Genomic DNA, 115,343 nt, shown 5'->3' with positions numbered 1-115,343 from the left:
ACAGTTGGAAAACCGAATGGCTGCGTATGATTTACTTTTGGCGGAAGGATCGGTTGTCAAACGAGTTTCTGGTCAAGAACTGATAGCAGATGTGACAGCCAACACCGCTCTAGTTAAAGACCAGCGCTAAAGACATACCGGGTATTTCAGCTACTACATTCGCGGATAAGCGGCGCAGAGCAATTGCGAACATAGTAAACAGTTTGAAGATCAATTGTACCTTAGATTTTGTCACGACCGACTATGGACGGGGACGAAACGAGGAAAATGAAATTGGACTAAGAATGCAGAAGTAAATAAGACCGTAAGGGCTTAAAGCCTTTGCGGTCATATTTTTATTGTCTAAAGTTCTAGACTGTAAAACAAAGTAATAGTCTGACGATGCTTCATTAAGTTAACGGGCAGGATAGTTTAATAACATATCGAATTTTTTAAAAGTGGATGGTTATACGAAGTGAGTCGTTGTTAACTGAAGCGTGAAGTAGAGATAATCAAAAAGGAGATACCCAGATGGAAACAAATCAAAATATTCGTTTAGCAATCGAAGAATCTATACAGTTCCTTGAATCTACTTCGCATTTGGGGATGACTCAGGGCGAGTGCAGCCGTCGAAAATGGGATGGAGCTTGGTGGCATATGGCTGCTCTTTATGAAATGGGAGAGGTGAAACTAATTCCCGAGTCTGCTATTGTCGGAGCAAAATATTTACTCGAAACTCAGGTCTGGCCGACCTTCATCATATCCGCCGATGACCATCCAACAAGTGAAAGTGATAAGATGAAGTTGGATTGCTGCCATTGTGAACTTGCCGTATACTATATGATTCTAATGGCGTATGGCTGTGATTTGGACAAGGAACTGCCTTGGATTCGCGAATGGCTCTTAAAGCATCAGTTACCTGATGGCGGGCTGAACTGCGACCCTGAAGCTTATACTCATTCTAAAAAGAGCTCTATTGTTTCAACACTTCCTCCGCTTGAAGCTATCTTATGGCATACAGATCGTGAATTTACTGAACAGGAAGCCGTTTTCTTAGATGAAGGAGCACGTTATTTAATTGAGCATCGTCTTGTATGTTCTAAACAAAATAGAAGCGTCATCGATATGGAATGGCTGAAGCCTTGCTTTCCGAGGTTTTTTGAATATGATATATTACGCGGTATGTCCTTCTTGGCAGAATGGTCCCAACGTAGGAACAAAACGCTGCCGGTCGGGCTGCTTATTGAAGGATTGGAACGATTGAACATCTTCAAGGAAACAGGAGGCTTGCAAATGGGTAGACAAGTCTTTGATCCACAAGGCCCGTGGGGTGGACAACCCTTTCCCTTGTTAGAAGCAGTAGCTGGCATTGGTGACGTTTCGCCTTATTTAACCAGACAGTTGGAACGAGTTATCGAACGATTGGGACCGGAGTATACCTATGCATAAAGACTTCCTTTAGAAAGGATCTCATGTTGGAAGAGGAACGGACCATGATGAGGAAGGCTTAGAGGGGAAAGTTACCGTAAAACGGGAAGCAAAAGAAGAGGCTTTGTTGAGGTAGCTCAATAAACTAAACCATGAGGATTTGTTAAAATATATCTCATTCGTATCTGTTTAGTTATAAATGAAATACAAGAACAGATGTTTTGTGTGGGACGATCATTGACATTTTTCCAAATAAACCGTTGCGTTTTTTTCATTGATTCCCCTTTTCACACAACCTATAATAATGCCTTAAATGATAATCATTTTCAATTATTAGAGAGAAGGAAAGGGGCAACAAGTGTGAAGAAACAACGTGGAAAGCAAATTATACTCTGGGTAGGGAGTTTCCTCCTGTTGTTGATAATATCGGCATGCAGTACTTCTAATGCTAATAGCAGCGTGTCTGATGAACAGAAAGAGGAAAGTGAGAAAACTGTTCAATATACAACGATAACAGGTAAACAGGTTCAAATACCTGCAGATCCCAAACGAGTGGTTTATATTGGCCAGACAATTGGTGATTTCTTAGCAATGGGCATTCCGGTTGTTGGTAATAACCTTCCCCAAGATATTCCTAGTTACTATGAAGGTAGACTTGAAGGAATCGTTGATGTTGGAAATCCGGGTGACTTAGAGACGATTCTGAGTTTAAAACCCGATCTGATTATTAATGGTTATTACAAAGCAGAAGCAGATCATAATGAGGCATTGTCGAAAATTGCTACTACTATCCCCTTTAACCCTGCTCTTCCTTATACAGAACGTGTAAAGGAGATGGGAAATATCTTTGGCAAACAGGAAGAGGCAGCTCAATTGATTGCTAAGTACAAAGAACAGTCGAAAGAAATGTTTGATAAGTTTCAATTAGCAGAAGGGGAGACAGCGACAATTTTCTATCAGTTGGGTAAAACACTTTATGTTATGGGCGATCGTAGCCTGGGTGCTATTATTTATGGGGAGAACGGTTTTGCCGTCCCATCAGCTGTACAGAAGAATATTCTTGATAAAGAAGGCGTGTCTTTCGTTAATATTTCAGAAGAAGTGCTTTCAGAATTTGCTGGTGATCATTTGTTTGTAGTTGTACAAGATGATGGTGAAAGTAAAACAGAAGCTGACCGACTGCTCCAAAGACCGATATGGGCAACTTTGCCTGCAGTTCAAAAGGGAAATGTTCATGTTATTCCTAGTGAATGGAATACAGATAATTTGTTAGCTTTGGAGCAATTGTTTAAACAGATGCCACAATGGATGGACCAACAGTAAGAAATTATTTTGGCACATTCAGTTCTTTATATCGCTAGTTTTCTAAAATAGTACATACTCCAACTATTAAAAGCTGAACTATAGTTTATAGTTGAAAGCAGGTCTTTATATGTTACAATAACGATAATGATTCTCATTTTCAATTGTTGGAGAGTTGCTTATGAATCTAGCACCCCTGTATATTAGGCTGCAACACTATGATAGGTTTCGATTTGACCAGATAATTCCAGTGAACGGCCACAATGAGGGAATGAATGACAATGAAACCGATTTATGCACATTATTGATAGCACTCAGTCACGGCATACGGCTGTATGTAGACAACATTGCAATCGATCTGCGACAAGGAAGCTGCATTCTGATTTTGCCTGTACAGCGCTATACTATGGAATCAAGCAACAAAGAGGCACAGCTTGTACGCTTTACCTTTGAAACCTTTAAAGTAGAAGGAATGACTTTGAAGCCGGTTGCTCATCCACCTTTGCTTTGTGGTTCCCCCTATAATTTGTTGATTTCTCAAGTCAATCGAGTATTAGGAAAAGAAGCACGGATAAGTAACCAATGCTGTTCCTCTCCATCCACATCAGAAATGGCTATGATGCAAGGTAGACTTCAGCTCATTCTGGGGTTGATGGTTCAGTTCGATGAGCAAGTTTCCCAGTTGCAGAACAATGATAAGATAAACTTGGTTCAACAAACCGTACAGTATATGGAACAGCATTATGATGAGGACTTAACCGTTGAAAAACTTGCTAACATGGCTGGAATGGTCAGATGGCAATATAGTCAAAAGTTTAAAATAATGACTGGCAAAAAGCCAAATGATTATTTGGTCCAATTACGTATAAACCGTGCAAAAGAACTTCTGTGTAATTCCACCGAGACATTGGGCAAAATATCTCAACAAATTGGGTTTAAGGATGAATATTATTTCAGCCGGCGCTTTCATAAATTAACTGGACACACTCCGCGTGAGTATTCGAATATTCATTTTCGAACTGGGCAGAGAACCATTATCGATTCATTTGGCAGAAAAATTCAAGTTCCTAAAGATACAACACGTATCGTGACTGATGGCAAATTTACGCTTGGAGAATTACTCGTTTTAGCTATCCCCCCTGTAGGAGCGGCCCTCTCGATCATGAAAGATAACGTGATTTATCACAATAAGTTGCGAAATATTCATAATATTGGGCATTGGGCAGATCCAGATAAAATTGCACAACTACAGCCGGAGTTATTATTGCTTAGCTATGTTCATCCTGAACAAGATTTGCAGAAACTAGATGCGATCGCTCCTACTGTTATACTTAACAGTAAGTTTAGACTATTTGAGCGGTTACGGTATATTGCTAAACTGGTTGAACGTAGTAACGCTGCAGAGAAATGGATTACCAGATATGAGGACAAAGTAAGATGGTTACGTAGGCAATTAGCAGATGCTTATGTTGCTGGAGAGACGGCTGCTGTTTATCTCAAGTTTGGTACAAAACTTTATATTATGGGCCAGAGCGGATTGGCTGCCACCTTGTACGAATCTCTTGCCTTTCGTCCTTCTGCAAATGTGATGCACCTAATCGAGCAAGGGCAAGCATGGATAGAAATTCAGCAGCATCAAATAAATCACTATGCTGGCGATCGCAATTTCGTCTTGGCTCCTCGCCAGGAATTGCAAACGGTTGCTCACTGTTCACATATCGCGGCTTTAGCCGATTTAAGTAACGGTAACACTCATTTTGTGGATACTACATGGAATTATGATGATCCCATTACGCGCGGACGGTTGCTAGAGGTGCTACCGTATATATTTAATAAGAAAATTAAGTGATTAGAGGAGGCTTAAACCCTAATCACTATTAATTCAACTTTCGTCACAGGCTACGCACACCATTCAAAGGCGTTTTCGCCTGATCGCGGACAGCGCTTAACCAGCATAACTCGATTAACGAGGAATGTACTCAATTTTAGCGCAGGGAGCTCGCATAAAACAACAGTGGATGAAGAGCACAGTTTAAAAACCACTTTTGACGAATTGATGAAAATTGCTACGAAAATTCGAGAGTAATCTGATATGGGCTGCATCAAAAAAACACAAGCGCAATGCTTGTGTTTTTTTATTGCTTCTTATCTGGTGGGAGAGAGGATGAAAAAAATCAAGCAAGTGGGTATAAGCCAGCATTAAAGAGAGTTCTGCCCACCTAATACGAATAACGAAATTTTCTTAGCAATTTCTTCTTTGTCCAATTTTACTTTTCCGGAAGCCCATAAAAAACCAGCTTCATGAATTACATTCGCATAAATAGATACGAATAGATCTTTTTCCATATCTGTATATAAGTTTTCTATGCTCTTAAGCAAATACAATTTCAACTCACTCAATATTTTTTCTTTTAATTGGGGTATTACTAAACTTATATTACTTTGGCGACATTGTAATCTCGGTTGTTGGTAAAAATCACAAACAGCTAAAACAAGTTGACTTATACTTTCTTGATCCAATTTTATTGATCCTGTTGTCCGTTTTGCAATAGCATTTGAAGCGGAATTTCCCATAATGTAATTCAATAAATCGTACTTATCGTTAAAATGTGCGTAGAAAGTAGCTCGATTTACTTGCGCTCCCTCTGTTAAATCTGCCACTGTTATTTTTTCAAAATCCTTCTTAGTTGCTAAATTAAAAAAAGCGTTAACTAAAGATTCCTTAGTATAAGTTGTTCGTAAATTTCTTACTTTTGTCCCCAATTGATTCACTCCTAACCCAATAATTCTTTAATATTGTTGCTATAGCAACATTGGTAACTATATTGTTGGTTGTTCGTTTTGTGTATTGAATTTAAGATGTTAAAACAACACGTGTTGTTATATGTATACCACAAAAAAAGGAGTTTGTATAAAATGAAGACTATAGCAATTATCGGTGCAGGACCTGGATTGGGGTTGTCCCTTGCAAAAAAATTTGGGGAGAAAGGATTTAGGGTTGCTGTCATTTCGCGTAACCCTAAGAAATTGGCCATAATCGTGAACGAACTAAAGAAGCTAAATATTGAAGCGAAATCTTATGAAGCGGATGTCAGGGATTTGCCAGCACTAAAACAAGCATTAGATGCTGTTAAACAAGACTTTGGTCATATTGATGTTTTGGAATTTAGTCCCTATGCAGGACCTACGCATTTCAAGCATGTGTTAGAAACAACAGCAGAAGATGTGTTAGAACAGGTAAAAGGTTACTTACTCCCTGCCGTTCTTTCTGTGAATGAAGTAATACCAGATATGATAAATAATGCTTCGGGTGCAATTCTATTGACCACCGGAATATCTGCAATGGTTTCCTACCCGTCTGTTGGAAATGTTGGTATGGTAATGAGTGGTGTTCGTAATTATGCTACAAATTTGCATTTTGAGTTGAAAGAAAAAGGCATATATGTCGGTCATCTTTCAATTGGCACTGTCATACAAGCAGGTACGGCTGGAGATCCAGATCTTATTGCTGAGGCTTGGTACAATTTATATGAGAAAAAGGATTGTTTTGAAGATACTTTCCCACAAGAGATTAACCCAACCAAATTGTCAAACTAATATAATAAAAGAGATAAGTGGATGTCTTAAAAATCTTATAGGATTGACAGGGAGAGTAGAGCAGAAGAAGCGAGTCCGCTGTAGAATAATATAAGCCTCTCAGTCTTAGTAAGATAACTATTAAACTGTCTTCAATAAAAACATCGGCAGCCGTGGACGAAAAAATAAAATCCTAGACTGCCGATGTTTGATTTAACTATTGCGTGCCTTTAGTTCAATCTTTTCTCTTTTTATAAAAGTTATGGTGCTAAGCTTTCTGCCATTAAAATTATGTCTTACTCCAAGTCACTTTGTAAAATTCTAATCCCCACCGAGTTCAATCGTTTTCGTGGCGACACGGTCATGAAATTCCCGATCATGCTCCACGAATACAATGGTTGGCGTGTACTCAAGCAGCAGCTCCTCAATTTGCATCCGGGAAATCACGTCGACAAAGTTGAGCGGTTCGTCCCAAATATGCAGATGAGCCTCCTCACATAGGCTTCTCGCGATCAGAACCTTCTTTTTCTGCCCGCCGCTGAACGCCGATATATCCTTCTCGAATTGGATGCGGGCGAAATCTAGCTTACGCAACACGGCTTTAAATAAGCTTTCGTCAATTCTGTGCTCTGCTGCATAATCGGAAAGCGTACCTCGCAAATGAGAAGTATTCTGGGATACATAGGAAACACGAAGCTGCGGATCCCGTTGAAACGTACCTGTATAGTGCAGCTCCTCAGCGTTGAGCAGGTGAAGCAAGCTAGACTTACCTGAACCATTTGGGCCTGAAATTGCAATCCGATCTCCTGGTTCAATCGTCAGACTAACGTTCTTGCAAACTGCTCTTTCCCCGTAGTAAATCGTGACGTGATCCAGCATCGCCAGTTCCGATTTGGGATACACGAGCTGAGAGATCGCAAGGCTTTCTGAGTGTTCGATATTTCGGAGCAGTTTTGATTTTTCCTCTAAAGCAGTGTGTTGCCGCTGTTCAATGGATTTTGAGCGTTTCATCATTTTGGCTGCCTTATGCCCGACGTACCCCTTGTCAAGTTTGGAACCGGAATTTCGTGTGCCGTTTTTCGATTTTTCGGTCTCGAAAGACCAGCTACTAGTACGTTTAGCGGAAGCTGATAAACGCTGTATGTCTTTGTACAACTTTTCGTTTTGTGCCATTTCGAATGTATCTTGGCGAGTTTTGTTCGTCCACCAGCTGGAGAAGTTGCCTTTTTGGATTTCGATATTCGTTTTGTTGATCGCTAGAATATGATCCACACAGCGGTCGAGAAAAGCCCGGTCGTGTGAAACAAGAATGAAACCGCGCTTAGTATTCAGATAATCGGCAACAAGCTTGCGTGCGTGCAAGTCGAGATGATTGGTCGGCTCGTCGATGAGCAGAAATCGATTGTCTTGGATGAAGAGCGCGGCTAGTAATACCTTCGTCTGTTCTCCTTGGGACAGCGATTCGAATGGTCGGTACAACACGTCTTCTGAAACCTTAAGCAGGTTCAGTTCACGCATCAGCTTCCAGTTCTCAAAGCTTGGTACGATCTCTTCGACGACATCTAAGGTCAAATACTCCGGGTGTTCGACGGGAAATGGAAAATAATCAAAGGCAACTGGTGTGGAGATCGTACCGTTGTATTCGTACTTCCCCTGCAGCAGGTTTAAGAACGTCGTTTTACCTCGACCGTTTCGCCCCGTAAAGCCCAGCTTCCAGTCTGTATCAATTTGAAAATGAACATTTTCGAATATAGGGTCATAGCTGCCTGGATAGGCAAAAGTAAGATTGGTTACCTGAATGGCGGGCATGGCAATCATCCTTTCGTTTGGAAATAAAAAGAGCCGCAAGAAAGGTGCTTTCTTGCGGCTCTAATCCATACGAGGAAATAAGACCCCATTCTAAAGGGCCGTATGACTGTCCGGAGAGGGAGCGCAAACGAAATGCAGACCTTTCTTGCAGAGATGAAATAAAACGACCACAGCCAATCGCTGCGTCCGTTCTCTTCGTGATCTCGAGGCAAGAAAGTTCTACATGTATCCGTTCAACTCCCATCATCAAATTACATCCAGTTTATCACAATAGTAATTTAACTACAACCTGTGTTAGTTCCGTTTAGGCTGAAGCCTTGCGTAGATCGACATGCTATTTAGATTGATTACGGTTATTCAACAATCTTCTGCTGTCATTGCTTTGCAACCAGCACGCCAGAAAGAAATACCTATAGGTTTGGATATTACGGTAGGAAATGCATTAGCAGAGATAAATGAACAGTAATTGAAGGGAAAGAAACCAAACGAAGAGGGGGCAGGATAATTTTCCTGAGCTGAGATGGTGGAAGAAGGTTGGATAAGTGGAAGATTTTTAAATTCAGTGCCACTTTAGTTAGCGTTGTGACGTATTTTTACGGTGGGTGGTCGGGAGTATTGGGGGCGGTGTTTACTCTGGTTATTATTGATTATGTGATTGGATTATTTGCTGCTGGTGCAGAAGGTAAGAAGAGTACTGGACCTGGTTTAAAAAGTAAGATTGGTCTTATTGGTATTGCTCGAAAGGTATTTATTTTTACAATGGTAGCAGTATCCCATCTGATTGATGGAGTCTTAGGCGATTCGCACCTATTCAGGGATGCGGTCGCCTATTTTTATATGGCAAATGAGCTGCTTTCGATTCTTGAGAATGGAGGCAGGCTTGGAGCGCCTATCCCTCTCGTGGCCCGATAGACCGTAGAAGTTTTGAAAAGTAAAAGTGGTAAGGAAGGAGAGAAAGAGGATGCAACGACGAAACAGTCGTAATGTAAGAGGGATCGACGTATCCCGTTATCAAGGAAAGATTGATTGGAAGGCGGTCAAGGCAGATGGTATTTCATTCGACTTCATTAAGGCCAGCCAGGGGCATCGTTACATTGATCCAACATTCACCGCGAATGCAAAAGGAGCCAGAGCAGCCGGGGTATTGTTGGGAGCATACCACTTTGTAGACGCAACCAACGTTGAGGCAGCCAAAGCAGAAGCGCGGCATTTTGCCGAGGTATTGGAACAGGTAGGCGGAGGGAAAACGCTTGACTTGCCGCCTGTAATGGACTATGAAAACAATCCCGGCAAATTGTCTAAAACGCTTATTAGTGCTGTAGCTTTGGCCTTTCTACTGGAGCTGGAGCGAATTACAGGACGCAAGCCCATTATCTATACAGGCAATGCATTCGCAACCAATTTTAACGCCTCATTGGGCGGTTACCCATTATGGATAGCCCGATACAGTGAAACGCGTGTACCGAGCGATACAGTGACGTGGAAACGCTGGGATATTTGGCAGTACAGCGATAGCGGTAAGATAGCTGGGATAATAGGGAACGTGGATATGAATGAGTATGATGGCACGGCGGACGAACTACGAGAACGATTCACAAAGCGCCCTGAGCAGCCGGAGACAGTCACGTCCGGTACGTTCGTCGTAAATGGTAAACAGGCAGGGAAGACGCTGCTCTTTGATGGCAGGACATATGTACCGCTGAAGGTGCTTGCTAATGCTATGGGGTTGTCATATCACTGGGATAATGCACACAAGGAAGCTTATCTAAACGGAGCCAAGCTGCAAATGGTCCAACTTGTACAGGGTACCGCATACGTACAACTCAAACCTATTGCAGAGGCTTACGGCGCAATAGTGTCCTGGGATTCAAAAAATAAAATCGCGTCGTTGAAAACGAAAGGGGAAAAGTAATCATGCAAACAATTATCGAAACTGTACAACCTTATGTAAATACCATCGTCACAGCCGCTGCGGGTGTGCTTACAGCATTTGTTTTAGGAGGTCTGAACAAACTCAAGACTAAGGTTAACGTGTGGCTAGAAGCGCGTACCACGGCGGCACAGAGGGAAGTAATCCATAAAATTGTTGGGGAGGGCTTTGCTTTTGCTCAAACAGCATTTAAAGAAGCTGGGGGAGAACGTAAGCTTCAGGAGGCTTTGCAGTATGCTTCACTTACACTTTCCAGTCAAGGTATCGTTGTATCCCAAGTAGAGCTAAAATCCGCGATTGAGAAAGCATATCTGGAGTATAAGACCAAAACAAAAGCAGTATTGGCTACTGAAGCACAGACAAACGAGGAGGCAGCACAAGCCGCAGCTAAGGAAGCAGTATCTGGTTTGGCTGCAAAGCTTAATGATTTCTTGGCTCAGGCTATAGTAGAGGTAACGCCAAACGCTCTAGTTCACCCTGAACCAGAGCCTGTTCCGGTACCAGCAGAGTCAGTACAAGCGCCTGCTACTGCTGAATAAACTATAAGTAAGTGCCCTGCTAGCTTCGGCTGCGGGGTTATTTTTTTACTTGAAATACGAACATTTGTTCTGTATAATTATAAATATAAGTAAAAGTATGGTAAAAAAAGATTCCAATATGAGTTCACTAATGGTATATTTTAGGTGTGAAAAATCAAAATATACAGATAATAGGTGAAATGAATGACAGAAAAAATAATGAATCCAACAGCAGAAGGTGTTCAAGTTATTCCGAATTATTCGGAAATTCTCTCCTCAACCGTTAGTGAAAGCTATCCGAAATATGCGAGAAAAAAATTATTGAAAGAAATGGAAAAAAATGAAGTAGTGAGGCTTGAAAAGAGCAAAAAAACTGCTGAAGGGAAAAATGTTTTGGACTTATCAGACATTGAAGATGAAGGGAATCAACTTTCAGAAGGAATTGCAAGAGCTCAAACGGTGGTGAGACACGTCGAAAAGGACGAGTTTTTGAAATCGTATAAGTTTGCAGCTGTCTTTTCCGTTACTGAGATTGATGAAACTCTTATCGAAGTAGGGCTAGCATCAGGGGGGGATTGTTGATTATTTTTCGGATAATCGTCCCAATGATTACGTTTTTGATGAAAAATTATATAAATCAGTCATTCCCACTAAATATGCAAGTGGGAATATTATCATGTTTAAATTTAGCCGACTTCTTTCAGGGTTTCCTCCCAATACTGAAATCAAGAAGCAATACAAATATCCTATTATTGCTGTCTATCACAAACATCTTAAAGCGCTTGAAATTAGATTGGATAGAGTTAAACCTTATTTTCAAGATGATGAATTTTTTTACACTCAACAAATTGAACTTGTGTTAAATTGGTTTAAAAGGAACCTAAATTGTCAGTTCGAAAACATCAATTTCCCCGCTGTGATCGACTACATCATTAAGACTCTTGAGCAAGACGAAGTAAGCGTACACTCTCAATCCATGAGTTTACCCAATGGAGGGAAGGCAGTTCTTGATACAGGGGCTGATGAAAACTATATACTTCCCTTGCTTGGGGAGCTCAAAGAACTAATCAGGTCGCATGAAGAACTTTTTGATAAAAGCCCAGAAATTAAGCAAATTCTTGATGGTTTCATCGCAGAAATTGAGACAAATGCCAACTTGCCATGGATAGCATTAATATGGAAAGGTACTGACAAAGGCAAAAGCACAACAGTTAAGTTTAAACACGATTATTTAAATCAGGAATATAGCTTTTTGCAGTATTATGGACAACAATCCAATATGGAGAAGATGAATAATGTCACCGACTATATTATCAAGAATAAAATCGAGTTTGACCGACTCGAAGATATTGCCAGATCGGAAGATGATGGATCTACTGAAGATCCTATCAACGTATAAAAAGGGGCAGCTTATTTATCCAGGTGTCTTGATAAGGCGATTGAATGTAACTATGTCAGTCGCATATCAAGTGTTGGAAATAATCAAGCGTTTAAAGATTATTATTGTTGTCTTTGAAGTATATTGTCATCGTTGTGGGCGATTTACTGGTGAGATATACAATACAATTGGCGAAATTCCTGAGTCTGATTATTGCGAAAACTGCGATTCAGAATTAACATCTATTCAAAATAGTGTAGCAGTATACAAGGTGATCTTTGATGAGTAACGTCGGTCTTTCCCCACATGAATATCTTAAGTTTGCAGATATTGACGAGATGGAAGAACATTTCAATACTCTTTCTAGACTAAATGATGAAGATCTTTCAGAGTATAAAAAATTATTAGTTAATTTAGAAAAAGTAAATAAAAAAGAAGTGACAAAAACTAAAAAAGAACAGGGAGAGAATAACACTCTTCAAAAAGGAAAAGCCTTAGAGAAATTGGTTTCTTTTCTCTGGGAAAAATCAGGGTTCTTTGAAGTTCATGAAAATATTCGTAACAGTACAAATGAAATTGATCAACTTGTCGATTTCAATTTCAAAGGAAAACTTTTTGAAAGCTTTTTACCCGTAAATCGAAAAAACAGTAGGTTTCTAATATCGGAATGCAAAAACTATAATAAGACGATAGGTGTTACTTGGGTTGGTAAATTATACTCTTTGACTTGCACCAATTCTTCAAGATTTGGTTTTCTTTTCTCTTATCATGGGATGGCTGCAAGAGGAGGATGGGATTCTGCTATAGGACTTACGAAGAAACTCTTCCTTCAAAAAGAGAGATTAGATGAACGAGTATCAATTATTGATTTTCAATATTGAAGATTTCAGAATGATTGCTGAAGGACACAATTTCCTGTATTTGGTAAAATCCAAAATTGATGCTCTTTTGTTACAAACCAGTGTTGATAGTTTTATCTCAAAGCACCCCGCCGAGAACTGATCTATTTTGTAAGAATATCATAAAAATCCGAAAGCATCGGTGATACCCTGCTGGCATATGCTGGTGGGGTGTTTTTGTTTACCTAGAAGTCCATTCCCTAAACAATGTCTCACATAACCTGTGGAGTAAACAAGGGAGGCGTTATGTGTGAGTGGAGCTGAAAGAGGTGGAGGGAATACTGACAGGAAAGTTTGGATGTCGATAACTGTTATCCTGGCACTGTTTATTTTGTTGGTAGTTATCTTAACATTAACCATTTTATAAAAGTTGTTTTTAGGCTCTGCCGGTTTATCTGGTGTGAGCCTTTGTTTTGTTTACCTATATACCCTGTCACTATACGAATTGATACATATATTAAGGTGTACAACAAGTAAAGGAGGTTAAAGCTATGAGTGGATGTGACAACAACACAACTCCAGCTCCAGTTGGTGGTATGTGGACTTCTACAGGAGCAATATTAGTGCTCTTTATCTTGTTGGTTATTATCACTAAATCACTTTGGATTTAATTTTGTTAAGAAAAGGCTGTTGGACCACACACACTTTTTTTTCAATTCACTCAGTACAACTCCTAAAAAACGTGTAATGACCCTGCTAGCAGTGCTAGTGGGGTATCTTTTTGTTTGCAGGAATTTATCACCATGTGCCGAATGAATTATTGAGGTGATCAGCATGAACCTTACATTTAAAGTGTTAAAGTCAGATATAGAACTATTTGCAGCTGCATTAAGTCAGGTAAGAGTATACGTGGTGCAGTCATTGGATGAGGATTTGATAGATATTGTGGATTACGGTGGATCAGTTGATAAAATTACACCGGAGTCAATTAAGATAAACGGAACTTATTTCATCCATAATCAATTTGAATTTAGAGTAGATGTGAAAAAGGACTCCGCTGGTATGTAACCAGTATGGAGTCCTTTGTTGTTTATTTAGTTGAATACTCACTTACTTCAAACGTAAGAATCTTATTGAATATTACATAGTCCTTTCGGTTACTGAATGGACCTTTGTTATTATTGTGCTTATCAATGGCAAAGAATGAAGGACCTCTTCCGGCATCTTTAGCGTCATACCAGGCGATGAAGGCACTTAATTCTTTTTTACTTAGATCGAATTCTTTATCAAATCCATTATCCATTGTTATAGTCAGAATAGCACGGTCTCCAGTAGGTTGCGATGATCCATCAGTATCCGATGATCCAGGCGTTGTAGATGGATCAGGCTTTGTTGATGGGTCAGGTGTTGTAGATGGATCAGGTGTTGTAGGTGGAGCAACTGGGTTAGTATTATACATCTCAAAAGCTCCAAGAGTCAGAATACTTTGCCCATTATTCATTGATACATTTAGCCGATATTTTATATATTCTTTTGTGTTACTAAATGTAAATTCTTTTTTTACGGGTTGATCCCAATTACTTTGATTTTTTTGTGTATCGAGAACCACCCATGATGCTCCATCCCAGCCTTCAAAAGTCCAATCTTTTGGAGATTCAGCTTTGTAATTATTACCTCCACGAGCCTGTAATACATATTTGTTCACAACAACTGGTTTTTCAAATTGGTAACCAATCCATCCAGGGATGCCATTTACAGCTGTAGACCACCCGTTATCATTAAGGGATTGATCAAATACGGTCCATGGTTGGTGACTATCACTCCAACTGCTACTAGCACTAGCAATTCCAGAAGGAATGTTATTCCATGTCATTTTTGGAATTAAGTTAACATTACTTGAGCTAGCAAAAGAAGAACTTGCAAACATTGAAGCTAAAAAAAAGATAGAGAGTAAAGAGAAAAATATTTTTTTCATGTTAGAGCCCCTTTTTGTTTTATTTGCTAAGTAAGAATACAATTATCATAAAGGAATGTCTAAACATTTATGTCTATATATTCAAAATAAAGTTTAATGGTGAATTTTAATTTTTATTTTTATTATGTGACAACATATGCGATACTTCGACATGACTCTTCAATTAGTATAAAGAAGGCTAAATACTATGGAGGTGTCATATGATAAAAGGAATCGTAAGAGGGTTAATCGTATTTTACTAGCTGCTATTTTTTCCGTACAAGGCGTTTACGCTGAACCAGCAGCAATCAGCCAACAAGCAGCAACTGGGTATACGTTGGAGTTCCCAAGTTCACGTTACCCTGAAACTGGGGCGCATATTAGAGATGCAATAGCAGCCGGACATTCTGCTGTATGTACGATTGACCGTGATGGAGCGGAAGAAAACAGGAAGGAATCGCTCAAAGGCTATCCGACTAAAAAAGGATATGACAGAGATGAATGGCCAATGGCAATGTGTACAGAAGGTGGTGCAGGTGCTGATATTCGATACATAACTCCTAGTGATAACCGGGGAGCAGGATCATGGGTAAGTCATCAGTTAGATAAGTATGAGGATGGAACAAAAGTTGAATTTATCGTTAAATAATGAAAAGCCCAGCTAATCCACTAAGGTTAGCTGGGCTTTTGCTAGACACTAAGTATGGCAACATTGAATACATAAAGCGCCTTGGATTTATCTCCAAGGCGTTGTAGTAACGGTTAGTTAATGTCTCCTGTGAACTGACCAGTAGTAGCCCAAGCTTCGCCTTCAACGTTGTTACCGCCCGCTCTGAATTGAATTACATATTTCCCTGAAGGCATTCCATTAGGGAATGAATTAACGCTAGTCCACGTTAATGAGTCTCGTTTGCCAACAGTTTTATAGACATATTCTTTCCCGTTACCCTGCAAGCTCCAAGTGAGATTTGATGTTCCTGTATTCTGAACTCTAATCCTTACATGTCCATAACCCTTCTCAACAGTTAATTCCATCGTTGGACTTGTCCCACCAAGAACCTCATGTACCTCTTGGCCAGTTTTTTGGATAACTATACCTCCGTGATCCTTCGAGAATGTAACCCCCGTAACTGGTGCGGCAGAAGCAGCTACTGGAGCTACTGCCATTAGAGCCAAAGCACTTGTAAGGATAATTGCTGTGTTTTTAAAGTTCATCAAAAACCGTCCTCTCGAATGGTATAATTTGTACTAATAACCAATCATACCACATAAAAAGGAATAAAATGTACATTATTATTAACAAAATGGTAACAAACCATTAATATTAGAAAATACATATTTCATTTGAATATTGCATGACAAATATTTCAAAACTTATTGACAACTGTTAAATTATGAACAACAATAGAATGCAATAATATATAAAGTTTGGAATTTCTGTATGAAGGGTGGATATGATATGAAGCATACACCTACGATCCGAGCAGAATTAGATAGATACATACAACAAAAAGGGTTGAGCTTAGCGCAATTCGGACAACTTGCAGGCATGAATAGGGGAATAATAAGTGCTATTGTGTCAGGGAATAAGTCAATGTCTGTTAACCAGCTTGACCGAATCACTGAGGCTATGGGTTTACCAGAAGGGGAGTTTTACGATCTGTTTATAGAAAACTTCATCATCGACCATCCTCCGAATATGAGGCGTATCGAGCCATTTTTGTTTCGGTGTGCGGAGTTGGACAAGTTGGATGCGATCCGTCGAGTGGTGGGAGCTATCATGGACAATCTACTCTACTCACCCAAGCTATTTGAAATAGCGGAAGAATTATTGTCGCAGGGACGACATGAGGCTGCATTGCTGCTCTATGAGGGGGTGGCTGAAACAGAGAGATATCAACATTCTGAACGTTTGGCAATCTGCCAATATCGTATATTCAAAATTCAAGTTGGAGAGGCTCAAAGCCGTAATCTCGAGGCAGCAACGCTACTTGAACCCTTTGTGGAACGTCTTGATGAAATGGAACAGCTTGACGCGCTGAAGGATTTAGCTAACGTTTACAGGTCATTGCGTAAATGGGACAAGGTTGATGAAATAGCTCGAAAAATGAGAGCTAAGGCGGAAATCCAATATTCGATGAAACATCAACAGCAGAGTCGAATGTGTGATGAGTCTTCCAAGAAACTAAGTCGTCCACTGTTTGTGTACATTGCTTATGCTGATTTGTTGTGTTCAGGTTCTTGCGAAGCTAAAGGCGATTACCACCAAGCTCTCCAGTATACATACGCCTACGCTAGTTTAGATTGGGTTTTGGAGAAGGACGAGGACACCCAACACTGGATGGGTTTGTTCCAAAACTGGGCAGAAGGTAACACGTACGTATATAAGCTTTTATCTGGAGATATAAACGTGCTAAACGATTATGTTCATTATATTATTGCATCAAGTGATAAAGTCGATAAGGAAATGATTGTAAAGCTTTTGAACGTAATGTTTGCAGCTAACCAATATAAGTTAGACGTTAATGATATAATTAAACGGTTTGAACCGATTATTGCTTCTTTTGTGCAACAGCCATCAACGGATATGTATACGAAACAAGTTATACCAGAGCAGTATGCGCGTTTGGGTTATGAGCTGGCTTAATATTATTTACATCAAGGTTCGTACGAAGATGGTTTTAAATATTTGATGTATTCTTTGGAAAGTTATCATACATTGAATAATGAGACTTATTATTTAAACTGTGTAGGAATGTTTGAGCATTTCCGCACTCATGCAATTCCCGAAACAAAGGAAAAATACTCAAAATTCATTGAAAAGGTGTGGTTAGACAATGTTAAAAAAAATGGTACTGCTAATCATTGCAGCTAGTTTTTTGTTTATTGTTACTGTACCTGTTCAGTCGAATAGCCACCAGGTTACTCCATACTATGATCCGATTGGTGGGGCCTGAACCCTGTTTGAGGAGTGGATGACCAATGCTGAGAAAAATTGTACTACTGACCATCGCGGCTAGCTTTTTGTTTATTGTTGCTGGGCCGGATCAAGCCTTTAACCACCACCATAGTATTCAGCCTAACGTTACCATTGGAGGATTTTAAAGCTAAAGCTAAAGCTAAAGCTAAAGCTAAAGCTCTGCCAACCTTATAGTTGGTAGGGCTTTCTTTAGTGCAGGAATTACCACACATACAGCATAATAACTATCTGAGGTGAACAGCTTGAACCATACATATAAAGTTTTGAAGTCCGATATCGAACTATTTGCAGCTGCATTAAGCCAGGTAAAGGTGTACGTTGTTCAGTCGTTAGGCGATGAGTTGATATCGGTTATAGACTATGGTGGCACTATAGAAAAGTTTTCGCCTGATTCGGTCAAAATTGCCAGAGCTTATTATATACGGAACCAGTTTGAATTTAGAGTAGATGTGAAAAAGGACTCGCTGGTATGTAACCAGTATGGAGTCCTTTGTTGTTTATTTAGTTGAATATTCACTTACTTCAAACGTGAGTATTTTGTTGAATATAACATAGTCATTTCGGTTACTGAATGGACCTTTGTTATTATTGTGCTTATCAATGGCATATGATGCTGTACCTGTTCCAGCTTGTTTTCCTTCATACCATTCGATAAAGGAATATACTTCATCCATTGAGAGATCAAATTCTTTTTCAAGACCAGTAATCATGGTCACTATAAGTATCGCACGATTCCCCATTTCGGGTATATCCGGAGTTACTGGTTCTTTATAACCGAATAACTGCAGTTCACCAATACAAGTATATCCAGCAGTTCTACCATTATCCGCTGTTATATATAAACGATATTTTGAATATCTTTTGGCATTTATGATAGTAAAATATGGGGATGTAGGTTCGTTATTTAGTGAGAAAAATCTCCATGTGTTTTTTTAACAACAACCTTCAGAAATAGTCATTATTGTTTAGACACTCCAGTAATTATTTGTTATTCTGACTTTTCAAATAATTACTGGGGGAGAATATACATATGAAAAAAACATTATTGTCTATTATTTCATGCCTTGTTATCATTTTTGGCTTTGGGATAAGGGTCTATGCAGAAAATGAAGTTGAGTCACAATGGATTATGAAAAATGATCTTCCTACTCAACTCGCAGGTTCAGCAGTGGCTGAGGCAAATGGGAAGATTTATGTATTTGGAGGAATATCGAGTTCACTGACAGATAATAAAAAAACTGTATACGAATACGATCCTATTAATGATTCATGGGTCAAAAAAAATGATATGCCATTTGCTACAACCGCATCCACCGCTTCTACGGTAGATGGAAAAGTTTACTTATTTGGCGGATATACAGGAAATGCTTATACAATGACTGGTGGATCTTTATTAAATAGCGTTTATGTATATGATCCTCAGACAGATACATGGGGTAAAATACAAAATATGTCAACAGGGAAAGCATGGGCAAGTTCAGTTACATATGAAGATACAATATACATTGTTGGGGGCATAACAAACGCTGCAACTGTTGCTACTGTTGAAGTTTATAACTCTAAAACAGATACATGGACCACTAGAGCTAGCATGCCTTCTGCTCTACATGCGGTCGGACTAACCGTCCTTAAAGACAAAATATATGCTGTCGGAGGTGGCAATGGAACAACATCTTATAAAAATGTTCGTGAATATGACCCTAAAACTGATAAATGGACAGATAAAGCTAACTTGTTAAATGCAAAGGACGGATCAGGAACAGTTGTTTTAAATGGGTTGATATATAGTATTGGTGGTGGTGCAACTAGTGGGCAATCCCTTCGAGATGTAGAAGTATACAATCCTATTACAAATATATGGGAGCCAGCACCTAATTTAAATGTTGCCCGTACTGCCTTTGGGGCTGCGGTGATGAACGGAAAACCCTACTACTATAACTAAGACCGTTGAAGAATTCACACCTACAAGCCTACCGACAGAACCCAACCCCACACCGGAACCAGGACCAACAGGAGACCGTGCAATCTTGACCATTACTCTTACAACTGGCTTAGAGAAGGAATTTGATTTGAGCATGAAAGAGGTCAATGACTTTATTGCATGGTACGAAGGCAAACAAGCTGGTTCTGGATCAGCATCCTATGCAATCAATAAACATGATAACAATAAAGGTCCATTCAGTAGCCGTAAGGACTACATGTTGTATGATCGTATCCTAATGTTTGAAGTAAGTGAATACTCTAAATAAATTAAAAGCTCTGCCGACCCATTAAGGTTAGCAGAGCTTTTTAATGTCATCACTTCATTGCACTGGTTCGGCGGTAATCTCTATATATCTCCGTTAGTCCCAAGACTTCTTCCATTGTCAGGTTATTACGAAGGTGATTCAGCGCTTCGGCGATATACAACGCTACCACTATTTGCTTTTGTTCATCAGTTCGTGGCCGTTCCTCTTGTAATTTGTCTTGTATGTTCCTGCGATGTATTTCTAGGAATCTTTCTAAATCCATAATCATCGCTCCTTTTTTGTTAAGCTGGATGGTTTTCGTTTTAGCCTATTCAAATAGTAAACCATGATCACGGAATTCAAATGTCCGGACTTTGTGACCAGGTAGTAATTCTGTTTCCTTGTAGAAAACTTCAAACTCAATTAGCAGGCAATCAGTGAATTTATCAAAAGTATATATGACCAGGAGAATATCTTCTATTAATATTCACAAAATAGTCCAATCGGATTATACTTGACGCGACGGATGCAGAGCAACCCCGACAGCATCGATGACACCCTATGGCTCAAGCCGGTGGGTGTTTTTTGCGTTTGGGGAAGTATACATAATGTCTAGCAGGGGGGAATATGAACAGGCGAAAGGAATGAAGTAAACTGAAATTATATTCGAGACAGACATGCTATAATTGAATCCAATCAAGTATTAAAGTCCAGCAATAAGGAGAGATATTTTGGAGCAAATTAGAGGAATTGAAATTGTTGAAATGACATTTGATAACAAGGATGATTACGAATGCAAAGATCAACCTTTTATGGTCATAGGGAGACTTATCCCCAAACTAGAAAATGGCATATGGAGTTATCATGAAGAACTTTATGAACAACCTTATGAGTCAAAATATCCGGAACACGAAGATCTTGATGAATATATTAATAGCAATGACAGTATTGCTTTCTTATACTATTCCGGAAGGAAATGCTTGGGACATATAAGACTGGGGACAGTAGAGGAAACTAAATTTGCTTCTATTGACAGACTTATTGTATTAGAAAGTAGCAGAGGAAAAGGAATAGGAACTGCCTTGTTAAACAAGGCAAGGGAGTGGGCATTACAAAAAGGAATGCAGGGATTTACGCTTGAGACGCAGGATGTTAATTTACTCGCTTGCCGATTTTATTTGAAAAATGGGTTTGATATTGGAGCAGTGGACACTATGCTTTATTCAAACTCAAAATACAAAGATGAAAATGCGGTATTTTTCTATTCAAAATTCTAATGCATCATGATAATTTAATGTATTATATTTACAGAATCCCGTTATGCAATCCGAAAGTATCGGTGAAACCCTACTAGCCAAAGCCAGTGGGGTACTTTTACGTTTAGTGAGATATTATTGTGGCTTTTGATTTAATTCCATCTGTTAATATGCTAATTATTCTCATCTATAGTTGGTGGAATGCTAGTATTTGAGACATGCGATGAGTTTTTTATTTCAATTCATGCGAAAAATTGAATGTTTATATTAGTCGAATAATATATTGACATATGGTTAATTATGGTGAAAAATGAAGTATGTTTTTAAAAAATATGGAATATTCAAGCGAAGGGTGGCTATGGCATGAAGCATACACCTACGATTCGGGCGGAATTAGACAGATACCTGCAACAAGAAGGTTTGAGCATAGCGCAATTTGGGCATATCGCAGGCATTAATAGGGGAATAGTAAGTGCCATTGTGACAGGTAATAAGTCTATGTCTGTTAATCAGCTTGACCTAATGACTGAGGCTATGGGTTTAACAGCGGGCTGCTTTTACGACTTATTTATAGAAAACTACATCATCGACACGTCCCCGAATATGAGACGAATCGAGCCATTTTTGTATCGTTGTGCAGAGTTGGACAAGTTGGGTGCGATCCGTCGAGTAGTGGGAACCATCATGGACAATCTACTCTACTCGCCCAAACTTTTTGACATTGCGGAGGAATTATTGGCACAGGGACGACATGCGGCTGCACTGCTGCTCTATGAGAGTGTAGCTGAAGCGGAGAAATACCAACATTCTGAGCGTTTGGCAGTTTGCCAATATCGTATTTTCACGATTCAAATTGGTGAGGACCAAAACCGTAATCTAAGAGCAGCCATACTATTTGAACCTTATATTGAGCGTCTGGACGAAATAGAGCAGCTTGACGCATTGAAGGATTTGGCAAACGTGTACAGGTCTTTACGTAAATGGGACAAGGTTGAGGAAATGGCACGGCAAATGAGAGGGAAAGCGGAAGTTCAATATTCCATAAAACATCAGGCAAAACGAAATTCTCAAGAGCATGAAAAGGAGACAAAGGGCCCACTATTTGGATATATTGCTTACGCCGATTTGTTGTGTGCAAGTGTTTGTGAAGCCCAAGGCGATTATCAACAAGCTCTACAATATACATACGCCTATGCGGAATTAGACTGGGTCAAAGAGACTGACGAAGATACTCAATACTGGGTAAACTTGTTCAGTCAGTGGGCAGAAGGTAATACGTATGTAAATATGCTTCTGTCTGGAGATGTTAGTGTGCTACCGGCCTATGTTGAATATATAGCAGCCACATCAACCAATAATGAAAATGAGAAGCTCTCAAAGCTGTTGAACGTTATGATAGCGGCTAACCGATATGGAATAGATGTGAATGATGTCATTTCTCGTTTTGAAGCGGAGATTCATTCGTTTTCTGAACAGCCCACATTTGATGATATGTATACTCAACAAGTAATGCCAGACTATTTCGCGTGGTTTGGTTACGAAATTGCTCATTATTATTTACAGCGAGGAAACTACAATGATGGCTTCAAACACTTGATGTATGCAATGCTAAAGTCACATATAATAAATAATGAAACTTACTTTATAAATTGTATGGGCCTGTTTGTGCGTTTTCAAGTCCATGCGACTCCTGAAGTCAAAACGGAGTTTCACAATCTTATTGAAAAGGTGTGGTTAAGTAATGTTGAAAAGAATGGCATTGTTAATCGTTGCGAGTAGCTTTTTGTTTTTTATAACCGTACCCGCTCACAATCATGATCAGCTTATTCAGACCTTTGTACAAATAGGTGGATTCTAAAGTAAAAGAAAGCTCTGCTAACCTTAATGGGTCGGTAGAGCTTTAACTGTTCACGCCTCTTATAGTGTATCAAGGTAGTCTTTCTGGAATTTGATAAAATCTTGCACACTATCGTGATAGGTAAATCTACCGCCATTTTTATTAATAATCCAGTTGATCTTCTCGTCATTTAACAAGACTCCATACATGCAATGATGAAGCAGTTCAATTTGCTTTTCATCCCTAATTCGGATCAAGTGTTTTTCTTGTTCGTCAATGAGGTACCATTTCGTTTCTGTTTCATCTACATCTGCATCCACATACAGTATTGATACCGATAAGGGGAACGGCCAGTCAAACCAATGTTCTCGCTTGTCTTCTCCATAACCTTCAAATGCCATGGTTATTTCCTCCTACTTGGATAATTTCCTGATTAGTTTAAATGGATCTAACGTGTTGCGATTATACGCTTTATTGATAACTGTTTTTTGGGGAACTCGCAGCTACTCTCAGCCTTTGGCATCTGGGCACCAATGCGATTAATGACCTGCCGTTTGAGGTTGGAGCGAACTGCGATGCGTCTGTTTAGGCTGGGTTAATGGGGGGATCGAACTGGCAATCCTGGTTCAAGAGAGAATTTTCGGTAATTTCTTTTGGCAATGACGACGTAGGCTTTTAGGAATACACACATTAAATTTACTGCTGTTCTTGTCTTATTCTACTGGCTCAGGAATATCGCCCCCATATTCTTTCCATGGCTTATCGTGCGCCATCGTAAACTTCTGCAAAAGTTTAGTGTAACTTTGGCAACTCTCTATTCCGCTATTGCTACATAATAGTTGTGTCCGCTTTCGTCGTTCATTGTTCTGATCTGTATAGTATACAGAAACGCGGGTAACAGAAGAGGTTGAATGTTTTGTTACCTGATATCGAACGCTACAACCAACGAAGACGGATATGCTCTATATTGTAATCATGGGAGGCTGGGATGGTGACCAAAAGATCATTACATTTCCTCGTCTGAAAATAGGCATTATACGGAATTAAACCTCCAATGATCCAGAGTTTATTTTTTGTACTCAAAATATAACTTGCGCATAACACATCAGGAGGCTACATACATGTCATGTCAATAAGACTCGAAGGTAATGGATTATGGGACCCACTGGAAAATATTGTTGATAACGTTTGGTCTTATAAAATAGAAAAAATATTGTATATGTGGTTGGTGAAAATAGCTTCATTAAATTGGATTCAAGTACCAACACGTATGAGCAAAAGCAATGGATTTCCGAATTTACTTCCAAAGATAGAGAGATATTCAATAAATTAATGGAAAAGTAGAGGGGAGCATAAGCAAATATGGTAGAATTTTATTTCAACGGCAGCCATGGATAAGGAAATAAAGTCCCAGACTGCCGCAGCTTTTTTAAAGTTAACATTCATCGTTAGTTTGCTCAGGAAACGACCTTTAGAGCTACACCAATATATATTTTTAACTGGCTAGTTTCAGCCCTACAGCAGAGCTAAGGACCAACCCTATACACAAAATACGCATTAATCCGCGAGGCTCGTTATAAAAGATCATGCCGAGGATAGCACCTCCAGAAGCGCCAATTCCAGTCCATACAGCGTAAGCTGTTCCCATCGGGAGTGTTTGCATTGCCAACGACAAAAATATAAAACTTAGGCCAAAACCAGTAATCAAAAGAGTCAGCGATTTCCAATTGCGGGTCTGATTGAGCTTGTTTATAAGCAAAACCCCGATCATTTCAAAAATCCCCGCTAAGATCAAATACACCCAATTCATAGTCCATTTACCTCCTCTTTCTTCTTACTAAGCATTTTCAGACCAATCACTCCAATAAGTAGCAGCCCGATCAAAGCTACTTTCGAAACACTTATGTCTGCGCCAAACAATAGGATTTCAGCTACTACAGTTCCTGCCGTCCCTAGTCCGACAAATACAGCGTATACAGTTCCAACCGCTAATGAACGAGCCGCCTTGATCATCAAATAAAAGCTGATGTAAATAGCGACTACTGTACCACTCCATTCCCAAAAACTATCCGCATGCTTTAACCCACTAACCCAAGCAACCTCGAATATAGCCGCCACAATGACTGAAATCCATGTTTTGTTCATAACACACTCCTCCTTAAACTTTTTATTAAAAATTGGGCCATAAAAGAAAAAAGATAAAAGCCTGGGAAATAAACCGCACAATGCGTTTATCTCCCAGGCTTTTATCCCTCCGTGTCACAGCCATATGGCTGTGCGTCCTCTCTCGGACCAGACCAATCTTGCGATTGCGGAACCCTAGAGAACGTTTTTATTCAGTTATTGGCTAAAATCATACTAACACGCGATGTAACGTGAGTCAATTTACAATTCACCCACTAACCTGCCAGTTACTTTAACGCTGATGCTTAGTCTACAACTTCATTTTCACTGGATTCGCCTGGTTGGGTGTATTCTCTGTTTAACTGAATGCCCGGTCACAGAGTCGTAGCTATACATATATTAAGGTGAAAACAATTAAAGGAGGGCTAAGCTATGAGTGGATGTGCAGGTGGTGTGTGGACTTCTACAGCGGCAATTTTGGTGCTCTATATCCTTTTGGTTATCATCCTTAAATCGTGCTGGGTTTAATATTGCGAAGAAAATTATATAGACCCCATCATTCAAGTTCAATGCCCTTATTTCTTTAGTAATCTGCCCGAAATCAGATTAGATAACAAGCTCTGCCGACCGATTAAGGTCAGTAGAGCTTGTTTTATTTGAACATCTTCTCGACTAGCTTTAACAACTCAGATGCGCTATGATCCACTTTATATTCTAGTTACAATTACCGAAGTATAGTGCAATCTAATATTTTAAAATGAGGGGTTAATTGATGTTGGGTATGTGGAAATTTAGTCACAGAATGCTGAGTCTTAAAATTAAAGTGGTCCATAAGATTTTAATTGGTACGATCGTTATGGGGATTGGAACTACAGTAGGCAGCGACCGAGCCGGATAAAGCATCTATTCTCATTGGTGCCTGCTCTAACGGAGAGGTTGCGTCCAATATTAATGAAAACGGGAATAAGAGTGGATATATTCAAAATAGGGGAAAAATGTTTCTGTGAACTAGCAATGCTTTCCTTCCCTAGCTCCTAGCAGGTCCTGCTAGTGTGGTGTTTTTTATTTACCAGTATGCCCTACCACAGAATGTATTTTCACATATATTAAAGTGACGACAGATAAAGGAGGTTAAAAGGCATGGGTGCATATGAAGGTAATGGCGGCGGCGGTGTATGGACTTCTACAGCGGCAATTTTAGTGCTCTTTATTCTCTTAGTTATCATCACTAAATCACTTTGGGTTTAATTTGTGAAAAGAACTGCTGGGTAATTTCACTTCACTCATGGATTGTAAAAGGTTGATCCCAATAAGCGCATAAACTATTTGGCAATAGCCACAGCATTCGCTGTTCTTTTGGTGGGTGCTCACTGAATTTCTGCCATAATAGTTTTGCGCTTATTGGGTTTTGTCGGAAGGGAGAATGTCTCATCTGAAGGGTTTATTAGCCTATACCGAATGCCTTTTCTTCAAGATCTTCTATAATTTCTAACGCAACAAAATATCCAAAAAATAATGTTAAAATATCCTCATATCGTTTTCCTGATCCTCTTGCTCTACTTAATATTATGTTTTGACTTTCTTGTATTTCTCTTTTATGGAGTGATCGAGAAACCACAGATGAATCGGGAGCGATCAGATCCACCATTAGAGTGGACAACTTTTTCTGAAACTCTTCAATTGGAAAGTCATTATTCTCTTTTGAGTACAGCTGCATAGTTTCAGGTGGATCTTTAAATGTAATCGGGTATTGAGTATTGAAGACACCTTCATTAGCTATTTTGTCAGCAATTAATTTACCGAAAACGATACCCGCTGCAAATGCTTGCCCAGGGATTCTTCCCATACCAAGAACACCATTAAATTGAGCTTCTCCAGTAGCAAAAACACGATTCAAGTTTATAACTTCAGCATTAGCATTGATTTCGATTCCTCCTGAAGAATAGTGCATTGTTGGTGTAATTTTGATTCTTTTATTTTTAACCACATTAGTGCTAAATCCATATTTTTTAAATCTTTCATTCAATATATTTTCATCAGCATGGCTCATATCCAAGTACATATTCTTTTTTTGCTTGATGCAATCGAGTTCAAAATGTAAAATCTCGTCAATCATTTCATGGTAATCATCTCGAGCAATGGCATCACATATATACTCATCTTTTAATAGTTGAATTCCTTCCTCATCTACTATTTTCCCTTGACTTAAAGATACAACTCCGCCCAATAAAATTTGTCTTCCATTGTATATTGACCAAGGATGAGACATTACTGTAGACATTCCCTTTAATCTTGCACCCATTTTTTTAGCTAAGATAAGCGTTTCTCCAGTCGAACCCGGTGAATTATCATTGTAGTTAAATTGCCCCGCATATCCTCCCGTAGCTAATACCAAATAATTAGTATATATCCTGATAAATTGATCTAATTGGATGTCGTAAAATAATGCGATAATTCCATCATTATACTTTTCCAAATGAATCAAAATTTTATTACACAGCGGTTGTTCAATATGTTGTAACAAACAATTAATTAATTTCTTTCCTCCCTGTGATTTAATCAAACATTCAGGCATGATACCAAAGGATGTTTTCTCATAAGAGATTCCTAATTCCTCGAAAAAATTTATAACTATGTTGGAGTTTCTATATAGCGTTTCAATAACCGATCGATCTGCTCCACATTTATCAACCGTAAGATTAATAATATTATTAATATCATTCTCTGATGGAACACGTGTATTTGCGGCTGCAAGAAAGGAGTTGCTCTGTTTGGGCGCATTCTTTTTTGTTGTAATCGTGTACTTGATATTGTTTTTTGATAAATAATAAGCAACAGCAAGCCCCGATATACCCGTACCAACAATCAAAATTGGAGTGTAGTGTTCTACGGATGTTACATTTCGTTCCATCATTCTATCTCCCTTTTTAAGATGCAGATATTATCTTAGGCTGAATCTCACAGTCCGTTTTCCACTTAGATATATATGTTTGTTACCGATGAAGAATGGAATCTAAGTGAAATATTTTTCCTAATTGTACAAATTTATTACTTATATTGTCAACTTCGTCTAAGAAGTAATTAGCCCGACTTTGAAGCAGGGATATTCAAACCAATCAATCTTTGATGCCACTAGCTTCTAGGACTGGAAGCTTCTAAATTTTCAAAAGGGCATATTATATTACCGGGAAGCCGCTTCGAAATATATTTCAGAACATATCTTAGAACATGAGAATATAGAAGGAACTATTATCAAAAAAATAGGGAAGATGCTTTGTGATTTTAATACTGATTCCATTTGAAAAATATGAAATGGAGGGAATATTGTGCCACGAGCTTCGGTCATACTGCCAGTTTACAATAATGCAGTTTTTGTCTTGGAGGCAATACACAGTATTTTAGCTCAAACTTATACGGATTTTGAATTAATTGTTATTGATGATGGTTCGACAGATGGATCTACCTTTCTTATTTCACAAATATCAGACCCTAGAGTGATAAAAATCTTCCATAATACCAATCGAGGGTTGATCGCTTCTTTAAACGAAGGATTAAAAAAGGCCAATGGTGAATATATCGTTCGTATGGATAGCGACGATATTTCTACGCCAGATCGACTAGCTGTACAAATCGCATTTATGGATCAAAATCCATTGATTGATGTATGCGGTGCTGCTTTTACTTCATCTAGTGGGGGATCAATAAAGGTAAATCCGGCCAGTCATGACGAAATAAAAACATGGCTGTTATTTCATTGTTGTATCTGCCATCCTGCTATAATCATGCGCAATAGCATGATCCGTCGGCTTGGCGTTCAATATGATAGTAATTATCCTCATGCCGAAGATTACGAGCTGTGGAACCGACTAGCTTTCCAAGTACAAATGGCGAACATCCCCATAAACGTATTGTATTATCGTCAACATAATGGACAAGTGTCCAATCAGCACAGAGCTATACAAGATGCTACTGCTCGGAGAATTCGTCAAAGACAGTTTAGTAAGTTGGGCCTGGAATTATCAGATGAAGAGAATCAGATTATGCTGGATATTCTTGGGTTTAAAATTAATCCCTACGATTATGATAGTTACACCAGAGCGTTAGGTTTTGCCAACTGGGTGCTGGACCAAAACAGTAAATATTTAGTTTATAACCAGGAACTATTAAACATGGCGTTTTCACGGTGCATATCCCATATTCCTTATTAACAGAGAGATAAGCAAGTGATCCGGTTGTGAAGAAGATACTCTAATAGCACAAGCTTTTGAAGTTTTTGCAAAAAGGTGATTAGGCTCTGCCGGTTTAGCTGGTTGAGCCTTTGTTTTGTTTGTCTGTATGCCCTGTCACAAAACGCAGCTATACATATATTAGAAGTACAACAATCGAAGGAGGTTAAAACCATGGGTGCATGTGAAGGCGGCTACAATATGTGGACTTCTACAGCGGCAGTTTTGGTGCTTTTTATCCTCTTGGTTATAATTACTAAAGCATTTTGGATTTAATTTCATGAAAAAACTGTTAGGCAACACACTTCACTTTTTTTAGATGGTAAAAGTTGAACCCATGGCGCATAGGTTATTTGGCAGTAGCCATAGTAATCTCTTCCTTTTGGTTAACTAAGTTTTTACAGCGTACTTAGGGGACCCTGCCATAATAGGTTGTTGCGCTTATTGGGTTCTGCTGTCAGTGAACAGCATGGACTATACATTGAAATCTTACATTATTCGCATAATATATTGACATATGGTCAATTTTAGAGAAAAATAGACTACAACAATATAAAAATTTTGGAATTTTTATGTGAAGGGTGGATATGGCATGAAGCATACACCTACGATTCGGGCGGAACTAGATAGATACCTAAAACAAGAGGGTCTGAACCTGACGCAATTCGGGCATATTGCAGGCATTAATAGGGGAATAGTTAGTGGCATTGTAACAGGCAATAGTTCTATGTCTGTTAACCAAATTGATAGAATTACAGAGGCTATGGGTTTACCAGAAGGCTATTTTTACGACTTATATGTAGAAAACTATATCATCGACATTCCCCCCAATATGAGGAGAATCGAACCATTTTTGTATCGCTGTGCAGAGTTGGACAAGCTGGATGCGATCCGTCGAGTGGTGGGAGCTATCATGGACAATCTACTCTACTCACCCAAACTATTTGACATTGCAGAAGAATTATTAGCCCAGGAACGACATGATGCTGCACTATTGCTCTATGAGAGTGTAGCAGAAGTGGAGAAATATCAACATTCTGAACGTTTGGCCATCTGTCAATATCGGATTTTCACGATTCAGATTGATGACGATCAAAGCCGCAATCTTAGGGCAGCCATACTTTTTGAGCCTTATGTCGAGCGCCTAGACGAAATAGAACAACTTGATGCATTGAAGGACTTAGCTAATGTGTATAGGTCTTTGCGTAAATGGGATAAGGTTGATGAAATAGCGAGAAAAATGAGAGCTAAAGCGGAAATCCAATACACTTTGAAACATCAACAGAGCAGCCGAGAACGCACTGAGTCTACTAAGAAGCTAACTCGCCCCATGTTTGTGTACATTACCTATGCCGATTTATTGTGTGCAAGTGTCTGTGAAGCCCGAGGCGACTATCAACAAGCTTTACAATATACATACGCCTACACAGATTTGGATTGGGTCAAAGAGACTGACGAAGATACCCAATACTGGATTAGCTTGTTTCAGCATTGGGCAGAAGGTAATACTTATGTTAATAAACTTATGTCCGGAAACACTAGTGTGCTGCTAGATTTTGTTGAATATATAGGAACAACCGCCAATGAAAGTGAGAAGCTCTCAAAGTTGTTGAACATTATTATAGTAGCTAACCGATACAATTTGGATATAGATGGTGTACTTACAAAATTTAAAATAGACATTGATGCCTCTACTCAACTCCCGACATCTACTGATATGTACACCCAACAAGTGGTACCTGACTATATTGCATTGTTTTGTTATGAAATGGCCTATTATAATTTAAATAGGAAGAAGTACAGTGATGGTTTTAAACAATTATTATGTGCAATGGTAAAAGCACATATACTAAACAATGAAACATATTTCATAAACTGCACAGGTCTCTTTGCACATTTCCAAGCATATGCGTCTCCAGAGACCAGAGAAGAGTATTTTAAACTATTAGAAAAGGTGTGGTTAGACAATGTTGAAAAAAATGGCACTGTTAATCGTTGCGAGTAGCTTTTTATTTTTTATAACTGGTCCCGTCCTGACGCAACATATTCAGATCCTTGTACAAATTGGAGGTGCTTAAGCACAAAACTCTGCTAGCCTTATGGTTAGCAGAGTTTTTTAGTTAAAGGAATTGTTACACTATGCGCCGAATGAGTCGCTGAAGTGATCAGTTTTCAAGCATACATATAAATATTTCGATGGCACAAAGTTATGACAAATTATATCTTCCTATGAAATGAGGTTTTTTAATGATTAATCATACCAATATTCTGAGAGGGGATATTATTACTGGTGATGAAACTGCAGAAGCATACGGGAGAATAGACGACAAAAAATAGATTACTATAGAGAAATTAAAATATTGTATAAAGCGACAAGAGTGACACAAGGCATACCGTAATCATAGTGAAGCTGGGGCCGTGACCCAAAAGATCGTGTTACGCCGCCTGGAGTGTAAATAGGTACTGTATGGAACACTGAGCCTCAGATTAATCTGAGGCTTATTTTTATGTGGACCAATTTACGAACTTATCAGAGTGACTGATAACGCGTAGGCTATCAACGTTATAAAGAACGAAATCACAAAGCTGAATGGGTTCGCTGCTGCTTTTTGGTGACTCATTCCGTTCATTGATTTAGCAAAAGATATGCTTGTATGTAGTGCGGGGTTTGCGTTATTGATGATTAATGCTTCATTCATTGCCGTCTTATCCCTTCATCAATCATTTCTTATGGAAGGAATCCCTTCTGTTCCAGCAAATCCTCTGTGACCTTCCACAGTTTTTGCTGCATCTTGGGATCTCCTCCAGGTGAGACTGGTTGAATAGATTTCCCAGTTCCGACGTTAAAGTATCCACCTGTTTTTTTATGATATTCCGGATCTACAATTAATCGGGTGATGATATCTGCTCCTCTTCGCGGATCTCCAAGATGAAGGATTTTCAACAATCGTTCTAATAGAGGGGCAAACCAAAGTTCTCGTCCCAATCCGGTAACATTGAATCCTGGATTTAGTGCATTTACGCTGATTCCCGTATCCGACCATCGTCTTGCCAGTTCAGCAGTGAACATAATATTCAATAATTTGGTCTTTCCATAGATGGGCGATGAGCCACGAGCGGTAAAGGCAGTTGTATCCGTTAAATCCTCGGGGAGCTTCAAAACTCCATGATGGCGTGAAGCTTCGGAGGCAACATTGACAACTCTGGCCTTGCCTACGTTCTGCAGGCACGGTTTTAGTGTATATGTTAACAGCCACGGCGATAAATAATTTATAGCAACCATTTCAGGAAACCCCTCGGGAGTGACGCGTTGCTCAAAAGCATGGATACCCGCATTGTTTAACAGCACATCAATATTAGAGTATGCGGCGGCTATCTCATCCCCGATTCGTTTAACATCCTTCAGTACCGATAAATCTCCATAAAAAAAGTCAACCTTCGCTGATGGGCTAACCAGCTCAATCTGTTTTCTTGTAGCTTCAGCACGTTCCCTACTCCTGGCAGTCAAAACAAGGTCAAAGCAGCCGCGTTTTCCCAATTCAACTGCGACTAGTTGTCCAAGACCACTGGTGGCACCTGTTATGACAACAGTAGTATTTTTAGACATCGTCATTTCTCCTTCATGTGTTACAATTTTATTGGAGTAGCCAATTCGGTGAGTTAGCATATTTGATTGACATATGTCCACTATAATAATTTGGTTGATATATGTCAATCAAATTTGACTTGTGGTTTTTTGAACGAGAGAAAGGTGATTGAAGATGAAATATAATGAAGTTAAAAATGAACCAAGGGGGAAATTGGAGATTGAGTTGGGCGAGCAGCTTAACGCACTTATCAGCGCTTCACACGCCCTGAATGTCAGAGCTGCTGCGAAATTTGACTCCTCCTTACAACCTGCCGCCTTCCATATTGTTCGTTGGCTGTATTCTTATGGCCCAACAAATGCCGCCACTTTAGCGGAATCAACTGCGATGGATCGAAGTTCAGTGAGTCGTCTTGTCAAACAGCTTGAGTCTTTGGGGTATTTGAACAGAGAGGCCTCCCGAAGTGATGGACGAGGAATTGTATTATCTCTTACTGAGCATGGACAGCAAAAATTAATTGATGCGCTTAAGGAGAAAGAGTCCGTTTTCTATGAACGAATTTCGGACTGGGAAGATGCTGAGCTTCATAATTTTAACCAAATGCTTAGGCAATTTAATGGACTCCATCGCCACGGATCACAACCTTAAGAAGTGACCCGCATGTAAGGAGTTTGGATATAGAGTAGAAGTGGATAATGAAATCTACCCGAATGTGTATTTTTTATGTCAGACAAAGCTCCCCTTACTTTGACAATCAATAAGCCGTATGTTTATGGATGAAGATAAATAGGAAGGAAAGGATGAAAATAATGAGTATGAAATTAGGAAGGAAAACTACTTTATGTTTCTCCACAATTGCTCTCTTATTTTCAGTTTTGTCCCCGCTATCAGCCTCGGCAGATGTAGCAAGCGTCACCCATGACACCTATACAAACTCTTTAAATCAGGAATTAGTTTCATCTCAATTAGTAATTTTTAAAGATGACACAGCATATACAGATGTATCTATTGTCGGGAAAAGAGTGAAATTTTCGATTAGTGGTTTAGAAAACCCGTTTAACACTAATTATTACAATCGATTAGTCTGGACTAGTACTGATGAAGAACCAAATATAAAAAATATTCTGACAGTAAAAGTTGCGCCAAAGACAGGGTCGCTTTACAGTTCCAGCAACTATGAAAACCTTTCACTGATAAAACAAAAAATCAACTCTGACTCACCTGTATATGGATGGATTCAACTAGAATCCAAAGAGTGGGTTAAAGCAGGATCAGCTATAATCAAATATTAGAATGTGTAGTATAAGTAAATACTATAAATAAGCGAAATCCCCGCCGACCAGCTAAGGTAGTGGGGATTTTTCAATATAAAATAAGACTTCATCAACTATTGACAGAGTCTTTTAGAAAATTGTTGAAAGTAGTGTTCTTAAGAAGGGAAAAGTGTTTCGAAATCTGGAAAAACGCCATCACTAAGCCAACGGGTAGGGCCTTCAAAACTTCCATCGAGTGTAGCGGTAGCATAATCTCCATTGGAGCCATACAAAGTAATAGAGATATTTTTTATTATTTGTATTTAATGCTATAAATGTGTAATGATTTTGTACATAGTTCATTAGTTGTGAAGAATATTCCTTACTTGTCTTTGTCTGTTACGATATGTTCATAAAAAGTTCACTTACATGAAAATTTGGTTGCAGCTAAAATAATCACATCCAAAAATGAAAGGTTGAATTAAATGCCAACAACTAAAAAGGAAAGCTTTTACTTTGGGGTTATTATGTGTTTTGGAATGGTCGTTATTATGACCTTCTATAATCTTTTGATTAACGGATTGATTGGAAAAATTAGCTTGATTACCATTGCTGTTGAATTTCTAATTGGATTTATTATAGCGCTCATATTAGATTTATATATCGTGGATCCTGTAGCAAAGAAAGTTGCTTTAAGTCTACCTTTTGATAAATCCAAAAAAATATTTTTAATTATCACGATTTCAACATGTATGGTGTTCGGAATGGCCTGTTCTATGTCTTTCTACGGTTTATTAACTTCAATTCTAAGTCAGGGTATTGGCGATCATTCATTATTTGAAGCCTATTTAGAAATTTTTATAAAGAACTTTGTTGTGGCCTATCCATTACAATTATTGGTTATGGGTCCTGTTGTTCGAGCCTTGTTTATAAAATTTATAAAGAAAAGCGGGCAAGTGGGACCTTATAAAAAAGTATTAAATTAAATAATAGAGCAAATCCATTGCAGCAATGTTAAGCTAATGAATGGTTTTACAGCTAGAAATGTTTAAGTTATGAAAATCGGATACAAGTTTGAGGAAGCTATAACTGGCGGGATTGGTAGTTTGGTGTATTATTTAACACAAAAAAAGCAGGAAGAATTCTTCCTGCTTTTTGCTTGAAAATAATTATTAACGTCTGCGTTGTCCATCATTCACGCTAAACAGATTAACAGCCAGTGCGTTACCTCTTGCACGCGCATTGGCTCTTTGGTTGGAACGGATGTTTAATCTTCTTCTTCTCAATTCACGGTTGCTGTGTCTTCTGCTCATAATATCACCTCCCTTCAAAGAAATGAAGGTACGGTTAAATCTTAATGATGTTTATGCTTACGCTTGGAAATTTTGATATTTAATGCGTTAGTTGCGAGTGCATTTCCGCTTCCTGTTTTAGCAGCTGCGGCTTGAAAGACTTTAACGACCAGATATCTGTTTTTCCCGATGCGATGCTTATACGTTTTAACTCTATTTCTGATCATCTGCATAACTCCTTTGCTTTAGGTCTGCTATATACATATGTCAATTGTGCTAGTAATGTATCAGCATAAATCTACTAAAGACAAAAAGAAGCTAGTACCTATGTTCCTAAATGTTTAACAAAAAAAGCTCATGCTAGCCTGCGTTCGCCTTCCCAACTTTACGTTATAGAGGAAGGCCACCGTAGGTTCATATGTGTCAAATTTCCATTTGTTTAGCTAATAAAAGTAAACAGTTTAAGATCAGAGTGGAACTATCTCGGATATGGGGCGGATATAATAGTAGAGACAATATAGGTTGCTGAAAAGGAAAGAATAGTTGGAGACACATACATAGTAAATATAACAAAAATATAAAACCGGCTCGCCTAGGCGGCCGGTTTTATATTCGTGGTAGTATAACGGGGAAGAAAGCACGATAAATCAGTGGAAGTCCCGGAAGAGTCCAACAACCTTGCCCAATATGCTGACGTGTGTCAGTCGAAGTGGCTCAAAGGCTGGATTTTCAGGTTGAAGCCGGATATGATCTTTTTCTTTGTAAAAGGTTTTAACTGTAGCCTCGTCTTCATCTGTCATAGCTACTACAATGTCTCCGTTATCAGCAGTCTGCTGCTGACGTACGATTACATAGTCTCCGTTAGCAATACCAGCTTCAATCATGCTTTCGCCTACAACAGATAACATGAATATTTTATCCTCACCAACAAAGTGTTGGGGAAGAGGAAAGTAATCTTCAATATTTTCTGTCGCCGTAATAGGAAGACCAGCGGTTACTTTGCCGACGACGGGAACACGACTAATGGAGTAATTAATCAAGTTGCTGTTATCCGATTCGTCTTGACCGAGTAATTCAATAGCCCGTGGTTTCGTAGGATCGCGGCGAATGAGTCCTTTTTTCTCCAAACGATCCAAATGACCGTGAACCGTAGAACTGGAGGCCAATCCGACTGCCTCGCCTATTTCGCGCACAGAAGGGGGGTATCCCTTTAGACGCACTTCATTGCGGATAAATTCAAGAATGGCCTGCTGGCGGCTCGAAATCTTAGACATACCGTATCAACCCCATTTAGTAACGTTTGGGAAAATTATAGCATAGAACCTCCGTTCGTACAAACATAAGTTCTAAATAATCCCTAAAAATATTCACGAACTTTTGTTCTCTTTTCTATTGAACAAAACAAACGTTCGTGTTATATTGTGAAAAACATAAGAACAAACGTTTGGAGGACGCGGCCAATTATGAAATATAGCACTTATCAAAGTATTTTTCCGATGAATTTAGAGAATTTACAGGAGACCCGAAAAGAGGGTAAGGTACGTTTATTACAGGCTCTTACCAATACTCTTTTACTCAAGCTTCTTATTCTAGTAATTATCGTTTGGGTTGCAGGGGCAGGTGTACTTACGGTTTTCGCAGCACCTCCAGTTTCCAATGAAGAAGTGATTAAGCTGACTGTACAACCTGGAGATACGTTATGGAAGATTGCCGTGAATCATAAACCGGAACGAATGGATACACGGGTATATATTGAAGGAATTGTACGTATTAACGATTTGGAGGATCGGGGGGTGCAGGCAGGTCAGGTACTTAAGCTCCCACCCTTCTGATCTATAAGACTATAGAGCTTGTCTAGGAGCGCAATGAGGGAGCCTTGACAAGCTCTTTTCTACATGTCAAAGTGTATTATATCTTTGCTTTTATGGAGGGGACACAATTTGGATATAGACAGTTTGGTACAGCGCATTAATGAATTAGCGCGCAAAGCAAAAGCCGAAGGATTGACGGAAGAGGAAACCACGGAGCGCGCCAACCTTCGGGAAATTTATTTAGGCAACATTCGCCGTAATTTTCGGCAGCAACTTGAAACCATTGAATTTGTGGACGATGATACGTCGAAGGGAAATGGCGGGCTGAAGCATTAATGTTGCTAAAGCCTGCATCATTTGCCTTTTGTTATTAGGTATCTTTCTTGGTATCTATATAGATCAGCTTTAAGGCAATTGTTTTAATGTAATATTTATTGGGAAGGGAATTGAGAGATGGCCCGATCATTTGAAAGAAAAGTACGTAAAAACACAGCGCATTTAAATAAAACGCGCAAGAAACAAGGCATTCAAACCATTAACGGCGCAGGTTCAGCAATGGACATTTTCCGTGGCCGTAATATTACTGTGCCAATCATGCTGGCTGGTCTTGCTGTATTGTACATGCTTATGAGTTACTTTTTGACTAAGACCGGCATGCGGGGAATGGATTGGCTGGTATTTGGCTTGTACTTGATGCTGGCTGTTATCTTCTTCATTCGCCGTCCTTATTTAAAAGTGGGAAAAGATACCCTTTATATGTTAAAAGGTGGCAGAGAACGGCCGATGACGGCAGGGGACATGAAAGCCATCAAAATTGAAAAGGGTTACGTTACCGTTGAAAGAAAAGGGAAGGGCGGTAATTTTATTTTCACAAAATCACTGGGACGCTATGATACAGATGCCATCGCAGAGCGCCTTGAAAAATTTGCACTATCCAATCAGATACAGGTAGATAAGAAATAACCGATTTAGCCTGTAGCTCTGTAAGTAAGGCCGTATGATGTTATTTTTCATATAACATGGTGCGGCCACTTGCTTAATATGGGCACACATAACGATCTGATTCGTGACCAAACAGACAAGCTTACATATACAGTGGAAAGAGAGTGGATAATTCGTATGACGATTCAGGCGATAATGTTTGATCTTGATGATACCCTTCTGTGGGATGAACGTAGTGTAGAAGAGGCATTTGATGCAGCATGTCAAACAGGTTCCCGAGAAACAGGCGCTGATCCGAAAACGCTGGAAGAAGCCGTACGCAAGGAAGCGCGCGCTTTGTATGAATCCTATGAAACCTTTAGTTTTACTCAAATGATTGGCATTAATCCGTTTGAAGGACTGTGGGCGAATTTTACAGCAGGTGAGCAACCTGAATTCCGCCAATTGGAACAGTTGGCTCCTGTTTATCGTAAGGAATCATGGCGCAGAGGGCTTCAGCAACTGGGGATAGATAATGAGGAGTTGGCGGAAAAGTTGGCTACCCAATTTGCTTCGGAAAGACGTGCACGTCCACATGTATATGAAGAAACGTTTGAAATTCTGGATCAATTGAAGGGACAATACAAGCTGCTATTGCTGACAAATGGTTCCCCTGATCTACAACAGGAGAAGCTGGATGGAGTTCCTCAATTGGCTCCTTTTTTTGATCATGTTGTCATTTCAGGTTCTTTTGGTCGGGGCAAGCCTGATCCTTCTATATTCCAGCATGCTTTGGGACTTCTAGGAATTGAACCTGGACAAGCTTTAATGGTAGGAGATAAGCTGACGACTGATATTCAAGGGGCTTTGTCAGCTGGTGTACATTCGGTGTGGTTGAATCGGAACGATAAAACCAATACTACAGAGATCAAGCCGAAGTTCCAAATCAAGCATTTGTCTGAGTTGCATGGAATTATTCAATCTTTAAAGTAAATAATCTACAGTCTTCTAAACAAGTATAAAGAAAACTCCCTTCGCTCGATATGCTACAGAGCAGAGGGAGTTTTCTTATTGACACAATACATCGTAATTATGCTGTAGTGAATGTTGGATCTTCGAACGGTTCAGCAATCCATCCATTTTCTTCGATGAACAAGCGGACTGCGACGATCTTTTGATTTTCCATTAAAGTGAAGAAGTGCGGTGTATTTTCAGGAACAGAAATAACGTCGCCTGGTGAAAGCTCTACATTAAAATAGCCGATCTCTTCAGAGCCTTTAATGATAAAAATCCCTTTACCAGCAACAATGGCGCGGATTTCATCCTCGGTATGGGTGTGAATTTGCTCGAACTTGGCCAGCAGCTCCTCCAAATTCGGCGTTGCTTCAGATAAAGTGATGACGTCCCAGATTTTATATCCGCGACGTGCGGCTAAATCTTTGATTTCAGGTTCAAATGTTTTAAGAACAGCGGCTTTTTGATCATCTGTCAAAGTAAAGTTTTCTTGCAGCTCCCCTGGCAGCTTGGAAGCATCCCAGTGTTCATACAATACCTGGTAGCTCTCCAAAAATTCACGTACTCGCTCTTCACCGCTAATTCGCTCATTCGTATTACGTATAAAAATTTCTGCCATGCACAAATCCCTCTTTTCCACTTGGATTAATGTTGTATAAAGAATACCATGTCTTAACCAGTTGTACAATACAGGCTGAAGCATTTATGTGGGAACGACTATAGTAATACGATACAGTTTAAAGACGTTCGTCTATAACGATGCATACTACAAAAATAGATCAGCTAAGTCGTTTGTAAAGAAGAATAGCCTGCATAAAACGTATGTTTTTACTTCAATCTATCTAAATGATACGGTTTCTGCTAAACTAGGATTTAACGTTTTGCGGGGGTGAAGAAATTTTGGATAAAGTTAGCTTGCAGGATGCGTTACAACGAAGAATACTCCTTCTTGATGGGGCTATGGGCACTATGATTCAGCAGGAAGACCTTTCTGCCGCTGATTTTGGTGGGGAAGAGTTAGAAGGCTGCAACGAGATGTTGGTCTTAACAAGACCGGATGTCATTCAAGGGATTCATGAAGCATACTTGGAGGCCGGAGCAGACCTGATTGAAACGAATACATTTGGAGCGACATCCGTCGTTTTGGCGGATTACGATATACCAGAACGTGCCCGTGAAATTAATCTGGTGGCGGCCAAACTGGCGCGTAACGCGGTGGATAAGTACAGCACTGCGGACAAGCCTCGTTTTGTTGTAGGAGCTATGGGTCCAACTACAAAAACCTTGTCTGTCACAGGCGGTGTTACATTTGTAGAGCTGATTGAAAGCTATCAGGAGCAGGCTTTGGCGCTTATTGAAGGTGGGGTAGATGTTCTTCTGTTGGAGACCTCACAGGATACGCTTAACGTTAAGGCAGGTAGCATTGGAATTCGTCAGGCTTTTGAGCAGACAGGGATTGAGCTTCCATTAATGATTTCTGGCACGATTGAGCCAATGGGAACAACGTTGGCCGGACAAAACATCGAATCCTTCTGCATATCACTCGAACATTTACATCCAATCTCGATTGGACTGAATTGTGCTACAGGTCCAGAGTTTATGCGTGATCATATTCGTTCTTTGTCTGAAATGTCCTCTGCAGCTATTAGCTGTTATCCAAATGCGGGCTTGCCCGATGAAAATGGTCAATACCATGAATCGCCGGATTCATTAGCTCGTAAAATGGCTGCTTTCGCTGAAAAAGGCTGGTTGAATATTGCGGGAGGCTGTTGCGGTACTACTCCAGAGCATATAAGAGTAATGAGTGAAAGTATGGCGCAGTTTGAGCCTCGTCAGCTCGTAGGTCATCATCCTCCTGCCGTATCAGGCATTGAGCCTGTGTATATTGAACAGGATAATCGTCCGTATATGGTTGGTGAGCGAACGAATGTTCTGGGTTCCCGGAAATTCAAGCGTTTGATCGTGGAAGGCAAATATGAAGAGGCGTCTGAAATTGCCCGCGCTCAGGTAAAAAGCGGAGCACATGTCATTGATATTTGTGTGCAAGATCCGGATCGTGATGAAATGATAGATATGGAAGCGTTCTTGAAACTGGTTGTAAACAAGGTGAAAGTACCATTGGTGATTGATACCACGGATATTAAAGTTATCGATAAAGCACTTCAATATTCGCAAGGTAAGGCAATTATTAACTCCATTAATTTGGAGGATGGTGAAGAGAAATTTGAGAAAATGGCTCCTATTATTCATAAATACGGCGCTGCTGTTGTTGTCGGAACGATTGATGAACGTGGACAGGCAATTGGGCGTGAGGATAAGCTCGAGGTAGCTAAGCGTTCTTATGATCTGTTGGTGAACCGTTACGGTTTGGCAGCGGAGGATATAATTTTTGATACGCTCGTATTCCCAGTAGGAACAGGGGATGAGCAATATATCGGTTCGGCTAAGGAAACGATTGAGGGCATACGTATCATTAAAGAAGCACTTCCCGGGGTTCATACCATATTGGGCATCAGTAACGTATCCTTTGGTTTACCGGAAGCGGGTCGTGAAGTGCTCAATTCTGTCTATTTGTACGAATGCACCAAAGCGGGACTGGATTATGCAATTGTAAATACGGAGAAGCTTGAACGCTATGCATCGATCCCCGAGCATGAACGGAAATTGGCGGAAGACCTGATCTATAAAACAAATGACGATACGTTATCTGCATTTGTAGCAGCTTTCCGTAACAAGAAAGTGGAGAAAAAAGAGAAGATATCAAACCTTTCGCTCGAAGAACGGCTGGCTTCCTATGTAGTGGAGGGAAGTAAGGAGGGACTGATCCCGGATCTGGAGCAAGCGCTCGCTAAATATTCTTCTCTGGAGATTATTAACGGACCGCTAATGAAAGGGATGGAAGAAGTAGGACGTTTGTTTAACAACAACGAACTGATTGTTGCGGAGGTTCTACAAAGCGCTGAAGTAATGAAAGCATCCGTGGCTTATTTAGAGCCGTTCATGGAGAAGAATGAGTCCTCAGTAAAAGGTAAGATTTTGTTGGCTACGGTTAAAGGTGATGTGCATGATATAGGTAAGAATTTAGTGGAGATTATTCTATCCAACAATGGTTACCATATTGTAAATCTGGGTATAAAAGTACCACCAGAACGCATCATTGAAGCTTATCGTGAAGAAAAGGCTGACATGATCGGCCTGTCCGGTCTGCTTGTTAAATCGGCACAACAAATGGTGCTAACCGCGCAGGATTTGAAAAATGCGAACATTGATATTCCAATAATGGTTGGTGGAGCTGCCTTAACGCGTAAGTTTACTAAAAATCGTATTCGTCCTGAGTATGATGGGCTGGTAGCGTATGCGAAAGATGCTATGGATGGACTGGATATTGCCAATAAGCTTATGGACCCTGAGTCCCGTAAAAAAATGGCCGAGGACATGAAGGCTGAGCAGGAGGCGGAAGCGGCAACGGTCGTGGAGGTCAAGCCGCTCCCTAAGCTAACTCGGGCTGTACGTTCTAACATTGCTCAGGATTTGCCCGTCTATATCCCGCCGGATACGGATCGCCATGTACTGCGTAACTACCCACTGAATTATATTCTGCCTTATGTGAATATGCAGATGCTAATGGGGCATCATCTTGGCTTAAAAGGCAATGTTGAGCAACTGCTAGCTTCGGGGGATCCGAAAGCGATTCAGTTGAAGGAAACCGTAGACAGCATCATGTTTGAAGCTGTTACAGACGGAATTATTCAGGCGAGTGCTATGTATCGGTTCTTCCCAGCTCAGTCCCAAGGAAACCAAATTCTAATCTATGATCCATCGGATGTAAGCAAGGTACTGCACACATTTACGTTTCCACGTCAGCAGGTAGAGCCTTATCTATGTCTGGCTGATTTTTTGAAATCAGTGGAATCAGGGGTTATGGACTATGTAGGTTTTATGGTTGTTACCGCTGGTCATGGCATTCAGAAGCTATCTACCCAATGGAAAGACAACGGAGATTATCTGCGCTCACATGCACTTCAAGCGGTAGCGCTCGAAGTGGCAGAAGGGTTAGCAGAACGGCTTCACCATATTATCAGGGATAGCTGGGGTTTCCCGGACCCTGCCGATATGACGATGAAACAGCGGCACGGCGCCAGATATCAAGGTATACGGGTATCCTTTGGCTACCCGGCATGTCCGGATCTGGAGGATCAGGGACCGTTGTTCCAATTGTTAAAACCTGAGGACATTGGCGTTGAGCTAACGGAAGGGTTTATGATGGAACCGGAGGCTTCAGTATCAGCCATGGTGTTCAGCCACCCTCAGGCGCAGTATTTTAACGTCGAAAAGGTTTAACACCTTTATCAGATGGGATAGCAAAAACCCTCCGAGCTTCGGAGGTTTTTTGCTGGTCAGCAGGAAGAAGGTAAATGTCATGGAATTATATTTTCTCGGTACAAATGCAGGGGTACCTACAATTCAGCGAAATGTAACGTCCATTGCTCTTCGTTTACTGGAGGAACGAAGAAGCATGTGGTTGTTTGACTGCGGTGAAGGCACTCAACAGGAAGTGTTGCGTTCGCCGCTCAAGCTGAGCAGACTTGAAAAAATATTTATCACTCATTTGCATGGGGATCATCTTTTTGGTCTGCCGGGTCTTTTGTCGAGCAGGGCATATCAGGGAGGTACGGCACCTCTGACGGTATATGGACCGCCTGGTCTTCAGCAATATATTGAGCTATCTTTAGGGATCAGCCAATCTCGTATCAACTACCCACTACATATTGTGGAGCATACGGGCGGGGTTCTGTTCGATGACGGTCAATTTCGGGTGGAGTCAGCTTTGTTGGATCATCGTATCGACAGTTATGGCTACCGAATTGTAGAGATGGATAAGCCCGGTAAGCTTAACCAAGAACTGTTGGAGCGATACGGGATCAAGCCTGGCCCAGTGTACGGTAAATTAAAGCGTGGAGAAAGTGTGGAAGTAGAGGGTGGAGTTATTCTGCATCCTCAGGATGTATTGGGTTCACCTAAAAAAGGGCGGATCGTCACTATTTTAGGTGACACGAGACCTTGTCCGAATACAGTAGTGCTGGCACGAGATGCAACTGTCGTCGTTCATGAAGCCACATTTCTGCATGATCTGGCGGATACGGCGTACGAGTATCATCATAGTACGGCGCTTCAGGCAGCGGAAGCTGCCAAAGCCGCAGGCGCAGGGCAGTTAATTATGACGCATTTTAGTTCTAGGTATAAAGATCAAGAGCAGCTTCAGCCTTTGCTGGAGGAAGCGCGAAGCCTATTCCCCAATTCATTGCTTGCGGAGCAGCATGTGTTGTTACCGGTACCTGATATCGGCCAATAAATGATTGGAGAAAAGATATGTGCATAGGTGCCGGGGCTTGCTCCGGTGCTTTTCTTTTTCCCTAGAAATTATTTTCCGGGAAAGCGCAGGATGCGACAAGAGGTGAGACGGGCATTAGTATGGGATGAACGAAATTGTTCTACCACATATGGAGGCATGTCATATTGGAGCTTCTATATATCGAATTTAAAGGATTTAGTTGCTTGAGTACGCCCAGGAAATACAGGGAATTTCCTTTGAAGACGTAGCATCTTCGATGAGATTCGACGAAGAAATGATCTTATGCTATGTGGAAGCGACGGCTTTTAGCGAGGGATGACGCTATTTTGGATGGTTTACCAGCAATACATGGACTTCATAAGCATTTTTGACTTAAGATAGATGAGAGGAATGGAAATGACCGATTATTTAATGCCCTAAGTCATTCAGGTGGTTAAATAAAAAGGAGAATACCATTCATGGGGTGAATTATTATTTTCAATGTTATGATGTATGAAATGAAGCGGGGGAGGGGATTGCGATAAAATCGTTACTAATTGATCTGGATGGAACACTTTATCATGGAAATCGGATGATCAAGGGTGCGGATCTGTTCATTTCGCGATTGCGTTCAGAGCATATACCTTATGCATATGTCACCAACAATGCTTCACGCACACCCGAATTGGTGGCCGAGCATTTGATTGGTATGGGAATTGAAGCAGCTAGTCATGAAGTATATACTTCAGCGTTAGCAGCTGCACAATATGTTGCACAGCAAAGCCCTGGAGCTCATGTATATTGTATTGGTGAAACGGGATTACGCGAGGCACTCACAGGGGCTGGCTTGCAGCTTGTTCAGAATCATCCTGATTATGTGGTACAGGGGATAGATCGTCAATTTACATATGAAACGCTGGCAGCTGCCATGCGTTGGATTCGTGAGGGAGCTACATTTATTTTGACAAATCCGGATCTACAATTGCCTTCGCATGACGGGCTTACACCAGGTGCAGGTACCATTGGAGCTGCCATTGAAGCTGCTTCACAGGTCAAACCGGTCGTCATCGGCAAGCCTTCAAGCGTGCTAATGAATTATGCACTAAATCGCTTGAGCATTAGAGCGGATGAAGCTCTGGTTGTGGGCGATAATATGCTTACAGATATTGCGGCAGGTGCAGCAGCAGGTTGTAAAACAGCTCTGATTCTGACGGGTGTGACGACTCGCGCTAATATGGATGAACATATTCGTACCGTTGGAGTAAAACCTGACCTGATGTTTGAAAGTTTGGACGAACTGCAGGAATGGATGCAAAAAGAGCTGAAATCATAAAAGGATATGACTTAGAAATATATGAGAATTCAAAGCTATGAGCTACGAAAGGAAAGATGTTGATATGCCGGAACTTCCTGAAATGGAAAACTACAGAATCTTATTATCAAAACAAATTTTGGACATTCCGATTACTGGAGTGGCGGTTAGCCGTGAAAAGTCCATTAATACTGAAGTGGAAACCTTTAAGAAGCAATTGCTGGGTGCGACCGTTGTATATTTAGAGCGTCGGGGCAAGCATTTGATTTTTCATTTAAATACGGGTAAACGGCTTGTGCTTCATCTCATGTTGGGAGGATTGTTGTATCTGGGAACGGAGGAGCAACGTCCAGACCGTACGGTTCAGATCGAATTGGATTTTAGCGGAGCGAAGCTTTATTTTATCGGACTGCGCTTAGGTTATCTGCACTTGCTGACGGCTAAAGAAACAGATGAAGCTTTGTCAGACCTGGGACCTGATCCGTTAGACCGTCGTATGACATTGGAAAATTTTACAGCACGTCTAAAAGGGCGACGGGGAATTTTGAAAACAACACTGGTAAACCAGCAGGTTTTTTCGGGGATTGGCAATTGCTATTCGGACGAAATTGCATATATCGCCGGATTTACACCGGGTTCCAAGGTGCAAAATATTGTGCAATCCCCAGAAAAAGTGGAGAAGCTATATCATGCTACTCAATCCGTACTTCGTGAAGCTACTGCGGAGGGCGGTTATATGGAAATGCCTCTAATGGAGGGAGACACGCTCACAGGTGGCTTTGATCATCAGTGTCGAGTATATGACCGTGAAGGAGAAGAATCTCCAAGCGGTGGGAAAATTGTAAGAGTCGAGCTGGCGGGGAAAAAAGCATTTTATTGCCCGGTGCAGCAGCATGATGCCTAAATTGCTTATCGGCTCTCACGTGAGTACGCGGGGTGGCTTTTCCAAAGCTGCTATACGTGCACGAGAGCAGGGAGGACGTTCATTTCAATATTTTCCGAAAAATCCTCGTAGTCTCAAGCTGAAGGAATGGAACTCCATAGATGCTGCTGCTTGTAAAGATTACTGCTCAGAGCACCAGCTTCAATCTATTGCTCATTCGCCCTATCCCGTTAATCCAGCTCATGGTCGCGAACGTGGTCAGGAACTTTACGAGTTGATGGTTGCTTCATTACGCAACGATTTGGATATTGCTGAAGCCTGTGGATCGAAGGGGATAGTTGTTCATTTTGGGCATATGCATTCGTCTGACCCGCTGGAGGGCTATCATAATATTATTAACTGTCTGAATGATGTGCTCGAAGGCTGGCAGGGAAATGCTAAAATATTAATTGAAAATCAAGCTGGGGATCACGGTCCCATGGGAACCACGCTCGAGGAAATGGTCCAAATTCGCCAATTGTGTCGAGATCCTGGCAGTATCGGATTTTGCCTGGATACTTGTCATGCGTATGCAGCAGGATTGTGGAACGGTGGAGTGGACGAGGCTTTGTTTGAAAAAGGGGACCGTCTCGGTTATTGGTCAGCGCTGTACGGAGTTCATTTGAATGATTCCAAACACCCGTATGGCTCTAAAAAAGACAGACATGCGCGCGTAGGGCAAGGTTACATTGGTATTGAAGGCATGCGCTGGATAACAGAACAAGAAGCTGTAAGAGGTATTCCCGTCGTTTTGGAGAGTGAGGCGGGACCTGATGGGACACATCAGGAGGACATTCGAATGATTCAAAGCTGGGAGTAAAAAATTATTTTAAATAAATAATAGTTATCTTAGAGGCTTATGTAAGCTTACTTTTTTGGGAAGAAGGGGGAGAAGTTGGTGTATTTGTTTATGGACGATTATCGACCTTGTCCTCCAGGTTTTAAGCTGGCAAGGGACGCGGATGAGTGTCTGCTTCTGCTTCATGAATACCCAATTTCGATACTATCGTTAGATTATGATTTGGGTCCGGGTCAACCGACGGGAAAGGATGTAGCTGCTGCTATTGCAAGTAAACAGTTATATCCGCGTGAAATTTACTTGCATTCCTCCAGTCCGCAGGGGCGGCGAGCCATGTATGAACTGCTTTATGCGAATAAGCCGGAGGGAGTCACTGTGCATAACGGGCCGATTCCTGAGGTGCGTATGCAAGAGATCATAAACGAGTCTAAGCGATGAAAGAGATCGGACAAAAAGAAGCACGCCGTGCCATATGGGAGGGATGCAAGCTGGCTTTGTTTGTATACACTCCCATGTGCGGAACATGCGCGGCAGCCCGTAGAATGTTAGAGGTAGCAGAGCATTTGCTCCCCGAAGGAGCAGTGGTGCAGAGCAACATTAACTATATTCCTGAACTGGTTCAGGAGTATCGGATTTCCAGTGTCCCCGCGCTTCTTATATATAATGGTGAAAACAAAAATCCTGAAATCATCTACAAAATGGAATCTGTAGAACACTTGCTGAGCAGGATAAGGAGCGTGATGGAATGATATCCATGAAGAACATTACATTACAGCGGGAAGAAAGACGTATCTTGGACGATGTAAGCCTAGAAATACGAGAAGGTGAACATTGGGCTATTCTGGGTCGAAATGGTTCCGGCAAAACAACATTGTTGGAAATGATGACAGGGTATATGTTTCCAAGTCGTGGTACGATTGAGGTGCTTGGGCAAACGTATGGTCAATGTGATGTGCGGGAAGTTCGCAAGCAGATCGGATACATTAGCCAGACATTACTGGAAAAGCTGGCGCTAAAAGATCCCGTTTGGGAAGTAGTAGCTACAGGTGCGTATGCTTTTTTGCGTTTTTATCAGGAGATTCCGACGGAGGCAAAAGAAAAAGCCGTATCTCTTTTGGAGGGTATGAATTTAGGCGATCTGATTCATCACCCGTTAGGTACCTTATCTCAAGGAGAACGTAAAAAGGTAATGCTGGCCCGCTCGCTGATGGCTGAACCTCGCCTACTGATAATGGACGAGCCTTGTGCCGGATTGGATTTATTTGAACGGGAAAAGATGTTGGTCGAGATTGATCGGCTTCGCAAGCGAGACTTATCAGTGGTCTATGTAACTCATCACATTGAGGAGATTGTCCCTCTCTTTACGCATGTTGCGTTGATTCGGGATGGCAAGGTCGCAGCTGCTGGATTGAAAAAAGAAGTTTTAACGAAAGAATTGATTATGCACACTTATGAAGTTCCAGTTGAGCTGGAATGGGATGGAGAACGTCCCTGGATCCGGGTGTGCGCTGGAGGGTAACGTTATTTTGGAGGAACTATACGTGAATACAGATGAACAGAGTGAGTCCACTTTGTCGACATCGAGATTTGTTTGTACGGCCAACCATGGTTTTGCACCCTATGCTCAGGAGGAGCTTAGAAGATTATTTGGCTCTGTGAAAAGCACGATGCTTCTACCTGGTGAAATTTTTCTAGCAACATTACCTGCGCAAGAAAATGAGGCAGTGAAGACGATTACAGGCCAGCCACCGATGTTTCTGCGTCACTTGTTTCCTGTTCATTTTCAGGAGGAAGGTACGGATCTGGTTCAAGTGCAAGAGCGTCTGGTTGCATTTATCCGTAACCGCAGGGAATTGATAGATCAACGTGTTTCTTTGCAAGTACGCAAAGGATCTAATAGCAGTTGGGCTGAAAGCGCAGGTGCGCTCAAGCTGGCTTTGAGTGAACAATTAAGTGATCTACCTATGGAATTAGTAGTACAAGGCGCCGATGTTATTGTGTCCGTTTTTGCAGATACAGATACGTGGTACGCAGGCGTATCACATCCTCAGGACAACCTATCAGATTGGAGCGGAGGTGCAGTTCGTTTTCAGAAGGAGGACGGACAGATCTCGCGTGCCAAATTCAAGCTACTGGAAGCAGAAGCAACGTTCGGCATTGATTTTAGCGCTTTCCATCAGGGACTGGATATTGGGGCAGCACCGGGTGGATGGACTTCCTTCTTGCTGGAGCGTGGATTGAAAGTTACAGCGGTTGATCCGGCCAAGATGGAGCCATCGCTGATGAAGTACGCCAATCTGACATTTTTGCGTAAAAATGCAAGTGAAGTCAAATTTAAAGAGAATTCGTTCGATCTGCTGGTTTGTGATATGAGTTGGAGTCCAAAACAGATGGCAAGGCTCGTTACTGATTTACTGTATAGTTTGCGGAGTGGTGGTACGGCTATCGTAACAGTCAAGCTAATGCATAAAAAGCCCTTGGCGCTTATTCATGATGTGATTGCTTCCTTTGAAGAGTCCGGCATGCAGATTCAGCGAGCCAAACAGCTTTTCCATAACCGAGATGAGATTACCCTGTATATGATCAAGTATGGAAAATAATTCTTTACAATAGATGCAGTGTGCTATATAATAAATCCAAATTGTTCCTTTAAAAAATATTTGTATTAAATCAAGGGAAAGCATCCCGCGAAAATTGTTTTCATGTCATTATGAAGACTTCATTTTGCGGTGGCTTTCCCTTTTTTGCGTTGTCTGCTTGTAGAAGGGAGGTAAGAGAATGATGAATCAACCATCACAATTAGAGTTCGGGTCAATTGTCGGTGAACGTTACCGAATTATTCGTACGTTAGGTTCGGGAGGCATGAGCCGCGTGTTCATGGCCGAAGATTTAAAGCTGCCGGGCAAGCATTGGGCAGTGAAGGAGTCGATTGCCGACCCAAAAATAATGAAGATTGTACGGACGGAAGCCGAAATGTTGATTTCGCTAAGCCATCCACGTTTACCGAGGATTGTTGATTTTTTTGAATATCCTCCATCTGGTGCGGTATATCTGGTTATGGACTACATCGAAGGAATTACACTGGAAGCATACATGAGGGGATACCAAGGCTGTATTCCACAGGAGCAAATCATTCCATTCGCTCTGCAGGTACTGGATGTACTTGATTATTTGCATACCCGCCAATTGCCAGTCATTTATCGGGACCTCAAGCCGGCGAATATTATGCTGACACCGGAAATGGAATTTAAACTGATCGATTTTGGGATAGCGAGGAGCTATAAGTCCGAGCTGGATCAGGATACGATAAAGCTGGGCACAGTGGGCTTTGCTGCCCCAGAGCAATATGGAACAGGACAGACGGATGCTCGCTCGGACCTGTACAGTCTAGGGGCGTTACTATTGTATCTATGTACAGGTGGTAAATATAGCGAGTGGACAGCAGGAGTTGAAGGGTATATTCGCGGGGAATTGCCTCGACATTTGATTCCGATAATTCGAAAGCTGCTGCGGCATCATCCTGAGGAACGATTTCAGTCTGCTGAGGAGGTCGTTGGAGAACTGAGGCGCAGTGCTAATTTTCAGTCTGCTCAACCAGGGAAATCTGTTAGTAATGCTTCATCGGATTATGCTGGAACAAGGGTAGTGGCAGTGTTGGGTGTGTCTTCCGGCTCCGGTGCTACGCACACAGCAATTGCAGTGAGCCACTACTTGGCTCGAAAGACCCACTCCGTAGCCTTGGTTGAGCTGCATAGTACAGCTAAGGCATTTGCCCGACTGCAAGAAGTCGTGGAAGGCATACCTGTTGGACAAGCAAGTTCAAGTCGGCGTTTTGAAGTCGATGGAGTTCATTATTGGCGGCAAACATCTCGTGCAGATGTCATTTCCTTGCTGGGAGGATCCTACAGATTTATCGTACTGGACTTGGGGAATGGGCAGGACAATGAACGACTGGAAGAATTTTTGAGAGCCGATTATCCGCTAGTTGTTGGCTCAGGGGCCGAATGGAGAGTTCAGGATATAACGGGTCTAGCCCGATCTCTTCAGCGTCATCCGCAACACAAATGGAATTACTGCTTGCCATTGGCACCCTCGGGAGCTGTCCGCAGGTTACGAAAGGAGCTAGATCACGATAAAGTATTTGCGCTGCCGTTCCATTCAGATCCTTTCGAACAGGATGATGAAATGGATCAGGTATTGGACGAGCTTTTTCGTGGAGTCATTACAGACACTCGGAAAAGACGTTTCAGATTCCTTAAACAGCAGCACTAAATAGGCAGGTATATATCTAAAGAGGTAGGGGAGAAGCTGTGTGTCCAAGCTAAGAAAAAGCAGCAAACAAAAAATATACGCAGGTTGTGTTGGCGCGGGTATTGTAGGCATGATCTTTGTGGGCTACCTTATGGTGAATATCCATCAAATGAGTGAGATCAGGAAGCAGGCAAAGGTGGAGGCAGAGCAGAAATGGAAACTGTATGAACAAGAGCAACGGACTGCGAAAACAGGCTGGGCGGTTGTTCGTGACATTTCACCGGGCGAGCAGATTACATCTAATGATTTGAAGGGAATTAAGGTTCCTGGTTCTCAAGCCCCGTCTAATTTGTTGACAAATAAAAGTGAAGTTTCTCGCACTACAGCTAAGATAGAATTAAAAAAAGGAGCTGTGCTTACATCAGCTATGATTACTGCTGATGAACCCACACCTAAGGATCTACGCAACCGTGAGTTAAAACTGGTGGTACTGCCCAGCAGTCTGAAGCCAGGGGACGAGGTAGATATTCGCATTCAATTTCCAACAGGTCAGGATTACATTCTATTATCCAAAAAGAAGATTTCTCGGCTAGAAGGCCCAACCGTATGGGTTACTATGAATGAGCAGGAAATACTATCCCTTTCGAGTGCTATTGTAGATGCCTATCTGCATAAAGCATCCATCTATGCTCTGACATATGTAGATCCCCAATTTCAGCCCAAGGCTATACCGACCTATCCGCCTAATGCACAGGTGTTAGCGTTAATGAATAGTGATCCGAATTTAGTCCGTGTTGCTGAACAAAAACTGTCAAAGCAGCTACGAAATTCTCTAGAAAATGCAATTAATTCATCAAACAGTGTGATTTCAACACCTGTGGAAAAAGCTCTAAGTGAGGAGGTTGCAGCTCAGCATGCAGGCACAACTATTGAAGATGCAGTAAGTGGAATTGATGATACAGGGGGTGAGGAACAGGACCACGAAGAACAAACGAAGATTCTAACGCAGGGTGGTAGCTCTGATCCGTATGCCAAATAAATGAGAGAAAAGGAACGGAAGTATGAAAACATGGATATTTGCCGGTCTTTGTGACAAAAGCGATACTTTATTATACATCAGCAGCGTATTGGCAGCTTCAGGCCAACAGGTACTGCTTGTGGACGCTACACTGCGGGAACAATATCGGTATAGCATAGGAATGCTCGATAAACCACTACCCATTACACAGTTTTGTGGATTCGATGTGGCGATTGGATTTACAGTATGGGAAGATCTGCATATCGGTATGCTGGCTGATCAAAAGGCAGAACAGACTTATGACATTGTTATTTTGGATGTAGAGCTACCTGATTTTTGTCCAATTTCTGTTTGGAAAACTTCGGAACTCCGAGTTTGGGTCAGTGATTATAGCCACATGCTAATGCACAGCGGACAGAATTGGCTTGAGCATTTGTTTGGCCAACCTGGATTTCCCAAAGATCTTGTATTTCACAAGCTATTTATACAGGCAGTGGATTGCGGTGTGGAGGAGGCGTATTTGTGGGAATACATGAATCGCTTTCCTGCCTTATGGCAACCAGCGCCGTATGTACTGCCATGGGATGAAGGACAGCTTGCTCTAAAGCTGGAAAATGAGCATAAAAAACAGCTTCTGTTAAAACCTCTATCCAGAATATATAAGAGAGAATTGTGCCGTTGTATTGGAGAATGGATGAGTTGGGAGATAAAAGAAAGTCGTCGTGCGCTAAAGCGTGCGGAAAGGAGGAGAGCATGAGCACCATTTTGTTTTGGAGCCCCACTAAGGGAGCGAGTGGAAGTAGCTCATTAGCGGCAGCAATAGCAATTACCATAGGTAATTTATATAGAGGAAGACTTTTGTTGACTCATTTGGGCCGTAGGCATACCGGTATTGAATCAGGATTTCCTATACAGGAGTATGGCATGGACGATCCAAGTCTACAGATTCAGGAAGGGGGCTGGGATGCTGTTTCACGTTTAGTTCTGAGAGGGACGCTGTCTAGAGAAAATATTCGTAACTATACGACACCTGTACTAGAACACACTCTGGATGTACTTGAGGGAACCTCTGGTTTTGGAGCTGCACCGCCGCTACTTTCCCCTGATCTTGTAAAAGTGGTAATTGATACAGCGAATCAATATTATGATTTAACGCTGATTGATGCAGGGAGTGGAGTAGGCTGGGGGGCTGTACAGCATGAAGCATGTGCACGTGCCAAACTAGCCGTTCTTTCGCTCACTCAGAATATGCGTGAGTTGGACGCTTATTTTGAATCTGTGTCTCCATTATCCACATATTCGTCATTACCCATAATAGTTGTCCTTGGAAAATATGATGTGCATTCACAAGCGAATGAAGCGAATATCCGCAGGAGATATGGCTACAAGGGTACTTTGCTTACAGTCCCTTACAGCACCGACTTTATGGATGCATGGAACCGCAGGGATGTGATTGGTCATGTGCAACGCGAGGTGCGAAGTGGAAAAGAGCAGCAACGTAAGCCTTTTATGTCTGTAGGATGGGCGCAGAGCATACGGCAGATTAGCAAAGCTATTCTGGAGGCGGCAGAGTCCGATCTTCGGCTCAAGGCTTTGGAGAGGGGCGCTTAATGCTGTCCGCTCATATGATCAACGGATTAATTATTACCTGCATTGTGCTACTGTGCATCGTACTGATTATTTTTAAATATCGAGGAAATCTTCACTCGCAACATTCAGCTCTTCGGGTAGAACCAAAGAGCGAAGATGCCACATTCGAAACATTGATAGAGTATATCAAAAATGCGCTTCATGAACTAAGTCATAGCCAGATGGCGGATGCCGGATTACATGAAGAGGAATATAGGCGGCGTATCCATCAAAGGGCAGAACTACGAAGGGCGTTAAAGGACTGTGCCAATGGCAGCAGTGGAGATAAACGTTTTGTTAAAAATCTGATGAGTGAGCTTCTGATTAACGGTTACGGATTGAACGAGAAAATCGCCGATACTGTTATGCCATTCTCCAGACCTGAGTTGTTTAGCACACAAGATCAATTCGAAATTATTTTTTACCAATATCAGCAGAAATTTGGCGCGGATGCACTATCACGTTTGCTGGATACTTATGACTTAGCCGAAATGAGGTATTCACAGCAAGGTGAAGAGGATGGAAGCTATTTCGTAACGACAGAGGATATCCGCTATATCTATGACTGTGAATACCGTCCCCTTTCCTTTATGGAGAAAGTGGATATTATTGTGCAGCGGATTTATCAACATTACAAAGGTTTTTCTGTCATTGATGATATTCGTGACCAGAGGATCGATGGTGTAAGTGGGGGTGTAAGTGGTGTGCCGGAAGGGAGTATTTCTTCATCACCACAGTGGCCTTCAGATAGGTATGCATTTGAACAAACCTCTGCGCCCATAATGAATGGATATGAGAGTGTATGGATTTTCTACAAAGGTAAAACTATCCACCTTTCATTCCTCTCCTTTGGATCGGAACGTGAGCTTAAAAGGGTATGTCAAAATATTTACAAATACAATTACCCAGGACAGCTTTCTGAAGCGAATGGTTATAAGGTCAATGAAATGAAGGATGGATCACGGGTAGTAGTAGTGCGCCCGCCTTTCTCTGAATCATGGGCTTTCTTTGTTCGTAAATTTGATATTCAAAGCGCTTCGCTCGAACAGTTAATTAGGGGACAAAACGCTGATGTTCCAATCCAGCTACTATCATATCTAATGAAAGGCAGTCGGATTACTGCAATTACAGGTGCGCAGGGTTCAGGTAAGACAACATTGTTAATGGCGATGGTCAAGCATATTTACGCTTCGTATACGCTTCGCGTTCAGGAAATGGCCTTTGAACTGCATCTACGCAGCATTTACAGTCGCCGTAATATTCTTACTTTTCGAGAAACAGATCATATTTCAGGGCAACAAGGTCTTGACTTGCAGAAAAAAACAGATGGAACCGTTAATATTCTAGGCGAAGTAGCGAGTGATGAAGTAGCTGCTTGGATGATTCAAATGTCGCAGGTTGCTAGTTTGTTCACTATTTTTACTCACCATGCTAAAACATTTCGTGATCTTGTATTTTCACTTCGTAATTCACTGCTCAAAACAGGAGTATTTCAGCATGAAGATATTGCTGAAGAACAGGTAGTGCATGTCATTAACTTTGATGTTCATCTCAAGCGTGATGCGCAAGGGCGGCGTTATATCGAACGGATCACCGAATGTGTACCGCGTAATCCAGAGGAGCATACGAATGTAGGTCCCAATGCTTCATCGAGCTATAGCTATCGCCATGTTATGGAATATCGAAATGGAAGCTATATACCAATGGAGCCCTTAACAGCTAAAAGTGTAGAAGAAATGTGTGAGCAGATGAATGCAAATGATGCGGCAGATTTCCGCAGTTTTTTGACCCGTTATTGGGAGGAAGACTATGAGTCTTAAAGAAATTTTATTATGGGTTTTGCTTATATCAGGTGGGGGATTTGCAGTTCTATATACAGCTTTGTATGGGTTGCATAAGCATAAGAGCTATGCAGTTCGCAGAGGTAGAATTCATTCTGTACAGGAAGCACGAAAGGGAAAAGCGGTACTTCAACGGGAACTTCAAACTTTAATGCATAAATTGTATACGCTGTTTATGAGGGTCCCTATCACAGCTGGATACATCACAAGTGTTCGTAAGCGACTAGCTGGTCAGCATGCATACGATGAGTATAAGCTTCGTCTGCAGACCATGAAGATGATACTGTTCATTTGGGGGGCTTTTGCTTGCAGCGGCGTTGTGCTGTTGATGATGAAACCAGGAATAGAGTTTGCTGTATTGGCCGTTTTATGCGGAGTGGTAATCAACAGCCTTATTATAGACGTGACCACTAGCCAAATGGAAAAAAGGCTACTTGGGCAAATGATCGAATTGTTCGCCAATGTACGTCATCACTATCATCAGCACGGTATGGTGGAAGAAGCCATATCCGAAGCAGCCGATTTAGCAGAGGCAGAGGCTGGAAGACATGCACGGCTCATCCATGAGGCGCTGACAGATGCTGATCCCAACGAGGCCCTCGAAAGATATTATGAATCAGCTCCAAATCGGTTTTTAAAAGCCTTTGCTGGTATCTCGTATATGGTCATGGAGTTTGGTGATCGGGTTGAGGATGGTGGTTCCATTTATTTAAAGGGGCTAAGCAGTCTTGCACGCGAAATCCAGTTGGAGTTGCTGAGGAGAAATAAACTGGACTACCTGCTAAAAAGTTTAAACGTGATCGCTCTGGCCCCTGTTTTCTTTACTACCCCAATCGAGAGATGGGCGAGATCCAGCTTTCCATCCATGGATGAGTTTTATCAAGGGAAATTGGGTTATATCACAAAATTGACCGTTTACATTGTTATCATCCTATCCTACTTTCTGTTACAGAAACTGCAACAGTCCGACGAGACAGGATATCGTGCGGGTAAAGGGCGGAGGGTGTGGGAGCAGAGGTTATATCGTATGCCCATCATTCGTAATATGGTGGATTCTCTAATTCCTCGGCAGCATATGTCATCTTATTTCCAGATAACCCGACTCCTAAAGGAAAGTGGTGCGGAGGTAAAGCTCGAGTGGCTCTACATTCGCAGAATTGCTCTTTTTATCTTAGGATTAGTGCTTAGTATTAGTACTATATTTGTTTTACATGGAGCTGAAAAAAGGCATATCCTTCACGCGCCAGTACAATCGGGGCAAATGTTTGGACGTTTAAGTCCGACAGAGGAAAAGGAAGCTTTGAAGCAGAGTGAGATTGACCGCAAAATCATGCAAATGTTGAACATGAAAGCGGACAGCACATACGAGCGAACGTACGCTGCTTTAGAACATTATGCTAATGGCACAGCTACTCCAGAGCAGCTATCCAGGAATACTCATCGAATCCTCCAAAAGCTGAAAGATTGGAATGAAGAATATATAAAGTGGTGGGAAGTACTGATTAGTATGATTGCTGGGTATGTAGCCTACCAAATGCCCATACTTTTATTATATTTGCAACGGAAAATGCGTCATTTGGACATGAAGCATGAGGTCTATCAGTTTCAAACGGTTATTTCCATTTTACGGGTTATGGAACGAATGTCTGTCGAGGAAATATTGGAGTGGCTGAATAGATTTTCAGTAATCTTCAAAAGACCTCTGCAAAAATGTCTGCTTCATTACGAACATGGACCAGAGGCGGCTCTCGATTTGTTGAAAGAAGAAGCACCTTTGCCGGAATTTCAACGTCTGGTGGACAAGCTCCATTTATCTTTAGGTAAAATCACCATTAGAGAAGCATTTGATGATTTGGAATCCCATATGTCCTACTATTTTGAACAAAGAAAACAGGAGTATGAAAAAATAATAGACAGCAAGGCGATCTGGGGGAGGATGATTGGTTTTGCCCCGATGTATGGTCTTATCTTTTTATATTTGGTGATTCCGCTGATCGGTATGAGCTTTGTTCAAATGGATAGCTATTATGAGCAAATACAAAAAATTCAGTAAGTAAGTTCAATGATGATTAACCAATATTACAAGTTGAGGAGAGAAAAAAATGAATAATGCATCAACGGCATTAAAGGTAGCCGCTGGGATATTTTTGACCATCGCACTAATCACAATTGTAGTTATACTGTTTATCTCAGCTCAGGAAGCCACTAAAACGGCACAAAACAATTTCGCCGATATCCAGACCGAATTGTCTCAAGCCTCTTTTACGGTATACGACGGCACAACGATTAGCGGCTCCCAGGTAACCAATGCGCTGCGGAAGTTTCAGGGAAAAGACCAGTTCGGTATTCAAATTAAAACTGGCAAAAACATGTCAGGACAGTGGTACGGAAATGCTCTGAACATTAGTCCAGACAGTGAGCAGTATGGCGCTGTGAATGGCGGCAGTGATAAGACAGGAAAAATCGCGAATACACTGAATGAAAAGGAGAATGAATATGTAAATCCAAGTGGTAAATTCAAGGCTGAAATCGTTAAAGACAAATCTAACGTGGTACGTGGGTTGTTGTTTACCCAGTCTTAAGTAGTACAGCAAGAATAATAGTTATAAGGGAGTCGTGAGTATGTCTGATCACGCTTCAAGTATGCTGCGGCTTGGTGTGTCAGTTATTCTATTTGTAACCGCATGTGCAGCAGCAGCAAACTTGTCCAGTCAACTGGATAGCGCACTGGAATTAAGGGCGCAGCAGGAGGAGCAATCTGAGGGGCGGATATCCCGAACTATGGAGGTGGAGACGCCGCAACGGATTAAAGGGGCTCAAGTCATCCAGACCATTCGCTTGAACTTGCAGGAGGGGATTTCGGTTCAAGTTGATGGTTCAGAGTACGATGTATATTCTGAACCGTTTGAGCCTGATGTATCTACCTTGGATGCTTCCTCTATATATGCCATCTACCCACAGCGTAATGGAAATGGAGACATAACATCTGTACGTTTTGAGAAATTGGGGGAGGACTGAAGTGGTTCAAACAATATCTAAGCTGTTGGGGGCACTGCTAGCTGTATTACTTTTGTACATCGTACCCGCAGCTCAAGCTGCTGAACGGCAGGATGATATATCCGGGTTAAATACATATCATTCGACTGTACATTTTGTTGATATGGTAAGAACCAAAGGTTACATTACACCGACGATGTATAACGATTTTATACGTGATCTGGAGCTGACAGGCAATACGTACGAAGTTCATTTGGAGCATATGCACAAAAAATATGTACCGAATTATGCAGATGCGGCGAAGCCAGACAGTTTTCTGGGTAATTATGAAGTTGTATACGATGGTTACTATAACCCGCAAATCTTACCTGTACTGTTTCCTGATCATTCGCACCCCAAGTCGGAACAGATACGTCGGTATACCTTGATGGCCGGTGATTATTTTACAGTACGATTATATAATACGAATCGGACTCCTGCGGATTTATACAAATCATGGCTTCTGGGTGGAATAGATAACGATAAGCCGGCAGTTTCAGCTTCTTACGGGGGCATGGTTTTGAATGAAGATTACTGATTTTGCAGTTATATTTATCCTACTCTTTTTGCCCTTTGGTGTGGTTAGTGATTTACGAGTGCAGAATCAGCGTGAAGTACAGCAGCTAGAAATGAAATATACGTCTGCTCTCCGTACCGCAGTTCAGGATGCAGGTGTTGTGCTCTCACAGAATGAACGTCAGGAACGCGAGGCCGGATATGGATCAGATAAGTTTTTTCGTGTAGATAAAGAAGAAGCGCTGGCCACGTTCTTGCACACTTTCTTCCTTAATATGGGCATTGATGGGGATACAGCAGCACAACGTGCGTTATTGAATTACATACCAGCTATTGTGATACTGGATTATGATGGTTATTATACGTTCGCTTCATCATCCTATAAAGATGCGTATGGACAAGCGGTTATAGGCCCCAAGTGGAGCGAAAAAAAGCCTTATGCCTATGTTGATTCCGCAGGCAATTGTGTGGGATTCACCCTGGATAATTATCTACATGCCTATGATGCGCAGAATCACAGATGGGTGGAGGGGTTTCAAAAAGAGCTTGAGGGTCAGACCCCCATTTCGTTACTGAATAATTCATTAACCTTTGAGCAAATACGCCGTTCCACCATTGTTCGCACCATTCAGGAAGATCTGGCTCGACTGATTAATGTCCATAACGAAAAAGCAGCACGGAATGGCATTTCCTATACGTTCACCCTACCACTCATTTCACAAGAGGAGTGGTATAACACAATAGATGATGTGGGTATGATCGCGTTTATCCAAGGTATTCCAGTTGGAGACAGGTATTACAATAACTATGGGTTTGGTGGTGGAAGAGTCGTCCGAAAGCAATCTATTATTGGTGGCATAGAACCGGGTACTGGAATGAAATATTTTTATAGAGATTCATATCCAACCCCTTTTCAAGCGACTGAGCGTTTTACGGATGAAAAATCTGCGGCAGCTGCTGGTTATTTTGAGTACCAATATCATAACAGCTTAAAATAATCACCCTCCGGGGTGGGTTTCGTATTATTAGGTCAACCAAAAGGTTGGCCTGTTTTAATAGGAGGTTAATATGCCGTTAGCCGGGAAGAACTTTGTTTTGAAATGGGCAGAGAAATAGACGAATCTCCAAGCCAAGCCGATAGCACCATAGAAGCAGTGCCAGCCTAGTCTTTTGCCTTTATGGTCACTGCTTTTTTAAAGAGTGAGTCAAATAAATGGAATTTAATACTCGACTTACCGGGGGAGTTCCAAAGAAGATGATACCAATTGGAAGTATGTGTTATTAAATGTAACTTTAAGTAATAACGTCTTTTGAAGTGAAGGACAAAAACGCTTGTGAATATTTTTGTCTTGGCCTCAATTAGGCTTTTGCCTATTGTCAAAGGTTTTTTAGTCCTTTATATAGGCAGCCGCATATGATAAGTAAACACTGAATCAAATAAAGGAGAATGAGTATGTACCATAAATCATGCCATCACTTTCCATGGCATATTCCTATGTATAACAGCTGTAATTACAATTATCGGAGTTATGATCCTCAATACTACAATTGGTATAATAACGACAGTAATCTCTATGAAAAGATAATATTAAGAGATTATGGACAAAGTCCATTTGTAGTGAATATGGACCAGGCTGCAAAACAAAACAAAAATTATCGTACCGCTATATGGACAGGAAAACATTTACAAGTGACTCTAATGAGCATTAATGTTGGCGATGATATCGGTTTAGAAGCTCATCCAACAACTGATCAATTCATACGTATTGAAGAAGGTCAGGGACTTGTTCAAATGGGGGATAGGAAAGACCAATTAGATTTTCAAGTGATGGCCTATGATGGCTATGCAATTATGATACCTGCTGGAAAATGGCACAATGTAATTAATACAGGAAATATGCCCCTTAAGATATACGTTATCTATGCACCGCCTGAGCATCCATTTGGAACAGTTCATGAATCAAAAGAAATTGCCATGTCTGCTGAAAGATAAATAAATCCAATTATATTTTATTTCTTCCCGGTCCGGAACCCAGGCCGGGATAATTACATTTTCTCCATTTTATTATTCCTTCGATACTCATGAGGACTGTCTACATAGAGTTCTGTTTTTTAATTGTTATTAGAACTTATCAATTATTAAGGTATTCATTATTTGGAATTGTAAGCTTATGTATACTTACTTCAACGCTGTTCCAACATTTTAGAACTAAGCTTGAAGCTTAAATTGCCAAAAGAAGCAAAGAAACTCCTTATGTACCTACCGAAGAGGAGCTTAAGCGCTAATTCTATATGATTTAGCAAGCGAAAAACCTTCAAGACATATTGATTGTCAATACGTTGCTATTTACCGACTTTTGGGAAGCGAGTTGACCAATATCAAGTTGGCCAATATCAATTTCTACTACTTTCAAATCCGGTTTAATAAGGGTAAGGAGGGCAAGAAAAATAAGCCATGTCCTTAGTGTATATTTTCATTAAAATGTTGGTGGAACCCTTGACTAACATTAGCTGGCTTTCTTTTTTTAGGCCTATCCATCTGAAAACCTTAAAATTCGCTGTTTTCAATGTTCCGATAAGGGTGCCGAATGTGCTACAATAAAGCTTTGAAAGAAACGAAAGATTGATGAAATAAGAACACTCGGCAGTGCCGATGACAATAAGGAGCCAAAAACAGCTTATGAGTTTATTGACTGTAGAAAATGTATCCCACAACTTTGGGGACCGTGCATTATTTAAAAATGTTTCCTTTCGATTACTTGCGGGGGAACGTGTAGGATTGGTAGGAGCTAATGGTGTTGGTAAATCGACACTCATGAACATTCTGACTGGAAAATTGCTTAAAGATGAAGGCAAAGTGGAATGGACTCCACGTGTACGTTATGGCTATCTGGATCAGCACACCAAGCTGACGCCGGGCAAAACAGTACGTGATGTATTAAAAGACGCTTTTCTTCCTTTGTTGGAACTAGAAAAGGAAATGATGCAAATTACAGACAAAATGGGAGAGGCTTCTCCCGAAGAGTTGGAAGTTTTGCTGGAACAGATGGGAGAAATTCAAGAGCAATTGGATATGGGGGATTTTTACCTCATTGATGTGAAGGTTGAAGAAATGGCGAATGGATTAGGTCTCTCTGCCATCGGACTGGATCGGGATGTAGCAGCACTTAGTGGTGGGCAACGGACAAAGGTGCTTCTTGCTAAGTTGCTGTTGGAAAAGCCAAATGTATTGCTGCTGGATGAGCCTACCAACTATTTGGATGTGGAGCATATTGAATGGCTTACGCGATATTTGAAGGATTATCCCTATGCCTTTATCCTCATCTCACATGATACTGAATTTATGAACCAAGTCGTTAATGTAATCTACCATCTTGAATTTGCTAAGATGACCCGCTATTCAGCTAACTATGAAAAGTTTCTTGAAATGGCGGATCTGAACAAAGCACAGCATATTGATGCATATGAGAAGCAGCAGGAATATATTAAGAAACAGGAAGATTTTATTCAGCGCAATAAAGCGCGCGCATCTACATCAGGCCGTGCAAAAAGCCGTGAAAAGCAGCTTGATCGGATCGAACGTATTGATAAGCCTGAAGAAGCTGCAAAGCCAACCTTTCAGTTCAAAGAAGCCCGTGCGAGCGGGAAAACGGTTTTTGAGGGTATTGATTTTGAAATTGGCTACACTCATGCCCTTTTGCCTAAAATGTCCATGACGATCGAACGTGGCGAAAAGATCGCAATTGTTGGCTGCAATGGTGTTGGTAAGTCTACGTTGCTCAAAACCATTCTCGGGAAAATACCTCCAATCAGCGGAAAAACCTATCAAGGGGATTTCTTGCAGCCTGCTTATTTTGAACAGGAAGTAAAGGCGGAGAAAATTACACCGATTGACGATGTATGGAATGAATTTCCGCATTTGAATCAGCATGAAGTACGAGCGCATTTGGCGCGCTGTGGTTTGAAGAATGAGCATATCACCCGGCCTTTGTCTGCGCTTAGTGGTGGAGAACAGGCTAAAGTTCGCCTTTGTAAACTGTTAATGCGTGAGAGCAACTGGGTACTGTTTGATGAGCCTACCAACCACTTGGATGTCAAAGCAAAGGATGAACTCAAACGCGCTTTGAAGGAATACAAAGGGACCGTATTGCTTGTATCCCACGAACCGGACTTTTACGAGGATTGGGTAACCAAAACGTGGAATGTAGAAGAGTGGTCTAGTAAAGTTAACTAAAATCCAGTTCTGACAGATTTCACACAAGGTGGGGTTTGCAGAATTAGGAAAATATGCTAAGCTATCTTTAGCTGATACAATAAAATAGTCACACTAGGGGAGCCGCCCATGCGGCTGAGACGAAATAAATGGATTTCGGACCCTTTGTACCTGATCTGGGTTATGCCAGCGTAGGGAAGTGAGTACTGTACAAACAAGGTAGTAGCTCTTTACTTTTGTTTGCGCAGGGAACGATATACGTTTACGGATATAATAGTCCGTTCGATTTTGAACGTTTGTCAAGCCACTTCCTTTGGGAAGTGGCTTTTTGCGTTTCGTTCATCTTCATTTGTTCGAGCTTCCGTAGACGGATTTACATATGATCTCCTTTCATTATTGCTGGTACATGTGGCTGGCTCCGTATGATATTACCCAATAGGGAGCTGCAACAATATAGTTCAGCTTATACGATTATTTTATATTTTTTAGTCCAAGTGAGGTGAAAATGAGATCGAATTACACGTAATTACGATGGAAAGTGTCTCCTGTGTGGATGTACCCAAAGTGGCTGCCGCTATTTGTCCTTATATTCATTATGTACACGCACGTTCGAAACAGAAGGGTGCCTCTGCTTTGCTTTCTTTGACTCGTAGCATGATCGAGCAGGAAGTTCCTTTGCAGCAAATTGTAGTAAATGACCGTATGGACGTAGCTTTACTTACCTTGGCAAGAGCTGTCCAGCTACCAGCTAATGGGTTATCTGTGATGGATGCGAAAAGTCTGCTTCCAGTGGGTACACGCTGTGGAGTGTCTGTACATTCCTTGGAGGAGGTGCAGACCGCTGAGCAGGGGGGAGCAGACTATGTACTATTTGGTCATGTATATGAGACCTATTGTAAGGCCGGTCTTGTACCGCGGGGTGTAGCACAGCTTGAACGCATTTGCAGATTGTCGGCCATTCCGGTGATAGCGCTGGGAGGCATACAACCTCATCATGTTCCAGAGCTCTATCATGCCGGAGCAAGCGGAATTGCGGTGATGTCTGGTATATGGGAAGCAGAGTCACCCGTTGCAGCAGCGATGGAATATAGGCGAATGGTAAATCTTGTAGTTCGCGACCTGTAGCAAGAAAACGAGACGAAGGGAAAGCAGAATGCTCACCGGAGAGGAGACACGGAACATATGTCAAAGACACATACAGAGAAAAAAGCAATAGGACACGCAGAATGCTTGGTCATAGGCGGAGGTGTGATCGGCAGTGCCATTGCTTATCATGTGGCTAAGGAGGGACGAAGTACAATTATGCTGGAACGATGGATCCCCGGTGAGGGAGCATCAGGAGCAGCGGCGGGAATGCTGGCAGCGGAAAGCGAAGAGTTCTCAGACCTTGAGCTGGCGCGATTTGCTCGCGCAAGTCGAGATGCATTCCCTGACCTTGTCTGTGATTTGGAGCGTTTATCGGGTATTTCAGTTGATTTTCGTACAGAAGGTTTTGTGACCCCTTTTCGTTCAGAAGCAGAGGGCCAAAGGCGCTGGAATGCTGCGAATATCCGAGAGGATGATAGCCCTATTTGGTGGGATGCCAGGGAATTGGCTCGACGGATTCCGGGCTTGGCAGATCAAGTAATTGGGGCTATATACCGATCAAAGGAGACACAAGTGGCCCCTGTTCAGCTTTGCCGTGCTTATGCAGGGGCAGCTGCGGTGCTGGGAGCAACAATATGGTCTGGAACTCATGCTGAGGAACTGATCATACAGGACGGCCGAGTTTGCGGTGTGCGAACGGATAGTGGATTTTTTTCCTGCGATCAGGTCGTGATTGCCGCAGGCTTGGACAGCTTGAAATTGCTAGAACAAATTGGATTTGATTATCCTCTTTATCCAGTCAAGGGTGAAGTGGTATCAGTCTCCTTGAAGGACCATCCGTTGGATTATACCATTTATGCCGATGATGTTTACCTCGTGCCTAAACAGAATAACGAGCTTTGGATTGGGGCTACGAGTCTTCCACATCAATATGACAAAGAGGTGACCGTAGGAGGCTTAAAAGGACTGTTAGTACGTGCATCTGCCTGGTTGCCGCGTGTACAAGAAGCTTCTTTTATACGTGCTTGGGCGGGCTTACGTCCACAGGCAGCTGCGGAGCGTCCTTTCATTGGCCCTGTTCCTGGAGTAGAGGGCGTCTATGCTGCAGTCGGGCATTATCGTAACGGTGTCTTGCTTAGTGATGCGACTGGGCGAGCGATGGCAGCTATGCTTAAAGGGGCTGATGCGGCTGGACTTGGAATAAGCAAATTTTCTTCTGAACTCCTCAAGGAGGAAAGCTTATGAAGCTGATCATTAACGGACAGAGCATGACCATTTCTAATCGAATCACTCATGTGGATCAATTGCTGCATGAACTTGATTTAAAGGTGAAAACCGTAGTGGTAGAGCTGAATCGGCATATATTGACCCGTGAAGATCATCATGAGACGGTACTTAAGGATGGAGATTGCCTAGAAATCGTACATTTTGTAGGAGGCGGTTGATCATGTTAACCATTGGAAAAGCATCATTTACCTCAAGGTTGTTGCTGGGAACAGGGAAATTTTCGGATCTGGATATCCAATCCCAGGCTGTAGAGGCTGCTGAGACGGAAATATTAACGTTCGCTGTGCGCAGACTGAATTTGGAGGAACGGGATAAGCAACATTTTCTTGATACGCTAGATTTGAGCCGGTATACACTTCTTCCCAACACAGCAGGAGCAACAACAGCAGAAGAGGCAATCCGTATTGCCAAGTTGGCAAAAGCCTCTGGCTTGTGCGACATGATTAAGGTGGAAGTCATTGGGGATAGCAAAACGCTGTTGCCTGACCCTTTTGAAACGTTGAAGGCTAGTGAAAAACTGCTAGAGGAAGGCTTTGTCGTACTGCCCTACATATCGGATGATGTGATACTAGCAAAGAGGCTGCAAGAGCTTGGAGTACATGCCATTATGCCTGGTGCCTCACCGATTGGTACAGGACATGGTTTGCTCAATCCGTTTTCATTAGAGTTAATTATTGAGCAAGCAGAAGTTCCGGTTATCGTCGATGCAGGTATTCGCTCACCTGGTGACGCAGCAATGGCGATGCAGTTGGGAGCAGATGGTGTTCTCCTAAATACAGCTGTGTCGGGAGCGAAGAACCCTGTGAAAATGGCTGAGGCCATGAAGCTGGCTGTGCGTGCAGGCAGATATGGTTTTGAGGCAGGGATGATACCTGTAAAACGATATGCTTCAGCGAGCAGCCCAACAGAAGGCATGGTTCAAGGATGAGGATATCTGAAAAATCCGGTGCTGGAACACCACAAATTGATCGTTATTCCAGACAGGAAAGGTTTGCACCCTTTGGGCCTGCAGGCCAACGCCGGCTTGCTTCTTCTCACGTACTAATCATAGGTGTTGGAGCGCTGGGTACAGGCATTGCAGAAACGCTAGTTCGTGGAGGCGTAGGTACGGTAAGTCTCGTAGACCGGGATTATGTGGAATGGAGCAATTTGCAGCGCCAGCAGCTTTTTCAGGAAAGTGATGCAGCGCAAAGGTGTCCCAAAGCAATAGCGGCCCAGCGAAGATTAAAGGTTATTAATTCGCAAACAGTCATCCATGCACATGTTTTGGATGTTGGGGTAGAAGAGCTGGAAGAGTTGATCCAGGGGGTGGATCTCATGATGGATGCAACCGATAACTTCGATACTCGGCTTCTTATGAACGACATGGCTCTCAAGCATCATATTCCTTGGATTTATGGAGGATGTGTGGGTAGCTACGGTGTAACTTACACTTTTTTACCGGGTCAAACACCTTGTCTACACTGTCTGATGGGAACTGTACCGTTTGGAGGAGAAACATGTGATACAGCCGGCATTATTCCGCAGGCAGTACAAATGGTCACCGCTAATCAGACTACAGAAGCTTTCAAACTTCTTGGTGGATATCCCGAGGACTTGAGAGGAAAATTGCTTTCGTTTGATTTGTGGAAAAATGAATATGTAGCAATAGCAGTGGATCGTCTCAAAAAGTCGAATTGTCCTTCTTGCGGTAGCCAACCGACTTATCCCTATTTATCGACCTCTCATCGGCAGAAAACAGATGTTTTGTGCGGTAGGGATACCGTTCAAATAAGACCTGCCAACCGGATATATCTGAATCTCGCAGAGATAGCAGATAGATTTGCAGCATTAGGCGAGGGAAACGTAGAGTGGAATTCGTATCTGGTTTCCTTTAGTGTGGGAGAGCATCGCTTGGTGGTTTTTGCAGATGGCAGAGCGCTGATCCATGGGACAAAGGACGTGGCCAAAGCAAGAAGTCTATATCATCGTTATTTGGGCTAAAAACCATAAACCTTAAAGCAGAAAGCCATTCTTCAGAGAATGATTTTCTGCTTTTTTGTTACACTAATACAAATATGTTTAATGGCTTATAACAAACTTGTTCGTATCCAATATGTAATGCGATGTCCAAACCAGGTGGGTGAAAAAGATGAGCCCGTTAATTGTACTTGTGGATGAAAATGAAGCGCCCGCTGTATTCGTTCGTCCATTGGAGCAGGCAGGTTATCAGGTGGTTCATGTTCGTAATACGTCGGATGTACGCTCTTATATAGCTCAGCATCCTGTGAGTTTGCTACTCCTAAACATTAAAGATGAACAGGCGGGCACTCAAGGTTTGATTCGCATTTTGCAGCAGAACCATCCTCATGTCCCGATACTTGCAATGATTTCATCAGATGAAGAGGCACATATGGTTTCCTGCTTTGAACAAGGAGCTCATGATGTAATGGTAGTGCCCTTTTATCCTAGAGTTCTTCAGGCTAGAGTGGCTAATTTATTACGAATTTTTGGTGTTGAACGTGATGTGAAAAGGGCAATCGAAGCGGGGGATATACATATAGACACTGCAAGCAGAATGGTGAGCAGAGGGGAGCGAAAACTGGAATTAACTCCGAAAGAATTCGATCTTTTGCTACATCTGGCAATACATCTTAACCAAGTTTGCAGCAGGCAGCAAATTTTAAAAGATGTTTGGAAACATGATTATATCGCTGATACGAACGTAGTAGATGTGTACATCAGGCATTTAAGGGTTAAAGTAGATAGAGGACAAAAGTTTAAAATGATTCGAACGGAACGAGGTATTGGCTATTCACTCAGAACGCCAACCGAAGCAAAATAGCATAAGTTATATAAAAAAAGCCGGAACTTTTCGTCCCGGCTTACCTATTTCAAATGAGTGTTACATTACAGCACGCGACGTGCTTTAATGTATGTTCTTTTCCAGTTGCCAGAGTTTAAATCAGAGATGGTCACCCCAGGTCCGCCGTAAGTGTGTAAAATTTTACCCCCGCCCATATATACTGCTACGTGAGTAATGTTACGTCCTGTGGCACGGCTACCGCTTGAAAAAAACACTAAGTCCCCTTTTTTCAAATTGGCCTTGGATACGGCATGTCCGACTTTAGATTGTTGAACAGAAGTACGCGGCAAATCGACTCCATATTTCTTGAATATGTGCTTCATGAAAGAAGAACAGTCAAAATTGCGTGTGGTGCTTGTGGAAGCTCCAAACTTATAAGGAGTACCCATATATTTTTTGCCGTAGTTAATTACTTTTTGACCTACGGTAGTAGTAGCAGTAGCAGCTTGTGCTGTATTTGTTCCCTCTATGGCAAAAGTACCAAAGCCGATCGTGGCAGCGACTCCTGCTATAATTACCTTTTTTATGATTTTATGCATATTCATGTTGTAAATACCTCCAAAAATTGATTTGTGCAATAATTTGCTGAGTTGCTAACTAACTGACAGCGTTGAGTATAACAGTTTTGAAGCCACCTAATAGTTGGAAAACTACTCTCAAATGCTTGAGGGACAAGGCTTACGTCGTAATTATTAAAAAACGATTAAAAATTACAATTTGTAAAAAATAAAATGATTCTAGAACCTGTGAAAACGGAAAAACCCTTGTTAATCAAGGGTTTTGAGTGGGTGAACAACTTTTGAAATAGTTACAACAATGTCATAATTAATCCTTGCTTTGAATAACGAGTAGTAGACCGCTTTTAATAGAAATTGTACCTTTTGCAGCCGTTAGCTTATTGCTAACACCACGTGATTGTCCCATTTTAAGGGATGCATTATGAAGTGGATACATAAATCCTTCCAGTTGTATACCTGTTACTTCGGCGGTCATTGGAATCAGCGATGCATATGTATAGCCCATAGGCTGGATCTCGAGCGTTGATCCGGTCAGCTCGATATAATTATGTGCGTCCATGATAGCGCAACTAATATGATGCTGCATAGCCCGTACTAATATTTGAACATTGGCTAATGTGTGGTCCATCCGAGTACCAGTCACACCGAGCATGAGTACATGATCTGCTTGTTCGTCCATAGCGATTTCTAAAGCGAGTTCTGTATCTGTTAGGTCCTTAAGTACTGGATCACACGCAAGCATACGTTGGCTTGCTGATTTTACCCTTTCTTGTTCCTCTGAAGTAATCGAATCAAAATCTCCTACAGAGACATGAGGCGTAATACCGTGTTCTATCAGGAACAGGGCACCTTTATCTGCACCTATAATAAAATCATCGGGTTGTATTTGTTGTAAATCTTCTTCATTAAGACGACCGCCTGAAAATACAATGGCTCGTTTTTTCGTCATATCCAACATCCTTTCATTCTGCATACGGTCCCATATATACGATCATTTTAAGTATACCGCGATAAATATGGCTTGCACAATTTTGGAGGACCTGGCTACAATGGAACAGAAAAAAGAAGTGTGACGTGAATAGGAAGGGGAACGAAATGATTAACGTTTTGTTTGTGTGTTTGGGCAATATTTGCCGCTCTCCCATGGGGGAGGCAATACTGAGACATAAAGCAAAGGAACGGGGATTAGACGCAGAAATCCGGGTGGACTCGGCTGGAACAGGCGATTGGCACATTGGAAATCCTCCGCATGAGGGAACGCTAAAGCAGCTTAAACTGCACGGAATCAGCGAACAAGGCATACAGGCACGGCAAATAACGGATCGTGATTTTGACGCGTTTGATTATATTGTGTGCATGGATGACTCTAATGAACGAAATATGCGTAAACTTGCAGGTGGAGCTGATGCTGATATTCTAAAATTCATGGATTTGCTTCCCCAAGAAAAGTTAAGAGAAGTACCCGACCCATATTTTACCGGAAATTTTGAAGAGACCTATCGATTATTGGACGCGGGATGCGAGGCCTTGCTGGACAAGATCATAGAAGAAAAGCTATAATGTGAACGACAGATGACGGCAATCGTTGCCGTTTTTCGTTATACATTTTTGAAAGCGCAACCAAATCATAAAAAAGAGGAAGGAGCCTTATGACCTCCTAGGTCAATGCTCCATTCCTCATCATGCTGGGATGTTTTTTACTCAGGCACGATCCAAAAAATACATTAGCGCGTCAGGCAACTCGTTTTGCCAAAAGCCCCATAAATGTTTGCCATCCTTTTCACGGTAAGAAACTTCGGCGTTCCGCTCGCGCAGTAAATCTGCGCATTGACGGTTCAGCTCTACAAAGTTGTAAATGCCGGTATCACTCTCAAAAGCATCTTCCTGAAGGCCAACTGTCATCCAAACATTTAGATGCGACAGTTCTTTCTCACGGGCAATAATTTCTTGCGAAGCTTCATAGTAGGCACCTGAGAGGCTGATAATACGATTAAACAGCTCAGGATACAATAGCGCCAAATGCAAAGACACACTGCCTCCCAGTGAATCTCCAGCAAGAATGCGGGAAGCTGCATCTTTTCTTATAGGATACTTTTGTTCCACATAGGGAATAATCTCTTCTGCAAAACAGGCAGTGTATGCCTCAAAACGATTGCCGAAGGGAGCGTACTCCTGAGTTCTGATTTTGGTGTTCACTTCTACACCTACAATAATGAAGGGTTCCACGCCTTCATCCAGTATGAGACGGTTGGCGTGTGTTGCAATGCGTCCAAAGTTGAAGAATTCCTCTCCATCCTGACAGTAGACGACAGGGTAGCTCAATATTTCATTATAGCCGGGCGGCAAATAAATCCGAAGAATTCGGGTTTCGCCAAGTAAGCGGCTGTCTACTTCGTCTTTAAGGATAGTTCGTTTTAAATACCTAGAATCCGTCATTTTTCGTCACCTTTCTTGGGTATTATTTTGCATTAAGGATCACAATAAGTTAAGATTACCCTGATTGCAATAGATGTTTAAAATTTCAATCATGTACTAAGCTGTTATAGTAAAAAACACACCCTGTTACATACACAAAAATGTGGCAAACTCAAAAAAAATAACTAAATCTTTGACGCGAGCGATATAACAGGTGTATAATAATCCTATAACAGCGGAACTTGATATTCAAATTTTTTTGTTGAGGTGAAGAAAATGAGCAAGGTTCCTTATGAAGTTTACACAGAGGAAGTTGAGGCTCTGTCCGTGCTTTCTCCGGATGGTGAAATTATCAATAAAGATAAATTGCCTAAACTTACAGATGATCAATTGAAAGAAATTATGTATCGTATGGTATTTACACGTACTTGGGATGACCGTGCTGTTAACTTGGGCCGTCAAGGACGTCTCGGCTTCTACGCTCCGGTATCCGGACAAGAAGCAACAATGGTTGGTAGTGAATTTGCGCTCCAAAAAGAAGACTTTATTGCACCAGGCTACCGAGATATTCCGCAACTCGTTTGGCATGGCCTGCCATTATATCAAGCTTTCTTGTATTCCCGTGGTCATCAACACGGTGGTCAAATTCCGGACGGCGTTAACGTATTGATGCCGCAAATTATCATTGGTGCGCAAATTCTGCACGCTATGGGTATTGCAATGGGCTACAAACTGAAAAAACAAAAACAAGTCGTCATTACATATACAGGCGACGGCGGTTCTTCCGAAGGTGATTTCTACGAAGGTCTGAACTATGCTGGTGTGTACAAGTTGCCAGTTATTTTCTTTGTGCAAAATAATGGTTACGCGATCACAACGCCATTCTCAAAACAAACAGCTGCTCTTTCGATCGCTCATAAAGCAGTAGCTGCTGGTATTAAAGGTGTTAAAATTGACGGTATGGACGTGCTTGCAGTTATTAAAGCCGTTCAAGAAGCTGCAGAGCGTGGACGTAATGGCGAAGGCGCAACATTGATTGAAGCCGTTACTTACCGTTTCCGTCCGCATTCCCTTTCTGATGATGCGACGAAATATCGTTCTAAAGAAGAAGAAGGCGAATGGAATGCAAAAGATCCAATTGCCCGCTTTGCGAAATATCTTGAGAAAAAAGGTCTTTGGACTGAAGAAGATACAGCTCGCGTAAAAGAAGAAGCTAAGGCAAAAGTGAACGAAGAGATCAAAAAAGCCGAGAAAACAGAAAAAATGACAATTCCTGGCCTGATCGATAGCATGTTCGAAACTACGCCTAAGCATTTGGAAGAACAAAAAGCTGATTTTAAATAATTGAACTTGAAAGAGACCGGGCGGCAACCCGATCCGGTCTGCTTTTCGATTGACCTGAACTGAAATTGATCTGTCAATGTTTAAGGAGGAAATGAAGCAAATGGCACAAATGAACATGAAAGAAGCGATTCGTGACGCACTGCGCGTAGAGTTGAAACGCGACCCTAACGTCCTGCTTTTCGGTGAAGACGTAGGTCATGTAGGTGGCGTATTCCGCGCTACAGAAGGTCTGCAAAAAGAATTTGGCGAAGAACGTGTATTCGATACTCCGCTGGCGGAATCCGCAATCGGGGGTCTTGCTGTCGGTCTGGGTATCCAAGGATTCCGCCCTGTAGCTGAAATCCAGTTCGTAGGCTTTATCTTTGAAGCACTCGATCAAATGGCAATTCAAGCATCCCGTATGCGTTACCGTTCCGGTGGACGTTACAATTCTCCAATCGTATTCCGTACACCTTTTGGTGGCGGTGTTAAGGCAGCCGAGCTGCATACAGATTCTTTGGAAGGTCTTTTGACTCAAACACCAGGTATTAAGGTTGTTGTTCCTTCCAACCCTTACGATGCAAAAGGTCTTATGATCGCGTCTATTCGCGATAACGATCCAGTATTTTTCATGGAGCATTTGAACCTGTACCATGCATTCCGTGCTGAAGTTCCTGAGAATGATTATACAGTTGAACTGGGCAAGGCTAATGTAGTTCGTGAAGGTTCTGATGTAACGATCATTACTTACGGTATGATGGTACACACTTCAGTTAAGGCTGCTGAAGAGCTGGAAAAAACAAAAGGTATTAAAGTGGAAATCATTGATTTGCGTACAATCAGCCCGATTGACATTGATACCATTGTTGCTTCCGTTCAAAAAACAAATCGTGCCATCGTTGTTCAAGAAGCGCAAAAGAGTGCCGGTGTTGCTGCTGAAGTTATTGCACAAATTAACGAAAAAGCAATCCTGCATCTGGAAGCACCAGTTCTGCGTGTAGCAGGTCCGGATACCGTTTATCCATTTGCTCAAATTGAAGATACTTGGTTGCCAACGCCAACACGTATCATTGATGCGGTTAATAAAGTATTGGAATTTTAATTAAAGCACACCGTAAATTTGGGAGGTTTTAAACGTGGCAAAATTTGAATATAAATTCCCGGAGCTGGGTGAAGGTCTTCACGAAGGCGAAATCATCAAGATGCACATCAAGCCCGGCGACAAAGTAACTGATGATGATATCATCATGGAAGTACAAAACGACAAGGCTGTAGTTGAAGTTCCATGTCCGGTTAATGGTACGGTTCAAGAAGTATTTGCCAAAGACGGAGACATCTTCAACGTAGGTCAAGTTGTAGCTGTCATCGACGCAGAAGGTGAACTTCCTGAACAAGAAGATGCACCGGAAGCACCAGCAGCTAGCCCTGAGCCAGTTGCTGCTGCACAAGGCGGAGCTGCAGGTGCAGCTAGATTTGAATATAAATTCCCAGAGCTGGGTGAAGGTCTTCACGAAGGTGAAATCATCAAGATGCACATCAAGCCCGGTGACAAAGTAACTGATGATGATATCATCATGGAAGTACAAAACGACAAGGCTGTAGTTGAAGTTCCATGTCCGGTTAATGGTACGGTTCAAGAAGTATTTGCCAAAGACGGAGACATCTTTAACGTAGGTCAAGTTGTGGCTGTCATCGCTGCTGAGGGTGAACTTCCTGAGCAAGAAGAAGCACCAGCTGCTGTTAAACAAGAAGAGGATGCTGCAAAAGGTGGAGCGAACACGCAACCAGGTGCAACACCTGCTGCTTCAAATAAAGACGTACTGGCTACACCTAGCGTCCGCAAATTTGCACGTGAGCAAGGTGTTAACATCGCTCAAGTGAGTGGCTCCGGCAAAAACGGTAAAATCACTAAAGAAGATGTAGAAGCTTTCAAAAATGGCGGAGGCCAAGCGGCTGCACCAGTAGCGAAAGAAGCTGCAAAAGCGCAAGAGCCAGCTAAAAAAGAAGCGAAAGCTGCAGCACCATCCGCACCAGCTGCAGATCCGCGTGCTGAGGAAGAACGCGTACCATTCAAAGGTATCCGTAAAGCAATTTCCAATGCTATGGTTAAGTCAGCTTACACAGCTCCACACGTTACAATTATGGATGAAGTGGATGTAACCGAGCTGGTTGCTTTCCGTACTCGTATCAAACCAATTGCAGAGAAGAAAGGCACAAAAGTAACTTACCTGCCGTTCATCGTAAAAGCTTTGGTTGCTGCTTCCCGTCAATTCCCGGCTCTGAATGCCTCGATCGACGAAGAAGCTAACGAAATTGTCTACAAAAAATACTACAACATCGGTATCGCTACTGATACAGACAACGGCTTGATCGTTCCTGTTATCAAAGATGCTGATCGTAAGAGTATCTGGATGATTGCTGATTCCATTCGTGATCTGGCTGTACGCGGTCGTGATGGTAAATTGGCTGCCAATGAGATGAGAGGAAGCACGATTTCCATCACGAACATTGGTTCCGCAGGCGGTATGTTCTTTACTCCAATCATCAACTTCCCTGAAGTTGCAATTTTGGGTACTGGCCGCATCAGTGAAAAAGCAGTCGTGAAAAACGGTGAAATTGTTGCCGCTCCAGTAATGGCTCTTTCCCTGAGCTTTGACCACCGTATTATTGACGGTGCAACTGCTCAAAACTTCATGAACTATATCAAACAGCTGCTCGCTAACCCTGAGCTGCTTGTAATGGAGGTGTAATCAATGGTAGTAGGAGACGCTTCTCTGGATATTGACACATTGGTTATCGGTGCGGGTCCTGGCGGCTATGTAGCTGCCATCCGTGCCGCACAATTGGGACAAAGCGTATTGATCGTTGACAAATCTGAGCTGGGCGGTGTCTGTCTGAACCGTGGATGTATTCCATCCAAAGCTTTGATCTCTGCAGCTCATCAATACGAAGCAGCTAAACATGGCGAAACTTTCGGTATTACGGCTGAAAATGTAAAAGTAGATTTTGCTAAAACGCAAGAATTCAAAAACGGCGTTGTTAAGAAAATGACTGGCGGCGTAAGCGGCTTGCTCAAAGGCAACAAAGTCGAAGTTTTCAACGGTGAGTGCATGTTCATCAACGAAAACGAAGCGCGTGTATTCAACGAACATGAATCACCACGTTACCGTTTTAAAAATGCAATTATCGCAACAGGCTCCCGTCCTATCGAATTGAAGCCATTCCCGTTTGGCGGACGCATTCTGTCTTCTACTGAAGCATTGAACCTGCCTGAAATTCCGAAAAGCCTGATCGTTATCGGTGGTGGATATATTGGTGCAGAGCTTGGACAAATGTATTCCAAATTCGGTTCCAAAGTAACTATTATTGAAGGTATGGATACTGTTCTTCCTGGCTTCGATAAAGATATGACTTCCATCGTTTCGAAAAGCATGAAGAAAACAGGTATCGAAATCTTCACTGGCGCTAAAGCGGAAAGTGCGGAGCAAACTGATAAAAATGTAACAGTGAAATTCTCTGTTAACGGTGAAAGCAAAGAAGTAACTGCTGAGTACCTGCTTGTAACTGTTGGACGTCGTCCAAATACAGACGGTGAACTGGGTCTGGATTTGATCGGTGTAGAACTGGATGAACGCGGAATGGTGAAAGTTGACCACCAAGGACGCACAAGCATCCCTCACATCTTCGCAATCGGCGATATTGTTCCTGGTCTTGCTCTGGCTCACAAAGCTTCTTACGAAGGTAAAGTAGCTGCTGAAGTAATTGCTGGCCAACCATCTGTTGTAGACTATAAATGTATTCCGGCTGTTGTGTTCACAGATCCAGAATGCTCTAGCGTAGGCTACACAGAGACACAAGCTAAAGAAAAAGGCTATAATGTCAAAGTTGGCAAGTTCTCTTATGGAGCAAACGGTCGTGCCGTTTCCCTGAACGCTGCTGAAGGCTTTGTAAAAATCGTAGCTGACGCAGATACAGGTCTGGTACTGGGTACGCAAATCGTAGGTCTGGAAGCTTCCAACCTGATTGCTGAGCTGGGTCTGGCGATTGAAATGGGTGCTACACTCGAAGATATCTCCTTGACTATCCATGCTCACCCTACACTGGGCGAACTTGTGATGGAAGCTGCAGAAGTCGTAATGGGTCATCCGATCCACGCATTGGCGCCACGTCGCTAATTCCATTTCATTATCTTGTTTTTGGTTTTCATACATGAAAAAAGAGGCAAGGAGCGCTATATCTGCGCTCTTTGTCTCTTTTTTTCAAACTTTAAGATTATTGGACTATCATGAAAATTCACACAGCACATGGTCAAAAAAGTACTCTACATGATAAACTAAATATAGATTAATGGGGTAGATCGAGAATTTTAAAAATTAAAAATTGACGATGCTGTTTTTTATTCATGCTCAAAGGAGAGAAACAACGTGCGCAACTACTTGGAATTGTTGGAGGATATTTTAGAGAACGGAGTGAAAAAAGAGGATCGGACAGGGACGGGAACATTATCTGTGTTCGGAAGGCAACTTCGTTTTGATCTGGCCAAGGGCTTCCCGTTGGTGACCACTAAAAGAGTACATTTGAAATCCGTTATACATGAGCTGTTATGGTTTTTGCGAGGGGATACCAATATTGCTTATCTCAAGGAGAATGGAGTTAGCATTTGGGATGAATGGGCAGACGAGCAGGGGAATCTGGGACCTGTGTATGGATCGCAATGGCGCGCATGGGAAACACCGGACGGACAACATATTGATCAAATTGCGAATGTCATTGAGGCTATCAAAAACAATCCGGATTCACGTCGACATATCGTCAGTGCTTGGAATGTGGCTGAAATTGAATCGATGAAGTTGCCACCATGTCATTTTGTATTCCAGTTCTACGTAGCTGGAGGAAAGTTATCCTGTATGCTGACGATGCGTTCAGTGGATACTTTCCTTGGACTGCCATTCAACATCGCTAGTTATGCATTGCTGACGCATATGGTTGCACAGCAGTGCGGTTTGGAGCCCGGAGAGTTTATTTGGTCAGGCGGCGATGTGCATATTTATTCAAACCATATACAACAAGTGCATACGCAGTTGGAACGTGACCCATATCCGTTACCACAGTTAAAAATCCTGCGCAAACCGGAATCCATTTTTGATTACACTTACGAGGATTTTGTTTTTGAGAATTACGAGCATCACCCAGGGATCAAGGCGCCTGTCGCCATCTGATTAGAGGAGGTGGAAAGATGAGCATTTCGATGATATGGGCTATGGCACAAAATGGTGTGATTGGCCGGGATAACAGTCTTCCTTGGCGCCTTCCCAGAGACATGGCCTTCTTCAAAGAGCAGACGATTAATAAAACGGTACTCATGGGACGCAAAACGTGGGAATCCTTTGGCGGGAAAAGCCTACCAAACCGCCGCAACGTCGTTTTGACTCGAGATGAGCGCTATCAGGCGGAAGGTGCGGAAGTAATCCATACGCTGGAAGAAGGGCTCCAACTTGCCCAGAAAGAAGAGCTAATGGTCATTGGCGGAGCGGAGATTTATTCACTGTTTTGGCCACATGCTGATCGGCTGATTGTGACTCGAATTGAGGAGACTTTTGAAGGTGATACGACGTTTCCTGAGCTGGATTGGAGCGGCTGGAGTATAGTCAGTGAGACGCCAGGTATCAAGGACGACAAAAACCTGTATGATTACCGTTTTGTTGTTTACGAGAGAACAGGATAACAATAGATGAACTCGACCTAGCTCATTTGAAAAATTAATAAACCATATAAAAAATCCTTTTGGCTGTAGATGCAGAAAGTTGCATAAGTTTTCATTACTTTTACGCTGTATTGTGATACAATAAATCAAATTCAACGAGAACAGACCCTTTCATAACACAAACAGACAAGTTCGAATTTGATTAGAATTCTGAATGGATGATCGGGGTTCATAAGCGAAGAGATGGGGGAACGTAACATGTCTACACCAACTGGATTTATGGAATACACACGACAACTTCCTACAGACCGGGACCCGGCAGAGCGTATAAAGGATTGGGAAGAATTCCATAAGCATATGTCTGAAGAAGAGCTGCGTACCCAAGGGGCGCGTTGTATGGACTGCGGAACTCCTTATTGTCATACGGGGATGGATCTCATGGGAGCAACTTTAGGCTGCCCGGTTCATAATCTTATTCCGGAATGGAACAATCTCGTATATCGTGGTTTGTGGAAGGAAGCGTTAGATCGGCTGCACAAAACGAATAACTTCCCCGAATTTACGGGGCGTGTCTGTCCTGCGCCATGTGAAGGCTCATGTACTGTTGGCCTTATCGGGCAGTCTGTTACCATTAAGACAATTGAGGAAGCGATTATCGAAAAAGGTTTTGAGGAAGGCTGGGTTGTTCCTAACCCGCCAGAAAAACGTACAGGAAAACGAGTGGCTGTTGTCGGCTCGGGTCCTGCGGGATTGGCTGCGGCAGCACAGCTCAACAAAGCAGGACATAGCGTGACTGTGTACGAGCGTGCAGATCGTATAGGTGGGTTACTGATGTATGGAATCCCATCCATGAAGCTGGATAAGAAGGTTGTACAGCGCCGTGTAGATTTGCTGGAGGCTGAAGGTATCCAATTCATCACGAATACGGAAATTGGCAAGGATATCCCTACTGAGCAGTTGGTTGCCGACTATGATGCAGTTGTGCTATGCGGTGGATCTACAAAGCCGAGAGAATTCAATATTGAAGGTAGCGATTTGAATGGTGTTCATTATGCTATGGATTATTTGAATGGCACCATCAAGAGTTATCTGGATTCCAACCTCGAAGATGGCAACTATTTGTCCTCCAAAGGTAAGGACGTTATTGTTATCGGTGGCGGTGATACAGGTTCGGACTGTGTAGCTACTTCTTTGCGGCATGGTTGCCGGAGTGTCACTCAATTTGGCACACACACCAAAGCTCCGCTGGAACGTGATCCGATTGCGAATCCTTGGCCGCAGTTTCCGAATGTGTACTCTCTCGATTATGCACAGGAAGAAGCGAAAGCGTTGTTCGGAGAAGACCCGCGTGAGTTCTCCATCATGACAACCAAATTTGTGGGTGATGAGAATGGCAATCTGAAAGAACTACACACCATTCAAATTCAACGTATTGTTGATGAAACTGGACGTAAAATTTATCAACCGATTCCAGGTACGGAACGCGTATTTCCGGCACAAATTGCGCTGATTGCAATTGGATTTGATGGGCCTGAGCAAACGATTGTGAAGGAAATAGGTTTGGAAACAGACCGCCGTTCCAATGTTAAGGCACGTCATGGGAAATATGTGACGAATGTGGATAAGGTGTTTGCTGCAGGTGACATGCGCCGTGGGCAGAGTCTTGTCGTGTGGGCTATTAATGAAGGCCGAGAAGCAGCACGTGAAGTTGATAAATACCTCATGGGTGCTACTGTTTTGGTATAATTATAAATTATTATGTTACGTTACGAATCAAGTAAAGGCTCCATCTTAGGATGGGGCTTTATTTGTGTTTAAAGCTTTATCACTAGTCGTTGTTGAAACCAATTTTCTAGTGAGGTATACAAAACGTTGTAAATTCAATGTTATATAAATTAACTTAAAATTAACTTTTTAATCATGTAGTTGTTGTCTAAAATAATCATAACATAAATGAGGACGGCGTGTGTAGCCTTTTCAAAGAAAAATACATTTATTTCACAAAATAATTAGATGAAAACTTAAATTGTGTAATATAAATTAACATTAATATTACACAAGTTTGCTAATAGTGCAGTTTTATTTTGGGTTTTCTATATTTATATTGCTTTAAAAGGAAGATGACATGATCTTTTCGAAGGTTACATAAAATCATGACCTGAGAGAATCATGATATCTATGGTATAATAGACGTACATTGTTGAAGCGCTAGACTAAATGAATTTACAAAGGAGCTTTCGCCGGGAGAAGGCTCCTTTTGCATGAGGCCAGGAACCTGTGTTTTCATTTGCGTTCCATGTATATCTATGATTCATGGAGGAGAAACAGAAGGCCGTCAGGAAGGAATGGAATGAATGAAGACGTTGATTATTGCTGAGAAACCAGATATGGGGCGGACAATTGCCGCTGTTATGGAGCCGCGTGCTAAAAATAACCGTACCTATTTGGAAGGGGAGAAATACATTGTAACCTGGGCGATCGGTCATTTGTTGGGGCTTGCTGAACCGGATGCTTACGATGCTAAGTACAAACGATGGAATATTCAAGATCTTCCGATTATCCCTGAACAATTCAAAATCGTACCTAATCCGAAAACAAAAGATCAGCTAAAAATGATTGGTGAGCTGGCCAAACGCTGCAATGCTATCGTGAATGCTTGTGATGCTGGACGGGAGGGGCAATATATTTTTGCGTTAATTCAGCAGCAGTTGAAGCTACGACAGCCGGTTAAGCGATTGTGGATCTCGGACTTGACGGCGGAAAGTATTGCGACTGGCTTTGAACGATTGCGAGATGCCTCGGAGTTTGAATTCCTGACTCAAGCTGCGCGGGCACGAAGTGAAGCGGACTGGCTGATTGGCATGAACGCCTCCAGAGCGTTCACAACACGACATAACACCTTGCTGTCGGTAGGACGGGTGCAGACTCCCGTGTTGGCACTAATTCATGATCGAGAAAAGGAAATAGAAGCATTTCAGTCCCAAACCTTCTATGACGTATGGGCTGAGTTCAAACAAGATCAGATTAAGTACAAAGGGGCATGGCAGGGTGATCGGCTGACGAATCCGGAAGAAGCTGAGGGGATCGCTGCGGCGGTACGCGGGAAAGAGGGTAAAATTACCAAATATGATACGAAGCAGACAAAGGAGTATCCTTTTAAATTATACGATTTGACGCTGCTTCAACGCGAGGCGAATGCCAAGTACGGTTATTCGGCTAAAAAAACGCTGGATGTGGCACAAGCGCTTTATGAGCGTCACAAGGTCATTTCCTATCCGCGGACCAACTCTAATTATGTGACAGAGCAGAATATAGACGGCATGCATAAGGCATTACGGATGCTGGGGACAGGCCCTTATGCTGATCTGGTACAACAAGCAAACCCTAATTTGGTCCATAAACAGAATAAATCGGTCTGCAATCCGTCTCGTGTTGAGGATCATCATGCTATTTTGCCGACGTTAAAAAGGCCGGGAACGCTAAGCAAGGAGGAACAAAATATATATGACCTGGTTATTCGTAGGTTTCTGTCGCATTTTTTTCCGCCGGCTGAATATAAAATGCATACCGTAATGACGCAGGTGGACAAGCATCTGTTTAAAACTAATATTAAGGAGCTTCTGTCCTTGGGATGGAAAGTGGTTTTGAGCAAGGCTGATCAGGATAAAGGTAAAAAGAGCAAAACATCCAAAAAAGAGGATGAAGAGGAAACGGACGAGTGGACGGACAAGAAGTTTGAAATTGATGCAGGGCGTCCGGTAGATTGTGTTCGCGCTGAGATGAAAGAAAAGGCGACTCAGCCTCCTAAAAGCTACACGGAGGGCACATTGCTTAAAGCGATGGAAAGCGCGGGAAAGCAGATGGAGAATGAGGAATTACGCGAGGTTATGAAGGATGCTGGATTAGGTACACCTGCGACACGGGCCGCCACAATTGAACGATTAAAGAAAGTCGGCTACATTGAGATGAAGGGCAAAAAGATTCTGATTACGGATAAAGGAAAGATGGCTATTGACCTGATCCGTCATGCCGGGGTAGATCTATTAGCTTCACCGGAGATGACAGGTCAATGGGAACGCCGTCTTCATCAAATTTCCAAGGGTGAGGCAGCTCAGGAGAAGTTTATGGATAACGTTAAAAGATTTACGTTGTCCATCATTGATAAGGTAAGGCAGCAGCCACCTGCTCCCGCAAATGCCTTTGGCGAGGAGGCAAGGAGTAATCGCTCGGGAGGAAAGACGAACGCCCGCGGCGTAGGTACGAGTGGACGTGCCACCACCGCCAAAGGAAGAGACCGCACAGCATCGGGAGGCGGTAGCAGTGCAGGAAGTGCTGCGCTAAAGCAAGCATCAGCGCCAATAAGTCGCAGTTCGACTACAAAAGCAGTGCGGAGCTCATCTGATAGACAGTCAGATAATTCAGCAAGCCAAAGGCAGGCGTTAGGCAGCTGCCCGTGCTCCAATTGCGGTGGAAGCATTATTGAAGGCCGCAAAGGGTATGGGTGTAGCCACTTTAAGCAGGGCTGTGGTTTTGTCATTTGGAAGGAATATGCGGGCAAGCAGATTACCGAAACGATGCTCAAGTCCCTGCTCGCCAAGGGGCAGACGCAATTGTTGTCTTTTAAACGTAAAGATGGATCGACCGTCAAAGCGCGGATTGTTCTGGATGTGCCAGGAACAGGACAACTTAGCGTTCGTGAGGATGCCTGAGGTAGGAGTATCAACAAAAAAGGACCCTATCCGAGGGTCCTTTTTTGTTGATGCAATTGTATGCTTTCGTGGATCACCCGTGGCACTTCTGTTAGCTTCTGTATAGTATACATCACAGAGTTCACGTTTTTTTGCAATTCAACCATATTGTAAATCCATTCTTTGGGCTGCTTAAGATACACAGCGTGAATACCTGCCGCAAGGGCTGGAGATACGTCGGTGCGTAAAGAATTCCCAATCATCCAGGTAATGTTTCGGTCCAAGCGATTCATTTGGATGATTTCTTCCAGTGCATCTACATTTTTATGCTGGCGAATGTAGATACGGTCATCAAAGTAAGTAGCCAGCTTCATTTGTTCAATCTTTCTTTCTTGAATGACCTGCTCACCCCCAGTGTAAAGATGAAGGGAATGCCCTGCTTTTTGGAGTGAATTTAACGTTTCGGCCATACCTGGATACGGTTCGATTTCCTGCTCGTACACACTTCGGCCAAGCGAGCGAAGCTCCTGCTCTTCCCGAGAATCCGTACGGCGTCCAAATTGTTCCGAGAAAAACTGGTACGTATCTATTAGGGATTGTGGAAAATGCTCGCTGGCAAAACCCACCTGATGGACTCCAGCCACATCAATTTCGATTTGTTTTTCACGGATCGAATTTCTCGTTAGGTTATGAGCTGCAAACCATTCCTGAAGCAAATCGAAAAAGTGGTTGAGAATAAGATCGAAATACTTGTTGCAGTGGACCAAAGTGTCATCAAGATCAAATAAAATGTGCTGCTTCGGATACGACATGATGCATACTCCTTCCAAGCCAAAGCTTTAACGGTGTTCGGTTTATAACTAAGTTGCGATTCAAATTACAATCCAATATAGGATTCCAAAAATACCTGCAAATCAGCCGCACCGTCGGGACGGATGCTGAATTTTTCCTTGTGATAGCGTCCAATGTGGATGCGGAGCAAGCCAGCCACACGCAAAATCATCATATCAGACATAAGTGTATCTTCCAATCGGCTCAAATCATGACGCATGTCTTCAAGAGACTTAGGACCTTGAGCTACATAACGCAAAATGCGCAGTCGTTGCGGATCATTGACAGCACGAGTAAGCCGTAGTAGAAGCGTAGGCGGTTCTTCCTCACTCTCCTCGGGAATATCTACCGGATACTGGATCAGCAGTGTACGGGTATAAAAGCAATATGAATTAATTGGACGATTATGGACGACCGGAAACAGCACCACTGTATCGAGATCTTCCATATGTGGGACGACTAGCCCGGCTGTTGCATATTCAACAAGTGCTTCCGGTTCCATTTTACTTAACAGCATACGCTTTTCCGCAGCGTCTTCTTCTGCCAACACACGCAGTTCGCCTTCCAAGGTCCGAAAATAATCACGATCCCACAATCTGAGTAGTGGTGCATATACCTTACGAATGCGTAAAGATTCTTCAAAGGTTAAAAAAGGAATATGCGGAACAAGCAGTTCAAACATATCCTTATCCGGTCCGTGATCCAAGTAAGAAATATAGTCGGATATTTCATCTGATTCCGGTCGAAGCAACGCCCAGGCATAGAGTGCGTCATAATCGCTAAAAGGGCAATCCTGAGCTGTAGCAAGCTCAGTACGAACTTCTTGTTGTAGTCGTGCATCCACCTTGTCGATCCATTCATGGCCCAAGTCCATATCTTGGACCCACTTTTTAGTTACATAGGCCATAAAGCTGCCGAGCAATTCATAAATTGGAGAAGTGTCTATTTTAATTTGATAACTCATGGAACCAAATGCCTCCTATTCTGTCTTCTAGCCCAGAGCGGTGAACGTAAATAAAGCCCGTCCATAAGCAAAACATGAGCATTTTGAAATTGCCCACTTATTTATTATGGCTTGTTCTGCCGGGCATTGTCCACTATAATATGAAATAGTGCGTTGTGACGTGAACTTGGTCGGATTGAACATACGAGGCTCTTCACCAAATGGAGTCGGATACATACCAGACTAGCTCTATCCGTAAAATCGTCATCTCAGATGGCGATTTTTTTCTTTCTCTCTTTAATACACTAAATTAACGCTAAAAACATCTTAATATGTAATATACCGATTTTTCAGATGGTCATGGTATACATCGTGATAAGAATTATTATTGATTATGGTATCAAATGCAAATCATTTCTAAGCATTCATTTTATGATGTTAATAATTTAATTGTTCGGGCAGGAGGAGCTAGGATGTCGTCGTCGTTACGTGTTCATTATTTTATTTTAATTGCAGTTATTATTGTTGCTGGATTATGTCAGGGTTTACTATTACCTATTTTGTCGATTTCTTTGGAACAAATGGGGGTTTCGTCTTCACTAAACGGAATGAACGCGGCTGCACTGTATATTGGTTCATTTGCAATGACACTGGTGGCTGAACGCACTTTGGGATGGCTGGGGTTCAAAAAGCTGATGGCCGGTGGTCTTGTGCTTGTGCTCATTACGCTGCTGCTGTTCCCGCTAATCCCTGATATTCGGATTTGGTTCGTACTGCGTCTGCTCGTAGGTATTGGAGACAGTGCGTTGCACTATTCTGCGCAGTTGTGGATATTGCTAGTAACTCCACCAGAGAATCGAGGCCGCAACATTTCCTTTTATGGTATGTCTTACGGTCTAGGTTTTGCATTAGGCCCATTGGGATTATGGCTACTCGATTATGGAATGCTGGTTCCATTTGCTGCGTTGGCTTTTTTGTGCTTGCTTGTGTTGCTGTTAGTGTTAATCAAGCTACCTGACTCCAGACCGGAGAAGCAGGAAACTGAGGCGCGTCCCGCACAAAGATTCCGACGCAGCTATAGCTGGGCATGGTACGCTCTGTTGCCTGCATTTCTATACGGTTATATGGAAGCGAGCCTGAACAGTAATTTTCCAGTCTATGGCCTGCGTATTGGCTTCCATACCGATGAAATTGCTGCTTTGCTGCCTTTCGTTAGTTTGGGAGGCTTAGTGTTGCAACTGCCTTTGGGTATATTAAGTGACCGTTGGGGACGTAAAAAAGTGCTAATGAGCGTTGGTATAGCGGGAGGATTGACCTTTATGTTGCTACCCTGGAGTGGTAATCATTTTATGTTCACTTTGGTATTGCTGACCATCGCAGGTGGATTGGTAGGCTCCTTTTTCTCACTTGGTTTGGCCTATGCAGCTGACCTGTTGCCCAAATCATTTTTGGCGGCTGCAAATGTGCTGGCATCCTTTCATTTTAATCTGGGAAGTGTGGTCGGACCTAATATTAGCGGAGGGTTGCTGGACATTGGAACTCAAGGCAGCATGTTTCTAGTTCTTGGAGGTAGTTACATTGTTTTCGGATTGTTGGGTCTGTTTTCCCGAAAAAGAGTACCGGCGGTTTAAAACTGCGGTTTGCATGGTATTTGTTTCACAATTACTATAAAATATAAACATGTATTGATGGCGGACAAAGGGGAATCATAGATGATTAAAATTCGGAAGCTGACCAAGCACGTGGGGCCTGAACGTACCCCGTTGCTTCGAGGGATTGATGCTGAAATTCATCAGGGTGAATTCATTGCTATAGTGGGGCCAAGCGGAAGCGGTAAAACGACACTTCTTCGCTGTCTTGCTTTACATGAATCTTGGGAAGAAGGCAGTTTAATTGTAGGAGGCAATGATGTACTGAAATCCGGGTGGACAGGCAAGATGAAATTAAAGCGGGAATGGGCATATCTGGAGCAAAATCCGCATCTTAATATGAATCGGACCGCTCTTAAAAATGTGCTCATTGGCAGATCGGGTCAGACCCCCTGGTGGAGAATGGTTACTGGTATGGTGCGTTCCGACGATTATATGGGAGCGATGGACGTTCTGGAGGATCTGGGTCTGCTGGATAAGGCGCATGATAAATGCGACAAGCTCAGCGGCGGCGAACGGCAGCGGGTAGCCACAGCGCGTGCTCTCGTTCACGGAGCTAAGGTTATTTTAGCTGATGAGCCTGTAAATGGACTTGATCCTGCCTCAGCAGCGCATGTACTGGAAACCTTTCGCAAGCTGTGTTCTGACGAACGAGTAACAATCATTACTGTACTGCCGCTGGAAATGGCTGAACGTTTTGCTTCCCGAATCTGGGGGCTGAATGAGGGCGAGCTGGTGTTTGATATCCAGGGAAGACGATTGACACAGGCAGAAAAGAACAAATTGTGAAGGGGACGGCAAGAGAAGTGAAAAAAATGCTGTTGAAAATGGTGGCGTGCTGCTGTTCCTTGCTGCTCCTTGCTGGATTTTTAAGCGGCTGTAATGTGATTAGCGATCCGATTTCGCTGATGCAGACACCAACGATGTCTGATGAGAAACAACAGCTGAATGGAGCAGTGAATACGCAATTAGGGGCGGTACAGCCTTTAAGGCCGAATGATCCGGATGATCCTACGCCAATTCGGACGGGAGATTTGAATAATGATGGTATAGATGAAGCGGTGCTCTTTTATGAAACACCAGATGAGAGCGTAAAGATACATGGTGCCTTGTTTGAAGATCAGGGCGGCACGTGGGTAAAGAAGCTTACATTTGATGGGGAAGGCACGGTGTTGGAATCATTTAAGCTTGTGGATTTAACTAATGACGGTACGCTTGATATTGTAGCAGGTTTTTCGAGCGGAGACAGTAGTGAGAACGGAGACCAGAAGGGCCTCATCGTATACTCTTATACTGGAGGAACGTTGGAAAAAATATATGCAACGGGCTATACGGACTTCGTTGTAGACGATTTTAACCATAAGAAGATGGATTTGAACGGGGACAATCTGAATGACTTGACGATTATCTTGCTCCGTCGTAATGAATTTTTTACCGTGAAAACATTCCAGTTCAGCGGAGGGACCTTTAAGGAGATCGGGTCGTTGGAATTGGACAGTCAGGCTTTAGGCGTCTACAATGTCGTCGCTGGTAAGGTAGCCCAAGGTAGGCAAGGGATCATTATTGATACAAAGATTGCCGAGACAACTACGGTTTCCAATGTTATCGTGATGGATCACGGCAAGCTCAGAAAGCTCAATCTTATGGATGTTACCTTTAAGGATGCTACCATCGCCAGTGGTGATGTGGATGGTGACGGTATTCTCGAATTTGGGAATTTAGAGAAGCCTAAAGGTTGGAGCAACAGGCCGCTGGATGAAGTTCCTTATTTTGTATCGTTCTATCAGTGGGATGGGGCCAAAGGGACGATTTTCAAGCAGCAACAGTATCGTGATTCTAATGAACAGGTCTACTTCAGACTGCCGAAAGAGCTGCATGGCAAGGTGACTATTGATCCGAAGGTTTCCAGGAAAGACAGCTATTTGCGGTTCATTCTGGATGATACAGACAAAACAATAGCGGAAATTAAATTTTTCTCATTGTCACAATGGGAGCGAAACAATGAAGGCTATAGCCAATTGTGGCGAACGAACGCACAGGTAATTGGCATTAAGCGATCCAGCGAGCTGGAACCACGTAAAACCATTAAAAACAAGATGGGGGAAAGGCAGGTAGAATAGAGTGAGTAAAGTTTTAATCATGGAAGACGAGGAATCGATCCGTAGCTTTATCGTTATTAACTTGAAACGTAACGGTTTTGAGGTGCTGGAGGCGGCAGATGGGCATGAGGCTCTGAATATTTTGAACACGGTACGGGATATTGATATCGCGCTGCTTGACGTGATGGTGCCTGGGATGGATGGTTTTGAGGTTTGTCGGAGAATTCGGGAAACGAATGAGCGTATTGGCATTATCTTTCTGACAGCCAAGGTACAGGAACAGGATAAGGTGTATGCCTTGTCTGTAGGGGCTGATGATCATGTGAGCAAGCCTTTCAGCCCAACAGAGCTGATTGCACGTATCCAATCGTTATTGCGTCGGGTAAATGTACATCGTGAAACAGCAGCCAAGGTGTCTTTCCAATCCGGTCCGTTCACGCTGGATTTGATAGCTAAGCAATTTAAGAAAAACGGACAGCTGATCGAACTGACACCGACAGAGTTTTCGCTGATTCAGTTTTTTCTGGAGAAAGAAAATACGCCGCTTAGCCGAGATGTGCTACTTGACCACGTATGGGGCAAGGAATATATGGGCGATCCGAAAATTGTAGATGTGAATATCCGACGTCTGCGGCAGAAAATTGAAAACAATCCATCCGAGCCGGCTTTCTTACAAACCGTGTGGGGACATGGATATAAATGGAAAGGTCAGTCTCAATGATCAAAAAGGGGATTCGCCGACAGATTGTGCTTCACTATTTTTTCGTAGTGTTCTTGGCGCTTCTGTTAGTAGAAGTCATTTTTATGTTTGCACTCCGGTCGTATTATTACGACTCCATTTACAAACACATCGAAAGCCGTATCGAATCGGTAAGTGAATTTGCATCCAAATTCAAAGAGCCAGAACAGTCTTTACAATCGTATTTGTTGAATACATTTTCTCTGCCCTTCACTGAATTACAATTGCTTGATGAACAGGGAAATGTAATTGATAACTCGACAAATTTTGCTGCGGATCTAAGTGTGCAAACCAGTGATGTGACACAAGCCTTAGCTGGAGATACGGGCAAATGGATTGGAAAGCAACCCGGCACGGGACAGCAGGTGATGGCGGTATCTCAGAAACTGGACAATATCGTCGGAGATCAGGTGTATATTATCCGGTATACGACTTCGTTGGAATTAGTAAATGATAAATTATTCATCATTACATTATTTTCGGTGGGAATCATGGCAGCTGTACTGATTATTGTATTTATAGTAAGCACAGGGCTTGCCAATTCCATTGTCAGACCGATTAACAATATTCGCGATGTATCTGCTCAGATGGCGCAGGGACGATTTGATGCACGTATCAAAGGCGATTATCGCTATGAACTGGGTGAATTGGCATCGACGTTGAACTACATGGCACAGGAGATTGTCCGAACCAATCAAATCAAGGATGATTTTATTTCTTCTATTTCTCATGAGCTGCGTACTCCGCTTACATCGATTAAGGGCTGGAGTGAAACGCTAAATTCTGGCGGATATGACCCGGAAGAGACGAAAATTGGGATGCAGATTATTTCCAAGGAAACGGATCGGCTGATTGGCTTAGTGGAGGAAATTCTCGATTTTTCCAAACTGGAGCAAAATGCCATGAAGCTCGTGATGGGAACAGTTGATCTTCGAGAGCTTTTGCAGGAAATTATGCTGAACGTATGGGCAAAGGCAGAAATGAAGCAGATCAAGCTTCAACTGGATTCCGAGGAAACGGCTTATCTCGTTCATGGAGACGGTAACCGTCTGAAGCAGGTATTTTTGAACATTGTAGATAATGCTATCAAGTTTTCGCATGAAAGCTCGATTATTTATTTGTCTCTTCAACGCATTAAGGGTAATATCGAGATATCGGTACAGGATACAGGGATTGGGATTAGTGAGGAAAACCTTGCCAGAGTAAGGGATCGCTTTTTCCAGGTAGACCACCAAAATGGGGGGACGGGTCTGGGATTGGCAATCTCGCAACAGTTTGTTGAGCGTCATCACGGTCAGATGCTCATCAGAAGTGAATTGGGAGCTGGAACTACCATTACGGTTTCATTGCCTGCTCTGCAAGCAGAGTCATCCGTGGAACCACCACAACTCTCGGAAGGGCAAATTTAAAACCAGTTGTAAGTGGTAATGATAAAAACAGCCAGTCCTCACTATATTGGAGGGCTGGCTGTTTGAAATTTTAAGGAGAGTTATGAAGTAAAGCCTTCTGCACGCAAGCGTGTGTTACGCTCATAGGCTTCTTTTAGCATACGTGTAGTTTGCGGCCGTACTGCCATTTTACCAAATACTGTTTCATTGGGTCCGATAACCATAATTTCGCTCGGATTACCTTTAATCACAGCACCATCACGAATCACAGCACCTTCACCGATAATGGCATGCTCAATATGCACGTTGCGCCCAATACGTGTGTCGGGCATAACGATACTTTCCTTGATGGATGAGCCTTTTCCCACCTCGACGCCACTAAACACTACAGAGCGCTCAATTTGGCCTTCTACTTGGCAGGAATCATGCAGGAGGCTGTCCAATGACTGCATTTTACGACCAGGCACCTTTTGCGCGCTCAGCCTTGTGCGGCGTTCACGTGTATACATCGGCCAGTCTTGACGCTGAAGGTCAATTGCGCAATTTTCATGGAGCAGGTCCATGTGGGAGTCCCATAGGCTTTTAACTGTACCTACGTCTTTCCAGTAGCCCTGGAATTCATAAACGTATAGAGATTCTTGGTCCGCCAGCATTTTAGGTATGATATCTTTGCCAAAATCATGACTGGATTGAGGATCCTGTGCGTCTTCCAACAGGTAATTTCTTAAGTAATCCCATTTGAAAAGATAAATCCCCATAGAGGCCAAATTACTTTCGGGTTTCTCCGGCTTCTCTGCAAATTCAGTGACACGCAGATCTTCATCGGCGCTCATAACACCAAAACGGTGTGCTTCATCCCAAGGAACCTCCATGACAGAAATGGTTGCCGCAGCTCCTTTTTCCTTATGGTAGTTCAGCATCTCGCGATAATTCATATAGTAAATATGATCACCGGATAAAATAAGCACATGCTCTGGATTTTGGCTGTCAATATATTCGATATTCTTATGAATAGCATCTGCCGTTCCTAAGTATTCAGCGTTACCTGTATTATAAGATGGAAGCAGGGTAATTCCTTTGTCATCCGTTTTTGTAAGGCCCCATGGAGTCCCATCCCCAATATGTTCGTGCAAGGATTCCGCCTCATATTGCGTCAGTACACCTACAGTATCAATGTTTGAATTTACGCAATTACTGAGAGGAAAATCGATGATCCGGTAATGACCGCCAAAAGGTACGGCGGGTTTTGCAATCGTTGAAGTAAGGGGAGCAAGACGGCGTCCCTCTCCGCCTGCCAGCAGCATGGCAATGCATTCTTTATTAAACATTTCGTTTCCCTCCCGGTTTAGTTGTCTGTTGTAGTACATACATAAACGGTATGGGGTACTCTTGAAACCATCAGGTATATAAGATTCCCCAAAAACTAAGGTTTATTTTTTTCCTAGTCATTTTTCTGTTCATTGTGGCTAGAATGGGGTAATAACTCAGGTCAGCTTTGACCCAAAAGCGAATGCATTACCGACTCATACATTTTTACTCACAAAACATAAAAGGGTGGTGACGTGATGACAGACCAAACTCTTCCGCAACAGACGATATCATCGGAAGATATTTATTTGTTTCATGAAGGAACGCTTTATCACAGCTACCGATCTTTGGGTTCCCACCTTACTGTGGAGAACGGAGAACAGGGCGTTCGTTTTACGGTCTGGGCTCCTCATGCTCTCCATGTCGGGCTTGCTACAGATCGCAACAACTGGAATGGGGAACAGGATTCCTTATATAGGGTTCCCAAATCCGGTTTTTGGAGTCGTTTTTTTCCGGGGATATCCCAAGGAACATTTTACAAATACGACATTACAGGTCCAAATGGTGAACGATTTCTGAAAGCAGATCCTTACGCCGTACGTGCTGAAGTAAGACCGGCTACGGCGTCAGTGGTAGCTTCATTGGATGGTTATGTTTGGAATGATGCAGCTTGGCGCCGTAAACGTAGAGCACCATATGGTAAACCTCTACATATATATGAGCTTCATCTAGGCACTTGGAAGCAAAAAGCAGATGGTACGTTTTATACATACAGGGAGATGGCTGAGCTTCTTGTGCCTTATGTAACAGATATGGGGTATACACATATTGAGCTGATGCCGCTGAGTGAGCATCCGTATGACCTTTCCTGGGGCTACCAACTCACCGGGTATTTTGCACTCACAAGCCGTTATGGTGAACCACATGATTTTATGTATTTGGTGGATCGTTGCCATCAGGCGGGAATTGGAGTGATTATGGATTGGGTTCCAGCTCATTTTGCCAAGGATGCTCATGGTTTGAGACGGTTTGACGGATCGCCGCTGTTCGAATACGCAGACCCGCTAATTGCGGAAAAGCCCGGCTGGGGAACCCTGACATTCGATTATAGCAAGCCAGAAGTACGTTCTTTTCTGATCTCCAATGCATTGTTCTGGATGGATGTGTACCATATTGATGGTCTGCGTGTAGATGCAGTGACGAGCATGTTACGGCTTGATTTTGAAAAGCAGGATGGACAATATTGTCTCAATTCCAAGGGAGGGATTGAAAATGAGGAGGCTATCGCCTTCCTTCAACAGCTGAATGAGACGGTATTCCGCTATTATCCATACGCACTCATGATGGCAGAGGAGTCCAGCGCTTGGCCGATGGTGACCTCCCCAGTAAGCGATGGAGGACTCGGTTTTAATTACAAATGGAATATGGGTTGGATGAACGATACACTTGATTATATGGAATCAGAGTTTGATCAACGACCCGATCGCCATAATTTGCTGACATTCCCCATAGCCTATGCGTACAGCGAAAATTTTACACTGCCATTGTCACATGATGAGGTTGTGCATGGTAAAAAGTCGCTGCTTGATAAAATGCCGGGTACCTATGAACAAAAGTTTGCCGGACTACGGGCACTTCTTGGCTACCAAATGACCTCACCAGGTAAAAAGCTTTTATTCATGGGAGGGGAATTTGGTCAATTTATTGAGTGGAAGGATGAGGATCAGCTTGACTGGTTTTTGCTGGACTATGACAGTCATCGGTCTCTGCACGCATATTCGAAAGCACTGAATCATTTATATCTTCAGGAGAAGGCATTATGGGAATTGGACCATTCGTGGGACGGCTATCAATGGATTGAAGCTGAAGACCGCGGACAGAGTGTGATTACGTATTTACGTAAAGGCAAAAAAGCAGGAGATACGCTGGTTGTCCTCATTAATTTTCAACCTGTGCCAAGAGAAAATTATCGAATTGGGTTGCAAAAGGCAGGAAGCTATATGGAATTACTGAACAGCGATCATAAGGACTTTGGGGGGAGTGGTCAGCTTAACTCTGGGGTGATACGTACTTCCAAAATCCCTTACCACGGCCAGCTTCACAGCTTGGAGGTGACGATTCCACCCCTAGGCATCGTTATACTCAAGAAAACACCACCACGTAGGTCTAAAAAAGTAGATTAACCACATAAGGAGGAAGCACATATGAACATTTTGTTTGCGGCAGCAGAAGCACATCCATTTATTAAAACAGGCGGGTTGGCTGATGTTATTGGCGCACTGCCAAAGGCACTTCATCAGGCAGGATGCGACGTCCGAATCATCTTACCTAAATATGCGGGCATTCCCGATACCTATAAGAAGTCTCTGCGTCCGGTAACGGTCAAGCATGTAGCTGTAGGCTGGCGTGATCAGTATTGTGGAGTAGAGGAGCTGACGTTGGACGGGATCAGGGTTTATTTTATAGATAATGAATATTACTTCGGTCGTGACGGTATTTACGGTTACATGGATGATGGCGAACGCTTCTCCTTCTTTAACCGGGCGATTTTGGAAGTGCTGCCTGAACTGAATTTTCGGCCGGATATTGTGCATTGTCATGACTGGCATACGGCAATGGTTCCGCTGCTTCTGAATGCCGATTATCGACATTTGCCCTTTTACAACGATATTCGCACGGTGTTTACGATACATAATCTGTTGTATCAGGGTGATTTTCCATATGAGGTCTTAACGGAGCTGCTTAACTTGGATGGAAGCTATTTTACTTCCGAAGGTGTGGAATATTATGGAAGACTAAATTTTATGAAAGGTGGGCTTACTTACTCCGATCATGTCACGACCGTGAGTCCAACCTATGCAGAGGAGATTCAAACTGAATTTTACGGATACGGACTGGAGGGTTTACTTCGTAAACTAGGAGAGCAGGGACGCTTAACGGGGATTGTGAATGGAATTGATACCCAAAGCTACAATCCTGCCACAGACAACCGTATTTATACAAAGTACCGCACAAGTCTGGCAAAGAAAAAGGAAAATAAAATTGCCTTGCAAAAGGAGCTAGGTCTGCCGGTGCGTCCGGACGTACCTATGATAGCAATGGTAACTAGACTTGTGGATATGAAGGGGCTAGATCTGGTTACGAGAGTACTTGACGAAATCTTGTATTATGACGATATTCAGTTTGTCGTGCTGGGAACAGGGGACCCGGCTTTTGAGCACTGGTTCCGGGAAGCAGCGGGACGGTATCCTCTGAAAATGTCGGCGCAGCTTACTTTTAGCGAGCCACTGTCACGAAAAATATATGCGGCAAGTGACATGTATCTTATGCCATCGAGGTTTGAGCCTTGTGGGATTAGTCAACTGCTGGCGCTTCGTTATGGAAGTATCCCTATAGTGCGAGAAACTGGAGGGCTGAACGATACTGTACAGGCTTACAATGAATCCACAGGTGAAGGTAACGGTTTTAGTTTCACGAACTATAATGCACATGACATGCTGCACACCATTCGTCGTGCTGTTGATTACTATCGCCAACCTGAGCATTGGAACAAGCTTACACAGACGGCCTTTGCAGGAGAGTACAGTTGGGATGTATCGGCCGAGGCTTATATGGATATTTACCGTTCGCTAGCAAAGATTGATGGAACAGAGTAGGATACCATATTTGTGCTAATAAAAAAGGGAATCCCTTTAGCCAGTGTCTGGTTGAGGAATTCCCTTTTTTGCTGCGGTCAGTCGCCCCCGCCACCACAACTGCTTCCACACGAAGATCCGCTGCTACAAGAGGAATGACTCCCAGAATCGCCTGAATCGTGGTGAGAAGAGCCTCCACCATGAGAACTGTCATGGGAGGAATGATGGTGCGAGTGGTGTGTATCCCAGTTTGAGCAGCCGCTTGCAGAGCTACAGCCGGATGAGCTGGCTAGGGCGGCACTGCTTGTAGAGTCTGGGTGCATGTGTATGGCAAATTCATCAGGCCGATACCATGAATACCACACAACAGCCAGTAGCAAATAGTCAACCTGCAAATAGTTGATCTTGGGGAGCTGCTTGCCCTCAGGATCATTTACAGCTTTATTTACCCGCTCACGGAGGTGTTGGACTATCTTATGAACCGCTTGTTGTGTCTGCTTTGAAATGCCTATATTTTCACTTATATTCCATCGGTCACCTACTGGCTGCGCTGAAGCTGTCAGGTTGTAATAGTGTGAAAGCTCATCATTCGGTAATGGATGATTAAAAAAAGTTCCCCACAAACTGGCGCTATAGCGATTCCAGCCAAAGCATTCCACATACAACCAGTCAAACCACGCCCGCTCCTCTGGCATCGGCTGAGAGCCGCCCGAATGGGGAGCATGGTGAAGCATACGACCAAAAAAAGCTTCCGAGAACTGCTGGTATTCGCGCGTAAACATTAACATTTCGTGCCATAGTTCATCCACATCACTACTGAACATAGGCACTCGATTCATAATCGCGCATAGCATGAAGTATCGTTTTAGCTCATGCCAGCGCCAGTCATATTCTTGTTCCGTCAGATTAGGGTGGGCTTCCATGACACGTTGCTTTACGTTGTGAGCATAGGAGGCTGGAATGGATCGCTCCAGCAGCTCCTTCAGCTCCGTAATCTCTGGATGACGCTCTTGCGTGAGTGACGAAGGAGACGGGGAACTAAGGAAAAATGCATTCCGGCGGCGCGTGCTTCTGTTTCCACGATTCCTGCGTATTGCTCGGAATATAAACCAAAAAATGATGAGGTCAACCACAATAAACAACGTCCAAAAGCTACTCATACTATTCATAAAGGCACTCCTTTCTCCAAGAAGACGGCATTTCTGATTTTAGCTTTTGCTATTCAGTAGAGCGAATTCTTCTTTAATCTGTGCCAGCAGCTCAGAACTTGTGATTACATCGCAAGCTGTCCATGCCAAGGTCCTCGCGGCCAAGAGCATTCCTTCCATTGCGCGGTCCTGCATCGCCAAATCGCGGAATTCTGGTGTATGCAAGGCATGCTTCTCGTCAATAACTTGAATGTACGGATGGATCGCAGGGCAATGAAGTGATACATTTCCGATATCCATAGAGCCATGATCTTCGCCTTCCGTAATATCTTCTTGCGCAATACCAGCCTGCACCAAATTTGCAGTAAAGGTGTCGGAGAGTACACCGTTAGTCACCATTTCATCATAAGAAGTCTCATAATTGGAGGTTTCCAAGCGACACCCGGCTTGTAAAGCAGCTCCTTCAGCAATTTGAATAACACGACGGGTAAGCGGGTTCAGTTCTTGGCGTGTCGCGGCTCTCACGTAAAATTGAGCTGAGGCGTAATCAGGAATAATATTGGCAGCCTGCCCACCCTGATTAATGATGCCATGGATACGTACTGTACTTTTCACCTGTTGCCGAAATGCGTTGATCCCATTAAACGTTTGAATCACAGCGTCCAAGGCATTAATCCCTTCGTGCGGACTGGCCGCAGCATGAGCGGATTGACCAAAAAATTCGAACTGTACAGCATCAATCGCCAGCGATTTTCCTGATTTTTCGTAGCGATCGAAGGGATGTGTCATCATGGCTATGTCGCAATCATCAAACAATCCAGCCGCCGCCATCGGAACCTTTGCACCGCGTGTTTCTTCGGCAGGTGTGCCGTATACACGTACTTCTCCACCAGTCTCGTCGATGATCGATTTGAGACCGACGGCAGCGCCTGTACTCATCATGCATATCAAATGGTGTCCACAGGCGTGCCCTAAACCTTTCAGGGCGTCATATTCTGCCAGAAAAGCAACAACTGGTCCAGGCTTGACTGCTTTGTAAGTAGCAATAAAGGCCGTTTCTATACCCAATATGGGTGCCTGAACTTCAAAACCGTGAAAGGCAAGTTCTTCTTTTAGACGGGCAGAGGCCAGGAATTCCTCGTTTCCAAGTTCAGGGTTTGCGCCTATATACAACGAAATGTCCTTAAACCGCTCGGCATGCTGTTCAATGGTGTGTTGAATGGTCTGTTTAAAATTCATGCTGAAAACTCCTTTATATATGCTGTAATGTAGGTACTGCGATAGATATACTAAAATTGTACTATAACATTCATTGCATAATCATGCATATTCATTTATAATGACACAATCTTATTTATTATAAAGAATTTAAGGAGAGAAAAAAAGATTGAAAAAGGCATATCGTTTTACCGCCCTGGTTTTGACGGCGGTTATCTTGCTGTTGGCTGGTCTTCCTATGCTCACTGCATACGGATCGGAAGGAAAGCCACAGAAAAAACTTGTAGTGGGTATGAGTGCTGACTTCCCGCCGTATGAGTTTCACAAAGTTATTAACGGTCAGGATACCATTGTCGGGTTTGATGTTGAAATCGCCAAGGAAATCGCCAAGGATCTGGATGCAGAGATGGTCCCAGAGGACATGAGTTTTGACTCTTTGCTGCCTGCTCTGCAAAGTGGTCGCGTAGACTTGGTGCTGTCTGGTATGACACCGACGGATGAACGCAGAAAGAGCATTGATTTTTCGGATGTATACTATCGTTCCAAGCAAGTCATTATGGTACGTCCAGAGGACAAAGACAAATATTCAACGATGGCTGCTCTAAAAGGAGAGAAGCTCGGTGCGCAGAAGGGGAGTATCCAGGAAGAAATTGCGCAAAAAGTGCCTAATGCTTCTGTAACCTCATTGGATAAAATATCCGATCTGGTACTCCAGCTTCGGACCAAGCGTATCAACGCGGTTGTAATCGAAGATACCGTTGCTAAAGGATACACGCTAGACGGTACCGTAACACTTGCCAAAGCAGTACCTGAAGATGAAGGAGCAGAAACTGCTGTAGGCATCCGTAAAGGAAATGCGGAATTGCTTGCTTCAGTAAATAAAACGTTGGCTCGCCTGAAAGCGGACGGATCGATTGAGAAATTTTCTACAGAAGCGAGTGCACTGTCTGCTGACAGACAGGTTTCTTCGAATAGCATTGTAGATATATTTTTGAAATATCGCAGTTTCTACGCTACGGGTATCGGCTACACTCTATTGCTGTCTGCGCTCGGAGTACTGTTCGGATTCATTATTGGGCTGATCATATCCTTGCTGCGGATGAGTGGTATTCGTATTATCGAGTGGCTAGGTACCGCATATGTAGAGATACTGCGCGGCACACCTATGCTGGTGCAGCTTATGATTATTCATTATGGAGTTGCTTTGACGTTAGGTGTTAATTTTACGCCACTCCAGTCCGGTATAATTACGTTGTCTCTGAATAGTTCGGCATATTTGGCTGAAATTTTCCGTGCTGGTATTCAGGCCGTAGACCGTGGACAGATGGAAGCTGCCCGCTCGCTCGGGATGGGACGAGGCAAAGCGATGCGTCACGTTATTTTACCGCAAGCATTTAAATCTATATTGCCTGCTATTGGTAATGAGTTCATTACGATCATTAAAGAATCATCTATTATTTCGACCATTGGGATGGTGGATATTATGTACCAAGCTCAGGTCATTAAGAATATTACCTATGAAGGATTAAGCCCGTTCGTAATCGCAGCGGCTATTTATTTTGTAATGACATTCAGCTTATCCAAGCTGTTGGGTTTATGGGAAAGGAAGTTGAGAGCCAGTGATCACCGTTAAACAACTGCGTAAATCGTTCGGTAAAAATGAAATTTTAAAAGGCATTGATATAGATATCGCTAAGGGTGAAGTAGTCGTCATCATCGGACCGAGTGGTTCGGGGAAAAGTACGTTTTTGCGTTGTATGAATCTGTTGGAACAGCCAACAGAAGGGGAAATCTTGTTTGAGGGTGAGCCGATTACGGCCCGTGGTCATAATATTAATGCGACTCGAGAGAAGATGGGGATGGTTTTCCAACATTTTAATCTGTTTCCGCATAAAACAATACTGCAGAACCTGACGCTTGCACCAACGCAGGTGAAGAAGCAATCGGGGAAAGAAGCGGAGAAAATTGCGTTGGAGCTCCTGCGGACCGTGGGGCTTGAGGATAAGAAGAATACCTACCCGAACCAGTTATCTGGCGGTCAAAAGCAACGTATAGCGATAGCACGTGCTCTGGCTATGCAGCCGCACGTAATGCTGTTTGATGAGCCTACTTCAGCTCTGGACCCTGAAATGGTTGGAGAGGTTCTAGATGTAATGAAGAAGCTCGCTGAAGGCGGCATGACGATGGTGATCGTGACGCACGAAATGGGCTTTGCCCGTGAAGTAGGGGATCGGATCATCTTTATGGACAACGGCCAAATTATAGAGCAAGGCACGCCTGAGCAAGTTTTTGGTACTCCAAGCCATGATCGTACTCGTGACTTTCTTGCTAAAGTACTGTAAGAAAATGCTTTTATAAAATATTGACATAGCCCTTCTCGTGACGATGGTTCACGGAGGGCTTTTCTTTTTTTGTCACCATATCTCCATATTTTCGTAACAAAAAACGGATTCTTAATGACAAAATTGTAATGAGTGTAGTATGATGTTCAAGGTTCCCAACATTTTCATGCAGATAAGGTTACAAAATTGTGATATTATGCAGTAAGCCAAAACTTACCGAGGCAGCACTTATGATAATAAATACTCAGGTGCTGGACTCAAACTATGGGAAGTGCGGGGGACGTAACAACGGCCATTGTTCCAATACATCATAAAAAGTATGGAATATGACCTAGGGGTGAATTGCGCAAGCATAGGGCTTCTCCTGAGCCCGAATCCGACAGCTAACCTCGCAGGCACAACAGAGGAGGTACATATCTTTGAAACACTTAAAACATATTGGAAAAACCATGAAATTTGCGGTGCTTGCCGCAGCGATTGCAGGATTGGCACAGACAGCTGGAGTAGCAAATGCTGCTTCGCTTCATACTGCCAAAGAAGGCGATACTTTCTTTTTGCTTGCTCAACGTTATGGGGTATCGGTAGATGACTTGACGAAGGCTAACCCGGATATTGCGTCCAACAACATATATGCCGGTCTACAAATTAAAGTGCCAGACGAAAAAAGTGTGAAGGCGGCTTCGGATTCGAAACCACAGCTACTTACGGAGAAAGCACCAGCGAATGAGAGGCCAACAATTGAAGCATGGGGCAAAACATTCAATTACAGTAAAGTTGTTGATGTTAAAGCAACAGCATATTCAGCCGCAGCTGATGAAAATGGCAAATGGGGTGCAGTCGATTACTACGGTAATCCGCTTAAACTGGGTACAATTGCAGTAGACCCGAAAGTCATTCCTATGGGAACAAAGGTGCTAGTTACAGGCTATTCCCATCCCGGCTTGCCAGACCATTCTTTTGTAGCCGTTGCCCGTGATCAGGGCAGCGCTATTACCGGAAAGCGGATTGATATCTTTATCCCTGGCAACAAATCATTCGTGAACGACTTCGGCTTCCAAAATGTGAAACTGTACGTTATTGATAAATAGCATTGTGCATATATTTGATTTCATTAAACATAATATATATTATGTAAACTTAATATTATAGCACACAACATATAACTGGGACGACTTCTTATCAGTACGGTCGTTTATCGCTAAAAAAGGCTGTCTTACAAGCAGAAGCATTCTGCTCGTCAAGGCAGCCTTTTTACGTTGTTGGTATATACGAGGCTTAGACATACTGTTATTTTCGTTCCGATGTGTGAAGTAGCCGGGGGACTGTGACAAACTTGTAGCCCTTAGCTTTTAAAGAGTGGATTAGACCCGGCAAAGCTTGGACAGTACCTTGCAAGTTGGAACTTTGACCTCCACCTGCATGCATTAAAATAATGGAGCCAGGTCTGGTAGCCGGGATCACGTTACGCTGAATCTGTGTTTTGCTCAATCCCTTCCAGTCTAGAGAGTCCACATTCCAATTGACGATCATGTACCCATGACGACGCGCCCACTGAATTTGAGGCTCCGTGATTTCACCATAGGGTGGTCGTATCAATCTGGGCCGAAAACCTGCGCTGGCTTCTAAAATGCGTTCTGTTTTTGTAATCTGGTGGCGAAAGCGTTCTGGTGTGGCCTTCCTGAAATCCGGATGAGTATAGGAATGGTTTCCTATAGCATGACCCTCGCGGATGATGCGGCGTATGATCCCCGGATGCTTTTCCGCACGATGGCCGACGATAAAAAACGTAGCTTTGATACCGTTTGCGTGTAATACGTCCAAAACCTGCGGCGTATACCTTGAATCGGGCACATCATCAAAGGTTAAGGCAATTTGGCGGGTGTGCGGGCCGCACATTTTAAAAATGTCCGCATGCTTTTTTCGTAGCATCGCTAATGTTGGAGTAGCTCGATCTTTACTTTGATATACCGAAGTAGCGACAGTAGCTTCCTTGGGATGGGGCGTTCCGATGTTGGGAGGCGTGTCAGCGTGAACGGGAAAACTTGAAAATGCTAGTAACAGTGCTAAACATGGCAACACTCCCCTGTACCGCATTTGTATTCCCCCTTTCCGTGCAGTGGTACCTAGTGGTGCTCTCAGCTATTATGTACCTGTCCTATTAAAATTATGCTGGTGATTGAGTGAAGTCCTACACGACTGAAGAGAAGCACATCATGAAGCGGATATCCGTGAAGATGACGAAGTAAACGCGCATATTCTCCTAAACATGAATGAAAACTGGAGCATTTTCGTAAGTTTTAGCCTTACAAAGGATTCGGTATACCGTGACAGCTGGTGTATAATGGGGATGCTATTCATAATGCTACAGACTTGGAATTGAGGGAAGGATGGATAAAAGTGACCGACTTGTTTACTCCTTATCAATTAAAGGGGCTTTCTTTAAGAAATCGGATTGTCATGCCCCCAATGTGCCAATACAGCGTGGAGGCCAAGGACGGCAAACCGACGGATTGGCATTATGTCCATTATGTGAGTCGCGCGGTAGGAGGGACTGGACTCATAATTGTGGAAATGACAGCGGTTCATCCGAATGGGCGCATTACGGATCGTGATTTGGGCATTTGGAGTGATGAACATATTCCTGCATATCGTAAAATGGTAGAGGAAGTCCACAAGTATGGTGCCAAAATTGCCATTCAATTAGGCCATGCCGGACGCAAGGCTGAAGATGCTGAGCCACCTGTAGGCCCGTCTTCGATCCCCTTTAGTGAACGATTTAAAGAGCCGCACGCTTTGACGCGAGCAGAAGTCAAGGAACTGGTTCAAGCCTACAAAGAGGGGGCGCGCCGGGCGGTAGAAGCTGGTTTTGACACGGTAGAGATTCATGGCGCTCACGGCTATCTAATCCATCAATTTCATTCTCCTTTAACCAATACTCGAGAAGATGAGTATGGGCAGGATTTATCACTGTTTGGTGTTGAGGTGATACGTGCTGTTAAAGAGGTACTTCCTGCTGATATGCCTGTGCTAATGCGGATATCTGCCAAAGAATATGTCCAAGACGGATATGATGTTGAATACATAGCAGCCATAGGGGAACGATATCGTGATGCGGGTGTAGACATTTTCCATATTTCTTCTGGTGGTGAGGGTCCGATTGGTTCCAGCGGAGGTCCGTCTGCGCGTGCTGGTTATCAGGTGGATTTGGCTCATACCATCCGTGAGAAACTGAATGTGCCTGTCATTGCTGTCGGCTTATTGGATGATTATGAGGATGCCCGCCGAGTCGTTCAGCACAATGAAGCTGATCTGGTAGCCATAGGGCGTGCCATGCTGCGTGATCCCTATTGGGCGCTGCATGCATCACGGGCGCTAAAAGTACAGGCAAATATTCCAGAGCCTTATCTACGCGGTTTTTAGATATTTTTGAAACCTCTATGCAAAGCTTGCGTAAACATGTGTACAGAGCTTAAAATTTAAGCATTCAATTCTAGGAGGAACTTCACATGTCTATTTTCAAACGATTAAGAGATCTTACGATGTCTAACATTAACGCCATTATCGACAAGGCAGAAGATCCAGTTAAAATGACGGATCAATACATTCGTGATATGCAAGAGGATCTGGAAGACGCAGAGAAAGCGGTAGCCGCTCAAATTGCTATTGAAAAGAGATTTAAACAGCAATACGAAGAACAGGCAGCTTTGGTGAAAAAACGCGAAGAACAGGCTCATACGGCTGCAAAAGCACAAAATGTGGATCTTGCTCGTCGTGCGCTGGAAGAAAAGAAATCTGCCGAACAAAAAATGAACGAGTTCCAAGCTGGTTATGAACAAAACAAAGCTGCAGCTGACAACCTGCGTGGTAAGCTGGATGAAATGCGCAGACAGCTGACTGAAATGAAAAACAAGCGCGAGACACTGGTTGCCCGTTATAATGCAGCTAAAGCGCAAACTGAAATTAACAAAGCGATGAATGGTTTTAGCTCGGATACGGCAACTGCTGGATTAAAGCGTATGGAGGAAAAAATGCTGCAAGCAGAAGCACGTGCTGAAGCGAGCAACGAAATGGCTTCCAAGGAAAAATCGCTGGATGAAGAGTTCAAAGAGCTGGATAAGAAAAGTGCTGTGGACGACGAACTTGCTGCTTTGCTGAAACAATACGAAAACAAATAAGAACTTTTAAGCATTGCCGCTAGTGTGGTGGCTCAGTAAGCGAAGGAGAAACGTTATCTCCTTCGCTTTTCCCTGCCTGGGGGCGTAAATGAATATATGTAGTCAAGAAGATGTGGAGGATGGTAGCAAATGCATTTTTTAGAAACGATGAAAGCGATGCTGGTATGGACGGGCGCAGGTGCTATTTTGCTGTTCGTATTAATGTATGTCGATTCTTTATTTACAAAGTATAAGGATTTTGCCGAAGTAAAAGCTGGAAATATGGCTGTAACAGTCCGGATGATTATGAAGCTGATTGCACAAGGATACATTTTATCGGGTTCAATTGCTACAGCTAATAATTTGCTCGAAGCGCTTGTGTATTCTGTGATTGCCTTTATCATCTTGCTTGTTTTGGAAGTGATTGTGCGTCTGCTGTTGCGGTACTGGGCACAGTTTGATCTGGACAAAGGTACCCAAGAAGGTAAAATTGGTTTCGGTCTGTTTTCAGGAGCGCTGCACTTGGTGGGTGCCTTGATCATTACAGCATGCTTCTAGGCAAAGTAAGGAGGAAATATGACCATGAGTGTATGGAAACGAATTTCAAATCTATTTGCCAAGCCTGAACCGCCGAAAGCGGAAAAAAGCATGCTTCACTTAAATCCTGGTGATATTTGTGAAGTGTCGCTTGTCACCTATGAAGTGGTAGGTCGTGTACATAATCGTGCCCGGAATGCCGTTGTTTTGACGCTTCAGGATGGTAATCAAGTGAGTTATCTTCATATTGAGGAACGGGAAACACTGCAATTCGGACTATATCAGGCTATCGATGGCAGACTAGACAACCCGGAGGAAGTACCGACCATTTTAGAACTGGATGATACAACGTATCATTTGGAAGAACAGTATTTTGGGCATGTTACCGTTATGGGCCGTGCTCCTTTCCGGCAGGGTGGAGAGCAACATGTTTGGCAGTACCAGTCTGATGATTACCATCTATTGCGGGTAGAATGGCAGGACGGTCGCTTTATGCTTTATGAAGGAGAAGAAGTGATTACCGGAGACGTCAAGGTTATTCGGGCTAGCTAGGAGAGGGTTACACATGGGCAAACGCACCTGGCAATATGCATTAACGGTCATTGTGGCGCTTAGCTTGTTCGTATCCGTGCTAAGCGGGTGCGGGGCGCCAAATGTGAAAGATACGTATCCGCTGGAATCCGTTAGTGGTAGCGGAAACTCGACCTCGTACGTATATCGGGCGGCAGGCAAAACGGTTCCCGAAGTAGCAGAGGAATTGAAAGAACAGCGTACACCGGAACAAATATCGCCTCAGAGCAATGAGCGGATGTTTCTGGTATATAGCGATGAATGGTACCATTTGCAGCAAGATCCAGCTAAGAAGGAAGATACACTCATTGAAATCGACAGTAAAAAGTATGTCGAGCAAAATTACAGTTCCAGCTTTCTAAAAGGATACTTAACTGCAACTGTGCTGGATGCTCTGTTCGATTCGTTGCGGGGGTCTGGCTCCTATCGAGGTTATTCGAGCAGAGATGTATACCGACCTTCACAAGGGCAATATCGTGCTCCAACAGCACAGGAGAAAAAAGCGATTCCGCCGATAACGGTGGAACGAAAAGGTTCAGTTACCCGTAGAGGGAAAAATTCGGATTCCAGCGTTGGATCAAGCGGAAGTCTATTCGATCGAGGCTCCAGCAGTTCACCGAGCAGAGGCTCGATTTCACGTGACCGAGGCAGCAGCGGTGGTTCCAGCATATTTGATTCACCGCGCAAATCTTATAGTAAGCCTAAAACACGCAGCGGCTCAGGTAAAATTAGCCGGCGAAGTCGACGATGATGGGTAATATTTTATTTTCTTCTAAAGTTGTTTGCGGAACTGTGGAACTGTCTTGCACAGTTCCTTTTTTTGTTGTTTAACATTTACTAAGGTAAATTGAATGGATGCTCCCTCACTTCGATTTTATCGTCGTCTACTTTGACCTGCGATCAGGGCTTATGTGCTCAATGCCATCTTCTTCAATGATATTGCTTTTTTTGATATGGAAATGACGAGCTATCTTTTCTATAGCACCCATCCGTGGTTCAGAAAGTCCGCTCTCCCAAGCTGAAATTGCTTTATTGGTAACCCCAGCGATCTCAGCAAGCTCTTGTTGAGTCAAATGATATTTTATACGTAATTTTTTGAAATTGTCACTTAAAGCCACAATAATCCCTCCACCCCAAATTAAGTAGATTATAACCTTGATATCGAAAAAAAACCAACATAATACATTGGCAAAAGCAACGTCGCTCACTTGGGGTGACTTTTTTTATTACCACGAATGGATGTCGAGTTTGAAAAAGAAAACCAGGGGGAGAAAGTTTTATCTCATATTCATACAAAAAATTCCAGTTTACTAGATTATTTCATTGCCACATCTATTAGTAAAATATACAATTACATCAGGCGAAATAGGAGGATGATGTAACTGTGTTATCTGCTTTCTTATATATTATACTTGGTTTTTTCGATGCTTTAGCGGCAGTTACTTTGGTCTTGAAGCTTTATATGCTTCCCGTGTGGGAAAATCGAAGAAAAATAATTTTCTATGCAATGGGCATAGCCTTGTTTTCCTTTCTCATGAGAGAAGTTATAGGCATGCCTAAATTTGATTTTCCGCTTCAGTATTTGTTAATGGTTCTCTTTTTAAGATTTGGTTTAGGGATCAAAACATATCTTGCGGCTTTTTCTGCTGGTTCCGGTCTTACAGCTTACATTAATCTACAGCTATTTGTATATATCTTTGCAAACTTTTTCGGAGTAGCACAACCAGGTGTTATAAGTGATACAGCTGGCTCTTCCATTTACGTTATACAGCTAGCTTCTATTTTTACTGCGTACTTTATTTCTTTTGTCATGGGGAAATACAACTTTGGTTTCTCATTTATCATTCAGCCCCCACATGATTTTTTGAAAGGTGAAAATTACCTATCACCCCTTAATAAAATGTTCATTATAGGCTCCTTAATATCATTTGTCACGATTCTTGTTACTTTGTATATGCTCTATAACTCCAATACGATAGGACTACTTTCCATCTCATTGCTGACTTTTGGAATTTCGTACTTCTTATCAGAGAAAGGAGATTACGAGGATGCTAGAAACGCTATCGAGGCACATCGCATCAGAAATAAAGAAAGCTGATCCTGATGGACCTACAAGTGTAGAAGTGATGGAGTATGCGATTGGTGTGAAAATTACCGAAATTTCGGCAGTACTAATGGTCGCAGTTATGGCCTGGATAACAGGACATTTTTGGGGGGCATTACTAGCCCTAGCTACGATCATGTTTGTAAGGAGATTTTCAGGAGGGGTGCACTTCAGCAACCTTACCCTTTGTGTCTGTTTTACAACGGCCATATGTGTAACTATACCTTTCGTCTCTTTAAGTTTATCAACGATTTTGATAATTAACGCTTGTTCATTATTAATGTTTGTAGTATATGCTCCCAATCATTTTATCTATATTAACAAGACCAAACATCACAAATATTATAAAACGATATGTATTTTGGTTTGCATATTAAATTTTTTTATACAATCTCACATAATATGTTTATCTTTAATTATACAAGCATTCAGTATTCTTCCTTTATGGAAAGGAGGTGAGCGAAAATGGATAAGAAATTGGCGAGAGCTTTAAGTATAAGCCTTGGTAATTACGCTAACGAGTCTACCAAAAAAGAAAAAACAATTTTTGGCGCTAAACCTGTACCAGCTGAGCTGAAGAAAACAGAAAAGAACTGAATTTAATGGAAGAGGGAAAGCGAATCCTAGCTACTCCATTGCTTGATGACAATTCACTTGGAGATTGCTCTTTTTTTTGTGAGAATCACCTAGTTGCGATTGAATTGTGGAAGCCTAAAAGCAATTATCACATCCCGCTTTTTCATACTTCTCATGGAAGATTTACAGTTCCCACCACCCTCCATGAATGTTCCGTAGGCTTACCCACTTTCTGCAATTTGGACGGATCTAATTTGGTTAACATCACACAAGTGGACAAGATCGTTACGGGAGATTATGGAGGGGGGCAGGTTGTTTTTAAAAATCAAGACATTAAAGAAAGTATAAATTCAGCAAATTTATCTCGATGGAAACAAATATATGAGAATGCAATGAATGCCGATAGAGAAATTCGTTATATTTTCGGATCGGAAATTAAGGTAGTGGGTAAAGCGGCAGTGAGCGGTTTTTTTAAAGTAGGGAATATGCTTAGTGTGGATATGTGGGAACCTAAAAAAAATTATTATGTCCCGCGTTTTCACTCTGGAGATCGCTCTTATTCAATCGGGCTAACCGCTCAAGCTTGCAGGGAAGCTTTTCCGTATCTATATCCTGCTTATAAAGACACCCTGATAAACCTAGAATTGGTTTGTGAGATTGAGTCTAACGCATTTGGAGGTTTGGTACGATTCGAAGGATCAGACTTCACTTGCTCGATGTCTCATAATAAACTTAAAGCACTTAAAAAATTGTGGAAATGACCCATGAAAATTCAGGGGTCATTTTTGTTACCAGATTTAAATGAATAAGTCAATAATCAGTTAGACTAGGATAAGCCGGACGGGTTCGATTTAATTCGACATATTTCCCGTTTTTAATCATTTTCTATGTGATAAAATTTGATTATGAAAAAAATAACAATCTTTTAAATTAAGGTAAAAACAATCTACATATAAGAAAAGGAGGGTGAAAGCGGGATATATAATGTAAATGCCGGCATGTACAAACGGCCCGAAGGAAATGCCTGTTTGTCAGGCAAGTTCCCACTCATATAAGTCCTCAGCTTTACACTCCAATATCCTAGAAATGAGGACTGCCGCCTCGAATGACATTTTGTCACGTCCCGCGATCCAGTTGGATATTTGTTGCCGCGAATATCCAGTTCGTCGGGCGAGCCATGATTGAGTGCGTCCATGAGATTTGAGCTCCTCTTTCAAAAGGCATTTCCCCCGAGTAAGTTTTTGCACCTTACTTGCTCCTAACAGGGGAAAAGTGTTTCGTTCAGAGTATACAGGTAAATTACTTTTTTATCAATTATATTGTGGAGTTGATTGGATGGTTGCAGATAAAAATGAAAATGTAACTTGCACTAGCTTTTATACAATAAAGATGGCACGACTCGCTTCAGGTTATAGTGAGTTAATAGCTTGCAATATACTTGGTATGTCAATGAATGAATTAAAACATATAGAGGAAGATTCATCCGATTTAACAATAGCTCGAGCGCAGCAAATGTCCTCGTTGTATGAGGTTTCAATAGATTCAATCTATTTCGGTAAAAATAATATAACCTAATATACGTAGAAAACTGACGTGATGACATGCAAAACCAAAAACCGAAATCTACCAATAACAGCCGCGATATGATATTCAGGCTGTTTTTTGGCGGATAGAGACTTGCAGTATCCAATAAACACCGTTCGGATTTGCCAGATAACGGTTTTAGCGTTATAACAGAAAGAGGGCATTTTAGAAGAACGGAGTGAGAACATGAATCAGACGCCATTAAACACAGAAAAATTCCAACGTAAAGCAGTTAAGGTGGAAGAAGCACAAAGCAGGATAGCTAGCTATGCTCAACAGGGTGAAAGGGAGGACGTAGGGCTCGAGCAAGCACATGGTCGCTATCTGGCGATGAATTTGACTGCGCCACATCCGTATCCCCGCTTTCGTCGTTCTGGTATGGACGGCTATGCGATCCTTGCCTCGGACACTGAAGTCTGTTCGACCGGTCAGGAAATCTGGCTACACGTGATTGATGAAATTCCTTGTGGCACCGTATCGGACAAGCGGGTGGAGACGGGAATGGCAGTCCGCATCATGACAGGAGCACAACTACCTGAAGGAGCGGACACGGTGGTGATGCTGGAGGCGACACAGCTGCGTGAGGAAAATGGACAGACATATGTTGGCTTGAAGAAGCGTATGGAAGTTGGCAAAAATGTGACACAAATTGGTCATGAGATTAAGGAAGGTCAGCTTTTGCTCAGTAAGGGAACTTGCGTGGGAGCGGGGCATGTCTCGGTACTAGCTACTTTTGGTGTACATCGGGTGCCAGTTTACAGGAAGCCACGGGTGGCTGTCTTTTCCACTGGATCAGAATTGCTCGCAGTGGATGAGCCGTTACAACCGGGGAAAATTCGAAACAGTAATACATATATGCTGGCTTCTCAAATTAGAGAGGCAGGAGGAGAGCCGTTCATTCTGCAAGCCATTCATGATGATTTGAACCTTGCTCGTGCTTCTGTCCGAGAAGCGATAGCTGCCTATGATATTGTGGTTACGAGTGGTGGAGTGTCGGTGGGTGATTTTGATATTATGGGTGATCTCGTACGACAGGAAGATGTGAATATGCTGTTCAACAAGGTTACGATGCGTCCAGGTAGTGTAACCACAGCCGCAGTGATAGACGGTAAGCTGTTATTTGCGCTCTCTGGCAATCCCGGTGCATGCTTTGTAGGCTGTGAGCTGTTTGTACGACCAACTATTCAAATGATGTTATCTTCGGCACATCCGTATTTGCAAACCTGGACGGCGAAGCTAGGAGCAGATTATACGAAGGTAAACAACTATACCCGCTTTGTACGCAGTTCTCTGGAGATACGTAGTGGGCAAGTATATGCGATTCCTGCGCGAGTAGATGAATCCAGTGCTATGGTTACGATTAAGGACAGCGATTGTCTGATCGTAGTTCCTCCCACAACAGAAGGCTTGCACGAAGGTGAAGAGGTGCACGTACTGGTGCTTCAAGGCGGACAGGTGACGTGAAAACGAAATATCCATTTGTATGTCAAATCGTCGGATTCAAAAATACAGGAAAAACAACCTTCCTCGGAGGTTTGATTCGTTATGCGCAGCAGTCAGGACTGCGTGTAGCTGTGATCAAGCATGATGGTCATGAATTTGAGATGGATCATGAGGGGACAGATACGTATAAGCACCGACAGGCGGGTGCCGAAGGCGTAGCGATTGTTTCGGCAGGAAGAACTGCCATTTTAGAGGAACATAGTCGGCCTGTGATCGGACTCATCCGGCATTTTCAGGCCTATGACTGTGTGTTGCTGGAAGGTTTCAAGCAGGAAAAATATCCGAAGCTGATCATGGTGCGGGAACAATCGGATGCGCAGCTTGTTCAGGAACTGACAAATGTACAGGGAGTAGTAGTTTGGGAGTACCACATGGATTGGGCTCAGGACTACTACTCAGATGAACAAACGGTGCAAATATTTCCTGCCGATGCCAGTGAACCGGCAGGCTGCTGGCTACTCGAACAGATTCAGAGGCACAAAATGGGATTCCAGACAGAGCAGGGATGAGAGGGCTACTAATTAGCGGAGTCAGTCTGAGTCTCTATCCGTCGTTCGATCGCCTGAGACATCGTTTTGTCAGTCAGGTGGGCATAGACTTCCGTTGTTTCTGTCGAAGCGTGACCCAGCTGTTCCTTGGTTTTGTAAATATCATTTTGTAAATAATAGTCTGTAGCAAAGGAATGACGGAGCTTGTGAACGGTCAAATAGGGCTTGCCGAACCGCTTGGCGTATTTGATGATCATTGCTTGAATCGCTCTTTTAGTCATCCGTTTGCCCTCAGCACTGCCGTTGGGTCGCGCGACAAAAAGAGCTTTTTCTTTTTTTGGAGCGCGATAACGGGTATGTCTTAAGGATAAATAAAGTGCGAGATCATCTTTGGATTGCTCGCGGAAATATACTGGCGTTTTAAAAGTTTCATCGTTATTTCCTTTACGGTACACATACAGCAATTTATTGTTTATATCGAGATCGTCCATGTTCAAGTTGACGATTTCGGATACACGCAGTCCCGAGTTCAGAATAAGACTTGCGATACAGGCATCTCGCTCCTTGTTCAATTCATAGGAGTATAGGGCTTGCTTGTTATCAGCCAAATCTTGTCCATAGCCTTCATAAATATAGCCGATAAATTCAAGCAGTTCTTCCTCTTCCAGTATTTTTCCTTTGAGCTTGGCGGCCGTATCCTTGGGTTTATGTACGCGCTTAATTTCGACTTTGGCCATAATATTGCGCTTGAGCAACGGATAAAAGTTTTCATCCTCAGCGATTTGGCTCAAATAATGAAAGAGTGAACGCAAGGACGATAGCTTACGTGAAATGGTGATACGGGAATTGGAGCCTTCGCGTTTGGTAGACAGGAACAAACGAAAACCTGTAATGCTATCCATATGAAGTGTCTCTAATTCTTCCAGTGTCACTTGGGCATTCGTTTCTCCGGCAGACAAGCCTTCCGAGCGAAGCCATGAAAAAAAAGCTTCGTAATCCCGCACATATTCCAGCAAAGTAGAGGGGGATAGGTCGGGAAGCTTGTAATCCATAAATTGCTGTACGTACCATGGCAAATCCGGCAACTTTTCATCCAGTTTGCGCCGGTCGATGATCTTTTGTATGTTCATAGGGTTCACCTCGTCCGGTCATAATACATGTATTTTAGCATATTTTGAACAGCACTGGATGGGAGTAATCAAAGTAAAGAACAAGCTGACCGCCAAGAGAGGTGAAAGTATGGGATATAATATCAAATCAGAATTGAAGCTGTCCATAAAGAGTGTACCAGAGTCGCAGAAGGACATTATTGTCCAGCTCATGCAATTTTACTTATACGATTTTACAGCCTATCTGCGAATTGATGTCACTGAGAAGGGGACATTCCCGGCTTATCCAGACTTGTATCAATACTGGACGAGCGGCGAACAAAAGCTGCCTTTTTTGATCTGGAGACAGGATATTCCTGTGGGCTTTGCACTCGTTGACCGAATGTCTAGCAATCGAGAAGCTGACTATTACATGGCTGAGTTCTTTGTACTTCGTCCTTATCGACACAATGGCGTGGGCACTTGGGCGGCTCATGAGCTGTTTGGACGTTTTAATGGGCGATGGAAGGTGACTCAGATGAGCACGAATAGACCAGCCCAATCCTTTTGGCGCAAGGTCATTGGAAGCTATACGAATGGTGAGTATAGGGAGCAAACACATCCAGTACGAGGGAATATAAGTCAGTTTTTCAATACATGAAAAATTCATAATAGAAAACCACCAGAAAAAAGCCGAGGAGAATATTTTGTCGGCTTTTTTGTTGTCATTTCAAGCCTTCTGTTCATGGATCGTTCCAATTAGAACTTGCATTGACATTGGTAAAAACGCAGGTATACAGTTATTTGGTAATTCATATATAACTTATTGGAATCATTTATGGTAAGATAAGGATAGAAGTATATAAATTCAATAGGAAAAGAGGGTAATATGCTGGAGAAATGGGTTCAGGAACTAAAAGATGGTGAACAAGAACTGATTGCGTGGAGAAGATATTTGCATCAGCATCCAGAGCTTTCTTTTGAGGAAACGAATACATCTGCATTTATCGCAGACCAATTACGCTCTTTTGGTATTGAAGTAAGAACGAATGTCGGTGGAAACGGTGTGCTCGGTTTTTTAGAAGGCGGGCAGCCAGGTAGAACGATTGCATTTCGTGCTGATTTTGATGCACTTCCTATTCAGGATGAAAAGGATGCGCCTTATAAATCGACCGTTCCCGGTGTTATGCATGCTTGTGGACATGATGGTCATACAGCTGCGTTGCTAGGAGTGGCACGAGTGTTAAGCCATCACCGTGAGACACTGAAGGGAAAGCTTGTGTTTATTTTTCAACATGCCGAAGAAAAACCGCCTGGCGGAGCCAAATTCATGATTGAGGATGGTTGTCTGGATGGGGTGGAAGCAGTATATGGTATTCACCTTTCCTCGGAAATTCCACTGGGCAAAATCGGCTTAAAGAGTGGGCCGGCAATGGCTGCTGCCGATGCCTTTTCAATTGAA

Annotated in this window: 118 protein-coding genes, 4 pseudogenes and 3 riboswitches (2 of these 125 running past the window's edge); of the genes and pseudogenes, 95 read left to right on the top strand and 27 right to left on the bottom strand. The window is 42.6% G+C overall.

The window, feature by feature from the left end; translation table 11 throughout:
- The 4 genes and pseudogenes from HFE01_RS27745 to HFE01_RS06305 all read left to right on the top strand — a co-directional run.
- Positions 1–296, top strand: a pseudogene (locus tag HFE01_RS27745) (hypothetical protein) (its annotated part extends 50 nt beyond the left edge of the window); the annotation flags it as partial.
- A 214-nt stretch (positions 297–510) separates the two neighbouring features.
- Positions 511–1,428: a prenyltransferase/squalene oxidase repeat-containing protein gene (locus HFE01_RS06315; protein ID WP_107733482.1), complete on the top strand. Its 918-nt coding sequence runs from the start codon at positions 511–513 to the stop codon at positions 1,426–1,428.
- A gap of 339 nt (positions 1,429–1,767) precedes the next feature.
- Positions 1,768–2,730: an ABC transporter substrate-binding protein gene (locus HFE01_RS06310; protein ID WP_107733483.1), complete on the top strand. Its 963-nt coding sequence runs from the start codon at positions 1,768–1,770 to the stop codon at positions 2,728–2,730.
- 160 nt (positions 2,731–2,890) lie between these two features.
- On the top strand, positions 2,891–4,558 hold the full coding sequence (locus tag HFE01_RS06305) for an AraC family transcriptional regulator (protein ID WP_107733484.1): 1,668 nt from the start codon (positions 2,891–2,893) through the stop codon (positions 4,556–4,558).
- 350 nt (positions 4,559–4,908) lie between these two features.
- Here the strand turns inward: HFE01_RS06305 and HFE01_RS06300 are convergent, their stop codons facing one another.
- Positions 4,909–5,481, bottom strand: coding sequence for a TetR/AcrR family transcriptional regulator (locus HFE01_RS06300; protein ID WP_228552609.1), 573 nt, complete (start codon positions 5,479–5,481; stop codon positions 4,909–4,911).
- 144 nt (positions 5,482–5,625) lie between these two features.
- On the opposite strand from HFE01_RS06300, the gene HFE01_RS06295 reads away from it, so the two are divergent.
- Positions 5,626–6,306, top strand: coding sequence for an SDR family NAD(P)-dependent oxidoreductase (locus tag HFE01_RS06295; protein ID WP_107733486.1), 681 nt, complete (start codon positions 5,626–5,628; stop codon positions 6,304–6,306).
- Between the two features lie 300 nt (positions 6,307–6,606).
- On the opposite strand, the gene abc-f is transcribed toward HFE01_RS06295, so the two are convergent.
- The gene (gene abc-f, locus HFE01_RS06290) at positions 6,607–8,094 is read right to left on the bottom strand and encodes a ribosomal protection-like ABC-F family protein (RefSeq protein WP_107733487.1); all 1,488 of its coding nucleotides are present in this window, start codon (positions 8,092–8,094) and stop codon (positions 6,607–6,609) included.
- A gap of 331 nt (positions 8,095–8,425) precedes the next feature.
- Between abc-f and HFE01_RS27560 the strand changes: the two genes are divergently transcribed.
- The 9 genes from HFE01_RS27560 (at position 8,426) to HFE01_RS06250 (ending at position 13,827) form a co-directional block, all read left to right on the top strand.
- Positions 8,426–8,560: a hypothetical protein gene (locus HFE01_RS27560; protein ID WP_279287906.1), complete on the top strand. Its 135-nt coding sequence runs from the start codon at positions 8,426–8,428 to the stop codon at positions 8,558–8,560.
- Between the two features lie 116 nt (positions 8,561–8,676).
- Positions 8,677–9,006, top strand: a complete 330-nt coding sequence (locus HFE01_RS06285; RefSeq protein ID WP_481856237.1) for a phage holin family protein — start codon at positions 8,677–8,679, stop codon at positions 9,004–9,006.
- A gap of 49 nt (positions 9,007–9,055) precedes the next feature.
- Positions 9,056–10,006 carry a GH25 family lysozyme gene (locus HFE01_RS06280; protein WP_107733489.1) on the top strand — a complete coding sequence of 317 codons (951 nt, stop codon included), beginning with the start codon at positions 9,056–9,058 and terminating at the stop codon, positions 10,004–10,006.
- A gap of 2 nt (positions 10,007–10,008) precedes the next feature.
- Complete coding sequence (locus tag HFE01_RS06275; RefSeq protein WP_107733490.1) at positions 10,009–10,563, top strand: phage holin, LLH family; 555 nt, start codon at positions 10,009–10,011, stop codon at positions 10,561–10,563.
- Between the two features lie 183 nt (positions 10,564–10,746).
- The gene (locus HFE01_RS06270) at positions 10,747–11,124 is read left to right on the top strand and encodes a hypothetical protein (RefSeq protein ID WP_107733491.1); all 378 of its coding nucleotides are present in this window, start codon (positions 10,747–10,749) and stop codon (positions 11,122–11,124) included.
- A 94-nt stretch (positions 11,125–11,218) separates the two neighbouring features.
- Positions 11,219–11,941: a hypothetical protein gene (locus tag HFE01_RS06265; RefSeq protein ID WP_107733492.1), complete on the top strand. Its 723-nt coding sequence runs from the start codon at positions 11,219–11,221 to the stop codon at positions 11,939–11,941.
- Between the two features lie 40 nt (positions 11,942–11,981).
- Positions 11,982–12,209 (top strand): response regulator, encoded by a 228-nt coding sequence (locus HFE01_RS06260; RefSeq protein WP_146169073.1) that lies wholly within the window; start codon positions 11,982–11,984, stop codon positions 12,207–12,209.
- Complete coding sequence (locus HFE01_RS06255; protein WP_107733493.1) at positions 12,202–12,801, top strand: acetylglutamate semialdehyde dehydrogenase; 600 nt, start codon at positions 12,202–12,204, stop codon at positions 12,799–12,801. The genes HFE01_RS06260 and HFE01_RS06255 overlap by 8 nt, the downstream gene beginning before the upstream one ends.
- A 792-nt stretch (positions 12,802–13,593) precedes the next feature.
- Positions 13,594–13,827: a hypothetical protein gene (locus HFE01_RS06250; RefSeq protein ID WP_107733494.1), complete on the top strand. Its 234-nt coding sequence runs from the start codon at positions 13,594–13,596 to the stop codon at positions 13,825–13,827.
- Positions 13,828–13,849: 22 nt separating this feature from the next.
- On the opposite strand, the gene HFE01_RS06245 is transcribed toward HFE01_RS06250, so the two are convergent.
- Positions 13,850–14,734 (bottom strand): discoidin domain-containing protein, encoded by an 885-nt coding sequence (locus tag HFE01_RS06245; protein ID WP_243208148.1) that lies wholly within the window; start codon positions 14,732–14,734, stop codon positions 13,850–13,852.
- Between the two features lie 187 nt (positions 14,735–14,921).
- Here HFE01_RS06245 and HFE01_RS06240 point away from each other — a divergent pair, with 187 nt between their 5' ends.
- A complete protein-coding gene (locus HFE01_RS06240; protein ID WP_107733495.1) occupies positions 14,922–15,362 on the top strand; it encodes a NucA/NucB deoxyribonuclease domain-containing protein in 441 nt (146 codons plus the stop codon).
- A gap of 113 nt (positions 15,363–15,475) precedes the next feature.
- Here the strand turns inward: HFE01_RS06240 and HFE01_RS06235 are convergent, their stop codons facing one another.
- Positions 15,476–15,928: a hypothetical protein gene (locus tag HFE01_RS06235; protein WP_107733496.1), complete on the bottom strand. Its 453-nt coding sequence runs from the start codon at positions 15,926–15,928 to the stop codon at positions 15,476–15,478.
- Between the two features lie 244 nt (positions 15,929–16,172).
- On the opposite strand from HFE01_RS06235, the pseudogene HFE01_RS06230 reads away from it, so the two are divergent.
- The 3 genes and pseudogenes from HFE01_RS06230 (at position 16,173) to HFE01_RS06225 (ending at position 18,202) form a co-directional block, all read left to right on the top strand.
- Positions 16,173–17,588, top strand: a pseudogene (locus HFE01_RS06230) (helix-turn-helix domain-containing protein).
- A gap of 107 nt (positions 17,589–17,695) precedes the next feature.
- Complete coding sequence (locus HFE01_RS27555; protein WP_258196262.1) at positions 17,696–17,818, top strand: hypothetical protein; 123 nt, start codon at positions 17,696–17,698, stop codon at positions 17,816–17,818.
- A 117-nt stretch (positions 17,819–17,935) separates the two neighbouring features.
- Complete coding sequence (locus HFE01_RS06225; protein ID WP_107733497.1) at positions 17,936–18,202, top strand: hypothetical protein; 267 nt, start codon at positions 17,936–17,938, stop codon at positions 18,200–18,202.
- Here the strand turns inward: HFE01_RS06225 and HFE01_RS06220 are convergent.
- Positions 18,191–18,433, bottom strand: a pseudogene (locus HFE01_RS06220) (ran-binding protein 10); the annotation flags it as partial. The gene HFE01_RS06225 and the pseudogene HFE01_RS06220 sit on opposite strands and share 12 nt — an antisense overlap.
- A 290-nt stretch (positions 18,434–18,723) precedes the next feature.
- Between HFE01_RS06220 and HFE01_RS06215 the strand changes: the two are divergent.
- Together HFE01_RS06215 and HFE01_RS06210 are read left to right on the top strand one after the other, a co-directional pair.
- A complete protein-coding gene (locus HFE01_RS06215) occupies positions 18,724–19,635 on the top strand; it encodes a Kelch repeat-containing protein (protein WP_167438451.1) in 912 nt (303 codons plus the stop codon).
- A 64-nt stretch (positions 19,636–19,699) separates the two neighbouring features.
- Positions 19,700–19,942 (top strand): annotated as a pseudogene (locus tag HFE01_RS06210) (fibronectin type III domain-containing protein); the annotation flags it as partial.
- A 49-nt stretch (positions 19,943–19,991) separates the two neighbouring features.
- Here the strand turns inward: HFE01_RS06210 and HFE01_RS06205 are convergent.
- On the bottom strand, positions 19,992–20,204 hold the full coding sequence (locus tag HFE01_RS06205; protein WP_090890502.1) for a hypothetical protein: 213 nt from the start codon (positions 20,202–20,204) through the stop codon (positions 19,992–19,994).
- Between the two features lie 448 nt (positions 20,205–20,652).
- Here HFE01_RS06205 and HFE01_RS06200 point away from each other — a divergent pair, with 448 nt between their 5' ends.
- Positions 20,653–21,198: a GNAT family N-acetyltransferase gene (locus tag HFE01_RS06200; protein ID WP_052132611.1), complete on the top strand. Its 546-nt coding sequence runs from the start codon at positions 20,653–20,655 to the stop codon at positions 21,196–21,198.
- 342 nt (positions 21,199–21,540) lie between these two features.
- Positions 21,541–22,956 (top strand): helix-turn-helix domain-containing protein, encoded by a 1,416-nt coding sequence (locus HFE01_RS06195; RefSeq protein WP_107733499.1) that lies wholly within the window; start codon positions 21,541–21,543, stop codon positions 22,954–22,956.
- 138 nt (positions 22,957–23,094) lie between these two features.
- Here HFE01_RS06195 and HFE01_RS06190 read toward each other — a convergent pair whose 3' ends face one another.
- The 3 genes from HFE01_RS06190 to HFE01_RS06175 form a co-directional block, all read right to left on the bottom strand.
- Entirely contained in the window at positions 23,095–23,415 is a 321-nt protein-coding gene (locus tag HFE01_RS06190; RefSeq protein ID WP_016821966.1) for a hypothetical protein, read from the bottom strand.
- A gap of 1,094 nt (positions 23,416–24,509) precedes the next feature.
- Positions 24,510–24,824: a DMT family transporter gene (locus tag HFE01_RS06180; RefSeq protein ID WP_103042478.1), complete on the bottom strand. Its 315-nt coding sequence runs from the start codon at positions 24,822–24,824 to the stop codon at positions 24,510–24,512.
- Complete coding sequence (locus tag HFE01_RS06175) at positions 24,821–25,159, bottom strand: DMT family transporter (protein ID WP_103042477.1); 339 nt, start codon at positions 25,157–25,159, stop codon at positions 24,821–24,823. The genes HFE01_RS06180 and HFE01_RS06175 overlap by 4 nt, the downstream gene beginning before the upstream one ends.
- A gap of 88 nt (positions 25,160–25,247) precedes the next feature.
- A riboswitch (guanidine-I (ykkC/yxkD leader) is annotated at positions 25,248–25,348 on the bottom strand.
- A 222-nt stretch (positions 25,349–25,570) separates the two neighbouring features.
- Here HFE01_RS06175 and HFE01_RS27035 point away from each other — a divergent pair.
- From HFE01_RS27035 to HFE01_RS06170, 3 genes are all read left to right on the top strand, one after another.
- Positions 25,571–25,666, top strand: a complete 96-nt coding sequence (locus HFE01_RS27035; RefSeq protein WP_016821962.1) for a hypothetical protein — start codon at positions 25,571–25,573, stop codon at positions 25,664–25,666.
- A 244-nt stretch (positions 25,667–25,910) separates the two neighbouring features.
- Complete coding sequence (locus HFE01_RS27550; RefSeq protein WP_257125939.1) at positions 25,911–26,036, top strand: hypothetical protein; 126 nt, start codon at positions 25,911–25,913, stop codon at positions 26,034–26,036.
- A 242-nt stretch (positions 26,037–26,278) separates the two neighbouring features.
- Positions 26,279–26,386: a hypothetical protein gene (locus HFE01_RS06170; protein WP_016821960.1), complete on the top strand. Its 108-nt coding sequence runs from the start codon at positions 26,279–26,281 to the stop codon at positions 26,384–26,386.
- Positions 26,387–26,582: 196 nt separating this feature from the next.
- Here HFE01_RS06170 and HFE01_RS06165 read toward each other — a convergent pair whose 3' ends face one another.
- Positions 26,583–28,049 carry an FAD-binding protein gene (locus HFE01_RS06165; RefSeq protein WP_167438485.1) on the bottom strand — a complete coding sequence of 489 codons (1,467 nt, stop codon included), beginning with the start codon at positions 28,047–28,049 and terminating at the stop codon, positions 26,583–26,585.
- A gap of 415 nt (positions 28,050–28,464) precedes the next feature.
- On the opposite strand from HFE01_RS06165, the gene HFE01_RS06160 reads away from it, so the two are divergent.
- From HFE01_RS06160 to HFE01_RS06150, 3 genes are all read left to right on the top strand, one after another.
- Positions 28,465–29,346 (top strand): glycosyltransferase family 2 protein, encoded by an 882-nt coding sequence (locus tag HFE01_RS06160; RefSeq protein ID WP_117289557.1) that lies wholly within the window; start codon positions 28,465–28,467, stop codon positions 29,344–29,346.
- 192 nt (positions 29,347–29,538) lie between these two features.
- Positions 29,539–29,640, top strand: coding sequence for a sporulation protein YjcZ (locus HFE01_RS27240; protein WP_167438452.1), 102 nt, complete (start codon positions 29,539–29,541; stop codon positions 29,638–29,640).
- A 316-nt stretch (positions 29,641–29,956) separates the two neighbouring features.
- The gene (locus tag HFE01_RS06150; RefSeq protein ID WP_016821956.1) at positions 29,957–31,369 is read left to right on the top strand and encodes a helix-turn-helix transcriptional regulator; all 1,413 of its coding nucleotides are present in this window, start codon (positions 29,957–29,959) and stop codon (positions 31,367–31,369) included.
- A gap of 723 nt (positions 31,370–32,092) precedes the next feature.
- On the opposite strand, the gene HFE01_RS06145 is transcribed toward HFE01_RS06150, so the two are convergent.
- The gene (locus tag HFE01_RS06145) at positions 32,093–32,971 is read right to left on the bottom strand and encodes an SDR family NAD(P)-dependent oxidoreductase (RefSeq protein WP_117289553.1); all 879 of its coding nucleotides are present in this window, start codon (positions 32,969–32,971) and stop codon (positions 32,093–32,095) included.
- A gap of 154 nt (positions 32,972–33,125) precedes the next feature.
- Here HFE01_RS06145 and HFE01_RS06140 point away from each other — a divergent pair, with 154 nt between their 5' ends.
- The 3 genes from HFE01_RS06140 (at position 33,126) to HFE01_RS06130 (ending at position 35,190) form a co-directional block, all read left to right on the top strand.
- Entirely contained in the window at positions 33,126–33,599 is a 474-nt protein-coding gene (locus HFE01_RS06140; protein WP_167438453.1) for a MarR family winged helix-turn-helix transcriptional regulator, read from the top strand.
- A gap of 161 nt (positions 33,600–33,760) precedes the next feature.
- Entirely contained in the window at positions 33,761–34,243 is a 483-nt protein-coding gene (locus HFE01_RS06135) for a hypothetical protein (protein ID WP_228552592.1), read from the top strand.
- 446 nt (positions 34,244–34,689) lie between these two features.
- Entirely contained in the window at positions 34,690–35,190 is a 501-nt protein-coding gene (locus HFE01_RS06130) for a DUF2798 domain-containing protein (protein WP_167438454.1), read from the top strand.
- 186 nt (positions 35,191–35,376) lie between these two features.
- Here HFE01_RS06130 and HFE01_RS06125 read toward each other — a convergent pair whose 3' ends face one another.
- The 3 genes from HFE01_RS06125 to lexA form a co-directional block, all read right to left on the bottom strand.
- Positions 35,377–35,517 carry a hypothetical protein gene (locus HFE01_RS06125; RefSeq protein WP_162835279.1) on the bottom strand — a complete coding sequence of 47 codons (141 nt, stop codon included), beginning with the start codon at positions 35,515–35,517 and terminating at the stop codon, positions 35,377–35,379.
- Between the two features lie 41 nt (positions 35,518–35,558).
- Positions 35,559–35,723: a hypothetical protein gene (locus HFE01_RS06120; protein WP_016821950.1), complete on the bottom strand. Its 165-nt coding sequence runs from the start codon at positions 35,721–35,723 to the stop codon at positions 35,559–35,561.
- 420 nt (positions 35,724–36,143) lie between these two features.
- Positions 36,144–36,770, bottom strand: coding sequence for a transcriptional repressor LexA (gene lexA / locus HFE01_RS06115; protein WP_013310545.1), 627 nt, complete (start codon positions 36,768–36,770; stop codon positions 36,144–36,146).
- Positions 36,771–36,959: 189 nt separating this feature from the next.
- Here lexA and HFE01_RS06110 point away from each other — a divergent pair, with 189 nt between their 5' ends.
- From HFE01_RS06110 to HFE01_RS06095, 4 genes are all read left to right on the top strand, one after another.
- On the top strand, positions 36,960–37,328 hold the full coding sequence (locus tag HFE01_RS06110; protein ID WP_017427698.1) for a LysM peptidoglycan-binding domain-containing protein: 369 nt from the start codon (positions 36,960–36,962) through the stop codon (positions 37,326–37,328).
- Positions 37,329–37,436: 108 nt separating this feature from the next.
- Positions 37,437–37,643, top strand: coding sequence for a DUF896 domain-containing protein (locus tag HFE01_RS06105; protein WP_016821948.1), 207 nt, complete (start codon positions 37,437–37,439; stop codon positions 37,641–37,643).
- A 117-nt stretch (positions 37,644–37,760) separates the two neighbouring features.
- Positions 37,761–38,270, top strand: coding sequence for a hypothetical protein (locus HFE01_RS06100; RefSeq protein ID WP_013371492.1), 510 nt, complete (start codon positions 37,761–37,763; stop codon positions 38,268–38,270).
- Between the two features lie 156 nt (positions 38,271–38,426).
- Positions 38,427–39,221: an HAD family hydrolase gene (locus tag HFE01_RS06095; RefSeq protein ID WP_181955925.1), complete on the top strand. Its 795-nt coding sequence runs from the start codon at positions 38,427–38,429 to the stop codon at positions 39,219–39,221.
- A gap of 97 nt (positions 39,222–39,318) precedes the next feature.
- On the opposite strand, the gene HFE01_RS06090 is transcribed toward HFE01_RS06095, so the two are convergent.
- Complete coding sequence (locus tag HFE01_RS06090) at positions 39,319–39,861, bottom strand: 1,2-dihydroxy-3-keto-5-methylthiopentene dioxygenase (RefSeq protein WP_019687427.1); 543 nt, start codon at positions 39,859–39,861, stop codon at positions 39,319–39,321.
- A 281-nt stretch (positions 39,862–40,142) separates the two neighbouring features.
- On the opposite strand from HFE01_RS06090, the gene metH reads away from it, so the two are divergent.
- The 27 genes from metH to HFE01_RS05955 all read left to right on the top strand — a co-directional run bounded on the left by metH (position 40,143) and on the right by HFE01_RS05955 (position 69,308).
- Entirely contained in the window at positions 40,143–43,583 is a 3,441-nt protein-coding gene (gene metH / locus HFE01_RS06085) for a methionine synthase (protein ID WP_044788161.1), read from the top strand.
- A 79-nt stretch (positions 43,584–43,662) separates the two neighbouring features.
- On the top strand, positions 43,663–44,595 hold the full coding sequence (gene rnz / locus HFE01_RS06080; RefSeq protein WP_016821944.1) for a ribonuclease Z: 933 nt from the start codon (positions 43,663–43,665) through the stop codon (positions 44,593–44,595).
- A 571-nt stretch (positions 44,596–45,166) separates the two neighbouring features.
- Positions 45,167–45,907, top strand: coding sequence for an HAD-IIA family hydrolase (locus tag HFE01_RS06075; RefSeq protein WP_243208147.1), 741 nt, complete (start codon positions 45,167–45,169; stop codon positions 45,905–45,907).
- 64 nt (positions 45,908–45,971) lie between these two features.
- A complete protein-coding gene (locus HFE01_RS06070; protein ID WP_026065468.1) occupies positions 45,972–46,790 on the top strand; it encodes an Fpg/Nei family DNA glycosylase in 819 nt (272 codons plus the stop codon).
- Positions 46,780–47,628: a deoxyribonuclease IV gene (locus tag HFE01_RS06065; protein ID WP_029515048.1), complete on the top strand. Its 849-nt coding sequence runs from the start codon at positions 46,780–46,782 to the stop codon at positions 47,626–47,628. The genes HFE01_RS06070 and HFE01_RS06065 overlap by 11 nt, the downstream gene beginning before the upstream one ends.
- A gap of 78 nt (positions 47,629–47,706) precedes the next feature.
- The gene (locus HFE01_RS06060; RefSeq protein ID WP_016821941.1) at positions 47,707–48,045 is read left to right on the top strand and encodes a cyclic-phosphate processing receiver domain-containing protein; all 339 of its coding nucleotides are present in this window, start codon (positions 47,707–47,709) and stop codon (positions 48,043–48,045) included.
- Entirely contained in the window at positions 48,042–48,356 is a 315-nt protein-coding gene (locus HFE01_RS06055; protein ID WP_016821940.1) for a thioredoxin family protein, read from the top strand. Before HFE01_RS06060 ends, HFE01_RS06055 begins: the two co-directional genes overlap by 4 nt.
- Positions 48,353–49,126: an ABC transporter ATP-binding protein gene (locus HFE01_RS06050; RefSeq protein WP_017427705.1), complete on the top strand. Its 774-nt coding sequence runs from the start codon at positions 48,353–48,355 to the stop codon at positions 49,124–49,126. Before HFE01_RS06055 ends, HFE01_RS06050 begins: the two co-directional genes overlap by 4 nt.
- 22 nt (positions 49,127–49,148) lie before the next feature.
- Positions 49,149–50,207: a 23S rRNA (cytidine(2498)-2'-O)-methyltransferase RlmM gene (locus HFE01_RS06045; RefSeq protein WP_026065469.1), complete on the top strand. Its 1,059-nt coding sequence runs from the start codon at positions 49,149–49,151 to the stop codon at positions 50,205–50,207.
- Between the two features lie 178 nt (positions 50,208–50,385).
- The gene (locus HFE01_RS06040; RefSeq protein ID WP_167438456.1) at positions 50,386–51,879 is read left to right on the top strand and encodes a serine/threonine protein kinase; all 1,494 of its coding nucleotides are present in this window, start codon (positions 50,386–50,388) and stop codon (positions 51,877–51,879) included.
- Positions 51,880–51,919: 40 nt separating this feature from the next.
- Positions 51,920–52,897 carry an SAF domain-containing protein gene (locus HFE01_RS06035; protein WP_167438457.1) on the top strand — a complete coding sequence of 326 codons (978 nt, stop codon included), beginning with the start codon at positions 51,920–51,922 and terminating at the stop codon, positions 52,895–52,897.
- 22 nt (positions 52,898–52,919) lie between these two features.
- Entirely contained in the window at positions 52,920–53,633 is a 714-nt protein-coding gene (locus tag HFE01_RS06030; protein ID WP_167438458.1) for a hypothetical protein, read from the top strand.
- Entirely contained in the window at positions 53,630–54,487 is an 858-nt protein-coding gene (locus HFE01_RS06025) for a hypothetical protein (RefSeq protein WP_031461588.1), read from the top strand. Before HFE01_RS06030 ends, HFE01_RS06025 begins: the two co-directional genes overlap by 4 nt.
- A complete protein-coding gene (locus HFE01_RS06020) occupies positions 54,487–56,325 on the top strand; it encodes an ATPase, T2SS/T4P/T4SS family (protein ID WP_167438459.1) in 1,839 nt (612 codons plus the stop codon). The genes HFE01_RS06025 and HFE01_RS06020 overlap by 1 nt, the downstream gene beginning before the upstream one ends.
- A complete protein-coding gene (locus HFE01_RS06015) occupies positions 56,315–58,399 on the top strand; it encodes a hypothetical protein (protein WP_167438460.1) in 2,085 nt (694 codons plus the stop codon). The genes HFE01_RS06020 and HFE01_RS06015 overlap by 11 nt, the downstream gene beginning before the upstream one ends.
- A 49-nt stretch (positions 58,400–58,448) precedes the next feature.
- On the top strand, positions 58,449–58,928 hold the full coding sequence (locus HFE01_RS06010) for a hypothetical protein (protein ID WP_016821930.1): 480 nt from the start codon (positions 58,449–58,451) through the stop codon (positions 58,926–58,928).
- Positions 58,929–58,968: 40 nt separating this feature from the next.
- Positions 58,969–59,364 (top strand): hypothetical protein, encoded by a 396-nt coding sequence (locus HFE01_RS06005; RefSeq protein WP_044788154.1) that lies wholly within the window; start codon positions 58,969–58,971, stop codon positions 59,362–59,364.
- Between the two features lies 1 nt (position 59,365).
- Entirely contained in the window at positions 59,366–59,920 is a 555-nt protein-coding gene (locus HFE01_RS06000) for a hypothetical protein (protein ID WP_167438461.1), read from the top strand.
- Complete coding sequence (locus HFE01_RS05995) at positions 59,907–60,896, top strand: hypothetical protein (RefSeq protein ID WP_167438462.1); 990 nt, start codon at positions 59,907–59,909, stop codon at positions 60,894–60,896. The genes HFE01_RS06000 and HFE01_RS05995 overlap by 14 nt, the downstream gene beginning before the upstream one ends.
- 455 nt (positions 60,897–61,351) lie before the next feature.
- Positions 61,352–61,891, top strand: coding sequence for a cupin domain-containing protein (locus HFE01_RS05990; RefSeq protein WP_102997997.1), 540 nt, complete (start codon positions 61,352–61,354; stop codon positions 61,889–61,891).
- Between the two features lie 687 nt (positions 61,892–62,578).
- A complete protein-coding gene (locus HFE01_RS05985) occupies positions 62,579–64,132 on the top strand; it encodes an ABC-F family ATP-binding cassette domain-containing protein (RefSeq protein ID WP_013371468.1) in 1,554 nt (517 codons plus the stop codon).
- An 85-nt stretch (positions 64,133–64,217) separates the two neighbouring features.
- A riboswitch (TPP riboswitch) is annotated at positions 64,218–64,326 on the top strand.
- 316 nt (positions 64,327–64,642) lie between these two features.
- Entirely contained in the window at positions 64,643–65,236 is a 594-nt protein-coding gene (locus HFE01_RS05980; RefSeq protein WP_167438463.1) for a thiamine phosphate synthase, read from the top strand.
- A 57-nt stretch (positions 65,237–65,293) separates the two neighbouring features.
- Complete coding sequence (gene thiO, locus HFE01_RS05975) at positions 65,294–66,442, top strand: glycine oxidase ThiO (RefSeq protein ID WP_167438464.1); 1,149 nt, start codon at positions 65,294–65,296, stop codon at positions 66,440–66,442.
- Positions 66,439–66,642, top strand: a complete 204-nt coding sequence (gene thiS, locus HFE01_RS05970; protein WP_016821918.1) for a sulfur carrier protein ThiS — start codon at positions 66,439–66,441, stop codon at positions 66,640–66,642. Before thiO ends, thiS begins: the two co-directional genes overlap by 4 nt.
- A 2-nt stretch (positions 66,643–66,644) precedes the next feature.
- Positions 66,645–67,412 (top strand): thiazole synthase, encoded by a 768-nt coding sequence (locus HFE01_RS05965; RefSeq protein ID WP_102997998.1) that lies wholly within the window; start codon positions 66,645–66,647, stop codon positions 67,410–67,412.
- Positions 67,409–68,467, top strand: coding sequence for a ThiF family adenylyltransferase (locus HFE01_RS05960; RefSeq protein WP_102997999.1), 1,059 nt, complete (start codon positions 67,409–67,411; stop codon positions 68,465–68,467). The genes HFE01_RS05965 and HFE01_RS05960 overlap by 4 nt, the downstream gene beginning before the upstream one ends.
- A 148-nt stretch (positions 68,468–68,615) precedes the next feature.
- Complete coding sequence (locus HFE01_RS05955) at positions 68,616–69,308, top strand: response regulator transcription factor (protein ID WP_016821915.1); 693 nt, start codon at positions 68,616–68,618, stop codon at positions 69,306–69,308.
- A 65-nt stretch (positions 69,309–69,373) separates the two neighbouring features.
- Here the strand turns inward: HFE01_RS05955 and HFE01_RS05950 are convergent, their stop codons facing one another.
- Positions 69,374–69,874 carry a C40 family peptidase gene (locus tag HFE01_RS05950; protein ID WP_013371461.1) on the bottom strand — a complete coding sequence of 167 codons (501 nt, stop codon included), beginning with the start codon at positions 69,872–69,874 and terminating at the stop codon, positions 69,374–69,376.
- A gap of 280 nt (positions 69,875–70,154) precedes the next feature.
- Positions 70,155–70,796 carry a thiamine diphosphokinase gene (locus HFE01_RS05945; protein ID WP_167438465.1) on the bottom strand — a complete coding sequence of 214 codons (642 nt, stop codon included), beginning with the start codon at positions 70,794–70,796 and terminating at the stop codon, positions 70,155–70,157.
- A gap of 146 nt (positions 70,797–70,942) precedes the next feature.
- Between HFE01_RS05945 and HFE01_RS05940 the strand changes: the two genes are divergently transcribed.
- Positions 70,943–71,407 carry a low molecular weight protein-tyrosine-phosphatase gene (locus tag HFE01_RS05940; RefSeq protein ID WP_013371459.1) on the top strand — a complete coding sequence of 155 codons (465 nt, stop codon included), beginning with the start codon at positions 70,943–70,945 and terminating at the stop codon, positions 71,405–71,407.
- A 141-nt stretch (positions 71,408–71,548) separates the two neighbouring features.
- On the opposite strand, the gene HFE01_RS05935 is transcribed toward HFE01_RS05940, so the two are convergent.
- On the bottom strand, positions 71,549–72,283 hold the full coding sequence (locus tag HFE01_RS05935) for an alpha/beta hydrolase (protein WP_016821912.1): 735 nt from the start codon (positions 72,281–72,283) through the stop codon (positions 71,549–71,551).
- A gap of 255 nt (positions 72,284–72,538) precedes the next feature.
- Between HFE01_RS05935 and pdhA the strand changes: the two genes are divergently transcribed.
- The 8 genes from pdhA (at position 72,539) to HFE01_RS05895 (ending at position 83,998) form a co-directional block, all read left to right on the top strand.
- Positions 72,539–73,606 (top strand): pyruvate dehydrogenase (acetyl-transferring) E1 component subunit alpha, encoded by a 1,068-nt coding sequence (pdhA, locus tag HFE01_RS05930; RefSeq protein ID WP_013371457.1) that lies wholly within the window; start codon positions 72,539–72,541, stop codon positions 73,604–73,606.
- 100 nt (positions 73,607–73,706) lie between these two features.
- Positions 73,707–74,687: an alpha-ketoacid dehydrogenase subunit beta gene (locus tag HFE01_RS05925; RefSeq protein ID WP_013371456.1), complete on the top strand. Its 981-nt coding sequence runs from the start codon at positions 73,707–73,709 to the stop codon at positions 74,685–74,687.
- Positions 74,688–74,721: 34 nt separating this feature from the next.
- The gene (locus HFE01_RS05920) at positions 74,722–76,335 is read left to right on the top strand and encodes a 2-oxo acid dehydrogenase subunit E2 (protein WP_117290214.1); all 1,614 of its coding nucleotides are present in this window, start codon (positions 74,722–74,724) and stop codon (positions 76,333–76,335) included.
- A gap of 3 nt (positions 76,336–76,338) precedes the next feature.
- Positions 76,339–77,760 carry a dihydrolipoyl dehydrogenase gene (gene lpdA / locus HFE01_RS05915; protein ID WP_017427720.1) on the top strand — a complete coding sequence of 474 codons (1,422 nt, stop codon included), beginning with the start codon at positions 76,339–76,341 and terminating at the stop codon, positions 77,758–77,760.
- 249 nt (positions 77,761–78,009) lie between these two features.
- Positions 78,010–78,804 carry a thymidylate synthase gene (thyA, locus tag HFE01_RS05910; protein WP_013371453.1) on the top strand — a complete coding sequence of 265 codons (795 nt, stop codon included), beginning with the start codon at positions 78,010–78,012 and terminating at the stop codon, positions 78,802–78,804.
- A gap of 17 nt (positions 78,805–78,821) precedes the next feature.
- Entirely contained in the window at positions 78,822–79,310 is a 489-nt protein-coding gene (locus HFE01_RS05905) for a dihydrofolate reductase (RefSeq protein ID WP_017427721.1), read from the top strand.
- 237 nt (positions 79,311–79,547) lie between these two features.
- Entirely contained in the window at positions 79,548–81,035 is a 1,488-nt protein-coding gene (locus tag HFE01_RS05900) for a glutamate synthase subunit beta (protein ID WP_167438467.1), read from the top strand.
- Positions 81,036–81,643: 608 nt separating this feature from the next.
- A complete protein-coding gene (locus tag HFE01_RS05895; protein WP_107733525.1) occupies positions 81,644–83,998 on the top strand; it encodes a type IA DNA topoisomerase in 2,355 nt (784 codons plus the stop codon).
- 26 nt (positions 83,999–84,024) lie between these two features.
- On the opposite strand, the gene HFE01_RS05890 is transcribed toward HFE01_RS05895, so the two are convergent.
- Together HFE01_RS05890 and HFE01_RS05885 are read right to left on the bottom strand one after the other, a co-directional pair.
- On the bottom strand, positions 84,025–84,789 hold the full coding sequence (locus HFE01_RS05890) for an HAD family hydrolase (protein ID WP_016820710.1): 765 nt from the start codon (positions 84,787–84,789) through the stop codon (positions 84,025–84,027).
- A 65-nt stretch (positions 84,790–84,854) separates the two neighbouring features.
- Positions 84,855–85,772 (bottom strand): hypothetical protein, encoded by a 918-nt coding sequence (locus HFE01_RS05885; protein WP_017427725.1) that lies wholly within the window; start codon positions 85,770–85,772, stop codon positions 84,855–84,857.
- A gap of 452 nt (positions 85,773–86,224) precedes the next feature.
- Between HFE01_RS05885 and HFE01_RS05880 the strand changes: the two genes are divergently transcribed.
- The 5 genes from HFE01_RS05880 (at position 86,225) to HFE01_RS05860 (ending at position 91,647) form a co-directional block, all read left to right on the top strand.
- On the top strand, positions 86,225–87,382 hold the full coding sequence (locus tag HFE01_RS05880; RefSeq protein ID WP_031461574.1) for an MFS transporter: 1,158 nt from the start codon (positions 86,225–86,227) through the stop codon (positions 87,380–87,382).
- An 81-nt stretch (positions 87,383–87,463) separates the two neighbouring features.
- Entirely contained in the window at positions 87,464–88,189 is a 726-nt protein-coding gene (locus HFE01_RS05875; RefSeq protein WP_031461573.1) for a phosphonate ABC transporter ATP-binding protein, read from the top strand.
- A complete protein-coding gene (locus HFE01_RS05870) occupies positions 88,186–89,520 on the top strand; it encodes a hypothetical protein (protein ID WP_019687406.1) in 1,335 nt (444 codons plus the stop codon). The genes HFE01_RS05875 and HFE01_RS05870 overlap by 4 nt, the downstream gene beginning before the upstream one ends.
- Position 89,521: 1 nt before the next feature.
- Positions 89,522–90,220, top strand: coding sequence for a response regulator transcription factor (locus tag HFE01_RS05865; RefSeq protein ID WP_016820715.1), 699 nt, complete (start codon positions 89,522–89,524; stop codon positions 90,218–90,220).
- A complete protein-coding gene (locus tag HFE01_RS05860) occupies positions 90,217–91,647 on the top strand; it encodes a sensor histidine kinase (protein ID WP_016820716.1) in 1,431 nt (476 codons plus the stop codon). The genes HFE01_RS05865 and HFE01_RS05860 overlap by 4 nt, the downstream gene beginning before the upstream one ends.
- Positions 91,648–91,727: 80 nt before the next feature.
- Here the strand turns inward: HFE01_RS05860 and HFE01_RS05855 are convergent, their stop codons facing one another.
- Entirely contained in the window at positions 91,728–92,954 is a 1,227-nt protein-coding gene (locus HFE01_RS05855; protein ID WP_017427730.1) for a glucose-1-phosphate adenylyltransferase, read from the bottom strand.
- A gap of 237 nt (positions 92,955–93,191) precedes the next feature.
- On the opposite strand from HFE01_RS05855, the gene glgB reads away from it, so the two are divergent.
- A complete protein-coding gene (gene glgB / locus HFE01_RS05850; protein WP_107733526.1) occupies positions 93,192–95,117 on the top strand; it encodes a 1,4-alpha-glucan branching protein GlgB in 1,926 nt (641 codons plus the stop codon).
- Between the two features lie 21 nt (positions 95,118–95,138).
- Entirely contained in the window at positions 95,139–96,590 is a 1,452-nt protein-coding gene (glgA, locus tag HFE01_RS05845) for a glycogen synthase GlgA (RefSeq protein ID WP_107733527.1), read from the top strand.
- A gap of 77 nt (positions 96,591–96,667) precedes the next feature.
- Here the strand turns inward: glgA and HFE01_RS05840 are convergent, their stop codons facing one another.
- Together HFE01_RS05840 and HFE01_RS05835 are read right to left on the bottom strand one after the other, a co-directional pair.
- Positions 96,668–97,738, bottom strand: coding sequence for a glycine-rich domain-containing protein (locus HFE01_RS05840; protein WP_107733528.1), 1,071 nt, complete (start codon positions 97,736–97,738; stop codon positions 96,668–96,670).
- Between the two features lie 39 nt (positions 97,739–97,777).
- Entirely contained in the window at positions 97,778–98,956 is a 1,179-nt protein-coding gene (locus HFE01_RS05835; protein WP_025365012.1) for a M20 family metallopeptidase, read from the bottom strand.
- A gap of 148 nt (positions 98,957–99,104) precedes the next feature.
- Between HFE01_RS05835 and HFE01_RS05830 the strand changes: the two genes are divergently transcribed.
- The 3 genes from HFE01_RS05830 to HFE01_RS05820 all read left to right on the top strand — a co-directional run bounded on the left by HFE01_RS05830 (position 99,105) and on the right by HFE01_RS05820 (position 102,365).
- Entirely contained in the window at positions 99,105–100,568 is a 1,464-nt protein-coding gene (locus HFE01_RS05830; RefSeq protein WP_017427733.1) for an ABC transporter substrate-binding protein/permease, read from the top strand.
- Complete coding sequence (locus HFE01_RS05825; protein ID WP_013371435.1) at positions 100,555–101,277, top strand: amino acid ABC transporter ATP-binding protein; 723 nt, start codon at positions 100,555–100,557, stop codon at positions 101,275–101,277. The genes HFE01_RS05830 and HFE01_RS05825 overlap by 14 nt, the downstream gene beginning before the upstream one ends.
- Before the next feature lie 239 nt (positions 101,278–101,516).
- A riboswitch (cyclic di-AMP (ydaO/yuaA leader) is annotated at positions 101,517–101,690 on the top strand.
- Positions 101,691–101,696: 6 nt separating this feature from the next.
- The gene (locus HFE01_RS05820; RefSeq protein ID WP_019687404.1) at positions 101,697–102,365 is read left to right on the top strand and encodes a 3D domain-containing protein; all 669 of its coding nucleotides are present in this window, start codon (positions 101,697–101,699) and stop codon (positions 102,363–102,365) included.
- Between the two features lie 199 nt (positions 102,366–102,564).
- On the opposite strand, the gene HFE01_RS05815 is transcribed toward HFE01_RS05820, so the two are convergent.
- A complete protein-coding gene (locus tag HFE01_RS05815) occupies positions 102,565–103,371 on the bottom strand; it encodes a polysaccharide deacetylase family protein (protein WP_016820724.1) in 807 nt (268 codons plus the stop codon).
- Between the two features lie 303 nt (positions 103,372–103,674).
- Between HFE01_RS05815 and HFE01_RS05810 the strand changes: the two genes are divergently transcribed.
- From HFE01_RS05810 to HFE01_RS05790, 5 genes are all read left to right on the top strand, one after another.
- The gene (locus HFE01_RS05810; protein WP_107733529.1) at positions 103,675–104,697 is read left to right on the top strand and encodes an NADH:flavin oxidoreductase/NADH oxidase; all 1,023 of its coding nucleotides are present in this window, start codon (positions 103,675–103,677) and stop codon (positions 104,695–104,697) included.
- A gap of 86 nt (positions 104,698–104,783) precedes the next feature.
- Complete coding sequence (locus HFE01_RS05805; RefSeq protein ID WP_013371430.1) at positions 104,784–105,452, top strand: PspA/IM30 family protein; 669 nt, start codon at positions 104,784–104,786, stop codon at positions 105,450–105,452.
- Between the two features lie 129 nt (positions 105,453–105,581).
- Positions 105,582–105,989, top strand: coding sequence for a DUF350 domain-containing protein (locus tag HFE01_RS05800; protein ID WP_013371429.1), 408 nt, complete (start codon positions 105,582–105,584; stop codon positions 105,987–105,989).
- Positions 105,990–106,013: 24 nt separating this feature from the next.
- Positions 106,014–106,520 (top strand): DUF4178 domain-containing protein, encoded by a 507-nt coding sequence (locus tag HFE01_RS05795; protein ID WP_017427734.1) that lies wholly within the window; start codon positions 106,014–106,016, stop codon positions 106,518–106,520.
- 13 nt (positions 106,521–106,533) lie between these two features.
- Complete coding sequence (locus HFE01_RS05790; protein WP_107733530.1) at positions 106,534–107,289, top strand: DUF4247 domain-containing protein; 756 nt, start codon at positions 106,534–106,536, stop codon at positions 107,287–107,289.
- Positions 107,290–107,422: 133 nt separating this feature from the next.
- On the opposite strand, the gene HFE01_RS05785 is transcribed toward HFE01_RS05790, so the two are convergent.
- Positions 107,423–107,746, bottom strand: coding sequence for a helix-turn-helix transcriptional regulator (locus HFE01_RS05785; RefSeq protein WP_243208146.1), 324 nt, complete (start codon positions 107,744–107,746; stop codon positions 107,423–107,425).
- Positions 107,747–107,922: 176 nt separating this feature from the next.
- On the opposite strand from HFE01_RS05785, the gene HFE01_RS05780 reads away from it, so the two are divergent.
- Genes HFE01_RS05780 through HFE01_RS05770 form a run of 4 tightly spaced genes read left to right on the top strand, consistent with a single transcriptional unit; the run spans position 107,923 to position 109,979 of the window.
- Positions 107,923–108,636, top strand: coding sequence for a hypothetical protein (locus HFE01_RS05780; RefSeq protein ID WP_016820730.1), 714 nt, complete (start codon positions 107,923–107,925; stop codon positions 108,634–108,636).
- Positions 108,587–109,135: an accessory gene regulator ArgB-like protein gene (locus tag HFE01_RS27740; RefSeq protein ID WP_080561169.1), complete on the top strand. Its 549-nt coding sequence runs from the start codon at positions 108,587–108,589 to the stop codon at positions 109,133–109,135. Before HFE01_RS05780 ends, HFE01_RS27740 begins: the two co-directional genes overlap by 50 nt.
- Positions 109,108–109,239 carry a hypothetical protein gene (locus HFE01_RS27545; protein WP_016820731.1) on the top strand — a complete coding sequence of 44 codons (132 nt, stop codon included), beginning with the start codon at positions 109,108–109,110 and terminating at the stop codon, positions 109,237–109,239. The genes HFE01_RS27740 and HFE01_RS27545 overlap by 28 nt, the downstream gene beginning before the upstream one ends.
- A gap of 5 nt (positions 109,240–109,244) precedes the next feature.
- A complete protein-coding gene (locus tag HFE01_RS05770; RefSeq protein ID WP_016820732.1) occupies positions 109,245–109,979 on the top strand; it encodes a hypothetical protein in 735 nt (244 codons plus the stop codon).
- Between the two features lie 270 nt (positions 109,980–110,249).
- Here the strand turns inward: HFE01_RS05770 and HFE01_RS05765 are convergent, their stop codons facing one another.
- The gene (locus tag HFE01_RS05765; RefSeq protein ID WP_016820733.1) at positions 110,250–110,465 is read right to left on the bottom strand and encodes a helix-turn-helix transcriptional regulator; all 216 of its coding nucleotides are present in this window, start codon (positions 110,463–110,465) and stop codon (positions 110,250–110,252) included.
- 88 nt (positions 110,466–110,553) lie between these two features.
- Between HFE01_RS05765 and HFE01_RS05760 the strand changes: the two genes are divergently transcribed.
- From HFE01_RS05760 to mobB, 3 genes are all read left to right on the top strand, one after another.
- Complete coding sequence (locus HFE01_RS05760) at positions 110,554–110,793, top strand: helix-turn-helix domain-containing protein (protein WP_016820734.1); 240 nt, start codon at positions 110,554–110,556, stop codon at positions 110,791–110,793.
- A gap of 195 nt (positions 110,794–110,988) precedes the next feature.
- Positions 110,989–112,266 carry a molybdopterin molybdotransferase MoeA gene (locus tag HFE01_RS05755; RefSeq protein ID WP_107733531.1) on the top strand — a complete coding sequence of 426 codons (1,278 nt, stop codon included), beginning with the start codon at positions 110,989–110,991 and terminating at the stop codon, positions 112,264–112,266.
- Positions 112,263–112,814 (top strand): molybdopterin-guanine dinucleotide biosynthesis protein B, encoded by a 552-nt coding sequence (mobB, locus tag HFE01_RS05750; protein ID WP_016820736.1) that lies wholly within the window; start codon positions 112,263–112,265, stop codon positions 112,812–112,814. Before HFE01_RS05755 ends, mobB begins: the two co-directional genes overlap by 4 nt.
- An 8-nt stretch (positions 112,815–112,822) precedes the next feature.
- Here the strand turns inward: mobB and xerS are convergent, their stop codons facing one another.
- Positions 112,823–113,923: a tyrosine recombinase XerS gene (gene xerS, locus HFE01_RS05745; protein ID WP_017427738.1), complete on the bottom strand. Its 1,101-nt coding sequence runs from the start codon at positions 113,921–113,923 to the stop codon at positions 112,823–112,825.
- A 109-nt stretch (positions 113,924–114,032) separates the two neighbouring features.
- Here xerS and HFE01_RS05740 point away from each other — a divergent pair, with 109 nt between their 5' ends.
- Together HFE01_RS05740 and HFE01_RS05735 are read left to right on the top strand one after the other, a co-directional pair.
- Positions 114,033–114,542 (top strand): GNAT family N-acetyltransferase, encoded by a 510-nt coding sequence (locus HFE01_RS05740; protein ID WP_017427739.1) that lies wholly within the window; start codon positions 114,033–114,035, stop codon positions 114,540–114,542.
- Between the two features lie 228 nt (positions 114,543–114,770).
- On the top strand, positions 114,771–115,343 hold the 5' end (the start) of the coding sequence (locus HFE01_RS05735; protein ID WP_044786059.1) for a M20 metallopeptidase family protein. It continues 600 nt past the right edge of the window; only the first 573 of its 1,173 coding nucleotides appear in the window; the start codon lies at positions 114,771–114,773; the stop codon falls past the right edge of the window.

It is taken from the genome of Paenibacillus sp. EKM10P (assembly GCF_011800655.1).
Lineage (GTDB): Bacteria > Bacillota > Bacilli > Paenibacillales > Paenibacillaceae > Paenibacillus > Paenibacillus polymyxa.
Note: the sequence above shows the minus strand (reverse complement) of the source record. Positions and strands in the feature narration are given on the sequence as shown.

What these genes read in the sequence shown, in the direction of transcription:
- HFE01_RS27560 (WP_279287906.1), top strand. Translation starts at nt 8,426, where the DNA reads ATGCTATTTAGATTGATTACGGTTATTCAACAATCTTCTGCTGTCATT.
- HFE01_RS06005 (WP_044788154.1), top strand. Translation starts at nt 58,969, where the DNA reads ATGTCTGATCACGCTTCAAGTATGCTGCGGCTTGGTGTGTCAGTTATT.
- HFE01_RS06145 (WP_117289553.1), bottom strand. Translation starts at nt 32,971, where the DNA reads ATGTCTAAAAATACTACTGTTGTCATAACAGGTGCCACCAGTGGTCTT.
- HFE01_RS27740 (WP_080561169.1), top strand. Translation starts at nt 108,587, where the DNA reads ATGCTAGAAACGCTATCGAGGCACATCGCATCAGAAATAAAGAAAGCT.
- HFE01_RS05935 (WP_016821912.1), bottom strand. Translation starts at nt 72,283, where the DNA reads ATGACGGATTCTAGGTATTTAAAACGAACTATCCTTAAAGACGAAGTA.
- HFE01_RS05840 (WP_107733528.1), bottom strand. Translation starts at nt 97,738, where the DNA reads ATGAATAGTATGAGTAGCTTTTGGACGTTGTTTATTGTGGTTGACCTC.
- HFE01_RS05965 (WP_102997998.1), top strand. Translation starts at nt 66,645, where the DNA reads ATGTTAACCATTGGAAAAGCATCATTTACCTCAAGGTTGTTGCTGGGA.
- HFE01_RS27035 (WP_016821962.1), top strand. Translation starts at nt 25,571, where the DNA reads ATGAGTGGATGTGCAGGTGGTGTGTGGACTTCTACAGCGGCAATTTTG.
- HFE01_RS05740 (WP_017427739.1), top strand. Translation starts at nt 114,033, where the DNA reads ATGGGATATAATATCAAATCAGAATTGAAGCTGTCCATAAAGAGTGTA.
- HFE01_RS05790 (WP_107733530.1), top strand. Translation starts at nt 106,534, where the DNA reads ATGGGCAAACGCACCTGGCAATATGCATTAACGGTCATTGTGGCGCTT.
- HFE01_RS05905 (WP_017427721.1), top strand. Translation starts at nt 78,822, where the DNA reads ATGAGCATTTCGATGATATGGGCTATGGCACAAAATGGTGTGATTGGC.
- HFE01_RS06070 (WP_026065468.1), top strand. Translation starts at nt 45,972, where the DNA reads ATGCCGGAACTTCCTGAAATGGAAAACTACAGAATCTTATTATCAAAA.
- HFE01_RS05895 (WP_107733525.1), top strand. Translation starts at nt 81,644, where the DNA reads ATGAAGACGTTGATTATTGCTGAGAAACCAGATATGGGGCGGACAATT.
- HFE01_RS06135 (WP_228552592.1), top strand. Translation starts at nt 33,761, where the DNA reads ATGAGTATGAAATTAGGAAGGAAAACTACTTTATGTTTCTCCACAATT.
- HFE01_RS06140 (WP_167438453.1), top strand. Translation starts at nt 33,126, where the DNA reads ATGAAATATAATGAAGTTAAAAATGAACCAAGGGGGAAATTGGAGATT.
- HFE01_RS05800 (WP_013371429.1), top strand. Translation starts at nt 105,582, where the DNA reads ATGCATTTTTTAGAAACGATGAAAGCGATGCTGGTATGGACGGGCGCA.
- HFE01_RS06195 (WP_107733499.1), top strand. Translation starts at nt 21,541, where the DNA reads ATGAAGCATACACCTACGATTCGGGCGGAATTAGACAGATACCTGCAA.
- HFE01_RS06250 (WP_107733494.1), top strand. Translation starts at nt 13,594, where the DNA reads ATGAACCTTACATTTAAAGTGTTAAAGTCAGATATAGAACTATTTGCA.
- HFE01_RS06175 (WP_103042477.1), bottom strand. Translation starts at nt 25,159, where the DNA reads ATGAACAAAACATGGATTTCAGTCATTGTGGCGGCTATATTCGAGGTT.
- HFE01_RS06010 (WP_016821930.1), top strand. Translation starts at nt 58,449, where the DNA reads ATGAATAATGCATCAACGGCATTAAAGGTAGCCGCTGGGATATTTTTG.
- HFE01_RS06180 (WP_103042478.1), bottom strand. Translation starts at nt 24,824, where the DNA reads ATGAATTGGGTGTATTTGATCTTAGCGGGGATTTTTGAAATGATCGGG.
- rnz (WP_016821944.1), top strand. Translation starts at nt 43,663, where the DNA reads ATGGAATTATATTTTCTCGGTACAAATGCAGGGGTACCTACAATTCAG.
- HFE01_RS05985 (WP_013371468.1), top strand. Translation starts at nt 62,579, where the DNA reads ATGAGTTTATTGACTGTAGAAAATGTATCCCACAACTTTGGGGACCGT.
- HFE01_RS05835 (WP_025365012.1), bottom strand. Translation starts at nt 98,956, where the DNA reads ATGAATTTTAAACAGACCATTCAACACACCATTGAACAGCATGCCGAG.
- HFE01_RS27550 (WP_257125939.1), top strand. Translation starts at nt 25,911, where the DNA reads ATGTTGGGTATGTGGAAATTTAGTCACAGAATGCTGAGTCTTAAAATT.
- HFE01_RS06015 (WP_167438460.1), top strand. Translation starts at nt 56,315, where the DNA reads ATGAGTCTTAAAGAAATTTTATTATGGGTTTTGCTTATATCAGGTGGG.
- HFE01_RS05955 (WP_016821915.1), top strand. Translation starts at nt 68,616, where the DNA reads ATGAGCCCGTTAATTGTACTTGTGGATGAAAATGAAGCGCCCGCTGTA.
- HFE01_RS06095 (WP_181955925.1), top strand. Translation starts at nt 38,427, where the DNA reads ATGACGATTCAGGCGATAATGTTTGATCTTGATGATACCCTTCTGTGG.
- HFE01_RS06150 (WP_016821956.1), top strand. Translation starts at nt 29,957, where the DNA reads ATGAAGCATACACCTACGATTCGGGCGGAACTAGATAGATACCTAAAA.
- HFE01_RS05880 (WP_031461574.1), top strand. Translation starts at nt 86,225, where the DNA reads ATGTCGTCGTCGTTACGTGTTCATTATTTTATTTTAATTGCAGTTATT.
- HFE01_RS06190 (WP_016821966.1), bottom strand. Translation starts at nt 23,415, where the DNA reads ATGGCATTTGAAGGTTATGGAGAAGACAAGCGAGAACATTGGTTTGAC.
- glgA (WP_107733527.1), top strand. Translation starts at nt 95,139, where the DNA reads ATGAACATTTTGTTTGCGGCAGCAGAAGCACATCCATTTATTAAAACA.
- HFE01_RS05950 (WP_013371461.1), bottom strand. Translation starts at nt 69,874, where the DNA reads ATGAATATGCATAAAATCATAAAAAAGGTAATTATAGCAGGAGTCGCT.
- HFE01_RS06240 (WP_107733495.1), top strand. Translation starts at nt 14,922, where the DNA reads ATGGAGGTGTCATATGATAAAAGGAATCGTAAGAGGGTTAATCGTATT.
- HFE01_RS06125 (WP_162835279.1), bottom strand. Translation starts at nt 35,517, where the DNA reads ATGAGCAGAAGACACAGCAACCGTGAATTGAGAAGAAGAAGATTAAAC.
- HFE01_RS27555 (WP_258196262.1), top strand. Translation starts at nt 17,696, where the DNA reads ATGCTGAGAAAAATTGTACTACTGACCATCGCGGCTAGCTTTTTGTTT.
- HFE01_RS06170 (WP_016821960.1), top strand. Translation starts at nt 26,279, where the DNA reads ATGGGTGCATATGAAGGTAATGGCGGCGGCGGTGTATGGACTTCTACA.
- HFE01_RS06020 (WP_167438459.1), top strand. Translation starts at nt 54,487, where the DNA reads ATGCTGTCCGCTCATATGATCAACGGATTAATTATTACCTGCATTGTG.
- HFE01_RS05890 (WP_016820710.1), bottom strand. Translation starts at nt 84,789, where the DNA reads ATGTCGTATCCGAAGCAGCACATTTTATTTGATCTTGATGACACTTTG.
- abc-f (WP_107733487.1), bottom strand. Translation starts at nt 8,094, where the DNA reads ATGCCCGCCATTCAGGTAACCAATCTTACTTTTGCCTATCCAGGCAGC.
- HFE01_RS05805 (WP_013371430.1), top strand. Translation starts at nt 104,784, where the DNA reads ATGTCTATTTTCAAACGATTAAGAGATCTTACGATGTCTAACATTAAC.
- HFE01_RS06295 (WP_107733486.1), top strand. Translation starts at nt 5,626, where the DNA reads ATGAAGACTATAGCAATTATCGGTGCAGGACCTGGATTGGGGTTGTCC.
- HFE01_RS06050 (WP_017427705.1), top strand. Translation starts at nt 48,353, where the DNA reads ATGATATCCATGAAGAACATTACATTACAGCGGGAAGAAAGACGTATC.
- HFE01_RS05860 (WP_016820716.1), top strand. Translation starts at nt 90,217, where the DNA reads ATGATCAAAAAGGGGATTCGCCGACAGATTGTGCTTCACTATTTTTTC.
- HFE01_RS05760 (WP_016820734.1), top strand. Translation starts at nt 110,554, where the DNA reads ATGGTTGCAGATAAAAATGAAAATGTAACTTGCACTAGCTTTTATACA.
- HFE01_RS06270 (WP_107733491.1), top strand. Translation starts at nt 10,747, where the DNA reads ATGACAGAAAAAATAATGAATCCAACAGCAGAAGGTGTTCAAGTTATT.
- HFE01_RS06030 (WP_167438458.1), top strand. Translation starts at nt 52,920, where the DNA reads ATGAAAACATGGATATTTGCCGGTCTTTGTGACAAAAGCGATACTTTA.
- HFE01_RS06090 (WP_019687427.1), bottom strand. Translation starts at nt 39,861, where the DNA reads ATGGCAGAAATTTTTATACGTAATACGAATGAGCGAATTAGCGGTGAA.
- HFE01_RS27240 (WP_167438452.1), top strand. Translation starts at nt 29,539, where the DNA reads ATGGGTGCATGTGAAGGCGGCTACAATATGTGGACTTCTACAGCGGCA.
- HFE01_RS27545 (WP_016820731.1), top strand. Translation starts at nt 109,108, where the DNA reads ATGGATAAGAAATTGGCGAGAGCTTTAAGTATAAGCCTTGGTAATTAC.
- HFE01_RS05875 (WP_031461573.1), top strand. Translation starts at nt 87,464, where the DNA reads ATGATTAAAATTCGGAAGCTGACCAAGCACGTGGGGCCTGAACGTACC.
- HFE01_RS05990 (WP_102997997.1), top strand. Translation starts at nt 61,352, where the DNA reads ATGTACCATAAATCATGCCATCACTTTCCATGGCATATTCCTATGTAT.
- HFE01_RS05885 (WP_017427725.1), bottom strand. Translation starts at nt 85,772, where the DNA reads ATGAGTTATCAAATTAAAATAGACACTTCTCCAATTTATGAATTGCTC.
- HFE01_RS05980 (WP_167438463.1), top strand. Translation starts at nt 64,643, where the DNA reads ATGGAAAGTGTCTCCTGTGTGGATGTACCCAAAGTGGCTGCCGCTATT.
- HFE01_RS06120 (WP_016821950.1), bottom strand. Translation starts at nt 35,723, where the DNA reads ATGATCAGAAATAGAGTTAAAACGTATAAGCATCGCATCGGGAAAAAC.
- lexA (WP_013310545.1), bottom strand. Translation starts at nt 36,770, where the DNA reads ATGTCTAAGATTTCGAGCCGCCAGCAGGCCATTCTTGAATTTATCCGC.
- HFE01_RS06100 (WP_013371492.1), top strand. Translation starts at nt 37,761, where the DNA reads ATGGCCCGATCATTTGAAAGAAAAGTACGTAAAAACACAGCGCATTTA.
- HFE01_RS06025 (WP_031461588.1), top strand. Translation starts at nt 53,630, where the DNA reads ATGAGCACCATTTTGTTTTGGAGCCCCACTAAGGGAGCGAGTGGAAGT.
- HFE01_RS06055 (WP_016821940.1), top strand. Translation starts at nt 48,042, where the DNA reads ATGAAAGAGATCGGACAAAAAGAAGCACGCCGTGCCATATGGGAGGGA.
- HFE01_RS05945 (WP_167438465.1), bottom strand. Translation starts at nt 70,796, where the DNA reads ATGACGAAAAAACGAGCCATTGTATTTTCAGGCGGTCGTCTTAATGAA.
- HFE01_RS05925 (WP_013371456.1), top strand. Translation starts at nt 73,707, where the DNA reads ATGGCACAAATGAACATGAAAGAAGCGATTCGTGACGCACTGCGCGTA.
- lpdA (WP_017427720.1), top strand. Translation starts at nt 76,339, where the DNA reads ATGGTAGTAGGAGACGCTTCTCTGGATATTGACACATTGGTTATCGGT.
- HFE01_RS05755 (WP_107733531.1), top strand. Translation starts at nt 110,989, where the DNA reads ATGAATCAGACGCCATTAAACACAGAAAAATTCCAACGTAAAGCAGTT.
- HFE01_RS05815 (WP_016820724.1), bottom strand. Translation starts at nt 103,371, where the DNA reads ATGCGGTACAGGGGAGTGTTGCCATGTTTAGCACTGTTACTAGCATTT.
- HFE01_RS06280 (WP_107733489.1), top strand. Translation starts at nt 9,056, where the DNA reads ATGCAACGACGAAACAGTCGTAATGTAAGAGGGATCGACGTATCCCGT.
- HFE01_RS06040 (WP_167438456.1), top strand. Translation starts at nt 50,386, where the DNA reads ATGATGAATCAACCATCACAATTAGAGTTCGGGTCAATTGTCGGTGAA.
- HFE01_RS06065 (WP_029515048.1), top strand. Translation starts at nt 46,780, where the DNA reads ATGATGCCTAAATTGCTTATCGGCTCTCACGTGAGTACGCGGGGTGGC.
- HFE01_RS06205 (WP_090890502.1), bottom strand. Translation starts at nt 20,204, where the DNA reads ATGGATTTAGAAAGATTCCTAGAAATACATCGCAGGAACATACAAGAC.
- HFE01_RS06305 (WP_107733484.1), top strand. Translation starts at nt 2,891, where the DNA reads ATGAATCTAGCACCCCTGTATATTAGGCTGCAACACTATGATAGGTTT.
- HFE01_RS06130 (WP_167438454.1), top strand. Translation starts at nt 34,690, where the DNA reads ATGCCAACAACTAAAAAGGAAAGCTTTTACTTTGGGGTTATTATGTGT.
- glgB (WP_107733526.1), top strand. Translation starts at nt 93,192, where the DNA reads ATGACAGACCAAACTCTTCCGCAACAGACGATATCATCGGAAGATATT.
- HFE01_RS06265 (WP_107733492.1), top strand. Translation starts at nt 11,219, where the DNA reads ATGTTTAAATTTAGCCGACTTCTTTCAGGGTTTCCTCCCAATACTGAA.
- HFE01_RS05940 (WP_013371459.1), top strand. Translation starts at nt 70,943, where the DNA reads ATGATTAACGTTTTGTTTGTGTGTTTGGGCAATATTTGCCGCTCTCCC.
- HFE01_RS05900 (WP_167438467.1), top strand. Translation starts at nt 79,548, where the DNA reads ATGTCTACACCAACTGGATTTATGGAATACACACGACAACTTCCTACA.
- HFE01_RS05770 (WP_016820732.1), top strand. Translation starts at nt 109,245, where the DNA reads ATGGAAGAGGGAAAGCGAATCCTAGCTACTCCATTGCTTGATGACAAT.
- HFE01_RS05855 (WP_017427730.1), bottom strand. Translation starts at nt 92,954, where the DNA reads ATGTTTAATAAAGAATGCATTGCCATGCTGCTGGCAGGCGGAGAGGGA.
- HFE01_RS06275 (WP_107733490.1), top strand. Translation starts at nt 10,009, where the DNA reads ATGCAAACAATTATCGAAACTGTACAACCTTATGTAAATACCATCGTC.
- HFE01_RS05795 (WP_017427734.1), top strand. Translation starts at nt 106,014, where the DNA reads ATGAGTGTATGGAAACGAATTTCAAATCTATTTGCCAAGCCTGAACCG.
- HFE01_RS06165 (WP_167438485.1), bottom strand. Translation starts at nt 28,049, where the DNA reads ATGGAACGAAATGTAACATCCGTAGAACACTACACTCCAATTTTGATT.
- thiS (WP_016821918.1), top strand. Translation starts at nt 66,439, where the DNA reads ATGAAGCTGATCATTAACGGACAGAGCATGACCATTTCTAATCGAATC.
- HFE01_RS06235 (WP_107733496.1), bottom strand. Translation starts at nt 15,928, where the DNA reads ATGAACTTTAAAAACACAGCAATTATCCTTACAAGTGCTTTGGCTCTA.
- HFE01_RS06315 (WP_107733482.1), top strand. Translation starts at nt 511, where the DNA reads ATGGAAACAAATCAAAATATTCGTTTAGCAATCGAAGAATCTATACAG.
- HFE01_RS06255 (WP_107733493.1), top strand. Translation starts at nt 12,202, where the DNA reads ATGAGTAACGTCGGTCTTTCCCCACATGAATATCTTAAGTTTGCAGAT.
- xerS (WP_017427738.1), bottom strand. Translation starts at nt 113,923, where the DNA reads ATGAACATACAAAAGATCATCGACCGGCGCAAACTGGATGAAAAGTTG.
- HFE01_RS06245 (WP_243208148.1), bottom strand. Translation starts at nt 14,734, where the DNA reads ATGAAAAAAATATTTTTCTCTTTACTCTCTATCTTTTTTTTAGCTTCA.
- HFE01_RS05995 (WP_167438462.1), top strand. Translation starts at nt 59,907, where the DNA reads ATGAAGATTACTGATTTTGCAGTTATATTTATCCTACTCTTTTTGCCC.
- HFE01_RS06110 (WP_017427698.1), top strand. Translation starts at nt 36,960, where the DNA reads ATGAAATATAGCACTTATCAAAGTATTTTTCCGATGAATTTAGAGAAT.
- HFE01_RS06215 (WP_167438451.1), top strand. Translation starts at nt 18,724, where the DNA reads ATGAAAAAAACATTATTGTCTATTATTTCATGCCTTGTTATCATTTTT.
- thiO (WP_167438464.1), top strand. Translation starts at nt 65,294, where the DNA reads ATGTCAAAGACACATACAGAGAAAAAAGCAATAGGACACGCAGAATGC.
- HFE01_RS05960 (WP_102997999.1), top strand. Translation starts at nt 67,409, where the DNA reads ATGAGGATATCTGAAAAATCCGGTGCTGGAACACCACAAATTGATCGT.
- HFE01_RS06075 (WP_243208147.1), top strand. Translation starts at nt 45,167, where the DNA reads ATGATCAAGGGTGCGGATCTGTTCATTTCGCGATTGCGTTCAGAGCAT.
- pdhA (WP_013371457.1), top strand. Translation starts at nt 72,539, where the DNA reads ATGAGCAAGGTTCCTTATGAAGTTTACACAGAGGAAGTTGAGGCTCTG.